Genomic DNA, 111303 nt, shown 5'->3' with positions numbered 1-111303 from the left:
GTCAGTCCGACACGATATTCATGATTCTTGATTTCCTTCGGGCAACCGACACGCATTGAGCGTTCCTCTCTCATTATGTCCGCTTCGCGGAGTGTTTTTGACCGGGAAATCCAACCACCACACCCGCGAAATGTCCTTGCAAAGAAGGTTTGCGCAGCGGGTGATTTTCGAAGAATATTGCGAATTAGAGCAAATAATCGAAAGTTCTTCGAATGTCAGAACCCGACGCCATCGATCTTGCGATTCTGAAGACGCTTCAGTCCGACGCCCGCATTACCAATGCCGACCTTGCAGCCAAGGTTGGACTGTCGCCATCGGCTTGCTCTCGGCGGCTTGATATACTGGAGAAGCGCGGCGTCATCCGTGGCTACCACGCCCACGTCTCTCACAAGGCGCTCGACTACAAGATGATCGCGATCGTGCACATCTCCCTGTCGGGCCAATTTGCGAAGACGCTCTCCGAATTCGAAGCCGCGGTGAAACGCTGTCCGAACGTTTTGGTTTGTTATCTGATGTCGGGCGAATACGATTACATTCTCCGCGTCGCCGCGCGCGACCTCGAGGACTACGAGCGCATCCATCGCGACTGGCTCTCAGCGCTTCCGCATGTCGTAAAGATCAACTCCAGCTTCGCCCTGCGTGAAGTCATCGACAGGCCAAATGTCGGGCTTTGACAGAGAGCTGAAATCGGCAGAATGTCGCAGAATCGGAGCAGCGGCTTCGTCGTCCTCTGCCTGATCCCCCCACAATAAGACCCCGTACGCATGAAATCCAAAACCCAAGGCTATATTTTCGTCCTGCTGGCGATCACCATCTTCTCGCTGCAGGACGGCATCTCGAAGCACCTGGCCTCCGCCTATCCGCCCGTCTTCATCACCATGATCCGCTACTGGGCCTTTGCCGCATTCACCATTGCGCTTGCTTGCAAGATGAGGGGTGGCCTCAAGCAGACAGCCAAGACAAAGAGGCCGCTCCTGCAGGTCTTCAGGGGCGTTTTGCTGGCCTCTCAGGTTGTCGTTGTCATCAATTGCTTCGCCCTGATCGGCCTAGCCCACTCGCAGGCAATCTTTTCCGCAACCCCGATTCTGATTGCGCTGCTCTCGATGCCGATCCTTGGCGAACGGGTGGGCTGGCGCCGCTGGACGGCAATTGGTGCGGGTCTGGTCGGGGTGCTGTTGATCCTGAAGCCGGAAGGCGAGTTTTTCGACGTCAAGCTGCTGCTTGCTGTCTTCTCATGCTTCCTATTCGCATTTTACGTCATCGCTACGCGGCTTGTCAGTCGGGACGACTCGGCGATGACGAGCTTCTTCTATACGGGTGTCGTCGGCGGCATCGCCATGACGCTTGTCGGCCCTTTCTATTGGACCTGGATGTCGGGGTGGGACTGGGGCTGGATGACGCTTGTCTGTCTGACCAGCATCTCGAGCCATTATTTTCTCATCCGGGCCTACGATATGCTGGATGCTGCCGCCGTGCAGCCGCTGACATATCTGCAACTCGTCTATGCATCGATCATCGGCGTGGTGATCTACAGCGAGAAGCTGAGCCTCACCATGATCGTTGGCTCCGCCATCGTCGTGGCGGCAGGCATTTTCACCGTGTGGCGCGAACACGTCGTTGCGCGCAGAGGACGTTTGCAGCGGGGCTCTCCGCAATTCTAGATCGATCAATTAGAGCATTCTTAATGTTCCTCCAGTAGATTTCACTTACATGTTCTGGTGGAGCGTAACATGCAGCGTAATCTGAATATCATTGCCCGAAAGGCCGAGCGGCGGTCCTGCCGTGTATTCGGCAAGGTCCGCTATCTCACCAAAGAAGTTGATGCTCGCATCCTCGATATGTCGGTTACTGGCGTTGCCGTCGAGATCCGGTCGCCGATCCACGCCGCGGCCGGCAGCCGCGTGCAAATCATCGCCGAAGACCTCGGCACGCTTCACGGCATCATCCGCTGGAGCCATAATGGTCGCCTCGGAATTCAGTTCGACCCGAACTCCAATGCCCGTGCGCAGGTGGCCTCATACTTCCGGTTCTTCCACAAGGAAGTAAAGCCAGTCCTCTCGCGATAATTCCCTGTCATTTTCAGGGTTTACTCCTTCGCAAATCACCCTAGTCTCGCCATGGCTGGGCGACGCGTGATTTTCGAAGGAGTTTTCATGTCTTCCATTCTGGATCTGCCACCAGTGACCCGCCGCTCGTTGCTTGGCGGCCTGGCCGCCACGTCAGCGCTCATCCTTCTTCATCCTTTCAGCGCGCGCGCAGCCGCCAATCAGGCGCATCTTCGCCTGATGGAAACGACCGACATTCACGTCAACGTCTTTCCCTACGACTACTATTCCGACAAGCCGAACGACACGATGGGCCTGGCGCGCACCGCGACGATCATCGACAACATCCGGGCGGAAGCTGCCAACTCGCTGCTGATCGACAATGGCGACGTGCTGCAGGGCAACCCGATGGGCGACTACATGGCCTACCAACGCGGGATGAAGGACGGTGACCTACATCCCGTTATCAAGGCGATGAACACGCTCGGCTACACGGTCGGCACGCTCGGGAACCATGAATTCAACTACGGCCTCGATTTCATGTTCAAGGTGCTGAACGGGGCAAATTTCCCGTTCGTCTGCGCAAACCTGACCAAAGGCCAGCTCGCGTCCGATCCGACCAAGGACGAGCTGTTTTTCAAGCCCTATCTCATCGTCGAGAAGACAATCAAGGACGGCGCCGGCAACGAGAGCCCTATCAAGATCGGCTTCATCGGTTTTGTGCCGCCGCAAATCATGCTGTGGGATATCAAGAACCTCGAAGGCAAGGCGCAGACGCGCGACATCGTCGAGGCGGCCAAGGCCTGGGTGCCGGTCATGAAGCAGGAAGGCGCGGATATCGTGATCGCGCTCTCTCATTCCGGCATCGACGGCGCGGCCCCCTCCGAGAAGATGGAGAACGCATCGCTGCATCTTGCCGCGGTCGATGGAATCGACGCGATCTTTACCGGGCACCAGCACCTCGTCTTCCCCGGTCCCAAGACCTGGGATGGCATTCAGAATGCCGATCCGGTGAAAGGCACGTTGCATGGCAAGCCTGCTGTGATGGCGGGCTTCTGGGGCTCCCATCTCGGCCTCATTGACCTCCTGCTGGAAAAGGACGGCAAAGGTTGGAGAATTGTCGACTTCACCTCGGAAGCGCGGCCGATCTACCACCGCGATGATAAGAAGAAAGTCATCGCCGACGTCGCCGACAAAAAGGACGTCATCGAAGCTGCGAAGGCTGAGCATGAGGCCACCCTTGCCTACGTGCGCACTCCGGTCGGCAAGACATCGGCCCCGCTCTATTCCTATTTCGCGCTCGTTGCCGACGACCCATCCGTCCAGATCGTTAGCCAGGCACAGACCTGGTACATCAAGCAGATGCTTGCCGACACCGAATACAAGGACCTGCCCGTGCTGTCGGCCGCAGCGCCGTTCAAGGCCGGCGGTCGCGGCGGCGCGGACTACTATACCGACGTGCCCGCCGGCGATATCGCGATCAAGAACGTCGCTGATCTCTACCTGTACCCCAACACGGTTCAGGCGGTCGCCATCACTGGCGAACAGGTGAAGAATTGGCTGGAAATGTCAGCCGCCATGTTCAACGAGGTGAAACCGGGATCGAAGGACACGGACCTGCTGAACAGTGCCTTCCCATCCTACAACTTCGATGTGATCGATGGCGTCACCTACCAGATAGACCTGTCGCAACCGCGCAGGTTCGATGATGACGGCAAGTTGATCAATGCCGATGCGAACCGCATCCAGAATCTGCAGTTCGACGGCAAGCCTATTGATCTCAAGCAGAAATTTGTCGTCGTCACCAACAACTACCGCGCCGGCGGCGGCGGCAAGTTTCCGGAAATCGCCGCCGACAAGGTCGTCTTCCAGGCGCCGGACACCAATCGTGACGTTATCGTCCGCTTCGTCCATGAAGAGCGCACAATCAATCCGTCGGCCGACGGCAACTGGACCTTCAAACCGTTGCCGGGAACGACGGCCGTCTTCCAGAGCGGTCCGAAGGCCAAGCAGTTCCTCGCTGACGTGAAAAGCGTGAAGATCGAGGACGCAGGTGAAGGCACCGATGGATTCGCCAAATTCCGTCTGGTTCTCTAGGCGTTCAGCTCCCGGCGAGGCCCTTGCGCCTCGCCTATTCCGCCGCTAGGGAGAGATCGCGCGCTGCATACTCCGCCACCTCGGCGGTGAAGTCGGCATGGCTTGGGCATTGCGAAAGCCTGGACCGAAAGGCGTCAACCATCCAGGTGGCAGCCGGTCCGGGCGGGGTTGAGATTCGTCGCATCGCATAAATTGGATACTCGCCTTGCTCGTAGGCCTGGAGATCCAGGTGTACAAGCGCTCCGCTTCTCAACTCGTCTCGAATAAGCGACGCCGGAAGACCACCCCAGCCGAGACCCCCGCGAATAAGAGAGTGCTTCGTCGCGATATCACTAACGCGCCACGTCTTGTAGGAAAGCACATTGAAGTCGCGACCTTTGGTCAATCCCGAAGGGTCGGTGACAACAAGCTGCGTCTCGTCGCGGACATCGGCCAGCGTCAACGGCCGGCCCAACCGCGCCAAAGGATGAGCGCTCGACGCAACCGGCACCATGAAGGAATGGCCGATGCGCTCGGTCACAAGCGAATCATGCTGCTGCAGGATGGCGCCGCCGATCCCGATCGTCGCCTTGCCGTTTGAGACGAGATCCATCACCACGCCGAGTTCACCGACCGCCAGATTGAGCCCGACGGACGGGAACTCGTTGCGAAACTCGCGCAGGACCTCAACCATCGCCTTTGACGGCACCATGACACTGATCGCGACGGAGACCTCGGCCTCCAACCCTTCCTTCAGCCCCTTTACGCGGGCGCGCATCACCTCGAGATCCGAGACGAGTCGCCGTGCGTCTTCGAGGAGTGCCCTGCCCGCCTCCGTCAGCTTCGGTTGCCTCGCACCCGAACGCTCGAAAAGGGGCACCTCCAGCTGCGCCTCGAGGTTGGCGATCGTGTAGCTGATGACCGATTGAGCGCGATTTAGCGTGCGCGAAGCAGCCGAAAAGCTGCCCATTTCCGCAACGGTAAGGAACACTTGCAACTGGTCGAGTGTGGGGTTCGGAAGCATCTTCCATCCAATCTATCGATGATTTTGATCGACATTATCACAGTTTTTTCGATAGTCGGCCAGTCCTATTTTCAGCTTCGAAACAGCGGCTCGAAGCTCCCAAGAACGGCCGCGAACGCAAATTCGAGAGGAAATTCAATCATGCCTTCCATTCTGCTTTTGACTTCCAGCCCGCGTGTAGACTCTCTTTCGACCACGATCGCCGCTGACCTTGCCGAAAAGATCAAGGCTCAGCAGCCGGGCAGCGCCGTCGTTCGTCGCGACCTAGGTGTAAATCCGCTGCCGCACATCGATGATCTCTTCACCGCAGCCATCCGCAAGCCTGCCGATGATCGCACCGTTGAGGAAGCCGCCGCCGTGCAGACGTCGGACGAACTCGTCGCCGAACTGCTCGCAGCCGATACGGTTGTCATCGGTACGGGTCTCATCAACTTCAACATCTACTCGTCGCTGAAGACTTGGATCGACAACGTCGCCCGCGCCGGCCTTACCTTCAAGTACACCGAAAGCGGCCCGGTTGGTCTTGCCACCGGCAAGAAGGTCTACGTCGTTCTTGCTTCCGGTGGCGTCTATTCGCAGGGCCCGGCAGCAGGCATGAACCACGCTGTACCGTACCTGAAGTCGGTCCTCGGCTTCCTCGGTATCACCGACGTCGAAACGATCTACGTCGAAGGCCTCGCCTTTGGTCCGGAAGCTGCCGAGAAGGCAATTGGCGCTGCCAAGGCCCGCGCTGAGGAAATCGCCCTCGCCGCCTAATCGGTGTCGAAATCGATGTTGAAACGGCCGGTTCTCACCGGCCGTTTTCATTTTGTGCCGAACTCGTTCACGAAGGCCTTCACGGTGTCGAGGATCTCGTCGCCAAAGGCTTCATCGTTCGATATCCGTGCAAGGCCCAGCGCTCCACTCATGAGACAGGACATGATGATCGCCTTGCTGCGAGCCTCTGCCTCATCGGTGGCGTCAATGCGCGCCTGCATGCTGTTTACGCTCGTCTTCAGCTGATCTGTCGCAAGCGATCGGCACCTCTCGCCACTGCGGGCCAGATCGGCCGTCAGGGCCGCAAAGGGACACCCGCCGGCTGTATCGTCCCGGTGTTTTCCGCTCAGGTAGATCGCCGCATACTCCTGCAACGGAATGTCCTCTGGAGTCCGCCCCTCCGACCGAACCTTCGCCGACCAGGCGCCGAAGGCCGATTGCATTGCCTCGGCCACCAGTTCGTCTCGGGACGCAAAATGCTTGTAGAAGCCACCGACGGTCAGCCCCGCCTCCTTCATCAGATCCGCGACGCCGACGCCATCCAGCCCCTTCTCACGCAGACGCTTCGATGCAATTACGACGATCCGCTCGTGTGTCTTGCGCTTGTCCTGCTGTGAGTGGCCCATAAAAATCTCTCCCCACACCGGTTGACAGATTTAGATTACGATCATAATCCTTCTGGATTCATATCGTAATCCAGATAGCGCAATTTTCCAAGAGGAGTCATGCAATGCGTCTGCAGAACAAGGTCGCCCTCATCACGGGCGGAAATAGCGGCATCGGTCTTGCAACTGCCAAGGTCTTCCTCGACGAAGGGGCGAAGGTGATCATCACCGGCCGGAATACCGAGACACTCGCCGCCGCCGAGAAGGCGTTCGGCAGCAACGTGCTTGCGCTGAGGCTTGATGTAACGGACGTCGCGGCCACGGAACGGGCCTTTGCGGAAGCCGCCGCCAAGTTCGGCAAATTTGACGTGCTCTTTGCAAACGCCGGGATTGGCGGTGCGACTCCCCTTGGTGGAACGTCGCTGGAGCAATTTAACACGATCATCAGCACGAACCTGACCTCCGTCTTCTTTACGGTCCAGTCGGCATTGCCGCATCTGAACGACGGCAGCTCGGTCATCCTAAACGGCTCGGTTCATGCGGTGCTTGGTGCGCCCGGCTATTCAGCCTATGCAGCGACGAAGGGTGCGGTACGTGCCATGACCCGCAATATGGCTTCCGAGCTTGCGCCGCGCGGCATCCGCGTCAACCAGGTCACGCCAGGCGGCACCAAGACACCGATCTGGCAACCGGTGGCGTCGACGGCGGATGCAATGTCGGCGCTTGAAGCCCGGCTGGGCGGAATGAGCCCGCTCGGCCGAATGAGCGAAGCGGAGGAAATTGCCAAGGCCGCGCTCTATTTCGCGTCAAGCGATTCGACCAACGTCACAGGGATTGAAATTGTGGTCGATGGCGGCGCGACGAGCGCCCCGTCCGGCGCCAAAATATTCCGCGCATCGATCGGCTAATCGAACTTCTCGAGTCCGGACTTGCCGACCACACAATTGCGGCCGCTTTTCTTCGCCTGGTAGAGCCTCTGGTCGGCGGCCGAAAGAACCGTTGTGAAGCTCGCGCCGTCAGTATCGGCTGTCGCCACGCCGATACTGACGGTCACGGGCTCGCCATCCGGCGTCTTGACGCTATTCGCGATCGTCCAGCGCAAGCGTTCGGCCAGCCCCATTCCCTCGGCATGGTCGGTTGCCGGGCAGACCGCGACGAATTCCTCACCGCCAAAACGGAAGACACGGTCGGCCGATCGCAAAATGCTGCCGAGACGAAGCGTGATCGCCTTCAACACCTCATCTCCCTGCAGATGCCCGAAGCGGTCGTTGACCTCCTTGAAATGGTCCGCGTCCAGAATGATGACAGTGGCGGAGTGTCCCTGCCGCAGTGCTTCACGAACCATGACCGGCGCTTCCATCTCCATTCGCGCGCGATCGTAGACCCCCGTCAGCACGTCCCTGCCGGTACGATCAAGCAGATCGTTGTAACGCTCCCGGAAGGTCAGGTCACTGAAGACATCACTGATCGGCCGCACGCTCGCGGGAATGCCTTCGCGCCGTATCCAAACTTCGTAGACGGCGAAGAGCAACGCATAGATGCAGACGGCAAACATCTTGCCCTTCCATCCGTCCCAGAAGGCAGAGGCAGGAATCTCGAGGAAGTAGTGGAGCGCACCGAAGAACCCGATCTGATCGAATGTGAGGATGACGAAGCCGCAGATCATAAAGCGCACGATGATCCAGTGCTTCAGGAAGCGACCGAGGCGCTCGTACAGCAGGATAATGCCGATGGAATCGAGATAGAGGAGCGTCGTCCCCCAAACCATGAGCCATCCCATTTCCTTGAGGAAATCGAAGTTCGCGCTGTCGCCCCGAGGGAGCTCGATCGGCGTATGCAGTTGCATCAGCCACGCTACTGCGACCGTCAGGATATTGCCGACAAACAGGCCGTAGATCGGTTGGCGAACGGTAGCAGCGTCCTCTTGCCGATACAGCATGAGAATCATCATCAGCTTGCCAGTGAAGAATACCGACGAACCGGGCGACGCAATGCCGAACGGCAGCGCGACATAAAAGACTGCCGCCAGGTAGGTTTCCATGAAGTGCATGACACCGAGGGCAGTGAGAAACATGCCCAGGCCGAGGCGCTGGCGGAAGTGCAGTAACGTCACCATGAGCGTGAAATAGCCAACGGCGGCAATGGCAAACAGCAGCAGGTTAAAGGCTTCCATCAGCTGCCCCTCTCACCAGCCAGCGCGCATCCAGAGGCGGTCCACCACACCAGCAATTAATGGCGGCGAACATGAGCGGTGGTCTGTGTTTGTCGTAAGGCACGTGGCTGTCCTGCAAGGCTGCGGACACCAAGATTCCTCGTAATCCTTTAAGATTGCGTGAGTATTAGTATCGTCCTACCGACGCCGCGGAAAGCGAATCAGACCTGGCGAACTTTTGCGCCGTCGTTGAACAATGACGGCCCGTTCTGGTCGATGATCTGCTGCGCCTTGCGCACCGTGCACTCGATCGCATCATCCGAAGATCCGAACATGTCGGCGCGAATGAAATTGCGTACGAGGACCTCGTCCCCGACAGTTTTCTCGATCCGGCCGGCAAGGCGGTACTGGCCGCCTTCCTTTTGCGGCTCGGCATAGATCGTGCAGTCCCCATAGAGCTGCGGCTCGGAAGAGACGCCAACCGGCGCGTCAGGCGATTTGCCGCCGCCTGAAAACATTGAGAAAATACTGGAGAAGATCGAAGCCATATTTCGCCTTATCATGGCAGCGCGTGCCGGAAAAGTTAAATGATGAGGTTTGCGAGGATCTCGTTTTCGGTGATGTCCTCGAAGCCGATGGCCGCATTCTCGAAGTTCGCGATGAGCTGCGCGAAATTCTCGGGCGCCTTGGTCTCAATACCGATCAATACCGAGCCGAAATTGCGAGCCGTCTTCTTGAGATACTCGAAACGGGCGATGTCGTCGTCGGGGCCAAGCAGGTTCAGAAAGTCGCGCAAGGCGCCGGGTCGCTGAGGCATCCGCAGGATGAAGTACTTCTTCAATCCGGCATAGCGCATTGCGCGCTCCTTGACATCGGGAAGGCGTTCGAAATCGAAGTTGCCCCCGGAGACAACGGCGATGACGGTCTTGCCTCTCAGCACTTCCGGATCCATCGCGGCAATTGCGGTCAGCGATAGTGCTCCCGCCGGTTCGAGGACGACTCCCTCTACGTTCAGCATCTCGCCGATGGTCACGCAAATGGCGTTTTCCGGCATCAGCATGACCTGCTCGGTGGGAAAGCCTTCCAGGGCGGCGAAGTTCAGATCCCCGATCCGCGCAACGGCCGCACCGTCGACGAAATTGTCAACCTTCGCGAGCGTCACCACCTGCCTTGCTTCGATGCTTCGCTTCAGGCTCGGCGCGCCGGCCGGCTCCGTGAAGATGAAGCCGGATTTTGGCACAAAATCATCGAGATAACGAGTGATGCCAGCCGCCAGTCCGCCGCCACCGACCGGCATGACGACCATATCAGGTGTGGTCCCTTCGGGCAGTTGCTGCAGGATTTCCGCGGCAACCGTCGCCTGGCCTTCGATGATATCCGGATGGTCGAACGGCGGCACCATGACGCCGTCGATCGCCTCGACGTGATCGCGGGCGGCCTTGTAGCATTGATCGAAGAAGTCGCCCGTCAGCTTGATGGTGATGAACTCCGCGCCAAAGATGCGCGTCTTGTCGATCTTCTGCTGCGGCGTTGTCACCGGCATGAAGACAACGCCAGGCACGCCGAAATAGCGGCAGACGAAGGCAAAGCCCTGGGCATGATTGCCGGCCGAGGCGCAGACGAAGGTCTTGCCGCCAGCACCCTCGGCGATCGCCTTGCGGAAGAAATTGAAGGCGCCGCGAATCTTGTAGGAACGCACGGGTGAAAGGTCTTCGCGCTTCAGCCAGATGTCGGCGCCATAGCGCGCCGACAGGTGCTCGTTCAGCTGCAGTGGCGTTGCTGGAAATAGGCTGCGCATGGCCGCCTCGGCGCTCTCGACATCCTGTCTGGTCACAATCGTTCGTCCATTGCTGTTACCGACCCCCGCTATGGCATAAGCGCGCAACGGGAAAAAGCCCATATCCGCCAATATTCTCCACTTGCGAAGTCATCTTTTGTATCGGCTGCCGCCGTTCGCGCAATAACGCGATTGTGCGCTATCAATTCGCTCGCAATGCGGCTACATCGCCCGGATGATCTCAAGCAAATTTGCAAGACCGATTGCCTGGCTGCTTTTCGCGGCCATTATTTTCGTCACCCTGTCGCCGATCGGGTTGCGCCCGCATACGGTCACGTCAGTCAATCTCGACCGCGCTCTGGCTTATTCGTTGGCCGGCTTCATGTTCGCGCTCGCCTATCCGCGGCATTGGATCGCGGTCGCGCTTCTCCTGGCCGCCGGCGCCTTGGCAGTCGAGTATCTGCAATACCTGTCGCCGACGCGCCATGCGCGCTTCCACGACGCCGCGGTCAAGATTGTCGGCGCATCCGCCGGCGTGTTTGCCGGTTGCCTTTTGAATCGGGTCCGTATTGCAGCGCGTCCCGCGCAAACATGAGGAGCCGCGTCGCTCTTGACTGAATCGCCTCAGTCGTTGAAGGAGATGCCTGCGCGAGCGTGGCGAAACTGGTAGACGCAAGGGACTTAAAATCCCTCACCGCAAGGTATACGGGTTCGATCCCCGTCGCTCGCACCAAATCGAAATCGCTATGTCAAATACATCCAGAAATCCGCCCGGAGTGGACGAACTTTATGTAGGGCGCTGCACATGGCCTGAGGGTGTGGATTAAACCGGCAGGCGCCCGGCGATCGATTGATAACAATGATCTACGGTCATGAGTATAGCAGCGTCCATTGGTCCTCCGGACGAAACGTGAGAACTGTTCCCGGATGACCTATCTCACCTTTTAACATAGGTCATCCGTTGATGCGCCACCTTTGAGCACGGCCTGAGCTTCCTGAATGAGGAATACAACCATTGTCATTCCGGACGCCGGTAAATCCTGAATGTACACACGCCGTAGACAACATGCTGGCGACGCGCCGGTGTCCTTGGCGAGTCCAGGTGCGGCCTGCTGGACAGGCACAGCCTTTGGGTGCTCGTCCGGGCAACGGCACGACGTTGTGATCCGCTTTTTGCATCGCGGTAGCCAGTGAAAGCCTAGATCAGCGCCGTGGCAGTCGTCAGCACGGCGATGGATGCCCGCAGAAGATCGCCCGTGTGTCCCTCAGGGTCGCGATCGTAAGTTTCACCGGTCAGGGCCAGGTGGAGCCCGTAGGCCGCGACCAGGATATAGGGGACCAGGATCATCGAGCTCGTCAACTCAAGCGCCAGATGGAAAGCGTATTCTGCAAACAGCGTCAACACGAGAAAGATCTGGACGACTTGGTAAGCCACAGGGCCATCGAAGGAACGCCGTTCTTGTTTTCGTGGGAAAGAAAGCGCGGCATGGTGTCGTAGTTCGAGGCGGAATAGAGGATTGCAGCCGCGAGGAGCACCCACGTGAGATATGCCCCAGCGACCGAAATCAGCAGGCCGATGCTGACGAAGACGTCGCCCCACCGGCCAACCACGGCCTGCAGCACGCCCGCCATCGAAGGATTGCGAAGGGGGGCGAGATCAGGGCGCAACAGCACGCCGTAGGACAGGATCGTGACCAACACGAGCAGGCACGCCGAGGAAGCCGAACACCGTGGCGACGCCGACATCCGACCGATTGCGGGCGTAGCGCGAGTAGACGCGCCGACGCTGTATGCAGAATTCGGATAACGGAGATCGTTGAAGTCCGGTACAGCCTAGCCCCTCTCGGACGGTCATCGCATCGGGCTGGGCCCTTGGTCGGCATGGCCGGGCTTCACCGTCGATTGCCGTCGGCAACTCGCGCTCGCCAAACGAGGCGAAAACGGTCGAGGCGTTGGCAAAGAACTGGAGAGTTCAGAAAGAAAAGGCCCGGAAGCCCGGGGCCCGCTAAAATCTAGTGCCAGGTCTGGTTTCCGTACCACTCATCGATGTCGCGGCGAACTCGGTCGCGTTCGATGCCGTAGCGCTCCTGGATCTTGCCCTCCAGTTGTTCGCGCTTACCGGCGATCTGATCAAGGTCGTCATTCGTAAGCTTGCCCCACTGCTCCTTGACCTTGCCTTTCATCTGCTTCCAGTTTCCTTCGACGCGATTCCAATCCATTGTATTTCCTCCTATTGTGGATGAGGAAGTAACGGGCTTCACCGCCAAGTGTTCCCGAAGCGTCGATGCGGCAACCGGTAAGGATCAGTGCAGGCATGGGCGGGCCGTTGGCCTGCGCGTTGAGCGATCTACGGCTTCGGCCAACTTGTTGCACCGAAGATAACCTGGCCGCTCCACCACGCCGCACTCAACGGCCATGTCGGCAAAATGAGGTTTCGGGATGCCGTCAAGTTGAACTGGTGCCACAAGGCATCCTTGTCATATCGGGTCACAGACGCGAGTTCCCGCTCAGCGAGCTTATCTTGGAATGATCCCTGCCCTTGCTATCCGGGCGTCGTACTGCCTTTCGGCCGGGAGTGCCGGTTTTCGACAAGGCGCGAAAGCAAATTCCGCTTTCTCTTGCGCTGGAGAAGATCAATATCACTGACAAGCTTTGCGCCGCCCTCCCGCCGTTCCAATGTAATTTTGCGACTGTGGAAGGCTTCCAGCTCAGCTCGATGCGCTACGCTTATGATCGTGATCTGCGGCAATTCATGGATGATCATCTCCATCATCTTGTCCTGGCTTTTCTCATCGAGTGCCGACGTTGCCTCATCCAGCACGATCGTATCCGGACTGTGTAGCAGGAGGCGCGCAAACGCGAGCCTCTGTTTTTCACCACCCGACAGCGTCTGGTCCCATGGCGCCTCTTCCTCGATCCTGTCGTTCAGATAGTCGAGTCCCACCTTGTCGAGAGCCGCTTTGATCTTATCGAGCGGCCAGCTATCGGCGGCGCCGGGATAGGCAACCGCCCGGCGAAGCGTCCCGGAGGGGATGTAAGGCCGCTGCGGCAACATGAACAGTCGTCTGTCGCCATGAAAGTTGACGCTGCCGTCACCCCACGGCCAAAGGCCTGCGATGGCCCGCACCAGCGTGCTCTTGCCCGAACCGGACTCTCCGGCCACGAGGACCCGCTCGCCTGGTTCGACCGTGACCTGGGTCTCCTTGACGACGGCGGTACCGTCGTCAAGCGACACCGAGAGATCATTGAGGCTAAGCATCGCATCGCCTTCAGTTTCACCGTGCTGGATGCGCCCCAAGGCATCACTCTGTTCGGCGCGCTCCAGGCCGTCGAGCGACATCATCAGCGAAGCGACGCGCCGAGCGCAGGCGTGCCAATCGGCAAGACGCGGATAGTTGTCGACCAGCCATCCAAACGCGCTCTGAACGATGGCGAAGGCAGAGGCAGCCTGCATCACCTGTCCAAGCGTCATGCTGCCTTCGAGATACTTTGGTGCGCAAAGGAGAAGGGGTACGACTGGCGCAAGCAGGCTCGACCCCTGGGACACGAGCGTTGTGCGCATGTGTTGGCGTGAAAGGAGCGCCCACTGGCGAAGAACATGGGTAAACGTCTTGTCGAGGTCGCTACGTTCCTCCTCCTCGCCGCCCAGCAAGGCAATACTTTCGCCATTTTCCCGCACGTGCGTCAGCGTGTAGCGAAATTCGGCTTCCGCCTGATTCTTGACCTCGGAAACGTGGACGAAATGGCGGCCGATGACGGCCATCGAGCTGGACGTGATAGCCGCATAGAAAACGGCGGTAATGACAAGGAAACCAGGAACAGTGACGGTCGAACCTGCAATTGTCAGGGTCAAGGCCCCGCCGATCGTCCAGAGCACCACGATGAAGGTCGAGGCCGACAGAAATGCGGAAATGACACCAGCGATGAAGTCGACGGGTGACTCGGTCGCAATCCGCAAATCCTCGGAAATGCGGGCTTCCGGGTTCTTGTGGTCACCGCCGATGAGATTCAACTGATAGTAACGGCCGTTGGCGAGCCAGCGCCCGATGAGCGCGGTCGTTAGCCAGGAACGCCAGCGGCGCTGGATCAGCATGCGGAGAAAGACTTGTGTAACGACAAGAGCGACGCTTCCGAGCGCGAGGGGCAGGAACACGGCGCTGAGGAAATATACGGTATGGGCATTGCGTTGCTCAATTGCGTCAAAGATTGCGCGATTCCAGATATTGATTCCATACTGGAAGCCGACATTGGTGACGATTAAGGCGAGCAGCCCAATTGAGCACGGCCACGCGAGCCATTCCCCGCCGCGGCCCCAGTAACCGCGCGCGCTGATCCAGAAGCGCGTCAGCAAATATCTCTTGCGCGCCCGCTCGGCCTCCTCGGGCGTCAGCTCTGGGTCGGGTTCGACGACTTCTGGGGGCAGCGCGCCCTCGTCAGTCGATGCCTTCTCTTGGCGCGATCTCTCGGCACTGTGCTGCTCGGAGCCGTCGACCGATTTCTGATCTAATTCAGCGTCTGACATAAGCGCGACAACGGCTTAAAAATCAAAAGGTTTCATGATGCCAATCTCGAGCCGGGAAGAAGCTGAAGGTGCTGCCCGCCGCGAGCGCTTGCGTGTCGGGATGAAGGCCGGCGACGGTGGTGGATCTCGGTGAGGGAACCAATAGAGAGGTCGCTCGCTTGACCTGGAGGAACAGCGATTTTCTTCCTGCCTCTCGTTTCGCAACTTTCAACTTCCAAGTTCCCCGCGTGTGCTGGCGGGCTTTTGGGGGACAGGACAATGGGAACAAAGTCCGCGACCGAGAGTTTCCTATATACACGCGCGCCTGCCCTGCGACCGCGACAGCAGGGCTCTCTTTCTCGCGTTGACCGCCTCGTGGCAAGCGCGTGATCGTCTCCGCGCATTCGGTGAGCCCCAGCTCGCATAGGGCGAAATCAGCCACCATTTCGTGTTATGCACGCAAGATAGCTTACACAGCTGGCGCTACTTCCTGCTCAACGATCTCGAAGGCCTCGTTCTTGGCTAGATGGCTGATGAAGCCCTGGATGATGTGCAGCGCCGAGCCGGCATGTGCGGGCTTTGGCCGGCCAGAGGGCTGGATCAGATAGAGCGTGCGCACGAGCGGCGGATTGACTATGCGCCGGGCGATCAGCGTGCCCGCTTCCACTTCGCGCGCCACGGTGCCATAGGGCAGCACGGCGCAGGCGTTGCCTTCGAGGATCAGACCCTTGATCGCATCCATGGATTCGATCTGGTAGGCAACCTTCAGCGGCAGGTGGAAGAATTCCATCGCATGTCTCAAGAGATTGATGATTTGGCCCTTCTCGGTCGGAATGACAAAGGTCGCTTTGGCAAGCTCGATCAGGTTGATCGGTCCCTCCTGACCGAACTCGGACTTTCGGCCAGTGATGAAGAAGACGGATTCCCGGAGGACGGCCGTTTGCTTGATACCCTTGCGCGGCTCGACATTGAAAGCGAGTGCGAAATCGAGATCGCCGCGGGCGACGCGCTCGCCGAGCAGGTGGCTCATCTCCTCGACGATCTGGACCTTGGCGGACCAGTTCTGACGGCCGAACTCCTGTGCCAGCGGACCGGCGAGCAGCGCCGAGAGGCTGGAGGTGAGACCGATCGAGATGTGTTCTTCCTGCGCCGGGTCGAACTGCTTGATCGTACGGCGGACGGTGGCCAGTCGATCGAGGATTTCCTTGGCCTCTTCGAGGAAATACTGGCCAGCCGGCGTCGTCGTCGTGCCGCGCGGGCCGCGCTCCAGCAACTGCACGCCGAGCTCCTGCTCCAGTGCGTTGATCTGTGCGCCGAGCGCCGGCTGTACGATGTTCAGCGCGGCGGCGGCCTGCGTGATGCTGCCGATTTCGCAGACGCTGACAAAGGATTCGATTTGGCGAATTCGCAAGGGGCCATCTCCTCCACGGCCATGGGCTGACAACCGCAAGACGCTTCCGGTCTCGGGCTCTGGTCTTCCACGTTCCGTGAAGGTCGCCATCCCCCGGTATCCGGGCGCGATTCCGGCGGCAAGCTTTCAGTCTGGCAGGAAAGCCGCGGCTTGCAAATCACTAAATCGCCAGCCGCAGATCGCGTGGCTTCAGTGTCCGGCCCTCGTCGCCCAGTAATCCCAGGCGCGGGCGAGCACCGGCGGTTCGAGGTTCTTCGCGCCGGAAAGCGCGATTTCACCCGCCGTCAGCGGCGTCACGCCGCCGAAGGGCAGCGATCGCAGCAGCACATCACCGTTGCGGCAGAGCTGGATCGTGCGCATGACGAGCTCGCGCAACGAACCGCCGACGACGACTGCGCCGTGACCGCGCAGGAAGACGGCATTGCTGTTTGCGAGCGCCCGGGCAAGCGATGCTGCCTGATCGGCGGTGGAAACCAGCATGTCGGTATCGCCGAATTCCGCCTGGCTGTCCCAGAGAGCGACGCCGGTACCGATCGTCGCGCCGAGATGTGTCACTGGTTTCCAGGCGATATCGGCGACACAGAAGGGCATAATCGCCGGCGAGTGGAAATGCGCGACAGCCTTGACGTCCGGCCGCGCCTTGTAGATGCCGCCATGGATGACGCGTTCGATATAGCCACGTCGCTCGTCGTCGCCGAGAAGCTTCGAGTCGAGATCGTAGCGCTGCAGATCCTCGACCACGACCAGCTCGGGGCTGCGCGAGCGGGAGATGAAGTATTCGCCGTCGGCCTGCGGCGAGCGAAGGCTGACATGGCCGAAGGCATCGAGCACGTCCTCGCGGGCGAGGATGTGATTGGCGGTGACGAGTTCGGCGAGATCGCTGGCAAGTTCGCTCATGGCAGCCTCACACGACAACCTTGGTCATGATGCCCGCCGGGAAGATCTCGTCCGGCGTCATCAGGCGGCTCGCGATGCCCTGCTGGTGGGTGTAGAGCAGCATCTGCTCGAAGGTCTTGCGGTTCTTCTCGATGCCGAAGGGGAAGGGATCGCTGCCGAAGATGTCGCGCATGCGCCGCGCATAGGTCGGCAGCCAGGCGAGCGGATAGCGCGAAACCGCCGGATCGAAGAGCCGCTCCAGGCTGCGGCGCTTGGATTCCTCGAAGGCGTTGTAGAGATTGCGGGCGATCCAGGGGCTTTCGTCGAGAAGATGCTTCTTCATGGCGATGATGTGCATGATCGGCCAGACGCCACTCTCCTGGTAATAATCCTCCTCGATCTCCAGGAAGTTCGGGAAGAGGCGTTCGACGCGCGGGTCCTCTTCGAGGAAGCAGGTCGGCGGGCGGGCGATGATGGCACAGTCGATCTCGCCGGAGGCCAGCATCTCCGACAGCGACTTGTCGGCGACGCGCGTCAGCGTCACGCCTTCCGGCAAGGCAAGATCGACCTTCTCCTCGCGGCCCGGCGCATTGGCGCCGGCCTGATACCAGTGGACGTCCTGCAGCTTGACGCCGCCTTCGTTATGCATCCAGCCGCGCATGTAGACGGCCGCCGAATGAGCCCATTCCGGCGAGCCGACGCGCTTGCCCTTGAGGTCGGCCACGCTTTTGATGTTGCTCGCCTTGTTGACGTAGAACGAGCTGAAACGGAAGAGCCGCGAACAGATGACCGGCAGGCCGATGATGTCGCTGTCGGGGCGGCTCACCTGCGCCATGAACTTGGCGAAGGAAAGCTCGCTGACGTCCCATTCGCGATTGAAGGTGAAGCGGGCAAAGATCTCGTGATGGCTGAGCATTGACCAGGTGAGGTCGATCCCTTCGGGCACCACGGTCCCGAGCCGCAGATCGCGGAAATGGTCATAGTCGGTCGTGGCGATAGAAAGCTGCTTGCGGCTCATGGCATTGTCCTGGGATATGGCACTGGAAACAGGCGCTGGCATTCAGCGCAGGATAACGTTGACTTTCGCGGGCTTGATATTGACGAGGATCCGCCCGCCGATCGGCGTCCTGACGCTCGGATGGACGCGCGCCAGAAGCTTCGCCTTGCCGACATTGACGATGTAGTCTACGCATTCGCCGAGGAAGACCTTGCTGTCGACGATGCCGTCGAGGACATTGCCGGAAAGGCTCTCGCCGTTGCCCGGCTCGACGAGGTGGATGTTCTCCGGGCGCACGGCGACCGTCAGATTGTCCTTGAGGTCAAGCTCCTCTTCGGCGCTGACGTCGATCTTGCCGGCCGGCGTCTCGACGGCCCAGCTGCCGCTCTCCTGACCGCGGCCGAGCACCTTGCCTTCGAGGAAGTTGCTGGAGCCGATGAAGTCGGCGACGAAGCGGGCGGCGGGCGCCTCGTAGATTTCGCGCGGCGTGCCGAGCTGGACGACCTGACCGGCATTCATCACAGCGATCTGGTGCGACAGCGCCAGGGCCTCCTGCTGATCGTGGGTGACATAGAGCGTCGTCAGGTTGAGCTCGCGCTGCAGCCGCTTCAGCTCGAAGCGCATCATCTCGCGCAGCTTGGCGTCGAGGTTCGACAGCGGCTCGTCGAGAAGCAGCAGGCGCGGCTCCATGATCAGGGCGCGGGCGAGCGCCAGGCGCTGCTGCTGACCGCCCGAAAGCCTGGTCGCTTCGCGGCCGGCGTAGTCGCCAAGAGCGACGGCTTTCAGCACGCGTTCGACTTTCTCCTCGATCTGCTTCTTGGAGAATTTCGTCTTGCCGACGTGCAATGGGAAGGCGGCGTTCTCGAAGACGCTCATATGCGGCCAGATGGCGTAGCTCTGGAAGACCATGCCGAAATTGCGATGGTTGGGCGCCACGAAGATGCCCTTGCCGGCGGCGAAGACCGGCTTGCCATCGACGGTGATCGCGCCCTTGACGGGACGTTCGAGGCCCGCGATCGAACGCAGGGTCGTGGTCTTGCCGCAGCCCGAGGGACCGAGCAGCGTAAAGAGCTTGCCCTGCGGCACCTCGAAGGACACGTCCTGGGCGGCCTTGACGACCTTGCCCTTGCCATCCGCATATTCCGTGCTCAGACCCTGCACACTCAGCATGGTATTCTCCTCACATTCCCTGCCGGTCGGATCATCGATCCGATAATTTCTATCAGGCTGGCGCCCCCACGTTCGGACGAGGGGCGCCCTGCCCGTTCATTTTACAGTCGCATTGAAGGTATCGCGCCACTTGGCAAGCTGATCCAGCATCTTCGCCCCATCGACGACCTGGACGTTCAGGCCTTCCGGCAGCGGCACCAGCTTAACATTCGCGGGCGTGAAGCCGCGATCGGCGAGAATCTTCTGGCCGTCGGTCAGCGTGAATTCCTGGAAGAGCAGCGCGGCGGCGGGATGCGTCGCCGTCTTGGCAACACCGAGGCCGTTGACGCGGGCGACGGAGGGACCGAGCTGCAGCTTCTGGATCGGCGCGCCGTCCTTGTTCATCTGGTCGACCTTGTAGAGGTAGTTCGTCAGCGACACCGGCACTTCGCCGGAGACGACAAGGTTGGTCAGCAGCGTATGACCCTTGCGGAGCGAAATGCCGTTGGTCTTGGCCAGCTTCTGGAAGAAGTCTAGACCCTGCTGCTCGCTCGGGAAGCTCTGGTCGATCGTCGCCAGCCAGTCATAGGCTTCGGCTTCGAGACCGATCTTGCCGGACCACTTGGGATCGAGCAGATCATCCCAGCTCTTCGGCACGTCGGCGTCGGAAACGAGCTGCGTGTTGTAGGAGGCAGTGATGATGTTCAGGCGGCTGCCGACCCACTCCTTGTGGGCAGGGACGGCCTGCGGGAAGATATCGGCCATGGTGGCCGAATTGACCGGCTCGAAAACCTTCTCGCGATGCAGGGCCTCGAGTTCCGGCCCGTTCGTCTCGATGATGTCGGCATCATAGCGACCGGCCTTGATCTCGGTGACGGCACGGCGCAGCACGTCCTCCGAGCTGCCACGCCAGGTGGTGACCTTGATACCGTATTTGGCGGTGAAGGCATCGGTGATGGCGGCGACGTCCTCGACCGGCGTTGCCGTATAGAGCGTCAGCTCGCCTTCCGCCTTGGCCGCCTCCGCTAGCTTCTCCAAGCGGTCGGGGCCGTTGTAATTGGCGAGGTCAGCAAGGCTCGACTGCGCATAAGCAGAGCCTGTGGCAACGGCTCCCAGCAGCGCCATTCCGCCAAGCAAGCGGATGGCCGAAGTCATTTTAAACGATCGCAACATTTTCTCCTCCCGAGTATTCGGTTTGATCGCCGATGGAATTACTTGAACGTCTTTTCGAATTCGCCGCGCCAATCGCCCAGGTTATCAAGGGCGGCATCCGGATTGATCACCTTGACCTGCATGCCTTCAGGCAGCGGCGCGATCTTGATATTGGTCGGCGTAAACTGTCTCTCCGCCAGGATCTTCTGTCCTTCAGTGAGGGTGAAATCCTGATACAGGATCGCGGCATTTGGATGGGGCGCTGTCCGCGCCACGCCAAGGCCATTGATGCGGGCAATAGCCGGGCCGATCATGAACCGCTTGATCGGAGCACCGTCCTTTTCCATTTGCGCGACCTTGTAGAGATAGACCGTCAGGCCGAGCGGCACCTCGCTGGAAACAACGAGATTGGTCAGCAGGGGATGGCCGTTGTAGAGCCCCGGATGATCGGTCTGCGATAGCTTGCGGAAGAATTCCATCCCCTTTTCTTTGGACGGAAAGGTTCCGGCGGCCGTCGCGAGCCAGTCATAGGCAACGGCCTCGACGCCGAGCTTGCCGGCCCATTTCGGATCAAGCAGTTCCTCCCATGTCTTCGGAAGGTCCGCTTCGCTGACTGCATTCGTGTTGTAGGCCGCGGTGATGATGTTCAGCCGGCTGCCGATCCACTCGTGATGAGGCGGGACGGCATCCCGAAAGATGTCCGCAAAGAGCGGCGACTGGATCGGTTGCAGTAGCTTTTCACGATGAAGCGCCTCGAGTTCCGGTCCGTTCGTCTCGATAACATCAACATCATGACGTCCGGCCTTCAACTCGCCGACGGCACGCCGCAGGACGTCTTCGGAACTGCCACGCCACAAGGTCACCGGTATGCCGTACTTGGCTTCGAATGCCTTGGTAATGACGGTCACATCCTCGACGGGGGTGACGGTGTAGAGCGTTAGAGCGCCCTCCTGCTTTGCGGCGGCGACCAGCTTGTCCATCCGATCGGCGCCGGTATAGCCGGCGATCTGGTCGATGCTGGACTGGGCGTGGGCCCCAGTGGCCAAGGCGGCCGCAGCAATGGTTCCCAATAGCATCCCACAGCGCCAGAGCCGCTGCACATTCTTCATGAATTCAGGCATTTTGTCCTCCCATGCCAATCCTCGAGGCTTCTCCTCAAGCCTCCTTGACGCCGAAGCGTTTGCCGACCCACTGGGCCAGCATGACGATCGTGAACAACACCAGGATCATCATCACGCCGAAGGCCGAGAGTTCGACATACTGGCCGTTCTGCCAGAGCTCCCAGATCACCACCGAGACCACCTCAGAGCCGGGGCTGTAGAGAAGGACCGAGCTCGACAGTTCACGGATCGAGACGACTACGATGTAGATCCAGCCCGCCACCAGGCCTGGCTTCAGGAGCGGTAAGACGATGCGCCAGAAGCTCTGGCCCCAGGAGGCACCGCTCATGGCGGCGGATTCCTCAAGATCCTTGTGGATCTGCAGCATCGACGTTGTGTTGTAGCGGATGCCGTAGGGCATGAAGCGGGTGAGATAGGCGATCAGGATGATCCAGGTCGTGCCGTACACGCCGATATCCAGATAAAGATAGAAAATCATGATCGACAGGCCGAGCACGAGACCGGGGAAGACCATCGGCAGCGAGGCAAGGTTGTCGAGCAGCCAGCGGCCCGGCAGCTTGGTGCGAATGACGATCCATGAGATCACGGCTGTCAACAGCATCAGGCCGGTCGCCGCGCTGAAGGCAAGGATCGCACTGTTCCAGACCGCCTGGCCGACGGCCGGATAGTTGATGACGGTCACATAGGCATTCAAGGAAAGCCGGTGCATCGCGCTCCAGGAGGGCACGCTGTAATATTTGTTCAGGGACGACCAGAGAAGCACCAGGAACGGCAGGATAATCACCAGCACCATGTAGACGACGATCAGGACGGCGGCAGGAACGCGCCACGGGCCAAGATCGAACGGCCGCGGGCGAAAACCCTTTCCGGTGACGGTCGAATATTTGCTGCCCTTAGTCGACAGTCGCGACTGGAAATAAATGCCGAAGGAGGCAATCACCAGAAGAAGGATCGCATAGGCCGAAGCGAGGCCGACATTGCTCGGATATTCGCGGATCGCGTCATAGATCGACGACGTGAAGACCTCGATGCCGACAGGCGTGCCGAGCAGCGCAGGGACCTCGAAAGATTCGATCGAGCGCGTGAACATGATGAAGAAGGCTGCGACCAGCGCCGGCCAGACAAGCCTCAGCGTGATCCGGAAGAGGATCTGCCAGATCGAAGCACCGGACATCAGCGCCGATTCCTCGAGCGACGGGTCCATGGCGCGGAAGGCCGCCGACATCAGCAGGAAGGCGACCGGCGAATAGTGCAGGCCCTCGACCCAGATCATCCCGCCCATCGAGTAAATGTTGAAGACAGGTCCGGCGATGCCGAAGGTATTTTTCAGGACAAGATTGAAGAGGCCGATCTGCGGGCTCGCCATCATGATCCAGGAGACGGTGAAGAGGATCGACGGGATGACGAGCGGCACGATCGAAGCCGCATAGAAGAGCATCTTGAAGGGTGTGTTCGTTCGCTCGTTCAGCCACGCGAAGAGCGTGCCGATCGTCAGCGACAGACAGGCTGTGCCGGTCGCGAAAATCACCGAATTGCGGAACAGCGGCAGGATGCGGCTGTCGCTGAAGGCCTTTGTGTAATTATCGAGGGTGAAGACGGCAGGCACATCGCCTGCCGCCGGGGTCATGAAGCTCTGCCAGATCAGAAAGACGAGAGGCACGAGGGCGAGCCACGCGACGGCGAGGATCACGGCCGCGATGACCAGCCATTTCGCGTTGATCCTCGCAAGGGGTCCATGGTTTTGCGCCATCTTGGCGTAAGTACTTTCCTGCAATGACATGAAGGCCTCCCAACCGACGTCTTTCCTCCGGGTCCGTCAGGACCCGGCCGGTACAGCGAGGTTATCCTTATGATAACCGGCAATGCGCTGATAGTTTGTGGAGAGCTGCTCGAGATCTTCACGGCTAATGACGTCGTCAATATGATCGAACGGCTTGTCCTCGGTGCGCAAGAAGACTTCGCGCAGGATCGCATCCGGCGGATTGGCGCGATTTGTCAGCACGACCTTGGCGGTTGCCGGGCGGCGGATCGCCTCATAGGCATGCATGGCCTTGATCGGATCGCCTTCACGGACGAGCGCGTCGGTCAGCGCGCGGCAATCGAGGATCGCCTGGGCCGAGCCATTCGCGCCGCGCGGATACATCGGATGGGCGGCATCGCCGAGCAACGTCAGGCGACCGAAGGTCCACTGGTCCAGCGGGTCCTGGTCGACCATTGGATATTCGAGGATCGCATCGGCGGCCTTGAACATCGCCGGGCAATCGAGCCAGTCGAATTTCCAGTCCTTGACGACGTCGAAGAAGTCTTCGAGGCGGCCCGGCTTGTTCCAGTCGCGCTGCGACTTGTACTTGTCGGTCTCGATGTCGACGACCCAATTGATGAGCTGGTTGCCTTCGGCGTCGATATTGTCGCGGATCGGGTAGATCAGCACCTTGGCGGTGTTAAGCCAGCCGACGCGCACCATGCTGGCGCCGGTCAAGAACGGCTTCCAGCGCGTGACGCCGCGCCACATGTTGATGCCGGAATACCGCGGCGGGCCTTCGTTCGGATAGAGCTGCTTGCGGATCCTGGAGTGGATTCCCTCGGCACTGACAACCATTTCGGCCTTGACGGAAGGCCGGGCGGAACCGTCGCGCGGATCGACGAAATGCAGGGTTACGCCGCTGTCGTCCTGGTCGAAGCCGGTGCAGGACCAGCCGGTCATCAGGCGGTCAGCGCCGATGCGCTGCTTGAAGGCCTCGACGAGGACCATGTGCAGGTCGCCGCGATGGATGGAGAATTGCGGCCATTCGTAGCCGGCATGGCGACCCGTCGGCTCGGTGAAGATATGCTGGCCATGGCGGTTGTAGAAACCGGACTCGCGGGTCGTGATGGCGACCTTCGCAAGCTCTTCCTCGAGGCCGAGCTGGCATAGTTCGCGGGAGGCATGCGGCAGAAGATTGATGCCGACGCCGAGCGCCTTCAGCTCGGGCGCGGCCTCGTAAACACGGGATGGGATTCCCTTTTCGTGCAGCATCAGAGCAAGCGTCAGCCCCCCGATCCCACCACCAACAATCGTGACTTCCATAGTCGACTCCAAATGTCCTGGCCGGGAAACCCGGCAAAGTTCGAATAGGGCATCGTCCAACAGGATTGGAAARTGCCGATGTCGCTTCAGATGAAAGCTGCAGGCAATGGAAACCCGTTCGCCGAAGCAACGCTCCGACAGCGGCAGTTATTCCAGATTTTGCCGATCATCCTCCGATAGGCACCGGTTGCTCTTTCATCGCCCGAACCACTCGCGCGTCCTCACTCGAAAGAACCATCCGATGTTGGAAGGACCCTAGAAACAAAATTGACATTCATCAAATAGATAGATTTTTTGAGGTCATAGCGAAAACAGATGACTGAGGTCCCTCACCGTGAAACACTCAAGTGCGGCTGGCCTGACCTTTGCTATAGGGCACGTGGCTTCGATCCCGTCGCTCGCACTATCATGCCCGAGGGCACCGACTTCCGACGGCAACGTCCCTTGGCCTTTATAATCTCTTGCGAATGTGCTTGTATGCGCGCGCCAGAAGGACCGCGGTTGGGGCTGCGCATAGTTGTAAGCTAGTCTTGTGGGAGTATGGCAATGGTTTACGATTGGGATGGCACAAGAGCGCGACGTCTCAAATTGTTCAGGGCAGGAACGGCGTTCATGATCGCGATTGCGGTCGTCGGAATACCGCTTCTTTTCTTCGCAGCAAAGCTGCACAACCTCTACGGCTGAATTGGCAAGTTCGTTGCCCGGTATAAGCAGGCGTGACCCAATGGCCGCGCCTGCTAGTGAGGACTGATTTAGCCGAGCTTTGCAGCGATCTTGGCGACGTGAGCGCCCTGATACTTGGCTGCCTCAAGCTCGATCGCTGAAGGCTGGCGGGATCCATCGCCATCCGTGATGGTGGATGCGCCGTAGGGCGAACCGCCCTTGATTTCATCAACACCCATCTGGCCCTGGAAAGCATAGGGAAGACCGGCAACGACCATGCCCTGGTGCAGGAAAGTGGGGATGAAGCCGAGGATGGTGGATTCCTGGCCGCCGTGCTGCGTGGCCGAGGACGTGAACACAGAGCCTACCTTCCCGACCAGCTTGCCGGCGAACCAGAGGCCGCCCGTCTGATCCCAGAAATTGCGCATCTGCGAAGCAACGGTTCCGAAGCGCGTACCCGCACCGACGATGATCGCGTCGTAATCGGCAAGTTCGTCGACCGTGGCGATCGGGGCAGACTGGTCCATCTTGTAGTGCGACGCCTTGGCAACCTCAGCAGGAACCAGTTCCGGAACGCGCTTGACGGTGACGTCCGCGCCGACCGACTTTGCGCCTTCGGCGACGGCGTATGCCATGGTTTCGATGTGGCCGTAAGCCGAGTAGTAGAGCACGAGTACCTTAGCCATTTATCTAACTCCATCAATTGCGTTTGAATTCGTGAACGTGCGGAGTTGTAGCAGCGGTGTGTGTCGAACATAGCCCCACGCGGCAGAACGCACTGTTCAATGGTCATAGACGAAAACTTGCTTGCAGCCATTTCCCAAGTTGGCGGCGGCGACACGGTTTGCAAGACAGGCGAAGGGCGCTACCTATGTGGGAACGCAAATGTTCGGAAATTTCCAATGACCAATGAGACGATTGTCACCGCCGCCATGCTTGCCATTGGCGACGAACTCTTATCCGGCCGCACCAAGGACAAGAATATCGGCCACCTGGCTGACATGCTGACGCTTTCCGGCATCGACCTCAAGGAAGTGCGCATCGTCGGTGACGAGGAGAATGCCATCGTCGAGGCTCTCAATGCGTTGCGCGCAAAGTACGATTATATCTTCACCTCGGGAGGTATCGGACCGACCCATGACGACATCACCGCCGATGCCGTATCCGCAGCGTTCGGGCTGCCCTGCGAATACGATGCTGACGCAATGACCCTGCTCGGCGAGATGTACGCGCGCCGCGGGCTCGAATTTACGGAGGCCAGAAAGAGAATGGCTCGCATGCCCAAAGGGGCGCGCCATATCCCCAACCCGGTCTCGACCGCGCCCGGGTTCGTGATCGGCAATGTTCATGTCATGGCCGGCGTGCCGCAGGTCTTCCAGGCCATGGTCGACGCGGTCATCCCGACATTGCGGACCGGCACGCGAGTGCTCTCGCTCGGTATCTCCTGCCCTTATGGTGAAGGCGACATCGGTACACCGCTTGCTGCGATCCAGAAAGCTCATCCGGAGACGAGCATCGGCTCCTATCCCCGCTATATTGGCCAGGCGTTCTCAACGGAAATCGTCGTCCGCGGACGCTCACAGGATGCGGTCGATGCAGCGGGAGATGATGTGCGCGCTATGATCGAGACCATCCGCCAATCAAAGGAGGTGGCTGAAAACCGCTCGGCAGAGGCGTAGCATCGAGGTGATCCCGGTTCGCCGTTGATATGCATCAAAGAAGCGGCGCCCTCGCCGGCGCATTCTCGTTGAAAATTAGTCGATTTCATCCGCGTAAGGAGAATTGCTGATGTCTTACAAAACCATACTTGCCATTCTCGATACCGTCGATAACGCCACAGCCGTGGCCGATTTTGCGTTTGCCATTGCCGCACAGACCAATGCCTACGTTATCGGACTTCATGCGGAAACCGTCGCGGTCGTGCCGCTCGTAGCACCGATGGAGATACCCGACCCCGTCGCCGTGCAGGCGCTGCAGGACATGGCGCGCGCGCAAACGCTCGAAATCGAACGCATCTTCCGCAGGAAGGCGCAGGCTGAAGGCGTTTCCCATGAATGGCGCAGCTTCGCCTCATCCACCGGCTACGGCTCGGCGCCGCTGATCGAAAGCGCCCGAAGCGCCGACTTGCTCATCGCCTCACAGGCCGATCCGTTGAAGCCGTCCGACAGTCACGTAGACATCGACAACTATCTCTTCGAAAGCGGTCGCCCGGTTTTGATGATTCCTTTTGTGATGCGCCAGCCGAAACCGATCAAGCGTGTCCTCGTCGCATGGAACGGCTCAAGGGAGGCCGCGCGTGCGGCGTTCGATGCCTTGCCCATCCTGAAGGCGGCCGCCGAAGTCGAGATTTTCTCCGTCGATCCCGTCGACAATGCACTTCAGTCTGCGGCCGTCGCAGGCGCCGACATTGCTGCGGCTCTTTCCCGTCACGGCGTCAAGGTAACTCTGGCAACTGCGCAAAGCGTTGACAAGTCCGCCTCGGCTGTCATCGAGAACCGCCTCTCCGACAGCAGCATCGACCTGCTCGTCATGGGCGCTTACACGCATTCGCGTCTCTGGCAGTTGATCTTCGGCGGCACCACGAGAACGCTGCTGCAATCAATGACGGCCTTGACGCTGCTGTCGCGATAAGAATCGCGAGGGGCTTGCGTTTTGCCTCCGGAATCCGTTAATTGCGGCGACCGATGACGAGCTCCGGCTTCGGTCCTCCTATCGCGCAGTCTCGGCTGCGCGATTTGCGTTTGGCCGATCGCGGAATGCCTTGTCCGGCCGCCGGCAAACGGCGTGTCATCATTCATGCCGCGGAGCACACCATGTCTCTTCCCGATAAAGCCTTTCCCGTTTCCTGGGACCAGTTCCACCGCGACGCGCGCGCGCTCGCTTGGCGTCTCGCCGGGCTCAAGCGCGATTTCAAGGCGATCGTCTGCATCACGCGCGGCGGTCTCGTACCCGCGGCAATCATCTCGCGCGAACTCAATATCCGGCTGATCGAAACGGTCTGCGTCGCCTCCTACCACGACTACGTGAACCAGGGCGAAATGATGCTCCTGAAGGGCATTGCACCGGAGCTGACCGCCGACCAAGGCGAATCCGTCCTGGTCATCGACGATCTTACCGATACCGGCAAGACCGCCTCCGAAGTTCGCTCGATCTTGCCCAAGGCACACTTCGCCTGCGTTTACGCGAAGCCCCAGGGCGTGCCGACGATCGATACGTTCGTTACGGAAGTCAGCCAGGACACCTGGATCTACTTCCCCTGGGACATGGGGTTCACCTATCAGGAACCGATCTCCAAGGCCGGCCGCGGCTGAGCGCTATCCGCGGCGCAACCAAACAGATTGGTGACAATTTCAAATTGCACCAATCTTTGTTTAACTAACCCATCGGATTCCGCTATCGCGTCGGCCGCGCTGACCTTATCCTTCAAAGCAATTCCCGCGCGGCACCCTTGTCGCGTTGCGGACTTGCGTTAGAGGTTAAGTCGCGGGGCGCGACCTTGGAATGAATATGATGCGTTGGGGCTATGTCGAGATAGCGGCGGCTTTCGGTTTGTGTCTCTGTCTCTCGCATTTGACCGCTTCGGCGGAGCCGGCCTATGTGTCCGTCGTTCGGAAATATGTCGAGACAACAGTCAAGCCGATGGTGAATGTCGCGATCGTCAAGAAGGCGATCGAAGCTCAGAATACCAAATTCAGCAAAATCAGCGACATGGACATCCAGGTGCTGGATAACACCTATCGGTCCGAAGTTCTGGCCGGCGGTTGGCAGATGGTGAGGCAACTGCTCAACAAGCCGGTGTCGCGATACCTCAAATCCAAGCAGGATGATTCGCAGGGCGCCATCGTTGAATTCTTCGTGACCGATCGCCACGGACTCAATGTCGGCCAGGGCACGATAACCAGCGACTATTGGCAGGGCGACGAAGACAAGTTCCTGAAAACATTCGGAAGACAGTCCGACGACATATTCATTGATCGGGCCGAGCGCGATGAACAGACACAATTGCTGGAAACGCAGGCAAGTTTCGTCATCAATGATGAAAACGGACAGCCTATAGGCATCGCAACGGTGACGATTGCGATCGACGCATTGTGATTGAAATTAACATGAACGAATCGGCTGTCGCATTTGGCCGGCAAAAGCTGCAACCAAATCAACACGGTCGCAACTTTTCTTAGATTTTTTACGCTCCGGGACGACGAAAGCTCGCAACCCATTGAATTTCTTGCACGACTTTCTTTTCCCCATTCTCCACAGCCCGATCCACAATATGTTGTGGTGAACGCTTCATTAAAAACAACCTCTTGACGGAATCGCACGATTCAAACTTAATAGGTTCCGATGTTGCGACGGCAGTTGGACCGGAATTAACGAGGCCGGTTCCCTCCAAAAATCGAGCGTAGAATCAGGGTGTTGCGTCCATGAAGGGCGACCGCCATGAGGGGTTTCGTGCGCGATTTTTATCTTCCGGAAAAGTGACATCCGGGGCTGGCGATAATAAGCTGTTAATACTATATTTAGTGTTTGCAGCCACGATCACTACAAGATACGGGAGAAGCATCTCCGGATGACACTCCTGTGATAGTACGGAAACGAGAACTGGCTGCGCTCCTCACGGCGCGGCCGGAGGTGGTAACTTGCGCCTTGGTCGACGGGGACGGGGCGCGCAAGCTAGAGGTTAGAGAAATGCGCATAGAACGCCGTTTCACGAAGGCAGGACTGAGCGCTTACGCGGACATCGAATTCCGCAAGGCGACGAGCGAGATCAAGAACCCGGACGGGTCGATCGTATTCCGCCTCGAGAACATCGACGTTCCGGCGCAGTTCTCCCAGGTCGCCGCCGACATCCTGGCGCAGAAGTATTTCCGCAAGGCCGGCGTTCCCGCCAAGCTGAAGAAGGTCGAGGAAAACGAGGTTCCTTCCTTCCTGTGGCGTTCGGTTGCCGATGAAGCAGCTCTGAAGGATATTGCGAAGGACCAGCAGTACGGCTCCGAAACCGACGCGCGCCAGGTCTTCGACCGTCTCGCCGGCACCTGGACCTACTGGGGCTGGAAGGGTGGCTATTTCTCCTCCGAGGAAGACGCCCTAGCCTTCAAGGATGAACTTGCCTACATGCTTGCCACCCAGCGTGTTGCCCCGAATTCCCCGCAGTGGTTCAACACCGGCATGCACTGGGCCTACGGCATCGACGGCCCCGGTCAGGGCCACTTCTATGTCGACCCCTTCACCGGCAAGCTGACGAAGTCGAAGTCAGCTTACGAACATCCGCAGCCGCACGCCTGCTTCATCCAGTCCGTTGAAGACGATCTCGTCAACGAAGGCGGCATCATGGACCTGTGGGTCCGCGAAGCACGCCTCTTCAAGTACGGCTCCGGCACCGGCTCCAATTTCTCCTACCTGCGTGGCGAAGGCGAAAAGCTGTCCGGCGGCGGCCGTTCTTCCGGCCTGATGAGCTTCCTGAAGATCGGCGATCGGGCTGCCGGCGCCATCAAGTCGGGCGGCACGACGCGCCGTGCGGCCAAGATGGTGGTCGTCGACATCGACCATCCTGATATCGAAGAGTATATCAACTGGAAGGTGAAGGAAGAGCAGAAGGTTGCTGCCCTCGTCACCGGTTCCAAAGTTGTCGCCAAGCACCTCAAGGCAATCATGAAGGCTTGCGTCAACTGCGAGGCTGACAACGGCGATTGCTTCGACCCGAACAAGAACCCTGCCCTGAAGCGCGAAATCCGCGCTGCCAAGAAGGACCAGGTTCCGGAGAACTACATCGGCCGCGTCATCCAGTTCGCCCGCCAGGGCTACAAGGATATGGAGTTCAAGACCTACGACACGGACTGGGATAGCGAAGCTTACCTTACCGTATCCGGCCAGAACTCCAACAACTCGGTCTCGATCAAGGACGACTTCCTGCGCGCCGTTGAAAGCGACAGCGACTGGCAGCTGAAGGCCCGCAAGGACGGCAAGGTTATGAAGACCTTGAAGGCGCGCGACCTGTGGGAGTCGATCTCCTACGCCGCCTGGGCATCGGCCGATCCGGGCCTGCACTTCAACACGACGATGAACGACTGGCATACCAGCCCGGCTGCCGGCCCGATCCGCGCATCCAACCCGTGCTCGGAATACATGTTCCTCGACGACACGGCCTGCAACCTTGCCTCGCTGAACCTCATGCAGTTCAAGGATGCCGCCACCAAGCGCATCAACATATCAGACTACGAGCATGCGGTTCGCCTGTGGAGCGTTGTTCTCGAAATCTCCGTGATGATGGCGCAGTTCCCGTCGAAGCGGATTGCCGAGCTCTCTTACGAATATCGCACGATCGGCCTCGGCTACGCCAACATCGGCGGCCTGCTGATGTCTTCCGGCATTCCCTATGACAGCGACGAAGCCCGTGCCATTGCCGGCTCCCTGACCGCGATCATGACCGGCATTTCCTACGCCACCTCGGCTGAGATCGCTTCCGAGCTCGGACCGTTCCCGATGTTCGCGCCGAACCGCGAAAACATGCTGCGCGTCATCCGCAACCATCGCCGCGCCGCTTACGGCGAGACGTCTGGCTATGAAGGCCTGTCGATCAACCCGGTCGCGCTCGTCCACTCCGAGAACCCCGACCAGGATCTGGCGGCTCATGCCAAGAGCGCCTGGGACAAGGCTCTCGAGCTCGGCGAAAAGCACGGCTACCGCAACGCCCAGGCAACCGTCATCGCGCCGACCGGCACGATCGGCCTCGTCATGGATTGCGACACAACCGGTATCGAGCCTGACTTCGCACTGGTGAAATTCAAGAAGCTCGCCGGCGGCGGCTACTTCAAGATCATCAACCGCGCCGTTCCGGAAGCCCTGCGCACGCTCGGCTACTCCGAGAGCCAGATCGCCGAGATCGAAGCCTACGCTGTCGGCCACGGCAATCTGAACCAGGCGCCGGCCATCAACCCCTCGACGCTGAAGGCCAAGGGCTTCACCGACGATAAGGTGGAAGCCGTCAATGCCGCGCTGAAGTCGGCCTTCGACATCAAGTTCGTCTTCAACCAGTGGACGCTCGGCGCCGACTTCCTGAAGACGACGCTGAAGGTTTCCGACGAACAGCTTGCCGACATGAGCTTCAACCTGCTCGAGCACCTCGGCTTTGCCAAGAAGGACATCGAAGCTGCCAACGTTCACGTCTGCGGCGCGATGACGCTGGAAGGCGCACCGTTCCTGAAGAACGAACACCTCGCCGTCTTCGATTGCGCCAACCCTTGCGGCAAGATCGGCAAGCGTTACCTCTCGGTCGACAGCCACATCCGCATGATGGCTGCTGCCCAGCCGTTCATCTCGGGTGCGATCTCCAAGACGATCAACATGCCGAACGACGCGACGGTCGACGATTGCAAGAGCGCCTACATGCTCTCCTGGAAGCTCGGCCTGAAGGCAAACGCTCTCTACCGCGATGGCTCCAAGCTGTCGCAGCCGCTGAACGCCTCGCTGATCGAAGACGAAAGCGATGAGGACGCACTGGACGATCTGCTGCAGCAGCCGGTCGCCGCCCAGGCCGTCACCATCACCGAGAAGATCATCGAGCGTGTCGTCGAACGCGTCACCCGCGAGCGGGAGAAGCTCCCGAACCGCCGCCAGGGTTACACCCAGAAGGCCGCCGTCGGCGGACACAAGGTGTACCTGCGCACCGGCGAATTCGGCGACGGCCGTCTCGGCGAGATCTTCATCGACATGCACAAGGAAGGTGCGGCCTTCCGTGCGATGATGAACAACTTCGCGATCGCCATCTCGCTCGGCCTGCAATACGGCGTGCCGCTCGAAGAGTATGTGGAGGCCTTCACCTTCACCAAGTTCGAACCGGCCGGCATCGTCATCGGCAACGACGCGATCAAGAACGCCACGTCGATCCTCGACTACGTGTTCCGCGAACTCGCCGTCTCCTACCTCGGCCGCCACGATCTGGCGCATGTCGATACGTCCGACTTCTCCAACACGGCGCTCGGCAAGGGGATCCAGGAAGGCAAGACGAACCTCGTCTCGACCGGTTGGACCCGTGGCTACAAGCCGACCCTGGTAACGGGCAACGAGCGTCAGGCAGGCGGGGAGCCGAAGGGTGCCGCGACGGCGGCCCCGGCGCGCGCATCCTCCGGCGCCACGGTGACCTCCTTTGCGGGTGCTGCCGCCCGCAAGATCGAGCCGACGCTTGCCGTCTCCTCCTCTGAAATCGTCGCCTTCAAGCGCGACTACGAGGAGCGGGCAAAGGAACTGGCCGAAGAGATCGCCGAGGAAGTGGCCGAGGAGATCGCAACCGAGACCCAGCAGCAGGCAACCGCCCTCTTCTCCGACAAGGCCGCCGCCGACGCGGCATCGGCCAAGACGGAGGCCAAGAAGGTCGAAGCCGAACGCCGCGCCCGCTCCATCATGCAGGGCTACACGGGCAACATGTGCTCCGAATGCCAGAACTTCACGATGGTCCGCAACGGCACCTGCGAGAAGTGCGACACCTGCGGCGCGACGAGCGGCTGCAGCTGATAACCGGCAATTCCGGCGGTTGGTGATGATGATGATAGCTTTCACCCCTCACCCGCCGGAACGTTGTCCGACCCAGGTCGGGAACTTGACGCGAAGACAAAAGTCAAAGAGCGGCCCTTGGCCGCTCTTCTGCTGTGATCAACGGCAACCTCGGCAAGTGACCGCCGGCGAAAGCGCCTTCTTCCCACGCGGCATTCCGCACCAGCTTATGAACCCGAGCGACAATCATTGCAGGCACGTCCTGATCGACACCCCTGCTCTCTTCGATCAGTTTATCAAGGAAGACGGACCTGACGAAGTCTTCGGGCCACCGACTGCGAAGGGAATTGAGCGTCTGCGGGCGACCTGCCCCAGGTTCGGCATCACCCTGCTCTCGAACTGCCCAACGCCTCAGTAAGTCAACGCCAGGCGCAACGGCATAACCAGGGCCCAGCTTAATGTTGAGGCCCAATTCGAGGGCTCCACGCCAGACCAGCCCTCGAAACCGATGTTGCTTCTGTACGGGCGCGTTACCGGCGCTATCCGTCCACAGGGGTGTTATACACGCAAGCATCACTGCCATTCTTCAACATGGCATCTTCCCTTCTTCTTGATTTTGGTCAAATTACCGTTGGCTCGCAGCGCCGCTAACGTCGCGTTATGACGAGGACGTAGAGGGGCAGCGACGCGAGTCAGGCTTTGCCCGACGCCCGACAATATGGGCACCGGCAGGATGCTTGCGTGCCTTTACCACCAATGCAATCACATCCAGAAAGAGGACTTCATCATGCCATTCATCAAGACCACGGACGGAACCGAAATCTTCTACAAGGATTGGGGTCCAGCCACCGCCCAGCCTATTGTTTTCCATCACGGCTGGCCGCTCAGCGCTGACGATTGGGACGCGCAGATGATGTTCTTTCTGGACAAGGGCTATCGCGTGATTGCCCACGACCGGCGCGGCCATGGCCGTTCCAGCCAGACGTGGCAGGGCAACGAGATGGACACCTATGCCGCCGACGTCGCGGCCCTCACAGATGCGCTCGATCTCAAGAACGCAATCCATGTCGGCCATTCGACCGGCGGCGGTGAGGTTGCCCACTACGTCGCCCGCGCAAAGCCCGGACGCGTCGCCAAGGCGGTGCTGATCGGCGCCGTGCCGCCGATCATGGTCAAGTCGGACAAGAACCCCGGTGGCCTGCCGCTCGAGGTCTTCGATGGTTTCCGTGCCGCGCTCGTCGCCAACCGCGCGCAGTTCTTCCTCGACGTGCCCGCAGGCCCGTTCTATGGCTATAACCGCCCGGGTGCCAAGGTCAGCCAGGGTGTTATCGAGAACTGGTGGCGGCAAGGCATGATGGGTGGTGCAAAGGCGCACTACGATTGCATCAAGGCCTTCTCCGAAACTGATTTCACCGAGGATCTGAAGCAGATCACGGTGCCGACGCTCGTCATGCACGGCGACGACGATCAGATCGTTCCCTATGCCGACTCCGCACCGCTGTCCGTCAAGCTCTTGAAGCACGGCATACTGAAGACCTATGCCGGCCTCCCGCACGGCATGTGCACGACGCATCCGGATGTGATCAACGCCGATCTGATGGAATTCTTCCTGGACTGAGATGTTGGCTCGACCGCCGGCCTTCTGATGGAACGGAGGCAAGACAACACTCGTAGGCGGGTCCTCTTCGCCCCCGCCTGCGGCACGCCGGATATTTTCTCTTCAAGGGAGGCGCTTGTGATAACGCGAGATACCATTTCGGACGGCTTGTCCCGCCGCGATCTGCTGAAGTTGACGGCCGCGGCAGCAGCGATGCTCGCGTCACGTAGCGCCGTCGCAGCCGACTTCCACCGCTTCAAGCATGGCACGTTCGACATCACGGTCGTCAGCGACGGTTTTCTCACGCTCCCAGTCGAGATCTTGTTGCCCGACGCCACGCCTGAAGAGCGCAAGGCGATCATGCCTCGGCTGGGCGGAAGTTCGGCGGCCGCTCCAGTCCAGGCCAACATTCCGCTGATCCGCCATGGCGACGACCTGATCCTTATCGACACTGGCTCAGGTAACCGCTTCCAGGCCAGCGCGGGCAAATTGGCCGCAAACCTGCAATCGCTTGGGATCGCGCCCGAAGCGATCACCAAGGTGGTTTTCACCCATGCCCATCCGGACCACTCCGGTGCGACGACGACGGCCGATGGAAAGGTCCTTTATCCGAACGCCCAGTATTTTGTCAGCGAAGCCGAGTGGGACTTCTGGACCCACAAGGACTTTGAGATGCACATGCCGTCGGCGCTTCATGATTTTGCGCGAGGCGCGCAACGTGACCTGTTTGCGGTCAAGGACCGGCTGACGCTCTTGCGCCCGGATCAGGAGATCATTCCCGGAATGCGGATTTTGGAAACCCGCGGCCATACGCCGGGCCATGTCTCGATCGAACTGGCGGGCGACGGCGGCCTGCTGATCACAGGCGACGCCTGTACCAACGACGTGATTTTCTTCGAGCATCCCGCCTGGCATTTCGGCTTCGACACCGAACCTGAGATCGCGCTGAAAAACCGCCAGATGCTGCTCGATCGCGCCGCGAGCGAAAAGCTCAAGATGCTCGGCTATCACTGGACCTATCCGGCCGTCGGATATGCCGAGCGCAAGGATGCCTCCTACCGATTTCTGCCGGCTTAGGATCGCCGAATTATCGCGCCTCGGCGGTTTCCTCGAGCGCGGCAGATTGCTGCGGCATTTCTTCCGCAATCTCCTCGGCAACGGCTGCAAGATCGAGGTTGCCCCAGATCGACGCTGACTGGCGACGTTCTGGGCGGCGGGAGGATTTGACTTCGACGACGAACGGCTTCGACTGAGCGCGCATGAGTTTCCTATGAAGAGGCGTTGAACGAATCCATCAACGCCCCAAGCCTATGAAGCGTTCCGCGCTTGCGCAAGGTCGCCATTCGCTTTGAATCCAGCCTCACACAGGCCAGACCGCGACGGAACAAGCATATGGCGAGCCGCGTTTCGGCCTTTCAATCTGCATGGAGCCTCTACGCAAATTCCTGCGAAAAGTCCTTGAAGGAACGATCGATGTCGATTACCTACCACGTCGCCGAACATGATGGCGCCTGGGCCTACCGCCTGGACGATGTCTGGTCGGAAACTTTCCCAACTCACGAAGAAGCATTGGCAGCGGCTAAACATGCCGCGGAGCGACAAAAGCTCGGTGGCCAGGATGCGGACATTACATATCAGCGTGCAGACGGCAGCTGGACAGCGGAACGGTCGAACGGAGGCGACCGCCCCGAGGCCGATGTCGTCGATGACGCCAAGGAAAAAGACTAGGAATGACTATCAAAGAACGCTTTTTGAAGCAGCAGCATGCGTGGATGCTCGGCGCATGCTATTCCCGGAAACATCCCGACTTTCATCGCTTTGGCGGCGTCGATGTTTCGATCTCGCCTCGCTGGAAAGACAGCGTTGAAACCTTCGTCAATGATATGATCGACACCCTGCCGCGCAGCCTCTCCGAGCGCCGGATGGCACTGAGAAACCCGCGCCGCCCGTTCGAACCCGGGAATGTGGAATGGGTATTCGCAAGCAAGCATTACGGCCTTCGCGCTCCTGACGGCACACGGCCCGACATGGCGGACGTTCGCGCGCGCCGCGTATAAACCGCTATTTACTCGTTACAATCTTCGCCGGCGGAAACATGGCTAGGGCCTTCTTTCGCCGGCGAACTGTTTTATGGCGGCAGTAGTCACCCCGAAATCACCAGTCAGTGACGACATGCAAGCCGCTTGCATGACCATCCGTTCGGTGCCCCAGTCGTTGGCTGCCGCGCTTGACGACGTATGTTGCACTCCGGGCCAGTTCGCAGTGCCGCTGAATTCAGTGCGACCGGTGCCGCGCGTTCCTCGTCACCACGATCACAACAAGTCCGACGACGACAGCCAGCGCGCCCCAATAGACCCATGACGTCTGGTTGATCATGAAGCTTTCCGCCGGGTAGGGAAAATAGCCGCTACCCTGCCCCATCCAGACCAGCCCGATAAGGATCAGCACGCCGGCGATACAATAGGCGATCTTCACCATTCAATGTTCCTCCACCATACCAGTTGCGTAACGTCATGCACCCGTCGCGGACGCAGTGCTTCGACGGAGCGCTCTGGCACGCCTTGAGGACCTTACTCTTTCGGGAAATCGGCTCCCAGGCTCGTTTCGCGCCATTCCTCGATCTGCGCCAGCCGTTCGCGCAGCTTGTTGGTGACGTTGTTGTAGCCAAGTTCGCCAAGCACGAGATGCCGCGGTGGGTTCTCCACTTCCGTGATCCGGATCATCGCCTCGCCAGCGCGCACGGGATCGCCGGCTTGCTTGCCGCTGTATTCAGCTGTTTGCCGCATGCGGGCTGCCGCGGTTTCGGCGTAGTCCGGAATTGTGCTCTTCGTCTGCCGGAGTGACCGGCCCGCCCAATCGGTGCGGAACGGACCGGGCGCGACGCAGGTCACCTTGATGCCGAGCGGCCTGCCCTCGGCGTGGAGTGCATCGGAAAAACCCTCCACCGCATGCTTGCTAGCGGCATAGAAGCCGGAGCCAGGAAAGCCGATAAAGCCGGCAACCGAGGTGATGTTGATGATGTGGCCATGCCGGCGCCGCCGCATACCGGGCAGGACAGCGCGGGTTATCGCAAACAGGCCAAAGACGTTCGCCTCGAACTGATCGCGGATTTCCTGCTCTTCCGCCTCCTCTACCGGTGACTGGTAGCCATAGCCGGCATTGTTGACCAGCACGTCGATGCGGCCGAAACGCTGCTCGGCGGCCGCGACTGCCGCTTTGACCTGAGTCGGATCGGTCACATCGAGATCCAGCGCCAGCGTGTTCGCTTCATGAGCGGTTGCCAGATCGGCAACGCGCGCCTTGTCGCGCGCCGTCACGACCGTCGGCCAGCCACGGGCAATGGTGAGTTTCGCAAGCTCACGGCCGAAGCCGGTAGAGCAGCCGGTGATGAGCCAGACGGGAGACTTGTCCTGAGACATATGATTTTCCTGATGCTGTCGGGGACGCCTGAATGGGCGAGAGCGGATTTAGGGCCGCCGCCTGACATTTCCAGCGAATGAGTACGCCGAAAACTGCGTGGATCAGGACAAGCCTGCGCGCCCGATCGGACGCGCAGGCGATAGGAGACTTACTGGAGCGTACGCGTGTGGATGTCCTGGCCGAGCGCGACGCTAGGACGGGCCTGCGTTCCAGCGGCCACGCCGTCGAGGCCCGTCGCCACTACGGAGACGCGGAACTTACCGTCCAGGTTGCGATCAAAGATTGCTCCAACAACGATATCGGCTTCATCCTGGACCTCGTCGCGGATACGGCTTGCCGCCTCGTCCACTTCGAAGAGCGTCATGTCGGAGCCGCCGGAAATCGAGATCAGCACGCCCCTGGCACCCTTCATGGAAATATCGTCGAGCAGCGGGTTGGCAATGGCAGCCTCCGCGGCCTTCATCGCGCGCCCCTCACCCGAAGCCTCGCCGGTACCCATCATTGCCCGGCCCATGCCGCGCATGACGGACTTCACGTCAGCGAAATCGAGATTGATCAGGCCTTCCTTGACAATCAGGTCGGTGATGCAGCCAACACCGGCATAAAGCACGCGGTCGGCGGTCATGAAGGCATCGGCGAAGGTAGTCTTTGCATCGGCGATGCGAAAAAGGTTCTGGTTCGGGATGACGATCACCGTATCGGCTGCCTCGCGAAGCGCCTCGATACCGGCATCAGCGGTCTTCATGCGGCGATTGCCTTCGAACGTGAACGGCTTCGTCACGACTCCGACTGTCAGGATGCCAGCGTCGCGAGCAGCCTTGGCAATAACAGGTGCAGCACCTGTGCCGGTGCCGCCGCCCATGCCTGCGGTGACGAAGCACATGTGGGAACCGGCCAGATGGTCCATGATCTCGTCGATCGATTCTTCTGCAGCTGCGCGGCCGACTTCCGGCAGTGAGCCGGCGCCCAACCCTTCGGTCACATGGGCGCCGAGCTGGATACGGCGGGGTGCCTTGGAGGTCGCCAATACCTGTGCATCGGTGTTGGCCGCAATGAAATCGACGCCTTCGAGATTTTCCGCTATCATGTTGTTGATGGCATTGCCGCCGCCGCCGCCGACACCAATTACTGTAATTCTGGGGCGCATTTCGGAAATTCCGTTCTTGGCGTTCGACATCGCAATCTCCTTCGTGCGTTTTCGTCGTGGCTCCACCTCTTATGGAGCCGAATCGAGCATTAGCGTAGTGGCGCAACAAGGCAGAGCCGGGGCGAAAGAACAAGATGAAGCGTCCTTGAAACTTTATCCGGAACCTTTTTTGCATTCGCGCTTTATTTTGAATCATCCCCTGTCAGAGAGAGGAGCACCGTGCAGATGATCACGCCAGCCACCCGCCACTCAGTTACCCCTCCCAACGAGCATATTCTTACGGCTCAAGAGGCCTTAGAACCACTGTTCCTCAAGATCGAAGAGGAGGCCGAAGTCCGGATGATCGCTGCGGCCATCCGCGCGGGCTGGTCTGCCGAAGATGCCGTGGCGGCCATCGACCAGCTTCGCCGGAACGAACTTATTCCCGGCAGCGGCCACTAAAACCTTTCGGCGGCTTCAAAATATCACTCGCCTTGAGAAAGGGATGACCTAAGTTCAGCGCGACCACCAATCGCGGAAAGATCATCGCATGTCCTTCAGAAATATCTGCATCTTCGGCGCCGGTGCACTCGGCGGCGCCATCGCTGCCAAGCTTGCCTCTTCAATCGGCGCAGAGGCGACAGTTTCGGTCGTTGCCCGCGGCGCTCATCTCGACGCCATCCGACGCGATGGATTGCGTCTCATGGAGGCGGACGTAGAAGCACCCCTCACCATACACCTCACGGCGACCGACAATCCGAGGGAACTGCCGCCGCAGGATCTCCTCATCACCGGGCTAAAGGGCCACCAGCTCAGCGCCGCCGCAGAGGGAATCGGCCTTCTGCTGAAAGATGGCACACGCGTGATGATGATCCTCAACGGCATTCCGTGGTGGTATTTTCATCGCGATCAGGACAGTGGGCATGCGGAACTACAGTTCGATGAGCTCGATGAGGGCGGCAAACTATGGCGACTTGTCGGCCCGGAACGCGTCATCGGCTGCGTCGCCCATCAGGGCGCTGAAGTCAGCAAGCCCGGTGAGATCAGGCTCAGCAACAAAGGGCATTTCATCCTCGGCGAGCCCTCCGGCGACATCAGCAATGATTTGCGCAACGTCGAAGCGCTGCTGCAGCGCGCAGATATCGGCGTGAAGCTCTCGAGCCGAATTCGCGACGACATCTGGAGCAAGCTGATGGGCAACGCCTCCTTCAACCCGATAAGTGCGCTGACGCGATCTTTGATGTCCAACCTGATGGCCGATGCGGCAATCACCGACCAGATCGGCAAGGTCATGAAGGAGGTAAAGGCGGTCGGAGAGGCGCTCGGCGCGAATGTCGGGATGTCCGTCGAGCAGCGACTGGAACAGGCCCGACAGATCGGGCCCGTTCGCACCTCTATGCTCCAAGACCTCTTGGCGGGAAAGTCGCTCGAGACTACGCCGCTGGTGGGAATGGTCGTTTCACTGGGCCGCCTGACGGCAACGCCGACCCCGGTTTCAGAAACGATCCTGGCGCTGGTGTCGCAGCTCGACCGTGAGAATTGCCAAATCGGCTAACTAAGTAGGGCGGCCCGCCGCGAAGCCGCTCAGAAATTGCCTTAGCAAGTCTCCAGAGGACTCTCCATTAGAAGAAACTTATTTCAACCACGCTGCGATACGTTCGATTGCTTCGATGATCTCGGCTTCGGAACCGGCGTAGGACATGCGCATCGAGCGATTACCTTCCAGCGGGTCGAAATCCAGGCCCGGCGTCGCGGCGACGTTGATCTCCGCCAACATCCGCTTCGCGAAGGCCATGCTATCATTGGTAAAGCGCGTTACGTCGACATAGGCGTAGAAGGCGCCATCCATCGGCGATGCGATGGACAGGCCGATCTCCGGCAGACGCTTCAGCAGAAAATCGCGGTTGGCCGCGTAGCTCGCCTTGTAGACATCGAGTTCCGCGGCCGCGCCGAGAGCGGCCGTCGCGGCGATCTGCGAGAGTTCGGGCGGCGAGATGTAGAGGCTTTGCGCGACGCGCTCGATCGGGCGCACCAGCCGCTCGGGCAGCACCATCCAGCCGATCCGCCATCCCGTCATGCAATAATATTTGGAGAAGGAGTTGATGACGATCGCCTCGTCGGTCAATTCCAGCGCGCTGGTCTCTTCGCCGGCAAAGGTCAGTCCGTGGTAGATTTCGTCTGAAATGAACGCGATCGAATTGGCCGCGCAATAGTCGGCCAAGGACTTCAGCCCCTGGCGGCCGGTCACGGTACCTGTCGGGTTGGCGGGGCTCGCCAGCAGAACGCCCTTCAGCCTGACATTGTTTGCCGTTTGCGCGGCCTCGAGACTCTCGGGCGTCAACGTGAAGTGGGTTTCGGCCGTTACCGGCACCTCGATCACCCTCAACCCCAACGCGCCGAGGATGTTGCGGTAGGCGGGATAGCCCGGCCGGGCAATCGCGACCGCGTCGCCGGCATCGAACAGCGAGAGAAACGCCAAATTGAAGCCGGCGGAAGAACCCGTCGTTATCGCGATCCGTGCAGGATCGATTTTCAGCCCGTGACGGCCGCGATAATGGTCGGCCAGCGCTTGTTTCAGTCTCGTCGTACCAAGCGCGTCCGTGTAGCCGATCTTGCCCTCCACAAGCGCAGCCTGCGCTGCCTCCCGCGCGGCCCGCGGCGCCGGATGGGATGGCTGGCCGACGGCCATGGAAATGACCGGATGGCCGTTCGCTCGCCGCCTTGTCGCCTCCGCCAGAACATCCATGGCATGAAAGGGTTCGACTTCGCTGCGTTGGGAAATGGAAAACAAGATCGCTTCTCTCTAACTTTGCTTGCGGCCAGACAATTGCCGCAATAATCGGGTCATCACAATCCCGCGATTGAACCGCGGATGCGAAAATTCCTGTTTGAAGACGACCGGACGCACCGTAATTTGGCGGCAGCGGCGTGCCGCCGTTAACCTGGCAGTGTTATTCGACGCCTAGAACCGACGCATGTAAACTGCTGATGACGAGGATATAATGGCCATACTTCCGAAAATCTTCACCGCGCTCGCGCTCACTGCCTCGGTGGCAACTGCCTATCCGGCGGCAGCACTCGACGACGCGCAGAAGAAGGAGTTCGGCGAGTTCATCAAGCAATACCTGATCGAAAATCCAGAGATCATGCTCGATGTTCAGGATGCGCTGCAGAAGAAGCAGGAGCAGGCGCGCCTCGTTAAAGCCAACGCCGTGATTGCTGACAACAAGTCGACGATCTTCGATTCGAAGTATGACTTGGCGATCGGCAACCCGAAGGGCGACATCACGATCGTCGAATTCTTCGATTACAATTGCGGCTATTGCAGGCATGCGCTTTCGGACATGCAGACGATGCTCGAAAAAGACAAGAACGTCCGCTTCGTGCTCAAGGAATTCCCAATCCTCGGACCGGAATCGGTTGCCGCACACAAGGTATCCGACGCATTCCGCAAACTGGCGCCGCAGAAATATAGCCAGTTCCACATCGCATTGCTTGGCCGCGACGGCCGCGCCGACGAAGCGAGCGCTCTCGAAGTCGCAGAGTCCCTTGGCGTCAGCGAAAAGCAGATAAGGGATGAGATGGCCAAGAGCTCCAGCGATGCTTCCGTCAAGGAAACCTATGACCTTGCTCAGAGCCTCGGCATCACAGGCACACCGTCCTATGTGGTCGGCAACGAGCTCGTTCAAGGCGCGGTTGGCTTCGACGACCTTGAAGCCAAGGTGAAGAATATGCGCGCCTGCGGCAAGACGAGTTGCTGAGGCGACGCTCATCAAATCGCCAAAATCGAAGCGTTTCAGCCATGTGGACAAATATGGCGTGATTCGGGCTGCGCTTCCCAAAGGGCTTTCATTAGGCCCGTGGGGAGTCTATAGGTTGCCGTCCCGCACTTATTGGAACATTCGATGACGCAAACGATATTCGTCCTGAACGGCCCCAACCTGAACATGCTCGGCAAAAGAGAGCCCGGCATCTATGGTGGCAAGACCCTTCAGGATATCGAGGCGGACTGCAAGGCGGCCGGGCGTGAGCTCGGCTTCGATATTGATTTTCGCCAGAGCAATCACGAAGGCACGCTCGTTGATTGGTTCCATGAAGCGAACGACAAGGCCGTTGGTGTCGCGATCAATGCAGGTGCCTACACGCATACGTCGGTCGCGCTCCACGATGCAATTCGCGCTATTTCCATTCCGGTAATAGAGCTCCATATCTCCAACGTTCACGCGCGGGAAGAATTCCGCCACAAGTCGATGATTGCGCCAGCGGTGAAAGGCGTCATCTGCGGCTTCGGGCCTTACAGCTATATTCTGGCGCTCCAGGCGCTGAAGAATCTTACGGCATAAAAAGAAGACAGGGCAAACACTCATGGCTGAGAAGAAAAACGGTATCGACCAGGCGCTGATCCGCGACCTCGCGAACATCCTCAACGACACGGATCTGACGGAAATCGAAGTCGAGCAGGACGATCTGCGCATCCGCGTTTCGCGCGCCGGCAACACCCAGTACATTCAGGCTCCGATGGCTGCGCCCGCGTTCGCAGCGGCTCCGGCCGTAGCGGCCCCGGCAGCTGCAGCACCTGCGGCTCCGGCAGCGGCGGTACGCAACCCTGCCAACACTGTCAGCGCTCCGATGGTCGGCACCGCCTACATGGCTCCGGCTCCCGGTGCACGCGCCTTCATCGAGCTCGGCGCGACCGTGAAGGAAGGCCAGACGCTGCTCATCATCGAAGCGATGAAGACCATGAACCAGATTCCTTCGCCGAAATCCGGGAAGATCACCGAAATCCTCGTCGAGGACGGAAGCCCCGTCGAATACGGCCAAGCCCTCGTCGTCATCGAATAAGGCGGGCGTCATGGTCTCGAAAATCCTCATCGCCAATCGCGGGGAAATCGCGCTTCGCGTGCTGCGCGCTTGCAAAGAGCTCGGCATCCCGTGTGTCGTGGTCCATTCGACCGCCGACGCCGACGCCATGCATGTGCGCCTCGCCGACGAGAGCGTCTGCATTGGTCCTCCGCCCTCACGCGACAGCTATCTGAACATCCACCAGATCGTGGCCGCCTGCGAGATCACGGGCGCCGATGCTGTGCATCCTGGTTACGGCTTCCTCTCCGAAAACGCCAAGTTTGCGGAAATCCTGGAAGCGCACGGCATCACCTTTATCGGCCCGACGGCGGAACACATCCGGCTTATGGGTGACAAGATCACCGCCAAGACGACCGCCCAGGAGCTCGGCATTCCTGTCGTTCCGGGTTCGGACGGCGAGGTAAAGACCGAAGAAGATGCGGTGCGGACGGCTGCCGAAATCGGCTATCCGGTGCTGATCAAGGCAACCGCCGGCGGCGGTGGTCGCGGCATGAAGGTTGCCAAGTCCGAGGCCGACCTGATCGAAGCCTGGTCGACGGCCCGTACCGAAGCGGCGGCCGCCTTCGGCAACGATGCGGTCTACATGGAAAAGTACCTCGGCCAGCCGCGCCACATCGAAATCCAGGTGTTCGGTGACGGCGAAGGCAATGCGATCCATCTCGGCGAACGTGATTGCTCGCTGCAGCGCCGCCACCAGAAGGTCTGGGAAGAAGCCAATTCCCCGGCTTTGAACGTCGAGCAGCGCATGAAGATCGGCCAGATTTGTGCCGACGCCATGAGGAAGCTGAAGTATCGCGGTGCCGGTACGATCGAGTTCCTGTACGAGAACGGCGAGTTCTATTTCATCGAAATGAACACCCGTCTGCAGGTGGAACATCCGATCACCGAAGCCATCACCGGCATCGACCTTGTTCACGAGCAGATCCGCGTCGCTTCGGGCGGCGGGCTCTCCGTCAAGCAGGAAGAGATCAACTTCAACGGCCACGCCATCGAATGCCGGATCAACGCCGAGGACGCGCGGACCTTCGTACCCTCCCCGGGCACGATCACCCACTTCCACGCACCGGGTGGACTTGGTGTTCGCGTCGATAGCGGCGCGTACCAGGGCTACAAGATCCCGCCGTACTACGACAGCCTCATCGGCAAGCTCATCGTCTTCGGCCGTACGCGCGTCGAATGCATGATGCGTCTGCGCCGCGCGCTCGACGAGTTCGTCGTCGACGGTATCAAGACGACGCTTCCGTTGTTCCAGGATCTGGTGGACAATCAGGATATCGCCAACGGCGACTATGATATCCACTGGCTGGAAAAATATCTGGCCAAGAAACCGGCGTAACAAAGAATGGCAGGATCGCGCAGGAAGTCTCCAGGCATAACACCGGAAATCCTCCTGCGCGCCTACTCTATCGGTCTTTTCCCAATGGCCGAATCGGCTGACGATCCAGAAATATTCTGGGTCGAGCCCGACCTTCGCGGCGTCCTGCCGCTCGACGAATTCCACGTTTCCAAAAGCCTCGCCAAGACGATCCGGCGCAAGCCGTTCGATATCCGCTTCAATTACGATTTCGACGCGGTCATTGCGGCCTGTGCGGCAGAGACCGGGGACAGGCCCAGCACCTGGATCAATCAGACCATCAAGACGCTATATTCGACACTGCATCGTATCGGCCATGCTCACTCGGTCGAGGCCTGGGACGGCGACGAACTTGTCGGCGGATTATACGGAGTGTCGCTGGGCTCGGCATTCTTCGGCGAAAGCATGTTCTCGCGGCGGACCGACGCCTCGAAGATCTGCCTCGTTCATCTGGTGGAACGGCTGCGCGCCAAGGGTTTCACCTTGCTCGATACGCAGTTTACGACCGAGCACCTGAAGACGTTCGGGGCGATCGATGTTCCGAAGAATGAGTACGCCCACATCCTCACGGCGGCAATGGAATCGCCGCACCTTGAATTCTAGGAACTAGTTGGCTGCCTTGTCAGGCGCGGGAACGTCCGAGTTCTGCTTGCAGTCCTTTAGCCAGACGTCATAGATCGGATGCTCTACGGCATTGAGGCCGGGGCTGTCGGCAAACATCCAGCCGGTGAAGATGCGGCGGATCTTACGGTCGAGCGTGATCTCGTCGACTTCCACAAAACCATCGATCTTCTGCGCTTCCGCCTGATCGCGCGAATAGCAGGCCTTCGGCGTCACCTGCAGCGCACCGAACTGCACGGTCTCGTTGACATAGACGTCGAAGGTGGTGATACGGCCGGTGATCTTGTCGAGGCCGGAGAAAACGGCAACCGAGTTCTCAATGCGGGCAGCGGAGGCAGCCTGCGGCAGAAGGATCGAGCCAAGCACCAGGGAAAGCCCGGCGGCACGCAGGAGCTGGATCCGCGTGATAAGCTTCATATCTGCCCGTCTCCACAGCGTCTGAAAATCGAAGGCCGCAATCGCTGCGGCCATTCTGCGGGTAATAGTCAATTGTGGCTAAAAGCAGGGTCGGCGACCAGCTTCTCAGTTGCCAGGCGTCCAGGCGTCGTAGTCGCCGGTAACCCGCGGACGTTCGCCGGGAACGACGAGCGAGCCCGGCGGACGATAAGCCTGCGGCGACCCGGTCGGGTTTGCGCGATGCGGCTTCTGCCATTCCTTGGCAACGTAGTTTTCCTGGCTCGGCGGGACATTCGTGCGATGATGCATCCAGCCATGCCAGCCCGGCGGAATTGCAGAGGCTTCGGCATAACCCTTGTAGATCACCCAACGCTTCGGAAGACCGTAGGATGACATACCGCCTTCGTAATAAACATTACCCAATTCGTCTTCACCGACGCGCTTGCCAAAACGCCAGGTCGCAAAACGCGTACCGATCGTCTGACCGTTCCACCAGGTGAAGATTTGCACGAGGAGATTCTTCATGTCTTTTCCTTGAGCTAGCCGGAAGGCAAGCGGGACCAGAATTTGATCCCTCGCTTATGCCGCCAGCGATCCGCATTGTCCAGTGATTCCGGTGCCACACCGGCTCATTTCAGCGCCATCTTGAAGCCGAGATGCGATTGCTTGAAACCAAGTCTTTCGTAGAAGCGGTGCGCATCCGTGCGGCTGGCATTCGACGTCAGTTGCACGAGCCGCAAACCGCGACGTTTTGCCTCCGCAATGGCAAACTCAATCATCTGGGCACCGATGCCCTGGCCACGCATGTCACCCCGCGTCTGCACCGCCTCAATGATCATCGACGAGGAGCCACGACCGATCAGCGACGTCACGACCATGGTCTGAAATGTGCCTACGACCTGCCCGTCACGCTCCGCGACGTAAAGCGTTTGGTCGGGCGATGAAGCAATCCGCTCGAAAGCCCGAAGATACTTGCCGAATATCTCGGGCGCGGTCGTGTCGCCGTGACCGCCGAGTTCATCAGCGGCAAAGATGGCAACCAGCGCGGCGACGTCGGAGCTGCGTGCCTCGCGAATCGTGGTTTGGCTCATGATCGTATTGCGGCCTAGCGCTGTTCGAGAAATTTTTCGAGGATCAGCGTCGGTATGCCGGATTGGCCCGGCCCGTCGTTTTCATTGCGGCCGACATCCTCGAAGCCGTGAGCATGGTAGAAAGCGATCGCCGCCTTGTTCCGCGGCTCGACCTCGAGGCGCATGATTTCGGCATCGGGAAAGCAGGTTTCCAACTCGGCAAAGATCTCCCGACCGATGCCCTGGCGATGCAGCGGCGGACGGACATAGAGCAGGTGCAGCATGACGGTTTTTGTCATCTCGTCGGACATGGCGGCATAACCGATGCCGCCGATGTCCTTGCCGTTGTCGGCAACGAGGAACTCCGCATTCTTCTTCGCCAGCCGCGCCTGAAGCGCAGCTGGCGAAAAAAGGTGAGCAATGATCTCATTCACCTTTGCTTCGCCGTAGAGGCCCGCGTAGGTTGCGCGAAAACCCTCATCTAGCAAAGTGCGCATCTTGCTGAGATCACCCTCGCTGGCAGTGCGCACGAAATACACGGTCTTACTCCTCGATGCCGAGCTTCGCTTTCACGAGAGCCTGGACGGCCTGCGGGTTGGCCTTGCCGCCGGTGGCCTTCATGACCTGACCAACGAACCATCCCGCAAGCGTTGGCTTGGCCCGGACCTTTGCGACCTGATCGGGGTTGGCGGCGATGATCTCGTCCACGGCCCGTTCGATCGCGCCGGTATCGGTCACCTGCTTCATGCCTCTGGTTTCGACGATCTCGGCCGGATCGCCACCCTCGTTCAGCACGATTTCGAACAGGTCCTTCGCGATCTTTCCGGAAATAGTCTCCGCTTTGATGAGGTCAATGATCGCACCAAGCTGAGCCGGCGAAACGGATGTTTCCTCGATGCTCTTGCCCGTGCGGTTCAGGGCGCCGAGCAGATCGTTGATGACCCAGTTGGCAGCCGTCTTGCCGTCGCGGCCTTCCGCCACGGCTTCGAAATAGTCGGCGATCGCCTTTTCCGAGACCAGGACGGAAGCATCGTAGATCGAAAGACCGAGTTCGCGCACGAAGCGCTCCTTCTTGTCATCAGGCAATTCCGGCAGGTCGGCTTCGAGCGCCTTGACGAAGGCATCGTCGAACTCCAGCGGCAGCAGGTCCGGATCCGGGAAGTAGCGGTAGTCGTGCGCATCTTCCTTGGAACGCATCGAACGCGTCTCGCCCTTGTTCGGGTCGAAGAGACGGGTCTCCTGCTCGATCTGCCCCCCGTCCTCAAGAACGCCGATCTGGCGCCGGGCTTCATATTCGATTGCCTGGCCAATGAAGCGGATGGAGTTGACGTTCTTGATCTCGCAACGCGTGCCGAAGCCTTCGCCCGGACGACGGACGGAGACGTTGACGTCAGCGCGCATCGAGCCTTCGTCCATGTTACCGTCGCAGGTGCCGAGATAGCGGACGATCGAGCGCAGCTTCGTCATGTAAGCCTTGGCTTCATCCGACGAGCGCATATCCGGCTTGGAGACGATCTCCATCAGCGCGACGCCCGAGCGGTTCAAGTCGACGTAGGACATGGTGGCATGCTGGTCGTGCAACGACTTGCCGGCGTCCTGCTCCAGATGCAGACGCTCGATGCCGATCTCGATATCCTCGAACTGACCCTGGCGATCGGGGCCGAGCGAGATGATGATCTTGCCCTCGCCGACGATCGGATCCTTGTACTGCGAGATCTGATAGCCCTGCGGCAGGTCGGGATAGAAGTAGTTCTTGCGATCAAACAGCGAGCGCTTGTTGATCTGCGCCTTCAGGCCCAGGCCAGTCCGGACGGCCTGCCTGACACATTCCTCGTTGATAACGGGCAACATGCCGGGCATGGCCGCATCGACGAGCGACACGTTGGAATTCTGCGGCTTGCCGAATTCCGTTGCTGCACCCGAGAACAGCTTCGAATTCGACAGCACCTGCGCATGGACTTCCATGCCGATGATGACTTCCCAATCGCCAGTGGCGCCGGGAATGAAGCGTTTCGGATCGGGCGTGCGAACGTCGACAATGGTCATTGAGATGCTCTTTTCAGGCTGTTCTGTTCAACTGGTGAGGTAACGGAAATGGCTTGCCGGTGCAAGGCTTTCGGCTATTCCGCGGCGGGGAGCCAACCGGTTTGGGGCGTGTTAACTCAATGTCGCTAGCGTGACCCGCATGATGGCAACCGATATCCTCAAGTTCATCGCGCTTTTCCTGGCACTGAATGCCTTCGTGTTCTCGATCTATTTCCTCGACAAGCAAGCCTCTCGCCACCATGGCACGCGGATCAGCGAGAGGACCTTGCTGACGCTTGCATTCGTCGGCGGCAGCCTCGGCGCTGTTTGCGCGCAACGGCTCCTGCGCCACAAGACCCGGAAGGAACCCTTCCGATCGAACCTCAGAGCGATCGTCGTCTTTCATGTGGTGGCCACGCTTCTGCTATCGGGCGCTCTCGGCTACTTCACGCTGGAAGGTCAGTTGCTAGACTAGCCCGTAAGTGCCATCGTCCGCAGATTCCAATGACTTTGACAGGCCGACGGACGGCAAATCACGATCGAGCTTGGGATTGTAGGCAATTGATAGCCAATGAATTGCGTATCCATGCTTCTGGAAAAAGCTGATCGCTTCGGAGTTCCCTGAGTGCGTCTGCATCATCGCCGTATCGAACCCCTGCGCTGCGATGTCTTCTTCGATATTCTGCAAGAGTGCCGTTCCGAGACCATGACCGACAAAGGCAGGATCAATCCAGAAATCCGAAATCTTCTCGTCGAGGCTCTCGCGTGCTGCCCATCCTGCCGGATGTCCGTTCCATTCGATGACAGTGGCGGTGATCCAGCTACTTGCGACGAAATTGAAAAACGCACTTCGGGCGGCATCGACCATGGCATCCCCTTCGCCGATGGCCGCCATGGCCTTCTGCCAGGCTCTTACTCCGATCTCGCTCAAGAGCTCCGCTTCGTCTTCGCGGGCATTGCGAATATGGATCAACACTACCTCCGCGTTTCCACGAAAGTAAATCACCGAATCACCCCGTTCTCCAAGCCTTGCGTTTCGTGCGCGAGGCGCGGCAGAAAGATCCTCTATCGGTTGCAAATCTTGACGCGATGTCGCCCAGCCAGTATCAAGGCCGCATGTTGAATTCGTCTTCTCAGACCCGGTAGAGGCCCTGCCCGCAGGTTTTCCTTGCGCGCACGGGCCCGAAAAAAGCGAAGCCCTGACGCCTCTTCGGGCGCCAGATCGTTTTTGCGCGCCTTCATGGCGCAAGACCGGATCAACATTCCATGGATATTTCACGCACGGAGCAGCGCATCCTGCACCTATTGGCCCAAGGTGGCCGCATTGAAATCGAACGCGACGACAACCGGAAAATCGAGGCCGTAAAATGCTTCACTCGCGACGGCTGGGTCTATCCCGGCTTCGGCCTCGAGCTGTTTCGGAAACTGAAGCAGAAGCGGGCCATCAAATCGTCGGGCGGCAAGCCTTACCGGATCACCGAACGAGGACTGGTTCTCGTAAGAGCAGAACAGGACAACAGATAGCTGTCCAAGCCGCGCGTCGCATGGCGCGCGGCTCCCTTCAAAGGTGTTTGGAAAGCGCCGCCTTCATCACCGACCATTCTTCGGCAACCGTACCGCTTCCGCGGCGTTTGCCTGCGCGGCGATACCAATAATCGGCATTCCAGTCGTCGCCCTCGATGCGGTGGCAAATGGCATGCCCCCAGTCGAAAGGTGCCTCGCCCTCATGCGCCTGGCAGACTTCATGCACGGCTTGCCATTCAGGACCCACGGTGAAACCTGCCGCCGATAGGCGGTCGAATGCTTCGATCATCAGCGTGATATCTGACGCCGACATGAGCCTCCTCCTGGGTGTCACCAGCGATGGACAAACGCGAAATCCGCGACCCCTGAGGTAGCGGACTCAATCACCCGACAACGAAGCGGCCGCCTCTTGGGCGGCTGATACCGATGCGACTCGTTACCACCACTTGGCGGGCGTGAACTTGCCTGCGGCCTGTTCGATCACATGCGCCGTCTTGAAGAGCGTTTCTTCATCGAACGGCTTGCCGATCAGCTGCAGACCGAGCGGCAGGCCGCCATGGTCCAGGCCAGCAGGAACGGCGATACCCGGCAGGCCGGCCATGTTCACCGTCACCGTGAAGATGTCGTTCAGGTACATCTTGACCGGATCGGAGGCGAGATTCTCATCGGCGACGCCGAAGGCGGACGAGGGGGTTGCGGGCGTCAGGATCGCGTCGACGCCGGCGTTGAACGCCAGTTCGAAGTCGCGCTTGATCAGCGTGCGGACCTTCTGGGCCTTGATGTAATAGGCGTCATAGTAGCCGGCCGAGAGGACGTAGGTACCGATCATGATGCGACGCTTGACTTCCTTGCCGAAGCCCGCTGCGCGCGTCTTTTCGTACATGTCGACGATGTCCTTGCCATCGACGCGCAGGCCGTAGCGGACGCCGTCATAGCGGGCGAGGTTCGACGAGGCTTCGGCCGGGGCGACGATGTAGTAGGCCGGCAGGGCATATTTGGTGTGCGGCAGCGAGATGTTGACGATCTCGGCGCCGGCGTCTTTCAGCCAGGCAATTCCCTGCTGCCAGAGCGTTTCGATTTCCTCCGGCATGCCATCGACACGGTACTCGTTCGGAATGCCGATCTTCATGCCCTTCAGCGACTGGCCGAGGGCTGCCTCATAGTCCGGAACCGGCAGATCGACGGAGGTCGTATCCTTGGGATCGACTGAGGCCATCGACTTCAGGAGGATTGCGGCGTCGCGCACATCGCGCGCGATCGGGCCAGCCTGATCGAGCGACGACGCGAAGGCCACCGTGCCCCAGCGCGAGCAGCGGCCGTAGGTCGGCTTGATGCCGACCGTGCCGGTGAAGGCTGCGGGCTGGCGGATCGACCCGCCGGTATCGGTTGCCGTGGCGCCGGCGCAGAGGTGAGCTGCAACGGCTGCTGCCGAGCCGCCGGAGGATCCGCCGGGCACCAGCTGCTGGTTGGAGCCGGCCGAACGCCAGGGGTTGATCACTGCGCCGTAGTAGGAGGTCTCGTTGGAGGAGCCCATCGCGAACTCGTCCATGTTGAGTTTGCCGAGCATCACGGCACCGTCGTCCCACAGGTTCTGGGTGACGGTCGACTCGTAATGCGGCTTGAAACCGTCGAGGATGTGGCTGCAGGCCTGCGTATGAATACCTTCGGTGGCGAACAGGTCCTTGATACCGAGCGGGATGCCTTCAAGCGCACCGCCCTTGCCGCTGGCAAGCCGCCCATCGGAGGCTTCGGCCATCTGCAGCGCCTTCTCCGGCGTAACCTTGACGTAGGCGTTGAGCTTGTCGTTGGCGGCCTCGATCGCCGAGATGTAGGCCTCGGTCAGTTCGGTCGCTTTGATCTCCTTGGCGCGCAGCTTCGTACGGGCTTCGGCAATGGTCAGGCTGGTAAGTTCGCTCATGGTAATTCGCTTCAAATCTGGAATGGCAACGGGTTCGGAAAGCGGCGAAAAGCCTTATTCGACGACCTTGGGTACCAGGAAGAAATTCTGATCGGTAACGGGCGCATTCGAGACGATGTCGGCGGCCTTGTTGCCTTCGGTAACTTCGTCCGTGCGCTTCTTCATCTTCATCGGCGTGACCGATGTCATTGCCTCGACGCCTTCGACATCGACTTCGGAGAGCTGCTCGACAAAACCGAGGATACCATTCAACTCGCCAACCATGCGGTTTGCCTCTTCCTCCGAAACGGCAATACGGGCAAGGCGCGCTACGCGCTTAACGGTGGCAAAGTCGACGGACATGACATTCTCCGGATAGGATTTTTCCTACCCGCTATAAAGGCCATGCCCGCCACGTGCAACGGGCATGGCCTTTGGATTGTGTAGAATTCCGCGACCGAAGTCGACGCGGTTCAGCGGACCTCGACTAGAGAGAAAGGCTTTCGCCCGGCGTCGGCGTTTTCACCGCCGTCTTCGATCCATCCATGCCGGAGACAAACTTCTCGGGCGTCTGGTCGATGATCGGGAACGTGCCGTAGTGGCAGGGTATGGCGGTCTTGAAGTTGAAGTAACGCTGGCAGGCGAGAGCGGCAACCGCGCCGCCCATGGTGAATCGGTCGCCAACCGGCACGAATCCGATATCCGGCTGGTGCAGTTCGTTGATCAGCGCCATGTCGGAGAAGATGTCGGTATCGCCCATGGCAAGAATAGAAGCCTCCTCGTCGAAATGCAGCATCAGGCCGTTGGCATTGCCGAGCGCATGAGAGACGCCGTCCTCGGTGATCTGCGCGGACGAATGCAGCGCATTGGTGAAAGTCGCCGAAAAACCGTCGAACGAGATCGTGCCGCCGGTGTTGCCCGCTTCGATCTTCGTCAGGCCCTTCGAACCTAGCCAGGCGGCGAGATCGGCATTGGCGAGAACGACCGCACCGGTTTCCTTGGCAAGCGCAACCGAGTCGCCGACATGGTCGCCGTGACCGTGCGTCAGAAGAATATGCGTGACGCCGCGGGCAACATCCTTTGCAGCCTGCCCCGCAAAGGACGGATTGTGCGTGAGGAACGGATCCAGCAGGATTTTTGCCCTTCCGATCTCGATGCGGAAAGCAGAGTGACCAAGCCAAGTGATCTTCATGAAATTCTCCTTTATTGCCGATGCAAAAGCCTGCTTTGCTCGTTATGGACATATCCGATGCCGCTACAAAGAAAAGCGGCACTGCTTCAAATTCTTTTGACGGGATGGAACGACGATGACGGTGCTGACGATCGAAGAACTGGCAACTGCGCTGCAGCCGGGACAGGCGATCGCGGGTCTCGATCTCGGCACGAAAACGATCGGGCTTTCGATGTCCGATCTCGGCCGGCGCTTTTCGACGCCGCGCCCTGTCATCAAGCGCGAGAAATTCACGATCGATGCGGCAACGTTGCTGGAATTTGCCGAGAAGGAGAAGGCCGCGGCCTTCGTCATCGGCCTGCCTATCAACATGGACGGATCGGCCGGGCCGCGCGTGCAGGCAACACGCGCCTTCGTGCGCAACATGGAGCAGAAGACCGCCTTGCCCTTCGTCTACTGGGACGAGCGTCTGTCGACGGTCGCTGCCGAGCGCGCGCTACTGGAAATGGACGTATCGCGCAGGCAGCGTGCCGAGCGCATCGACTCGGCGGCGGCAAGCTTCATTCTTCAAGGAGCGCTCGACAGGCTTTCCTTGCTCGGCAGAGCGGCATGGGACGATTTCGATGCGTGACGGGCACGCCACCATGCGGTGATCGCCTTACGCCGGCGGAACCCAATAATTGCGAAAACGACAAGACTGTCGACGACGATCGCACGGGCGACCAGCGGCGGAATGGTTTCCGGAGGAATGCCGAGCACCTTCCCATAAATCTCGAAGGTCAGGTCATGGACTTGCCTGCTGAGCATGAAGATACCGAAATTCATGTCGTAGTAAGAGAGCCAGTACCATCCCGCTAGGAAGACAATGGGACCGGCCCAGAAGATCAGGAACCACTTCATGCGGTCGTCTCTCGTTCTTTTCGAATGGATAGTCCCTCGTAAGACACCGCCCATATCGACAACGCCATCGAACCCAGAACCAGCGCCGGTACGGCAATATCCAGCGCAAGCACAGCGAAAAACATCATCGCGGCAACAAGAAACGTGGCTCTCGCGATTTTGGTTCCCATGGTCCCAGACACCCAACATTTTGGACTGCCCAGCAACGTGACTTGTTAACCGCGAGAGCGCAACGTAAACCATTTGTTAAGGTTAACGCGTAACGGGACGCCTGTGGATGGCCGAACTCGCCTCAGCCGTAGACTCCGCGAACGATGCGCTTCAGGGCGGTCGCCGCCTTCTCCCAATCCCTCGGCGTTTTCAATGCGAGGCCCGCGCATTGATCGCTCGAGGACGCGGAAAGCACGAGATGCTGGATAGCTGCGATCAGAATCGCATTGACGGCCAGGACGTCGACACCCTTCGGCGGCGTCAGCGATCCGCGCATGCGATCGAGCCAGTTTGCCAAGGCCTTCGACCGCGCCTCCGAAAGCCGCCTCACCTGCTCGGTGTTTTCGGAAACTTCCCAGGCGACGATGCGGCGAACAAGCGGATCGTCTCGCAAGGCCTCGAGGAACAGCAGCGATAGCCGCTCCATCAGATCGCCGTAAGTCAGGAGAAACATGCCGCCGGTATCTTCGGGAATGCGATCCTTGACCCAGGTACCAAGATCCGCGCCGATCGCCTCCACCAGCCCGTTGAGGCCGCCATAGTAGCGGTAGATCAGCTGCTTGTCGCACCCCGCGCGGCGGGCAACGGCGTTGATGCCGAAATTCTGGAACCCCTCCTCCGCCAGCAGCGACTTGGCTGCCCAGAGGATCGCTTTCTCCGTCGCGCTTCGGTCGCGGATACGCTTTTCGGGTTCGACGACGACGCTGCCGACTACGGGCGCCAACACCATGGGATCATTGAGCATCAGGGATTCGGTCCGAATTGTCACTTTGCGGTGAGTAGCAACGCCGCTCGGACCCGGCAACGGACAGGCCGCTCAAAGATTGTGGACAGTTTGCTATGGGTGCAAACAGGTGAGCAGGTGTCACCGCTCAGCGACACAAGTGCTGTGCCCCTAGAGTTTCTGCCCAAACCAGACGGTCCGGTCGGAAGGCTCCACCAGCGGTGGAGCGAGGCGGGCGAAACCACGAGAGCCCCAGAATCGTACCGCACCATGATTGCTCGCGCTGGCTCCGAGGTGGACACCCTCCACGCCTGCCTCCAGCGCATCGGCAAACCATCGATCGAGCAGCTTGGTGCCCATCCCCTGTCCCTGTAATCGCGGCAGGAGGTTCATGTGGATGTGGGCCGGAAAGGATTCGACCAGCGCTGCAGGCGCATGCGCCGGGTGATGGATTGTGGCAATGCGCTTCTGATCCGCGTCCCAGCCGGCAGAATCGCCCTGCGGGTCGGCGTAAACCTTGCGAAGCGCCGGCCACCACTCGCGCTCCAGCCGCTCCTCGAAGGAACGCGTGTCGTGAACGCCGACGATATACCCGGCCACGCCCTCAGAATCTTCCGCCACTAAAGCGGTTTCCGGACTGAGCAAGACGTAAGGCGCAGCATAGATGTGTCCGATCAGCTTGCCGTCGCGATGCAATCTGGTCGCATCGCCGCCAGCATCGCCCGTCACCAGCGATATCAGATAGATCTGCTCGAGATCATCGGTGCGGATGGGACGCAGCGCTGTCATCAGCTTGCCGGCGGATAAAGAAGATCGACGATGTAGCTGGCGTCGAAACGTGAATCCAGCATGCCATAGGTCGAGCGCCAGCCGCCCGCGAGGCGGGTCTCGATGAAGGCATCGGCGATCCGCCCCGCCCCAAGGCGATAAAGCTCGGCGGCGCCGGCGGCGAGCGCCAACTGCTCGACCAGGAGGCGCGCAGCGCCCTCGTCCCGCTCGCAGAGCGCCATGGCGGCGCGCAGCACATCAATCGTCTTCTTCCCGGCCGGGCCGAGATCGCGCGCGAGCCCGGCAAACACCGTCTCGAAGAGATCCTTGCCGCGGTTCAGAATGCGCAGCACGTCGAGCGCCATGACGTTGCCCGAGCCCTCCCAGATCGCATTGACCGGCGCTTCGCGATAATGACGAGCGATCGGGCGCTCCTCAATGTAGCCGCTGCCGCCGATGCACTCCATCGCCTCGTAGATCAATGGCGGCGCGATCTTGCAGCACCAGTATTTCGCAACCGGCGTCATGACACGCGCGTAGGCTGCTTCTTCAGCGCTGCCGCGCGCCTTGTCGAACGCATCGGCAAGGCGGAAGGACAGCGCTGTCGCCGCCGCCACATCGAGCGCCATATCGGCCAAGACGCGCGTCATGATCGGCTGGCTGACCAGCATCTTGCCGAAGACGCTGCGCCCACGGGTGTGGTGCACGGCTTCAGCCAGCGAGGCGCGCATAATGCCCGAGGAGGCCAGCGCGCAGTCGAGCCGCGTCAGTGTCACCATGTCGAGAATAGTGCGGATACCGCCATCCGGCGTACCGAGCAGAAATCCGAACGTATCGCTGAATTCAACTTCTGACGAAGCATTGGAGCGGTTGCCGACCTTGTCCTTCAGACGCTGGAAGTGCAGGCCGTTTGCCGAGCCATCTTCCAGCAGACGTGGAACGAGGAAGCATCCCATTCCATCCTTCGTCTGCGCCAGCATCACGAAGGCGTCGCTCATCGGCGCCGACATGAACCACTTGTGACCGGACAGACGGTAAATGCCTTCGCTGACCTTTTCCGCCGTCGTCGTGTTGGCGCGGACGTCAGTGCCGCCCTGCTTCTCGGTCATGCCCATGCCGATGGTCACGGCGGACTTCTGCATGGCCGGCTTGTTGGTGGAATCATATTTGCGCGACAGGATCTTCGGCGCCCAGTCCTTCTGCACGGCCGGCGAAGCCGACAGCGCCGCGACGGACGCACTCGTCATCGTCAGCGGGCACAGGTGACCGGATTCCAGCTGTGCGGTCAGGTAGAAGCGCGCTGCCCTGACCTTGTGCGCCTGGTTCTTCGCCTCGGTGTCCGCCTGCGGATCCCAGACCGACGAGTGGAGTCCCGATGCCATCGAACGGCGCATCAGCGCGTGCCACGCCGGGTGGAATTCGACGACATCGAGCCGCTCGCCGCGCGGACCGTGCGTGCGCAGCTGCGGCGTGCCCTGATTCGCCATGCGCGCCAGCTCCTGCGCTTCCGGCGAGGTCACGTACCGCCCCATATTGTCGAGGTCGTCGCGGATCCCACGCGGCAACGTGCCGGTCAGATCGACGATCAGCGGATCGGACCTGTAGGCATTGATGCCGGACCAAAGGCTCGGCTGGTTGAGTTCGGCAAGTTTCTCTTCGGCAGGCGTCATGAATCGCTTCTAGTGTAAGAGGCAGGCAAAGGGAAACCGGAAGTTATAATTTCCCTACCTCTGCAATAGTTGAATTCGGGTAAAATTGCAGGGGGAGACGGGCCTTTGCCCACAGCGCAAGCTTGCCGCCGCCCGGCTCACTCTTTATAGACCCCGCAGACGACAGCAAGAGGCAGGTTCATGGTCTTCTTTCCCCACCGCCACCTCATCGGTATCAAAGGGCTCACCGAGCAGGATATCACCTTTCTCCTCGACAAGGCCGACGAGGCCGTCAAGATCAGTCGGCAGAGAGAGAAGAAAACCTCGACGCTGCGAGGCCTGACACAGATCAACCTGTTCTTCGAAGCTTCGACGCGCACCCAATCTTCCTTCGAGCTCGCCGGAAAGCGCCTCGGCGCCGACGTGATGAATATGTCCGTCGGCAATTCTTCGGTGAAGAAGGGCGAGACGCTGATCGATACGGCGATGACGCTGAACGCGATGCGGCCCGATGTGCTTGTCATCCGCCATTCGAGCGCTGGTGCCGCCGCCTTGCTCGCGCAGAAGGTTTCCTGCTCGGTGGTCAACGCCGGCGACGGCCAGCACGAGCATCCGACCCAGGCGCTTCTCGACGCGCTGACAATCCGCCGCGCCAAAGGCAAGCTGTCGCGCATCATCGTCGCGATCTGCGGCGACGTCCTGCATTCGCGCGTGGCGCGCTCGAACATCCTTTTGCTGAATGCCATGGGCGCACGCGTGCGAGTTGTCGCGCCGGCAACGCTACTGCCGGCTGGCATCGCCGACATGGGCGTCGAGGTCTTCCATTCCATGAAGGAGGGCCTGAAGGACGCTGACGTGGTGATGATGCTGCGCCTGCAACGCGAGCGCATGTCCGGGGCCTTCGTGCCGTCGGTTCGCGAGTACTATCACTTCTATGGGCTCGACGCGGAGACCCTCAAGGCGGCGAAGGAAGATGCCCTCGTCATGCATCCCGGCCCGATGAACCGTGGCGTCGAGATCTCCTCCGAGGTTGCGGATGGACCGCAGAGCGTGATTGCAGAACAGGTGGAAATGGGGGTCGCGGTGCGCATGGCCGTGATGGAGACGCTGCTGGTCTCGCAAAATCAGGGTCCGCGTACCGAAGGAGCCGGCGCATGAAGAACTCGATCGTCCTCAAGAACGTTCGTATCATCGACCCCTCGCGCAATCTCGATGAAGTCGGCACGATCATTGTCAAGGATGGCATGATCGTGGCAGCCGGCGCGGATGCGCAGAACCAAGGAGCGCCCGCTGGCGCCGACGTGCGCGATTGCACCGGTCTCGTCGCCACCCCAGGCTTGGTGGATGCCCGCGTCCATATCGGTGAACCCGGAGCCGAACATCGCGAGACAATGGCATCGGCGAGCCGTGCGGCGGCAGCCGGCGGCATCACTTCGATCATCATGATGCCGGATACCGATCCTGTCATCGACGACATCGCGCTGGTCGAGTTCGTCAAGAAGACGGCGAAGGACAAGGCGCTGGTCCACGTCTATCCGGCTGCGGCGATCACCAAGCATCTTGCCGGCGAGGAAATGACCGAGATCGGCCTGCTGATGGAAGCGGGCGCAGTCGCGTTCACCGACGGCCGCTCGAGTGTCCACGACACGCAGGTCCTGCGCCGGGTGATGACCTATGCGCGCGAATTCGGCGCGGTGATATCCTGCGAGACCCGCGACAAATATCTCGGCGCCACCGGTGTCATGCATGAGGGACTGTTTGCCAGTTGGCTCGGTCTCGGCGGCATCCCGAAGGAAGCGGAACTGATCCCGCTCGAGCGCGACCTGCGCATCGCCAAGCTGACGCGCGGCAACTACCACGCCGCGATGATCTCCGTGCCGGAATCGGTCGAGGCGATTGAGCTTGCCCGGAGCCGCGGTGCGACCGTGACCTGCGGCATCTCGATCAACAATCTCTCCCTCAATGAGAACGACATCGGCGAGTACCGCACCTTCTTCAAGCTCTACCCGCCGCTGCGATCCGAAGACGATCGCGTCGCGATGGTGGATGCGCTGGCGCGCGGCGCGATCGATATCATCGTCTCCTCGCATGATCCGCAGGATGTCGACACAAAGCGCCTACCGTTCGGCGAAGCGGCTGATGGCGCCATCGGCCTTGAAACGATGCTTGCTGCGGCACTCCGCCTGCATCACAGCGGCCAGGTCAGCCTGATGCGCCTCATCGATGCCATGTCGACGCGGCCGGCGCAGATCTTCGGCCTCGAGGCGGGCACGCTGAAGCCGGGCGCGAAGGCAGATATTACGCTGATCGACCTCGATGACCCTTGGCTGGTTTCGAAGGACATGCTTCTTTCCCGCTCGAAGAATACGCCGTTCGAAGACGCGCGCTTCAGCGGACGCGCTGTAGCGACCTATGTCGCCGGACAGTGCGTGCATAGCATATAAAAAGACCACCGGAGGGGAACATGGTCTCGGATCTTATGACCTGGCAGATCACGCTGCCTATCGCGCTCGTGGCTGCCGCCATCGGCTACTTGCTCGGCTCCATTCCTTTCGGCCTGATCCTGACGAAGGCAGCCGGGCTCGGTGACGTCCGCAGCATCGGATCCGGCAATATCGGCGCGACCAATGTGCTCAGAACCGGCAACAAGAAGCTTGCAGCCGCAACGCTTCTTCTCGATGCTCTGAAGGCGTCTGCAGCAGCCTCGATCGTCGGCTATTTTTTGGGCAGCGAGGCGGCGCTGATCGCCGGCTTCTTTGCCTTTATCGGTCACCTCTTCCCGGTCTGGATCGGCTTCAAGGGTGGCAAGGGTGTTGCCACCTATATCGGAACACTGCTCGGCATTGCGCCGATCATGGTTCTCGTCTTCGCCGCGGTCTGGCTGGCCGTCGCCTTCACGACCCGGTACTCATCGCTTTCAGCACTGGTTGCAATGCTTGTAATTCCGGTTGCATTGTGGATACTGGGCGCCGAGAAGGTTGCAGCTGTTATGGCCATCATGACTATTATCTCCTACTGGAAGCACAAGGCCAATATCTCCCGCCTGATGAGCGGGACGGAAACCAAGATCGGGGCGAAGGGATAGGATGGACGCTCTCAGCGCCGCGTGGCTGCGTCTCATTCGCTAGGACAATGTCGGGCCTGCGACCTTTCGCGATCTCGTCAATCACTTCGGATCCGCCGAGACGGCGCTGGCCGCCCTGCCCGAGCTTTCTGCGCGCGGCGGCGCCACGCTCTCCATCCGGATAGCGACGGAGAGCGAAGCGCATAAGGAGTTGGAGGCCGCGCGCCGCTTCGGCGCCCGCTTTGTTGGCATCGGCGAGCCAGAATACACACAGGCGTTGAAGCAAGTCGACGTGCGCCGCCGCTGCTTGCCGTCAAAGGCAATCTCGCCGTCTCTTCGCAGCCTGGCGTCGGTATCGTCGGCTCCCGCAATGCCTCCATCAGCGGCGCCAAGTTCCCCGCCACGATTGCGCGCCAGTGCGGCCGAGCCGGCTATGTCGCGGTCTCCGGCCTTGCGCGCGGCATAGATACCGCAGCGCATCGTGCAAGCCTCGATACCGGAACGGTGGTCGCCATGGCCGGAGGTCTGGATCAGCCCTACCCGCCGGAGAATGCCGATCTGCTTGACGATATCTGGAATGGCAACGGGCTCGCCGTCAGTGAGATGTCGTTCGGCTGGGAACCGCGGGCACGCGACTTTCCGCGCCGAAATCGGCTCATCGCCGGCGTTTCGCTGGGGGTCGTTGTCGTCGAAGCAGCGATGCGCTCGGGCTCGCTGATCACCGCAAGACTGGCCGGCGAGTTTGGCAGGCTGGTATTTGCGGTGCCGGGTTCACCGCTCGATCCGCGCTGCCATGGCACGAATGGATTGTTGAAAGACGGTGCCATGATTGTCACGACGCCAGATGACGTCACCGAAGCTCTGGCGCCCCTCTCGCAGATCGAACGGTACTCAACGCCGGTCGCCGAGGAGCCGGAGCGCGAGGGTGGCCGTTCGATGCTTCCGCCCGACGAATCCGATCGCTCGCTTTTCGTCGATGCGCTCTGCCCGACGCCCGTCGAGATCGATGATATCATCCGTCACACCGGTTTGCCGGCGGCTTCGGTTTGTCTTGTCCTGCTGGAGCTTGATAATGCCGGACGGCTTCATCGCCATCCCGGCGGCTTCGTCTCTCTTGCGATTGGCGACTGAGATCCCTACATCCGGGCCTGCAGATCGCCGGCCTCCACATAGGCCATCACGATCAGATGCAGAGCATATCGGCGTTCTCTTTTTCCGCCACTCGCCGCAACTCAGCCAGCATCTGCCTGATGAACGCGATGTTCTCTTGCGAGCCGGATCGTCCGGTATCTTTCTTTGCGAACTTGGCCGCCATGGGATAGTCTCTGAGGAAAGAGAAACGCCGCCTTTCGGCTAGCCCGAACCACACTCCAAAAACGATACCTAAATTATCCTAACTTGCAATACGTTCGCTATCTCGCATTGGTTGCATCGCGTTGTAATACGCAAAAATGAGGTCAGACCACTTGACCGAAACGATTTCCCTGTCCATGTCGAAGAGCCGGTTATCCTGGCACGGCAGGGATTCCATCTGCTTATGCACCGGCTTGGCACGTTTTTTTAGAGAATCATGATGAATGTTGTAGTGGTAGAATCGCCCGCCAAGGCAAAGACGATCAACAAGTATCTGGGCTCCGGATACAAGGTGCTCGCCTCCTTCGGCCATGTCCGCGATCTGCCTGCCAAGGACGGCTCGGTCCTTCCCGACCAGGATTTCGAGATGCTGTGGGAGGTCGACGGCGCGTCTGCCAAGCGACTGAAGGACATCGCCGACGCTGTGAAGTCATCCGACAGCCTATTCCTCGCAACCGACCCGGATCGCGAGGGTGAAGCGATTTCCTGGCACGTCCTCGACATGCTGAACAAGAAGCGCGTCCTGAACGGCAAGACCGTGAAGCGGGTCGTTTTCAATGCGATCACGAAGAAGGCCGTGCTCGACGCCATGGCCGACCCGCGCGACATCGATGTTCCGCTGGTTGATGCGTATCTCGCTCGCCGTGCCCTCGACTATCTCGTCGGTTTCAATCTGTCGCCGGTTCTCTGGCGCAAGCTCCCCGGCGCGCGTTCGGCCGGCCGCGTACAGTCAGTGGCGCTGCGCCTGGTCTGCGATCGCGAATCCGAAATCGAACGCTTCATCTCTGAAGAGTACTGGAACCTTTCGGCTCTCCTGAAAACGCCGCGAGGCGACGAGTTTGAAGCGAAACTGGTTGCGGCTGATGGCAAGCGGTTGCAGCCTCGCGCGATCGGAAACGGCGAAGAAGCCGGCAAGCTCAAGGCACTTCTGGAAGGCGCGACCTATGTCGTCGACACGGTCGAGGCGAAGCCGGTCAAGCGCAACCCGGGACCACCCTTCACAACCTCCACGCTTCAGCAGGCAGCGTCCTCGAAACTTGGCTTTTCGGCGTCGCGGACGATGCAGATCGCCCAGAAGCTCTACGAGGGTGTTGATATTGGTGGCGAAACAGTTGGTCTGATCACCTACATGCGTACGGACGGCGTCCAGATGGCGCCCGAAGCCATCGACGCGGCACGCAAGGCCATCGTCGATCAATTCGGCCAGCGCTACATGCCCGAGAAGGCGCGCTTCTATTCGACCAAGGCAAAGAACGCACAGGAAGCGCACGAAGCGATCCGCCCGACTGATTTCAATCGGTCGCCCGACCGCGTGCGGCAGTACCTGGATGCCGACCAGTTGAGGCTTTACGACCTCGTCTGGAAGCGGGGCATTGCGAGCCAGATGGCATCGGCTGAGATCGAACGCACGACGGCTGAAATCACCGCCGACAACAAAGGTGAGAAAGCTGGGCTGCGCGCTGTCGGCTCGGTGATCCGTTTCGACGGCTTCATCGCCGCCTATACCGACCAGAAGGAAGATGGCGAACAGAGCGACGACGGTGACGAGGATGGTCGCCTGCCCGAGATCAACGCTCGTGAGAACCTTGCGAAGCAGAAGATCAATTCGACTCAGCACTTCACTGAGCCGCCACCGCGCTACTCCGAGGCAACGCTGATCAAGAAGATGGAAGAGCTCGGCATCGGGCGTCCGTCGACTTACGCGGCGACGCTGGCGACCTTGCGTGACCGCGAATACGTCACCATCGACAAGCGCAAACTGATCCCGCAGGCCAAGGGCCGGCTGGTGACGGCCTTCCTCGAAAGCTTCTTCACCAAGTACGTCGAATACGATTTTACGGCAGATCTTGAAGAGAAGCTCGACCGGATCTCTGCCGGGGAGCTGAACTGGAAGCAGGTGCTGCGCGATTTCTGGAAGGACTTCTTCTCCCAGATCGAGGATACGAAGGAACTTCGTGTCACCAACGTCCTCGATTCGCTTAACGAGGCACTGGCGCCACTTGTATTCCCGAAACGAGAAGACGGCGGTGATCCGCGCATCTGTCAAGTTTGCGGCACCGGCAATCTTTCGCTTAAGCTTGGAAAATACGGCGCCTTCGTTGGCTGCTCGAACTATCCCGAATGCAACTATACCCGCCAGCTTTCGTCAGAAGGCGGTTCGGAGGCCGAAGGCGTTGCGCTGAACGAGCCTAAGAATCTCGGTTCCGATCCGGTGACTGGCGAAGAACTGACCCTGCGTTCAGGACGCTTCGGCCCCTACATCCAGCGTGGCGAAGGCAAGGAAGCCAAGCGTTCTTCCCTGCCGAAGGGCTGGAAGCCTGAGGACATCGATTACGAAAAGGCGATGGCGCTGATTTCGTTGCCACGCGACATCGGCAAGCACCCGGAAACCGGCAAGATGATTTCTTCCGGCATCGGCCGTTATGGGCCGTTCCTGCTGCATGATGGAGGCTACGCCAACCTTGAAAGCGTCGAAGACGTCTTCTCGATCGGCCTCAACCGCGCTGTCACCGTGATCGCCGAGAAGGCGAGCAAGGCGCCGGGTGGGAGGACGGCGGCGGCAGCTCTGAAAGAGCTCGGCGACCATCCCGACGGCGGCGCAATCACGGTTCGCGACGGCAAGTACGGCCCCTATGTGAACTGGGGCAAGGTCAATGCGACGCTGCCGAAGGGCACCGATCCGCAGGCCCTGACCGTCGAGGAAGCGCTGGCGCTGATCGCCGCCAAGGCCGGCAAGGCACCGGCTTCGAAGAGTAAGGCAAAACCGAAGGCGAAGGCCGCTGCGGCTGAAACCACGACGACCAAGACCGCGGCCAAGCCGAAGACGGCGAAGGCCAAGGCGCCGGCAAAGACGAAAAAGAGCAAAGAGTGAGCAAAATCCCGCGGGAAAGAATGAAGGGCATGGGCAAGCGTCCCGGCAAGATTGGACGCGCCAGCCAACAACCCGCAGCCGAACCGCTGAACATCGCTCACGGAGCCCTGCCTTCCCGCGACGTGATCCTGCGCTTCATCGCCGATCATCCGCAGAAGGCCTCGAAGCGCGAACTCGCAAAGGCCTTCGGGCTGAAAGGCGACAGCCGGGTCGAGCTGAAACACCTCCTGCGCGAACTGGAGCAGGAAGGCATGCTGCAGAAGACGCGCAAGTCGCTGATCCGGCCGGGCGCACTGCCGCCTGTCACCGTGCTCGACATCACGACGCGCGACAAGGATGGCGAACTGATCGGCCGCCCGGCGGAGTGGCCTGACGATCAGGGCGTTGCGCCTGCTGTCGCTATTCGCCAGTCGACCTCGCCTGCCGGGCGCAACGGCAAGGGCAAGGCGCTGGTTGCCGGCATGGGCGATCGCATCCTGGCGAAGATCTTTCCGGCCGCCGACCGTGGTGGGCCGGCCTACACGGCGCGCATCATCAAGATTTTGGACAAGCGCCGCGGTGCGCTGCTCGGGGTCTTCAAGGATGCGCCGGGAGGAGCCGGCCGTCTGCTTCCGATCGACCGACGCGGCGAGGAAATGGTGATCGACCCTGACTACAAGGGCGAGGCCAAGGACGGCGATCTGGTTGAAGTCGAAGTCGCTCGCCTTGGGCGCTTCGGCCTGGCACGCGCCAAGGTCCTGTCGATTGTCGGTTCGGTCGCATCCGAGAAGGCGATCTCGATGATCGCCATCCATGCTCACGGAATCCCTTATATATTTCCGCCTGCTGTGGTCGCCGAAGCCGACGATGCCAAACCTGCGACGATGTCGCATCGCGAAGATTGGCGAGATGTCCCGCTGATCACCATCGACCCGGCGGATGCGAAAGACCATGACGACGCCGTCTATGCGGAAACTGACCCTTCTCCCGACAATCCGGACGGCGTTATCGTTACGGTCGCCATCGCCGACGTCTCCTATTACGTCCGCCCGAGCTCGCCACTCGACCGCGAAGCTCTGAAGCGCGGCAACTCGGTCTACTTCCCCGACCGGGTCGTGCCGATGCTGCCGGAGCGCATCTCGAACGATCTCTGCTCGCTGAGAGAAGGTCAGGACCGGCCGGCGCTTGCCGTTCGTATGGTGTTTTCGAAGGAAGGCCGCAAAATCGGCCACACCTTCCACCGTGTCATGATGAAGAGCGCTGCAAAGCTCTCCTATCAGCAGGCGCAGGCGGCCATCGATGGCAAGCCGGATGACAAGACGGGACCGCTTCTGGAACCAATCTTGAAGCCGTTGTGGAATGCCTACAGGATCATGACGCGCGGCCGCGAGCGCCGGCAGCCGCTTGAACTCGACATGCCGGAACGCAAGATCCTGCTAAAGCCTGACGGCACCGTGGAGCGCGTCTTCGTGCCGCCGCGCCTCGATGCACACAAGCTGATCGAGGAAATGATGATCCAGGCCAACGTCTCGGCCGCCGAGACGCTGGAGAAGAAGCGGCAAGTCCTGATCTACCGTATCCATGACGGGCCGACGCTCGCCAAGCAGGAAGTGCTGCGCGAGTTCCTGGCAACGCTTGGCATATCGCTTGCCAAGGGCGGCAACATGCGCGCCAACAATTTCAACATGATCCTCGCCAAGGCAGACGACACGCCGCACCAGACGATGGTCAACGAGATGGTGCTGCGTTCTCAGAGCCAGGCGATCTACAGCCCCGAGAATATCGGGCATTTCGGCCTGAACCTCATGAAATACGCGCACTTCACCTCGCCCATCCGGCGCTATGCGGACCTGATCGTGCATCGGGCGCTGGTCGGTTCGCTCGGCTTCGGTGAAGGCGGGATCACGCCCGACGAAGAGGCCGCGCTCGACGACATCGCCGCCGAGATCTCAACCTTCGAGCGCCGCGCGATGGCGGCCGAGCGCGAAACGGTGGACCGCCTGATTGCGCATCATCTTGCCGGCCGCGTCGGCGAGGAATTCGAAGGACGCGTATCAGGTGTGACGAAATCGGGACTATTTGTCACTCTCCCGGACTATGGAGCAGACGGCTTCGTTCCTATATCTACGCTCGGAACGGACTACTTCATCTATGATGAGGCGCACCAGGCGCTGTCTGGCGAAAAGACCGGGCTCGGATATCGCCTCGGCGACAGTGTCACGGTCAAGCTTGCAGAAGCCATTCCGCTTGCCGGTGCGCTACGCTTCGAGATGATCAGCGAAGGGCGAAAAATGCCCACAGCTGTCCGTTCGTTCCACAAGGCGGGCCGGCGGGACGCAAGCCGGGCACGCAAGAAGGCCGGGACAAGGCCGCCAAGAGGGCGGCGATAGGCGTGTAGGGCGCCGCGAAAGGAAACGAACGATGACGACCACCTCGAGCGACCAGACGATCCGTTACGGAAGCAATCAGGAGGCGGAACGTCCGCTCGGCCGCTCTGTCAAGCGCGGCATGATGAACACCTGCCCCGCATGCGGCAGCGGCAAACTCTTCAAAAGCTTCCTGAAGCCGGTGGACAATTGTGCCGCCTGTGGCGAGGCCATGTACCATCATCGCTCGGACGACCTACCGCCTTACCTTGCAATCGTGGTGATCGGCCATGTCATCATCGGCGGCTACATGGCAACGGATCTCGTTTGGCCAATGCCCCTCTGGCTGACCTTCGCGATCTGGACACCCATCACATTGATTGCCACGCTTTTGATCATCCAGCCGATCAAGGGCGGTGTCATCGGTCTGCAATGGGCGTTGAAGATGCACGGCTTCGGTGGACAAACCGACGATCATGACGCCTACGAGATACCGGGCCGCAAGCGCTAGGACATTTCTGCCTTCACCTTGACGACACAATTGACGTGTAGTGGCAGCCCCAACGGCGCTGCGGTTCCGCGGGGCGAAATCTCATGTGTATTCGGTAAGCTTCTTTGACTATACGACTTCAAGATCATCCAGGTTATTGCCGCCAGCGCATTTCATCTTGTAAAGCACAGCCGTCACTTGGATTTGGCACGCCTGTGCCTTTCTATGGTGCGTCGCGGTGAGCGATTCTGTGCAGCAGGTCTCTAAGGATGCGTATATGTCTCAGCCGCGGAACGGCACAACACCAGGCGATGTCGAAGAAATTCACTGGCCTTCACTGGTGGCAGCCATTTCGTCCATCTCCGCTGTCGGCATAGCAATCGGCCTGGGACTCCCGCTTCTCAGCATCATTCTCGAAAAGCGCGGCATTCCATCGACACTGATCGGACTGAATACGGCGATGGCCGGGGTTGCCGCCATGGCGGCTGCGCCGATCACCACGAAACTGGCGCACAAATACGGCGTCGCCCCGACGATGATCTGGGCCGTCGTGATTTCAGCGATCAGCGCACTCGGCTTCTACTATGCCCAGGACTTCTGGATGTGGTTTCCGCTGCGGTTCGCTTTTCACGGCGCGACGACGACGCTGTTCATCCTATCGGAATTCTGGATCAATGCCGCCTCGCCGCCCTCCAAGCGCGGCTTCGTGCTCGGCATCTATGCAACCGTCCTTTCGCTCGGTTTTGCAGGCGGGCCGCTGCTCTTTTCGATTCTCGGCAGCGAGGGCGTGCTTCCATTCGCGGTCGGCGCTGGTGCCGTCTTGTTGGCCGCCATTCCCATCTACATCGCACGCTACGAAAGCCCGGTTCTCGAGGAGAAGCCTGAACTTCATTTCATGCGCTACGTCTTCCTTGTGCCCACCGCAACGGCCGCCGTCTTCATTTTCGGGGCCGTCGAAGCCGGCGGTTTGGCACTGTTCCCGATCTATGCGGTGCGCGCCTCCTTTACGGAATCTCAGGCCGCGCTGCTGCTGACGGTGATGGGAATCGGCAACGTGATCTTCCAGATCCCGGTTGGGCTGCTCTCGGACCGCATGAAGGACAAGCGCCCGCTGCTGGCCGCGATGGCCTTCATGGGCCTGATAGGTTCCCTGATGCTGCCGGTTCTCGTGCACAGCTGGATTCTGATGGCGACCGTACTTCTGTTCTGGGGCGGCTGTGTCGCGGGCCTTTATACGGTGGGACTCAGTCACCTCGGCTCTCGCCTGACCGGCTCGGACCTCGCAGCAGCCAACGCGGCCTTTGTATTCTGTTACGCGGTTGGCACTGTGGCCGGGCCGCAGGTTATCGGCGCCGCCATCGACGTTGCCGGCAACAACGGTTTTGCCTGGGCGATCGCCGGATTCTTCGGGCTTTATGCCCTGCTTTCCTCGATCAGGCTGCTTTTCCTCCGAAAGCGGGCTTGACTTTTCGGGCGGGATTCGTAGTTTCGCGCCAGAATTTGCCGTGGAGCCTATCCGGCCTGCCACGGCTTTCATTTTATTAAAGGCAGGACGACCATGGCCAAGGCTACCACAATCAAGATCAAGCTGCTGTCGACGGCCGACACCGGTTTCTTCTACGTCACGACGAAGAACAGCCGTACGATGACCGACAAGATGACGAAGACCAAGTACGACCCGATTGCTAAGAAGCACGTCGAGTTCAAGGAAACCAAGATCAAGTAATCGCTTGATCTGACGTTTTTCGAAGAGGCGCGCGCCCATGGGCTGCGCGCCTTTTTGTTTGCCGGCTTTGCCGTCTGGTCTCGAGGCCTGAAAACAGAAACGCCGTCCTTCCTAAAATGCGGAAAGGACGGCGTTTTCCTGAAAGGGGGTCGACCAGCAAGCAACGCGGCACGAGGAACCGCTTATTGTTGCAAACCAGCCGACCGACCCCACGACCCAGGAGATGCGGCGGACCTGAGCATCATGGGGTACCTCGGACTCCTCACGGGAGTACTTATCTCTTATGGCCGATAATTTGCTCGAAAATGAAAGAAAATCAACAAATTCTTAATGGTTAGATTTCTGGGCTTGATTTCATGGTTAAAAGTACGGCTTTGGGACAGTTTTTAAAGCTTGGAATCGCGTACTTTTGCAAGAATAGCGCCTAATGGGCAAAGAAGGCCGAAACTATAGCCCAATAGTATTAGCTTCCGCCGATGCGGGCCAAAGCTTGTCCATTCGCGGCTACTTGCGAAATGCCGGCTACATCCGATTGATCCTCACATTTGTCCCAGCAACCGCGCGGCATCTGCCTAGCATGATATCAAGAGCGAGCAAACCTTCGGAGGGAAATGCCGGCTTTGCAACTGCAATTACTTCGTTGCCGTGCCGTCCGCCCTTAATTAGCAAGTTGTGGATGACCTGAAATGCCTCATAGAAGCATTGCTCAAGCGGCGGCGACCACGCGATTACGGCCACCCGTTTTTGCCTCGTAAAGCGCAAGGTCCGCCTGCTTCATCAACTGCCCTGGAGTGAGGATGGAGGAGATCCGCGACGAAATGCCGAAGGACGCCGTGACGTCCAGTTCCTGCCCCGTTGACTTCAGCAGGAACGGTACCGTCTCGACCACCGAGCGCAGTCGCTCCGCGACGGCTGCCGCCACTTCGGGCGAGGTATCCGGCATAACCACTACGAATTCCTCGCCGCCGTATCGGCAGGCCAGATCGGCACCACGGACGGTGGAGCGGATGCGCCTTGCAAACTCCCGCAGCACATCATCCCCCGCATCATGGCCATAGGTGTCGTTGACTTGCTTGAAGCGATCGATATCGGTGATCAGCACCGATAGCGGACGACCTCGCGCCATCGAGCGATTGAAGAGCGTGCTGAGGTGATTATCCAGGTAGCGGCGGTTGCTGAGCCCGGTCAGCGGATCGGTCACGGCAAGCTCGATCGTTTGCTTCACGCTCGCGCGCAGGCGATCATTATAACGCTTGCGGCGCATCTGCGTCAGGCTGCGCGCCACCAGCTCATTGGGATCGACCGGCCGGACGATATAGTCGTTGACGCCGAGTTCCAGGGCCCGGATCACCATGTCGTCGTCGCCCTGCTCGGTGATGATCAGGATCGGTAGAAAGCGCGTGCGCTCGAGCGAACGAAGCTGCGAGCACAGGCGCAGCGGATCATAGTTGTCGAAATTGGCGTTGACGATAACCAGTTCAAAGGGGGTTTCCGACGCTTCGAAGAGTGCCGCCTGCGGATCCGAGATTGCCGAGACATCGGCGATGGGCTTCAGCGCCTTGATGATGCGTTCCTGCGAATTGGCGCGTCCGTCGACCAGCAGCACCTGGCCCGATTCGTCGCCCCGCCCCTCGCCGGTTCGCAGCAGTTCATCGATCCCCATGGTCTGCGCTGTTTCGGCGCGAATGCGCAATTCGTCGCTGAGCGTCTTCAGCCGCAACAGGCTCTTCACCCGGGAAATCAGCTGAAGGTCATTGCCCGGTTTGGTGAGAAAATCGTCTGCGCCGGCTTTCAGACCACGCACGCGATCGGCCGACTGATCCAAGGCCGTCACCATGACGACAGGTATGTGCGAGGTCTTGGGATTGGCCTTCAGGCGCTCGCAGACCTCGAAGCCGTCCATCCCCGGCATCATGATATCAAGAAGGACAAGATCGACCTGGTTGCGCTCGCATATTGCGAGGGCCTGATAGCCGTCGCCGGCGGTCAAGACATCGAAATACTCCGCGACTAGCCGCGCCTCGAGCAACTTGACGTTGGCCGGAATGTCATCAACCACGAGAATGCGCGCAGTCATAGGCTTCTTTCCGATGCGTCAGGCATCGCCCAAATAGGTCTTGATCGTCTCAATGAATTTAGGAACGGAAATGGGTTTGGAGACATAGGCCTCGCAGCCGCCCTGGCGTATGCGTTCCTCGTCACCTTTCATGGCAAATGCTGTAACGGCGATAACAGGAATGACGTGCAGGTCATCGTCTTCCTTCAGCCATTTGGTAACCTCGAGACCAGAAACCTCGGGGAGTTGGATATCCATCAAAATCAGATCGGGCCGGTATTTGCGCGCGAGGTCGAGCGCTTCCATGCCGTTTCGGGTCTGAATCGTCGTGTAACCGGACGCCTCGATGAGGTCGCGAAAGAGCTTCATGTTGAGCTCGTTATCTTCTACAATCATCACCTGCTTGGGCATGACACGCGTCCTACGTCCGTTCCGGTACCGCTTCCCCGCATGAAGAAGACTTCTGCGATGGCATGGTTCCATAGAACCGATCGCGGCACACTATCGCTATTTGGTTGAAAAATAGGTAATTTACCCAGAAAAATGCAAAGCAACTTCAAGACTTCGAAACAACTCGCGGCCGATCCGCAGCAGACTGCGATCTCCGTTCTTGCCTGGCTTGCCAACGATCCGGATCTGTTCGGTCGTTTTCTCGCATTGACCGGTGTTGAACCGGCCCAGGTGCGCCGCGTGGTCAGCGATCCCGGCTTCCTTTCCGGCATGATGGATTTCGTCATGCAGCACGAGCCGACGGCGATGGCCTTCTGCCAAGCGACCGGCACCGCGCCCGACGCATTGAATGCGGCATGGCTGCACTTTTCGCCGCCGGGACTTGGCTCTGGAGAATTTTGAGCATGGATATTGCTACCAACGTCAGCCAGGTGCGCCTCGGCGACCGGCCTTTGGTTGTGTGCGACATCGACGAAGTGGTTCTCGAGTTCCTCACTCCCTTCACCGCTTTCCTGCGCTCGCACAGCTACGACCTCCTGCCGCGGTCGTTCCGCCTCTACGGTAATATCGTCTCTCTGCTTGACGGCAGCGAGCTGGATAGGGACGCCGTCGATTCGTTCGAGGAAGTGTTCTTCGCGAACCAGCACCTCTGGCAGAAACCGGCGGAAAAAGCCGTTGAAACACTGCAGTCGCTTTCGGCCGACGCCGACATCGTCTTCTTGACCGCGATGCCACCTCGGCACCACGGTATCCGGCGCGAATTTCTCAATCAGCTCGACCTCTCGTTCGACCTGATCGCCACGGAAGAGCCCAAGGGGCCCGTCGTCGCAAGGCTGCATGATGGCCGAAGCCTGCCAGTCGCCTTCATCGATGATATGCAACGCAATCTCCTTTCCGTTGCCCATCATGTGCCTAAGTGCTTGCTCCTGACCATGATGGCCAACGCGGATTTCAAGCCGTTCGCGCCACCGCCAGTTGGAAACATCGTCGCCGCCGCCGGCTGGGACCATGCCGCAGAGTTGCTGAGGGCGCATTTCTCGGCGGATGTCCTCAAGGGCGCAAGTCCAGCCGCATGAGCGGTCGGCCATCCTTTCGTCTGGCCACGGTTTCAAATCCAGCCGCATCGAAGATCGCGGTTGATCCAATACAGAGCGTCACCGACTTCGATTGCTTGACGTGGTCAATCGGACAGCCCTCGAGGTAGCGGGCACCGTGGCGCCACGCATGGTCGATCGCACCGGCAAGCAGTTGATGGCTGAGCCCCTGCCCACGCAAATGCGATGTCAGGAAGAAACAACTCACCGCCCAGAATGACGGATCGTGTGCATCACCCTCTTCCATCGGTCGGGACACTGTCCGCGACGAGTTGAATTGCGGTACGTCGTGCCTTGGCCCGACCTGAACCCAGGCGACCGGTTCCTCATCGGCATAGGCCAGAATACCTGGCGGCGGCCCGACAGCGATCCTGCCAAGCATGTGCGACTTTCGCTCGTCCGGCCTCATCTTCGTCCGCACGGCATGAGGCAAGCGAAGCGCGACACACCAGCAATCATAAAACGCTCCGCGGGGACCGAAGAGCCGTTCGAAGTCACTCCACCGGTCTGCTGTCACCGGCTCGAAACGGAGATCGATATCCAATGCAAACCTCCCAGCCTCTCTTGAGACTCGAAAGTTTAGAGGCTAATGTTGCGATGTTCAATCTTTGTTCTCATCATGACACTTGCCTACGCCAAGACACCCGGCTTCTGTCGCGACTGCCTTGCCGAGCAGAAGGCCGAAACGTGCCGTTGTGTGGCGTGCGGCAGCCCCCGGCTTGTGCGACACAAGGAGCTGTACGAACTGACGCTGGCGCATATCGATTGCGACGCCTTCTATGCAGCGATCGAGAAGCGTGACAATCCAGAACTCGCCGATAAGCCCGTCATCATCGGCGGCGGCAAACGCGGGGTGGTCTCGACCGCATGTTACATTGCGCGTATCCACGGCGTTCGTTCTGCAATGCCGATGTTCAAGGCTCTTGAGGCCTGCCCCCAGGCAGTCGTCATCCGACCCGACATGGAAAAGTACGTGAAGGTCGGACGCGAAGTCCGCACCTTGATGCAGGAACTGACCCCGCTCGTTCAGCCGCTTTCGATCGACGAGGCGTTTCTGGAACTCGGCGGCACCGAGCGGCTGCATCACGATCCGCCGGCGCGCACGCTTGCCAAGTTCGTCCAGCGCATCGAGAAGGAGATCGGCATAACCATCTCCGTTGGGCTCTCCTACTGCAAGTTTCTCGCGAAGGTCGCGTCCGACCTTCAGAAACCTCGCGGCTTCTCGGTCATTGGCCGCGAGGAAGCAGTTTTTTTCCTGGCACCGCGGCCGGTGACGACGATCTGGGGCGTCGGCAAGGCGTTTGCAGCCACGCTGGAGGCCGACGGCATCCGGACGATTGGCCAGTTGCAGACGATGGAGGAAAACGACCTGATGCGCCGATATGGCAGCATGGGGCAGCGGCTGGCGCGTCTTTCCCGGGGCATCGACGACCGCGAAGTGCATCTGAACGACGCGGCGAAGAGCGTCTCGTCCGAAACGACTTTCTTCGACGATATATCCCGCCATGACGAGCTTGTTCCGATCCTCCGCAGTCTTTCCGAAAAGGTCTCCTGGCGGCTGAAGAAAGATGATATCGCCGGCCAGACCGTGGTTCTCAAAATGAAGACGGCGGACTTCAAGCTGCGCACCCGCAATCGCAAACTTGAAGACCCGACCCGGCTTGCCGACCGGATATTCCGTACCGGGCTGGACCTGCTGGAGAAGGAAACGGACGGCACGAAGTTTCGCCTCATCGGGATCGGCGTCACCGACCTTTGCGACCCCGCGCGCGCAGATCCGCCCGACCTTATCGATGAGCAATCGGGTCGTAGGGCCGCAGCCGAAGCGGCAATGGACAAGTTGCGCGACAAGTTCGGCAAAGGCACCGTCCAGACCGGATATACGTTTGGCGGCAAGCGCGATCACTAATACGTGAGGCTGCCTCAGGGTTCCTTATATCAAGTTTTCCTTAAGCTTCACCGACTAGGCTTCGGCTTCAAGTATTGCGTATCGGTTGAGTCATATGTTGTCGCGTCTCGTTTTTGGCCTCGGCTTGCTGTCGGCCACCGCGCTCGTGCATCCCGCTCTCGCGGCGGATGCACGCACGCTGCAGATCTTCGTATCGAAGGATGCGCAGTCGCTTACGCTCTACGACGGCACAGAGGTCGTGGCGACCTCGAAGGTTTCGACGGGGAAGCCGGGCCATACGACGCCGAGCGGCATCTTTTCCGTCATCGAGAAGCAGAGATATCACGAATCCAATATCTATTCGGCTGCGCCGATGCCGTTCATGCAGCGGCTGACCTGGTCTGGCATCGCGCTTCACGAGTCGCATTCCGTGCCGCGCTACCCAGCATCGCATGGCTGCGTCCGAATGCCGGCAGCCTTCGCCAAGCAGCTCTACAAGATGACGGCAATGGGCGTTCCGGTTGTCATTACCGACGCGGAAGTAACGCCGGAACCGATCGATCACCCGACGCTCTTCCGGCCGGATATGCCGGAGCCGCCAGCACTGCTTTCCGACGCTTCGCTGAGGCCGACGATCGGGCAGGCTCCCGTTCAGGTCGCCATGAACGACGTCGCGCCACCGCCTGCACAAATGCCGGCAGCGAGCGCTCCCGCAAACGACACACCGATCCGTATTCTCATTACGCGCCGCAGTCTGCGCGAGGAGATCATCGACCTTCAGACATATCTCAACGAGCTCGGATTTGCCGCGGGTGAACCGGATGGCCTCCTCGGGTCGGCAACGCTTCAGGCAATCAGTGATTTCAAGTTGCAGCATCCAGTCGAGCCGACCAACGACAAGTCACCGGCAAGTGACGCGCTCATTAAGGCGGTCTATGCCGCGGCGGGCAAGGGAGCGACGCCGAACGGCGTCATCATGGTTCGCCAAGGCTTCCAGCCGGTTCTTGAAGCGCCGATCTCGATCGAGAACCCGGGCCTTGCCCTCGGTACGCATTTCTTCTCTGTCCACAACGTCGATTTCGAAACCGGCTCGGCGGACTGGATGGGAGCGACGCTTCCCAACACACTCGCCCGCGCGATCATGAACCGGCTCGGCATTAGCAGCCTGGAAAGCTCGATCATATCAGGCACGCCGATCGCCAATGCGCTGAGCCGTATCGATATTCCTGAGGAGGCGCGGCGGAAGATCGACGCCATGCTGACCACCGGCTCGACGTTGACAATCTCAGACACCGGCCTCGGACCGGAGACCGGCGAAGGAACCGACTTCATCACCCTTACAAGAGGTTGACGTCAGACCAGCTCGACGTCGATGACGCCGGGCGCTGCGCGCAGTGCGGCAGCAATCTCCGGCGTGATACGATATTTCTGCGGAAGCTCGACTTCCACCTCGCGCTTGCCTTCCTCCTTGATCACGATGAAGGAGACAAGGCCATCGCCCTTGGCATTGAGGTGTGCCGCGACGGCACGAAGCGGCCCGGAATCGCGCACGTAGACGCGCAGGGCCTTCTGCATCTGCAGCGATTTCTCTTCCAGCGACTGAATGGTCTGCAGGCGAAGGCCGATGCCTTCCGGCCGCTCTTCCCCTGTCGCCGTGATAACGAAGGACTTTCCGGACTCCAGCACGTCGCGATACTGGTTCAACATCTCGGAGAACAGAACGGCTTCGAACTGACCCGAGGAGTCGGAGAACACGATGATACCCATCTTGTTGCCGGTCCTGGTCTTGCGCTCCTGCTTGGAAATGACGGTGCCCGCAAGGCGGCCGTTGCTCGCGCCCTGCTTCACGGCCACCGAAAACTCGGCGAAGGTCTGCACGCGCATCTTCTGCAGAATGCTCTGGTAGCTATCGAGCGGATGCGCGGTCAGGTAGAAGCCCAGGACCTGGAATTCCTTGAGCAGCTTTTCCGAGGCCAGCCACGGCGAAAACGGCGGCAGCGAGATTCTCTCTGGGCCGGATGAAAGAGCGCTGCCGAAGATATCCGACTGGCCGCTCAGCTTGTTTTCCTGCGCACGCTGGGCGTAGCCCATGATGCGGTCGAGCCCGCCCGCCAGTTGCGCGCGGTCGAGCCCGAAACAATCGAAAGCACCGGCGAAGATCAGGCTTTCCAGCACGCGGCGGTTCACCTGTCGCGGATCAATGCGCAGGCAGAAATCCTCAAGGCTCGCGAATGGAGTGCCACCGCGGACCTCCACGATATGATCGACAGCCGATTCGCCGACCCCCTTCAGCGCCGCCAGCGCGTAGTAGATCCTGTTGTCGCCGGTCTCGAAATGGCGGAACGAGGTCTGTACCGAAGGAGGGATTACCTCGATGTCGAGACGCTTGGCGTCCTGCCGGAAGTCGTTGACCTTTTCGGTGTTCGACATATCGAGCGTCATCGACGCGGCGAGGAACTCGACCGGATAATGCGCCTTCATATAGGCGGTCTGGTAGGAAACGATCGCGTAAGCGGCGGCGTGAGACTTGTTGAAACCGTAGTTGGCGAACTTGGCGAGCAGGTCGAAGATCACATCGGCTTGCGGCTTCTTCACGCCGTTCTTGACGGCGCCATCGACGAAGCGCTCGCGCTGCTGGTCCATCTCCGCCTTGATCTTCTTACCCATGGCGCGACGCAGAAGGTCGGCTTCACCGAGCGAGTAGCCCGACAGGACCTGGGCGATCTGCATCACCTGCTCCTGGTAGACGATAACCCCCTGCGTTTCCTTCAGCAGGTAGTCGATCGTCGGATGGATCGACTCGATCTCTTCCTCGCCGTGCTTGCGGGCATTGTAGACCGGGATGTTTTCCATCGGGCCTGGGCGATAAAGCGCCACGAGTGCGATGATGTCCTCGATGCAGTCCGGCTTCATGCCGATCAGCGCCTTGCGCATGCCCGCACTTTCAACCTGGAACACGCCAACCGTTTCGCCGCGCGAGAGCATCTCGTAGGTCAGCTTATCGTCCAGCGGGATCGAGGCAAGATCGACCTTGATGCCACGCTTGGCGACGAAATCGACGGCGACCTTCAACGTGGTCAGCGTCTTCAGCCCGAGGAAGTCGAACTTGACGAGGCCGGCCTGCTCGACCCACTTCATGTTGAACTGGGTGACAGGCATGTCGGAACGCGGATCGCGGTACATCGGCACCAGCTTCGACAGCGGGCGGTCGCCGATGACGATACCGGCAGCGTGGGTCGATGCGTGGCGGTAGAGACCTTCAATCTTCTGGGCGATATCGAGCAGGCGGGCGACGACCGGCTCCTTGTCGGCCTCCTCCTGCAGCTTCGGCTCTTCCTCGATCGCCTTCGACAGCGGCGTCGGGTTGGCCGGATTGTTCGGCACCAGCTTACAGATCTTGTCGACCTGACCGTAGGGCATCTCCAGCACACGGCCGACGTCGCGCAGCGCCGCGCGGGCCTGCAGCGAACCGAAGGTGATGATCTGCGCGACCTGTTCGCGGCCGTACTTGCGCTGCACATAACGGATCACCTCTTCGCGGCGGTCCTGGCAGAAGTCGATATCGAAGTCGGGCATCGAGACGCGTTCCGGGTTGAGGAAGCGTTCGAAGAGCAGCGAGAAGCGCAAGGGATCAACGTCAGTGATCGTCAGCGCGTAGGCAACGAGAGAGCCTGCACCGGAGCCGCGGCCCGGGCCGACGGGGATGTCATGCTGTTTTGCCCATTTGATAAAGTCCGAAACGATGAGGAAGTAACCCGGGAATTTCATGCGCTCGATGACGCTCAGCTCGAATTCCAGGCGCTCGCGGTAATCCTTCTCCTCATAGCCGGGCGACATGCCGAGAGTGGCAAGGCGCTTATCCAGCCCCTCCTCCGCCTGCCGGCGCAGTTCGAGTGCCTCTTCGCGTTCCGCCTCCTCGGGATCGGCGGTGGCGCCGGTGAAACGCGGCAGGATCGGCTTGCGCGTCTTCAGGATGAACGAGCAGCGCCGCGCGATCTCGATGGTGTTTTCCAGCGCCTCCGGCAAATCCGCAAACAGCTTCGCCATTTCGGCGCGGCTTTTCAGGTAGTGATCAGGCGTCAGGCGAAACCGGGTATCATCCGAAACGATGGCGTTGTGGGCGACGGCCATCAGGGCGTCATGCGCATCATAGTCGTCACGGGTCGGGAAAAAGGCTTCGTTGGTGGCGACCAACGGCAGGTCGTGCTCATAGGCAAGGCCGACGAGCTTCTGCTCATGGCGCTTGTCGTAAGTGCCGTGCCGCTGCAACTCAACATAGAGCCGGTCACCGAAATGGCGCTTCAGCAGCAGGAGGCGTGCTTCCGCCTGGGCGGCATGCCCATCCTTCAGCGCCACGTCGACCGGCCCCGTCAGGGCGCCGGTCAAAGCGATCAGGCCGTCGGTGCCGATCTCGTCGAGCCAGGAGGCACGAATGTGGATCGATTGACCGTTGCCCTCGCCGCCGAGATAGGCGCGGCTGACAAGGTCCACCAGCCGCTCGTAGCCGGCGTCGGTGGCCGCAAGGAGCACCAGCGACGGCAGCTTGGCGAGCGCCTGCTGGCCGCCGCGCCGTTCCGTCTCCAGTCCATCCTCCATGTCGATCGAGACCTGGCAGCCGATGATCGGCTGAAGGCCCTCGTCCATCGCCTTCTGTGAGAATTCGAGGGCGACGAACAGGTTGTTGGTGTCGGTGATCGCTATGGCCGGCTGGCTGTCGCCCGACGCCTTGTAGAGGATCTTCTTAAGCGGCAGCGCACCTTCAAGGAGCGAATAGGCCGAGTGGACCCGAAGGTGAACGAAGCCCGGCGTACCACCGATGAAACCGCCTTCCGCGTCTTTCTCCGCACCCGCCATGACATGCCTTCCGATCACCTGAATCAATCAGGTCTATTCTCAGCATTGAGGGGTTGATGTCCAGACAAGGGCTGCGCTCGGACCGCATGGCAGCCATGCGGTCCCCGGAATTCTTACATTGCCATGCAGATAAGCGAGAAGCTGGCAACGAACATTGCGATGGAGGTGAATGCTGCGATATCACGGATCAAGTCAGTCATTTGGCTCTCCTGTTCTCTTATGTTTTCAATTTGTTCCGCTATTGTTCTATTGTCAACAGGATTCTTTTCCGTTTTGCTGACCGCATGGCGATGGGAGAAAAGCATGTTTAAGTTTGTATTAATTGCTGGATTGGCTCTATCGGCGGCGTTTACCGCTCGAGCCGAGCAAATCGATCCCACGCGGATCGTCGACGCGGCGACGGGGGATTGGGATGGCGATGGGCGTGCGGACCTCGCGCTGCTGGTTGCTCCCGAGGAGGGCGCCAACTATGATCAAATCGGCATCTACCTCTATCTTCGTGACAGCGACCACGAACTTCTGCGGCTTTCGCTGGCCGCACCAAACAAGATCTGGGGCAGCACCAATGCGGACGGCGTCTTCGGACAGGAACCGTCGTTGAAGGCCGTCGGCAAATCCTCCATCGCCGTACACTCACAGAACAGCGCGATCGGGCGCGATCGCTGGGACCAGACGCTGACGGTGGCCTATCGGAACAAGCAGTTCGTCGTTGCCGGCTATACCTACAACCACTACGACACGCTCGACCCCAATGCCGCCGGCTCCTGCGACTACAATGCACTGACCGGCAAGCTGCAGAAGGATGGCAAGGATGTCAAAGCCGAGCCACGTGTCCTCCCGATCGCTGAGTGGAACGACGACACTGGACAAACGATCTGCGGACCGTGAGGCTTGTTCTTATTTTGTTCTTTACATTTAATAGCGTTGTTGAGACGCTGTCGAGCGGAGGGAACGCCATGGATATTGTCGCATTGAACAGTTTCATCGTCGAGGCGAAGGCGAATACCTATGTCGGTGGCGGAAGCCCTGTGCCCGCCTGCCGGACAGGATCGCGCGACATCGGATATCAGCGCGGCGCCTGGCGCTATCTCGACAGCTATTTCGGCGGCGCAGATTTCGCCGGGCAAGAAGTGGTCTGGCTGGAGAGCGAACCGGTCTGGGCGATGAACTACTTCGGACGCATCGTCGAGCATTCGCTGATCGACGGAGAACGGGCGGGAACGGTGATCAAGGCTGCACTGTCAAAAATGTATGCCGAATATCGGCGCTTCCTCGGCGGCATGGAGTTCGAGCACGCCTTCGGTTACTATGCCGATCAAAGCATAGGGGACTGCAGCCATTTCAGCGGTCGCGAAGTGATCGTCGTGAACGAGCGCAGAGCCTACGAATTGGACTACCGTGGCGGTCTCATCCACCCCTAATCAGAAATCCACGACCTTGCCGTCGGCGATAGTCACGCGGCGGTCCATGCGCCCGGCGAGTTCGTGATTGTGGGTCGCGATCAGCGCCGCCAGGCCTGATTGACGCACCAGCGCTTCAAGCGCGTCAAAGACATAGCTTGCCGTTTCAGGATCAAGGTTGCCAGTCGGCTCGTCCGCCAGCAGCAGGCTTGGCGCATTCGCGACGGCACGCGCAATCGCCACACGCTGCTGCTCGCCACCGGAAAGCTCTCCGGGGCGATGCGCGCCGCGATGGCCTATGCGCATATAATCGAGCAGCTGGCCGGCTCGCTCCTTCGCTTCCTTACGCGGCAGCCCTGCGATCATCTGCGGCATCATGATATTCTCGATCGCGGAAAATTCCGGCAGCAGATGGTGGAATTGATAGACGAAGCCGATTTCGCTGCGGCGAATCGCGGTGCGCTTATCGTCCGGCAAACCATCGCAGGCCTTTCCGTTGATGATCACCTCGCCGCCATCGGGGTGCTCAAGCAGGCCGGCAATATGTAGAAGCGTCGACTTGCCTGTGCCTGACGGCGCGACAAGGGCGACGATTTCGCCGCTGTTCAGCGTGAAGTCCGCACCCTTGAGGATCGAGAGCAGCGTCTCGCCCTGACCATAGTGGCGCTCGACACCGGAAAGCTTGAGAACGGTATTCCGCTTCATGAAGAGAGCATTCCTTATTCGTAGCGCAGGGCCTGCACGGGATCGAGCTTGGAGGCTCGCCATGCCGGGAAGATGGTGGCGAGGAAGGACAGGGTCAGCGCCATGATCACAACTGAAAGCGTCTCTCTCATACTCATTTCCGCAGGCAGCTGGCTGAGGAAGTAGAGTTGCGGGTCGAACAGCACCGTGCCGGAAACCCAAGAAAAGAACTCGCGGATTTTCTCGATATTGATACAGACAACGATACCAAGCAGGACACCGGCTATCGTTCCGACGACACCGATCGCCGCACCGGTCATGAAGAAGATGCGCATGATCGCGCCAGAGCTCGCGCCCATCGTGCGCAGGATCGCGATATCGCTGCCCTTGTCCTTCACCAGCATGATGAGGCCGGAAATGATGTTCAGCGCCGCAACGAGGACGATGAGCGTCAGGATCATGAACATCACGTTCCGTTCAACCTCGAGCGCCGAGAAGAAGGTCTGGTTGCGTTGGCGCCAGTCGGTAATCGCAATTTGCCGACCGGCTGCGGCCTCGACCTTCGGCCGCATATTGTCAATGTCGTCGGGATTGTCGACGAAAAGCTCGATGGATTGAACCAGGCCCTCGGCATTGAAATAGAGCTGCGCTTCCTCAAGCGGCATGTAGATGATCGTCGCGTCGTATTCCGACATGCCGATCTCGAAAATGCCGGAGACCTTGTAGGACTTCACCCGCGGATTGACGCCCATCGGTGTGACGTCACCTTCCGGTGATATCAGCGTAATGTTGTCGCCTGCCTGGAGGCCGAGTTGGGCAGCCATGCCCGAACCGATCAACACGCCCTGCCCGGCGGCAAAACCGACCAGATCACCGGACTTGATATTACCGGAGACGGTCTTCACCTTTTCCAGGTCTTCAGGTCGGATGCCGCGTACCAGCGCGCCCGTGCCCGCACCGCCCTGACCTGAGGCCAATGTCTGGCCCTCGACCAGCGGCAGCGCAAGCTTAATGCCCGGCACGCCGGCAAGCTTGTCGGTCAACGCCGGATAGTCCGTGAACGGAGTATCGACGGGCTGAACGATCATGTGACCGTTGATGCCCAGAATGCGGGAGATCAGCTCCGTACGGAAGCCGTTCATGACAGCCATGACGATGATCAGCGTCGCAACGCCGAGCATGATGCCGATGAAGGAGAAACCGGCGATCACCGAAATGAACGCCTCCTTGCGGCGGGCGCGCAGATAGCGCCACGCCACAAGCCGTTCGAAGGCGGAAAATGGCCGGCTGGCCGGCGCCGAGCCGGATTTAGAACCCTGCTGGCTCACCGCTACATCTGCCATCCTGCCTCCCGCCTTCTTAGCCCAAGAGCTTGTTGATCGCCGCGTCGATGGTCATCGTTTCGCGGGCGCCCGTTTTGCGGTCCTTCACTTCGACTTCGCCGCTCGCGACCGCACGCGGGCCGGCGATGATCTGCAGCGGAACACCGATCAGGTCGGCGGTCGCAAATTTCGTTCCGGCGCGATCGTCCGTATCATCGTAGAGGACGTCCTTGCCGGCATTCGAGAGCGCCGCATAGATCTTCTCGCAGGCTGCATCGCACGCCGCATCACCGGCCTTCATGTTGATCACGACCGCATCGAACGGCGCTACCGACGCCGGCCAGATGATTCCGTTCTCATCATGCGATGCTTCGATGATGGCGGGAACAAGGCGGGTCGGGCCAATCCCGTAGGAACCCATGTGGACCGTATGTTCCTTGCCATCAGGACCTTGCACTTTCGCGCCCATCGGCTCGGAATACTTCGTGCCGAAGTAGAAGATATGACCCACTTCAATGCCGCGCGCAGAGAGACGCTCGCCTTCCGGAACGGCGTTGAACGCCGCTTCGTCGTGCATCTCCGATGTGGCGGCATAAAGCGACGTCCACTTGTCGAAAACAGCCTTCAGGCCCTCGACGCTGTCGAAGTCGGTGCCTTCAGCCGGGATATCGAAGTTCACGAAGTCCTTGTGGCAGAACACTTCGGATTCGCCGGTGTCGGCCAGGATGATGAATTCGTGGCTGAGATTGCCACCGATCGGACCAGTGTCTGCACGCATCGGGATCGCACGCAGGCCGAGGCGATCGAACGTCCGCAGATAGGCGGTGAACATCTTGTTGTAGGAATGCTCCGCACCTTCGCGAGTCAGATCGAAGGAATAGGCGTCCTTCATCATGAATTCACGCGAGCGCATGGTACCGAAGCGCGGGCGGATCTCGTCGCGGAACTTCAGCTGGATGTGATACAGGTTGAGCGGCAGGCTCTTGTAGGACTTCACGTAGGACCGGAAGATATCCGTGACCATTTCCTCGTTCGTCGGGCCGTACAGCATCGGGCGATCCTGGCGGTCCGTGATGCGCAGCATCTCCTTGCCATAGGCGTCGTAGCGACCGCTTTCCTGCCAGAGCTCGGCGGACTGCAGCGTCGGCATCGACAGTTCGATCGCGCCGGCGCGATTCTGCTCCTCGCGGATGATGTTGTTGACCTTGTCGAGAACGCGCTTGCCGAGGGGCAGCCAGGAATAGATGCCCTGCGACTGCTGCCGGATCATGCCGGCGCGCAGCATCAGCCGATGAGAGACGATTTCCGCCTCCTTGGGATTTTCCTTAAGGATGGGCATGAAATAGCGAGACAGGCGCATGTCGAATTCCAGAACTGTTGAGACACCGCATGTCGCGGAATCGAAGGCGGATCACAAATATTGGCAGCGTTCATAGCTGCTTCGCGAAAGGAAAGAAACCCGCCGCGGGCTGAAGCGGTCTGCCGTTAAAGCAAGTTCGCACCCGCAAAGCAGACAAAGTAAGAAAAAGGCGAAATTATAATGGTTTGTACGATATTCTTATGAACAGAAAAAATTTGCTGGAGTGTAGCAAAAATGCAAAAAAACCTGATGACAAAGCCCATTCTTTGAGCTAGCTTTAGCCCACAAAACAGGCAGGGAGCTAAATTCCTGCCGATTTCGCGGTCAAGTCTTGGGAGGATCAGATCTTAGGCGCGCTCGTCGCAGCCCCGGCAACGGATAAGGATCACGCGATACTTAAAACAAGGCTTTCAGCCTTGTTTTTTTTTGGCTTTTCTCAACCACGTTCTGCCATCCGAGCCCCTCGCTGCCGTTGCGTGAGGCCTCGCCTGCCGTTACGGCAACTGCATGCCGCAACTTCATGACATGTGTGTGACAGCGAATATCTGTATCCGCCCAAAAACTGGGCAAACGCCCTAAACGTTTGAGAACGATGGGCCAATCTGCGGCAGGGCGTCGAAACCCCAACCGAAGTAATTCGAAGCGATATACCAGAGCCCGTAGATGACAGCCGAGATGATCGTCGTCATCGAAAAGACGAATACCGGCCGAAACCGGCTCGGGGCGCTGTGTACGGTCCCCAACACGATATCGTTATCTTCCGCTTGCGTGCGCAGGCCAATCGGCAGGACGGCAAAGAGCGTGATCCACCAGACGATAAAGTAGACGGCAAAGCCCTGTAGAAATATCTGCAGCATCGAATTGTCCCGCTAGGCTCTCTGCGACTGCGGTGCTTATAAGCCGAAATGTCCGTTAACTCAAAGCCGGTTCGGACCCCAATGACGGTTTTTGCCGCGTCTCGGTCACTCTGCCGCAGCCCGCTCAGACCTGCTCCAGCTCGATCAGGGTGCCGAAAAAATCCTTCGGATGCAGAAAGAGCACCGGCTTTCCATGGGCGCCGATCTTCGGCTCACCATTGCCGAGCACTCTTGCACCACCTTGCACCAGTTGGTCGCGAGCGGCGAGGATGTCGGCAACTTCGTAGCAGATATGGTGCATTCCTCCAGATGGGTTCTTCTCCAGGAAAGCAGCGATCGGCGAGTCCGCTCCCAGCGGCTCCAGCAGTTCGACCTTGGTATTCGGCAGCTCCACGAAGACGACTGTGACGCCGTGCTCCGGCAGAGCCTGCGGGGCAGAGACAGTTGCGCCGAGCGTGCCCCGGTAGGCGGCCGTTGCGGCCGCAAGGTCCGGAACGGCGATGGCGACATGGTTGACCCGGCCGAGCATGGGTCAGACCTTCGTAACAAAGACCGTGACCACAGGCTTTTTGCCCCAGGTCTGGTTTGCGGTTGCGCGGATCGCACGGCGGACCGACTCCTGCAGCAGGTCGAGATCCTTCCGGCGTGCCCGCGGTATGCTCTCGATGGCGCCGACAGCAGCGTCGTAAAGCGTATCTTCCATATCGTCGCCCTCGTCGTCGTAGACAGGCAGACCGATCGCAACGAGGTCCGGATCGCCGACGATATCGTAGCGGCTGTCGATCACGACGTTGACGGCAACGTGGCCGACATAGGAGAGCTTCTTGCGCTCGCCAATGCCCATCTCGTCGAAATCCCCGATGAGCGAGCCGTCCTTATAGATACGGCCGTGCGGCGCCTCGTCGATAACCTCGACTGGTCCTGGTGCCAGACGAAGAATGTCGCCGTTGCGCACGCGCGGCACGATCGGGATGCCGGATTGCTCCGCCAGTTCCTTGTGCGCCGTCAGGTGCGTCGCCTCGCCGTGCACCGGCACGACGATCTTCGGCCGCGTCAGCTCATACATCTTCTGCAGCTCGTTGCGGCGCGGATGTCCGGAAACGTGAACAAGGGCTTCGTTGTCGGTGATGACATGGACACCCTGCTCGATGAGGCCGTTCTTGATGTCCTGGATCGCCTTCTCGTTGCCCGGGATGGCGCGGGAGGAAAATACGACGATATCGCCTGCTGCAAGCGCCACGTTGCGCATCTCGTCACGCGACAGCTTCGCAAGGGCCGCGCGTGGCTCACCCTGGCTACCGGTCAGAATGACGACAACCTTGTCGCGTGGGACGTAACCGTATTCCTCCTCGGAAATGAACGGCTTGATGCCCTCCATCAGGCCGATATCGCGGGAAACGTCGACCACGCGCTTGAGCGAACTGCCAAGCAGTAGTACCTCGCGGCCCTCAGCCTCGGCCGCCTCGGCTACCGTTCGGATACGGCCGACGTTCGATGAGAACGTCGTCACCGCAACGCGGCCCTCGGCGTTCTCGATGATCTTGCGCAGGCTCTCGGAGACGTCCTTCTCGGATGGCGATACACCATCCCGCAGGGCATTCGTGGAATCGCACATCAACGCCAGAACGCCTTCATCGCCAAGCTGGCGAAAACGGGTCTCGTCCGTCAGCGGACCGAGCGACGGCTCATGGTCGATCTTCCAGTCGCCGGTATGGATCACATTGCCGAGTGGCGTGCGGATCACCAGCGACATCGGCTCGGGAATGGAGTGGTTGACCGCCACGCCTTCGACGCTGAAGGGGCCGGCATTGACGGTGTCGCCCGCCGTAAACAATGTCACCGGGATCTCCCCGATGGCCGACTTTTCAAAGTTGCGCTTCGCCTCGAGCAGGCCAGCCGTAAAGCTAGAGGCATAGACCGGCACATTGAGACCGGGCCATAGATCGGCGAGCGCGCCGTAGTGGTCCTCGTGCGCATGCGTGATGAAGATCGCCTTCAGGCTCTTGCGCTCGGTGGCGAGATAACGAATGTCCGGCAGCACAAGATCGACACCTGGCAGATCAAGCCCCGGGAAGGTAACGCCGCAGTCAACCATGATCCACTGGCGGTGGGTCGGTGGGCCGTAGCCGTAGAGGGCGAGATTCATTCCAATCTCGCCAACGCCACCCAACGGCAGAAATACCAATTCGTCCTGCTTCGCCATATTATTCTTTTTTCCAATCAACCAAAGAAGACGTCGCCGGCGGCAATCGTCATCATCCTGCCTGCGCCAATATCGAGCATCAACAGGCCATTATCATCAATTCCGGCGAAGTGGCCGGAAATCGACCGGTCCGGCAGGTTCACCGTTATCTTTTCGCCAATGCCGCAGGCGACCTGGCGCCAGCGTTCCGTGATTTCGCGCACGCCGCGGCCCCGATCCCATGCTTCCAGGACTTCGGCCATCGATGCAAAAAGATGGGCGAAAACCTCTTCGGGGGAAGCAGAGCTCCCTTGCTCACGCAGGCAGGTCACCGGATAGAGCGGGTTGTCAGGCATGAATGCGACGTTGATACCGATGCCTATGACGAGCGCATGGCGTCCCTCCGACAGGGCTTCGCCTTCCACGAGAATGCCACAAGTCTTCTTGCGTCCGATCAGGATATCGTTCGGCCACTTCACTTCCAGCGGCTCGGCCGTATGCGGGAGCACACGGCGAACGGCCTGATGCACGGCGACGGCAATTGCCAACGGCAGCGAGCCGAGGCGCTCCATGGGCGCCGGATCGATGAGAAGAAGCGAGGCGTAGAGATTGCCCCGCTCTGAAACCCAGGGGCGTCCCCGGCGGCCACGGCCGCCGGTCTGTTTTTCCGCCGTGATCCAGAGGTGACCGCGGTCCCCTGCCCGCGCACGGGCAAGGCATTCACTGTTCGTGGACGACGTCTCCGGCAGAGCCTCGTGCCTGAAATCGTCGAGCGATATCCGGCGCCGTGCCTCGGAGTTCATCAAAAGAGTGTCGCAGCTGCAAGCTCGGCCGCACCGCCAATCGGACCGCCGATGATGACATAGGCGAGAACGAAGAGGCCGGAGAGACCAAAGACAAGACGGAGCGAGCCCGAAACGCGAGCGAACTCGCCCGTGGCTTCATCGAACCACATCAGCTTGATGACGCGCAGGTAGTAGTAAGCGCCGACAACCGATGCAAGAACGCCGATGATCGCAAGAGCGTAGAGCTTCGCCTCGATCGCAGCGACAAACACGAAGTACTTCGCGAAGAAGCCTGCGAGCGGAGGAATGCCTGCCAGCGAGAACATCAGGATGGTCAGTACCGTCGCCATGAACGGATTGGTGGTCGACAGGCCAGCCAAGTCGTTGACTTCCTCGACAACCGTGCCGTCCTTGCGGCGCATCGACATGATGATCGCAAAGCTGCCGAGCGTCATGACCATGTAGATGACCATGTACAGCATGACGCCCGAGACGCCGGTCTGATTGCCTGCAGCAAGGCCAACCAATGCGTAACCCATGTGACCGATCGACGAATAGGCCATCAGTCGCTTGATGTTCCGCTGACCGATTGCGGCGAAGGAGCCGAGCAGCATGGAAGCGATCGAAATGAAGACCACGACCTGCTGCCAGTCAGCCACGACCGGCTGGAAGGCAGTGATTACAATGCGGGTCAACATCGCCATTGCCGCGACCTTGGGAGCGCTGGCAAGGAAAGCGGTGACCGGGGTCGGAGCGCCTTCGTAAACGTCCGGCGTCCACATATGGAATGGAACAGCGGAGATCTTGAAGGCGATACCGGCCAGGATGAACACGAGGCCGAAGACGAGGCCAAGCGAACGAGCACCTTCGACAGTCAGGGCCTGAGCGATTGCAGCGAATTGCGTGTGACCGGTGAAGCCGTAGACCAGCGACATGCCGTAGAGCAGCATGCCCGAGGACAGCGCGCCGAGCACGAAGTACTTCAGGCCGGCTTCAGTGGACTTGACGCTGTCGCGGTTGATCGCAGCGACGACATAGATTGCCAGCGACTGCAGTTCGAGGCCGAGATAAAGCGAGATGAGATCGTTGGCCGAAATCATCAGCAGAATGCCCAGTGTGCAGAGCACGAGCAGCACCGGAAACTCGAACTTGTCGAGCTGATTTTCCTTGGCAAGCCCCAGCGACATGAAGAGCGCCGTAATCGATCCGACCAGCGCGGTGATCTTCATGAAGCGGCCGAAGCCGTCCGACAGGAAGACGCCGCCATAGGCAACGCCTTCGCTCGGAAGGAAGATCAGCCAGAGCGCAGCAGCGGCCAGCACGATTATCGCGAGAACGCTGACCATACGGCCGGAGCGCTCTCCCGAGAAGACGCCGATCATCAACAACGCGAGGGCGCCGACCGCGAGGATCAGCTCCGGTATGGAAAGATGCAGGCTTGCGAGAATAGTTTCAGAGGTCATGTCCCAAAAGTCCCGTCATCATTTCATCGACAGCGCAACGTCCTGCGCTGCCTGGACTGCGGCTGTATAGCTATGGATCAGCTGGTCAACCGATGCAGCGGTCACATCGAAGACCGGAGCCGGATAGACGCCGAAGAAGATGGTCAGTGCGATCAGCGGATAGAGGATCAGCTGTTCACGCCGAGAGAGGTCGAGCAGCGCTTTGAGCTTTTCCTTCTCCAGCGCGCCGAAGATGACCCGGCGATAGAGCCAGAGCGCATAGGCGGCGGAGAGGATAACGCCCGTCGCGGCGAAGAGTGCGACCCAGGTGTTGACGCGGAAGACGCCGATCAGGGTCAGGAATTCGCCGACGAAGCCCGAGGTGCCCGGCAGGCCGACGTTCGCCATAGTGAAGACCATCATCGCAACAGCGTATTTCGGCATGTTGTTGACCAGGCCGCCATAGGCCGCAATCTCGCGGGTATGGGTTCGGTCGTAAATCACACCGACGCAAAGGAAGAGAGCGCCGGAGACGATGCCGTGCGACAGCATCTGGAAGATCGAGCCCTGCAAACCCTGCGCGTTGGCCGCAAAGATACCCATTGTCACGTAACCCATGTGGGCGACCGACGAATAGGCAATCAGCTTCTTCATGTCGTCCTGCATCAGCGCCACCAGCGAGGTGTAGATGATGGCAATGACCGACAAAGCGAAGACGAGCGGTGCGAAGAACTCGGAGGCAACCGGGAACATCCCGAGCGAGAAGCGGATCAGGCCGTAGCCACCGAGCTTCAGAAGCACGCCTGCCAGAATGACCGAGCCGGCCGTCGGCGCCTGAACGTGCGCGTCCGGAAGCCACGTGTGAACAGGCCACATCGGCATCTTCACCGCGAAAGACGCGAAGAAGGCAAGCCAGAGCCAAGTCTGCATCTGCGGCGGGAACTTATAGGCGAGCAGCGCCGGAATATCCGTCGTGCCGGCCTGCCAGTACATCGCCATGATGGCGAGCAGCATCAGAACGGAGCCGAGCAGCGTGTAGAGGAAGAACTTGTAGCTGGCGTAGACGCGATCCTTGCCGCCCCAAACGCCAATGATGAGGAACATCGGGATTAGGCCGGCTTCGAAGAACACGTAGAAGAGAACGATATCGAGCGAAACGAAGACGCCGACCATCATCACTTCCAGGATCAGGAAGGCGATCATGTAGTCCTTGAGGCGCTTCTCGATCGACAGCCAGCTCGCCAGCACGCAGAAAGGCATGAGGAAGGTCGTCAGGATCACGAAAAGCATCGAGATCCCGTCAACGCCGAGATGATAGCTGATGCCGGTGCCGAGCCAGTTGTGCTTCTCGACCATCTGGAAACCGGGGTTCGCATTGTCGAAGCCGATCCAGATGAGGAGCGAAAGGACAAAAGTCACGACCGTCGTGATCAGCGAAATGTTGAGCACGTTGCGGCGGCCACTCGGACCGTTTTCATTCATCAGCAGCAGGAGCACCACGCCGACGAGCGGCAGGAAGGTGACCGTTGAAAGAATAGGCCAATCGGTCATCAGAAGGAACTCCCGAGCATCATCCAGGTAACGAGCGCTGCGACACCGATCAGCATGGCGAACGCATAGTGATAGAGGTAGCCCGTCTGCAGACGGACGACGCGGTTGGTAACATCGACGACGCGCGCGGCGACGCCATCCGGGCCGTAGGCGTCGATGACGCCGACATCACCCTTCTTCCACAGGAAGCGGCCAAGGGCCTTGGCGCTGCGGACGAAGAGGAAGTCGTAGAGTTCGTCGAAGTACCACTTGTTCAAGAGGAACTGGTACAGGACGCGGTGCTGCTGAGCGAGAACGCGCGGCGTCGATGGCGACTTGATGTACATGTACCAGGCGGTGACGAAGCCAACGAGCATGGCGATGAACGGGCTGAGGCCAACCCAGGCCGGAACGTGATGGAATTCTTCCAGCAGTTCGTTGTGCTCGGAGGTGAAGAGCGCGCCCTTCCAGAACTCGGCATATTCCTCGCCGTAGAAGCGACCCTCGAAGAGAACGCCTGCGAGAACCGCGCCAGCGGCAAGAATATAGAGCGGCACGAGCATGACCTGGGGAGATTCATGCACGTGGTGCATTACTTCGTGCGAGGCGCGCGGCTGACCAAAGAAGGTCAGGAACGCCAGACGCCAGGAATAGAAGCTCGTGAACAGCGCAGCGATGACCAGAAGCGTGAAGGCGAAACCTGCGACCGGTGAATGCGACGCGTAAGCGGCTTCAATGATGACGTCCTTCGAGAAGAAGCCGGCAAAACCAAACGGCGTGAACGGAATGCCGACGCCGGTCAGTGCCAGCGTGCCGATCGTCATCATCCAGAAGGTCACCGGAATGTGCTTCCGCAGGCCACCCATGTAACGCATGTCCTGCTCGCCATCGACGGCGTGGATCACCGAGCCGGCGCCAAGGAACAGCAGAGCCTTGAAGAAGGCGTGCGTGAACAGGTGGAAGATGGCCGCGCCATAAGCACCGACGCCGAGAGCAACGAACATGTAGCCGAGCTGCGAGCAGGTCGAGTAAGCGATGACACGCTTGATGTCGTTCTGCACGAGGCCAACGGTTGCTGCGAAGAAGGCCGTGATCGCACCGATCGTCGTTACGAAGACGAGCGCATCCGGCGAAAGCTCAAACAGCGGCGACATGCGGGCGACGAGGAAGACGCCTGCGGTAACCATCGTTGCAGCATGGATGAGTGCCGACACCGGTGTCGGGCCTTCCATGGCATCCGGCAGCCAGGTGTGCAGCAGGAACTGTGCCGACTTACCCATCGCGCCCATGAAGAGCAGCAGGCAGGCGCCGGTCAGTGCGTGTGCCTTGTCGAGGTGCATGCCGAAGAGGTTGAGAACGACCTCTCCGCCCTCACCGCCGGCTTCGCCCGGGGCAAAGCTCGCAGCGTTCGCAAAGATGGTGTCGAGGTTGATCGCGCCGAAGAGCACGAACAGGCTCGCAATGCCGAGGATGAAGCCAAAGTCGCCGACGCGGTTGACCACGAACGCCTTGATCGCAGCGGCGTTTGCCGACGGCTTCTTGAACCAGAAGCCGATGAGCAGATAGGACGCCAGACCAACGCCTTCCCAGCCGAAGAACATCTGGGCCAGATTGTCGGCCGTCACCAGCATCAGCATGGCGAAGGTGAAGAGCGAGAGATAGGCGAAGAAACGCGGACGATGCGGATCATGATGCATGTATCCGATCGAATAGACGTGCACCAGGGTCGAGACCGTGTTGACGACGATCAGCATGACGGAGGTGAGCGTATCGACGCGTAGCGACCAGGATACGTCGATGCCGCCGGACTGGATCCAGCGCAGCACTTCGACCTTGATCGGGCCGCCTTCGTGGTGGCCCATGCCGATGGTCATGAAGACATACCACGACAGCACCGCAGCGATGATCATCAGGCCGCAGGTAACGTATTCCGATGCCTTGGCGCCGATCGCGCGGCCGAAGAGGCCTGCGATGATCGCGCCAATCAGGGGAAGAAAGACGATAGCCTTATATAAAAACATAGCCTTATCAGCCCTTCATCATATTGACGTCTTCAACGCCGATCGAGCCGCGGTTGCGGTAGAAGACGACGAGAATTGCAAGACCGATAGCCGCTTCAGCCGCAGCAACGGTCAGAATGAACAATGCGAAAACCTGGCCGACGATGTCGTTCAGGAACGACGAGAAGGCGACCATGTTGATGTTGACCGCAAGCAGAATGAGCTCGATCGACATCAGGATAACGATGATGTTCTTCCGGTTCAGGAAGATACCGAAGACGCCGAGCGTGAAGAGGATGGCGCTGACCGTCAGGTAATGGGAAAGTCCGATGACCATTGTATTTGTTCCTTAAGCTCGCGCCTGCTTCAAACGCCCTGTCCCGGCTTCACCTTGACCACCTCGACGGCGGTCTTAGGATTGCGGGCAACCTGATTGGCGATATTCTGTCGCTTGATGTTCTGGCGATGCTTGAGCGTCAGCACGATCGCACCGATCATTGYGACGAGCAGCACCAGACCAGCGATCTGGAAGAAGTAGACGTAATTCGTATAGAGCACGTCGCCGAGTGCGGCGGTGTTGGTGCGCTCTGTCAGCGCCGGGATCGGCATTGCCACCGACTTGGCGATTTCCGGCGAGATTACGCTACCACCCACAACGACGATCAGCTCAGCCGCGAGGATCAGGCCGATGATCGCACCGATCGGCGCATATTCGAGAACGCCGGCGCGCAACTCCGTGAAGTCGATGTCGAGCATCATGACCACGAAGAGGAAGAGAACGGCCACGGCGCCGACATAAACGACGAGCAGGATCATCGCCAGGAATTCGGCGCCCAGCAGCAGGAAGAGGCCGGCCGCATTGAAGAAAACCAGGATCAGGAAGAGAACCGAATGAACCGGATTCTTCGACCAGATGACCATGAACGCCGACGCTACCGCGACAAAGGCGAAAAGATAGAAAAATAGAGCCTGCAGACCCATGTTGGTGCCTTTTTCATCTTCCCCCGGGCAGCCGGGAGTTTCCCTGCCCGATGAAGCTTCGCGCGGAAAGATCCAGCTAAGCCTCGGTGCATGTTGACCGGAAGCCGCGCAAGGGGCGGCACTCCGGCATTTCAATTCCGATCAACGGTACGGCGCGTCCAGTGCGATGTTGCGCGCGATTTCGCGCTCCCACCGGTCGCCGTTCTCCAGAAGCCGCGCCTTGTCGAAGTAAAGTTCTTCGCGGGTTTCCGTTGCAAATTCGAAATTCGGACCTTCGACGATCGCATCGACAGGGCATGCCTCCTGGCAGAAGCCGCAGTAGATGCACTTCACCATGTCGATGTCGTAACGAACCGTGCGGCGCGTGCCATCGTTGCGGCGGGGGCCGGCTTCGATGGTAATCGCCTGGGCAGGACAGATCGCCTCGCAGAGCTTGCAGGCGATGCAGCGCTCTTCGCCGTTCGGATAACGACGCAGTGCGTGTTCGCCGCGGAAGCGCGGGCTGACCGGTCCCTTCTCGAAGGGGTAATTGATCGTTGCCTTCTGCTTAAAAATGTACCGGAAGGTCAGCCAGAACGCACTGACGAATTCCTTCAGGAACAGCGAGCTGACCGCGTTGGACAAGCCTGCCATCTTCAACCTCCAATATTGCTTGAAACGAGGGCCGGCACGATCATGCCCAACCCGTCAGCTTCAGCACGAATGCAACGATAACGACCATGGCAAGCGACAGCGGAAGGAAGACCTTCCAGCCGAGGCGCATCAGTTGGTCGTAGCGATAGCGCGGGACAAATGCCTTCACCATCGCAAACATGAAGAACACCAGGCACGACTTCAGCGTAAACCAGATGACACCAGGGACCCAGTTCAGGAACCATACGTCGACTGGCGGCAGCCAGCCCCCGAGGAACAGGATCGTCGTCAACGAGCACATCAGAACGATGGCCGCATATTCGCCGAGCATGAACATCATGTAGAGCGAGGAACCGTATTCGACCATGAAGCCGGCGACGAGTTCCGATTCCGCTTCCGGAAGATCGAAAGGTGGGCGGTTCGTTTCGGCAAGCGCGGAAATGAAGAAGACGATGAACATCGGGAACAGCGCCAGCCAATGCCAGTCGAGGAACGACGCCGGGAGACCCAGGCGCGTGCCGAGGCCGGTCTGCTGTGCATGGACGATATCCGTCAGGTTCAGCGAACCTACGCAGAGCAGAACGGTGACGATAACGAAGCCGATGGAGACTTCGTAGGAAACCATCTGTGCCGCGGAGCGGAGTGCGCCAAGGAACGGGTACTTCGAGTTGGAGGCCCAACCGCCCATGATGATGCCGTACACTTCAAGCGATGAAATCGCGAAGATGTAGAGGATACCGACGTTGATGTTGGCGATGACCCAGCCATCCGCCAGCGGCACGACGGCCCAGGTGGACAGAGCCAGCAGCACGGTCACGAGCGGCGCCAGCAGGAAGACTGCCTTGTTGGCGCCAGCCGGGATCACCGGCTCCTTGAAGACGAACTTCAAAAGATCCGCGAAGGACTGGAAAAGGCCCCACGGACCCACCACATTCGGACCACGACGGAGCTGTACTGCTGCCCAGACCTTGCGGTCGGCCAACAGGATGTAGGCGATGAAGACGAGCAGGCAGACGAGGAGAAGAAGCGACTGACCGACCATGAGAAGGCCGGGCAAGACATAAGTTGAAACAAACGAATCCATAGTCCCCTGCCCTTACTCTGCCGCGACTTTGAAGTTGTTGCGGGCCAATGCCGAGCACTCGGCCATCACTGCCGAAGCGCGCGCGATCGGGTTCGTCAAATAGAAGTCTTTGACCGGCGACGCAAACCCGGATTTGTTCATCTTGCCGGCTTTTTTCGCTACTGCGGCAATTTTGGCGCTGTCGCTTTCGGCGATCTCGTCAAGCGCTGCGAAATGCGGGAAGGCCGCATAGAGCCTTGCGCGCAGTTCGCTAAGCGAATCAAACGGAAGCTTCTTGCCGAGCACGTCGGAAAGCGCACGCAGGATCGCCCAGTCTTCGCGGGCGTCGCCCGGTGCGAAGCCAGCGCGATTGCCCATCTGGACGCGACCCTCGGTGTTGACCCAAATGCCGGACTTTTCGGTGTAGGCAGCGGCTGGCAGGATGACGTCGGCATTGTGGGCGCCGTTGTCGCCGTGCGAGCCGATGTAAACAGTCAGCTTTGCCTTCTTGGCCGTGAAATCAAGCTCATCGGCGCCAAGCAGGAAGAGAACGTCCATCGACGACAGCATTTCTGCAGCGTTGACGCCCTTTGCGCCCGGAACGAAGCCGAGATCGAGGCCGCCGACGCGCGATGCCGCGGTGTGGAGCACGGCAAAGCCGTTCCAGCCTTCGACGACCGCGCCCACCGTGCCGGCAAGCTTTGCGGCAGTTGCGAGAACGCCAGCACCATCGGTGCGCGACAGTGCGCCCTGGCCGGTGAGGATCATCGGCTTCTTGGCGTCCGTCAGAACCTTCGCGAAAGCGTGGTTGCCGTCGGCGAGGTCCTTCAGCGTATCCGGGCCAGCGCCGAGATATTCATAGTCGTAGCGTAGTTCGCCAGCTTCACCGATCACGCCGATCGGGAAGTTGCCGCGACGCCAGCGCTTGCGAATGCGAGCGTTGAGAACGGCGGCTTCGAAGCGCGGGTTCGCGCCGATGATCAGCAGCGCGTCGGCCTGTTCGATGCCTTCGATCGTCGGATTGAAGATGTAGCTTGCGCGGCCGAGCGACGGATCAAGTGCCGTCCCATCCTGGCGACAGTCGAGGTTCTCGGAACCGAGCGACTTCACGAGTTCCGACAGAGCGTACATTTCTTCGACGGATGCGAGGTCGCCGGCAATCGCGCCGACCTTCTCACCGCTGGTTGCGGCAACGGCGGCCTTGATCGCGCCAAAGGCTTCGCCCCAAGTCGCAGGCTGCAGGCGGCCATCCTTGCGAACGTATGGGCGGTCGATACGCTGCGTCTTCAGGCCGTCCCAGATGTAGCGGCTCTTGTCGGAGATCCACTCTTCATTGATCTGGTCGTTGACGCGCGGCAGCACGCGCATGACTTCACGGCCACGCGTATCGACGCGGATCGCAGAACCGAGGGCGTCCATGACGTCGATCGATTCGGTCTTGTTCAGCTCCCACGGACGGGCCGTGAAGGCGAAGGGCTTGGAGGTCAGCGCACCGACCGGGCAGAGGTCAACGACGTTGCCCTGCAGCTCGGAGGTCATCGCCTGCTCGAGATAGGTGGTGATTTCGGCGTCCTCGCCGCGACCGATCAGGCCGAGTTCGGAGATGCCGGCAACTTCGGTCGTGAAGCGAACGCAGCGCGTGCAGTGAATGCAGCGGTTCATGACCGTCTTGACGAGCGGTCCGATGTACTTGTCTTCGACGGCGCGCTTGTCTTCCTGATAGCGCGAGCTGTCGATACCGAAGGCCATTGCCTGGTCCTGCAGGTCGCATTCGCCGCCCTGGTCGCAGATCGGGCAATCGAGCGGATGGTTGATCAGCAGGAACTCCATCACGCCTTCGCGGGCCTTTTTGACCATCGGCGTGTTGGTGAAGACCTCAGGAAGTTCGCCATTCGGGCCGCCGCGGATATCGCGCACGCCCATGGCGCAAGATGCCTGCGGCTTCGGCGGACCACCCTTTACCTCAACGAGGCACATGCGGCAGTTGCCGGCAACCGAAAGGCGCTCATGGAAGCAGAAGCGCGGAACTTCAGCACCGGCTTCCTCACACGCCTGAATGAGGGTGTAATGATCCGGAACCTCGATCTCGTTGCCGTCAATCTTCAGTTTTGCCATCGTCACTCAGTCCTGTTTTCCGTTTGCCGGATGGCGGCAAACAAACCCACTTTGCAACAGTTTCGCTGCCAGGCCGGATTCTTATCCCGTTGGCATCGGTGTCGCTCAAATTCTCCGCCAATCCCGAGACCCGGGATCAGCCTCGGGCCTCAATAGTGTCGGGCCCCTGCCCTTTCACTCTTCAGCCTTGACCTTGCTCCGGCCTATTCGGCCGAAAATTCACTTCCGCTTTCGCCCCTTGGCGACCAGGGCCTTGGCTTGGCCCACCCAACCATCACGAGCGATCCGCCCATCAAACCCAAGCTCTGCGTCGATCCTCGCCGCGTCCTCGTCCGACCAGCCGGCGATGACGGCAAAGGAGCGAATACCCTTGCTATTCAACACCTGCTCGATCTTCGGACCGATGCCGGAAATCTGCTTCAGATCGTCAGCCCTGCGAGCGCGCGAAGCGGGCTTCGCCGCGGGCTTTGCGACCGGCTCTGCTGGAACGACAGACAGCTTGACCTTCTCTGCAGCTTTCCTGGCAGGCGCCGGACGAACGTTCTCCGGCCGGATCTCGACGTGCGGCTTACCTTCGTCGGGCGGCGTTTCGTCGAGAACTGCTGCAAGCTTGCTCGTTGCATCGAGCGCGCCCTGCAGCGCGCCGAAAAAAGCGCCCGCCATCTGCGTCGAAAAGCCGAAGCCGATCGCCGTGGCCGCCGCCATTGCCGCAGCCGGGTTGACCATCACAGGCGGCACCGGAAGCGCGCGGGCGTTCTCCAGCATCTCGGCAGCAAGACGGCCGAAGTCGGCCGAGAAATCAGCCGCTCCTTCCTTGCCTATGCTGTCGGACGCCTTCGTCATCAGCTTACTCTGCCGCCTCGAGAACCGCACCGTGATCCAGTGCGCTTGCGGTATACTGGTCGATGCGCGCTTCGATCTCATGACGGAAGTTGCGGATCAGACCCTGCACCGGCCATGCGGCCGCATCGCCGAGCGCACAGATGGTATGGCCCTCGATCTGCTTGGTGACCTGGAACAGCATGTCGATTTCGCGCTTCTGGGCATTGCCCTTGGCCATGCGCTCCATCACGCGCCACATCCAGCCGGTGCCTTCGCGGCACGGCGTGCACTGGCCGCAGCTCTCGTGCTTGAAGAAGGCCGAGATGCGGGCGATAGCCTTGATGACGTCGGTGGACTTGTCCATGACGATCGCAGCCGCGGTACCGAAGGACGAGCCGACAGCGCGCAGGCCGTCGAAATCCATCGGGCAGTCGATGATGTCCTTGGCCGGAACGATCGGGCACGATGCGCCGCCCGGAATAACCGCGAGCAGGTTATCCCAACCGCCGCGGATGCCGCCGGCATGGCGATCGACCAGCTCACGGAACGTGATGCCCATTTCTTCTTCGACCGTGCACGGCTTGTTGACGTGGCCGGAAAGCATGAACAGCTTGGTGCCGACGTTGTTCGGGCGACCGATCGACGAAAACCAGCCAGCGCCACGACGCAGGATGGTCGGAGCAACGGCGATCGACTCGACGTTGTTGACCGTCGTCGGGCAACCGTAGAGACCCATGTTTGCCGGGAACGGCGGCTTCAGGCGCGGCTGACCCTTCTTGCCTTCCAGGCTTTCGAGCAGCGCGGTTTCTTCGCCGCAGATGTAGGCGCCAGCACCGTGATGGACGAAGATGTCCATGTCCCAGCCCAGCTTGTTGTTCTTGCCGAGCAGGCCGTAGTCATAGCACTCGTCGATTGCCGCCTGCAGCGCTTCACGCTCGCGGATGTATTCGCCGCGAACGTAGATGTAGGCAGCGTTCGCACCCATAGCGAAACTCGCGATAACGCAGCCTTCGATCAGCGTATGCGGATCGTGGCGCATGATGTCGCGGTCTTTGCAGGTTCCGGGCTCGGACTCGTCGGCATTGACGACGAGGTAGTGCGGACGACCATCGCTTTCCTTCGGCATGAAGGACCACTTGAGCCCGGTCGGGAAGCCTGCGCCGCCACGGCCGCGAAGACCCGAAGCCTTCATCTCGTTGATGATCCAATCGCGACCCTTTTCGAGGATCTGCTTGGTGCCGTCCCAGTGGCCGCGGCTCATCGCGCCCTTCATAGACTTATCCTTGAGGCCGTAGATGTTGGTAAAGATGCGGTCTCTATCTTGTAACATGCTTCACCCCTTACCGCGGCTTCTTACCGAAGACTTTAATGTATTCGGCTTCGCCGCCCTTGGCGAGCGCCTTGGCCTGCTTGACCCAGTCGTCGCGCTCGATGCGGCCCTTGAAATTCAGGTATCCGTCGACCCATTCGCGCTCAGCCTTCTTCCAGCCCGCGACCTGCGCGAAGGTGAAGATGCCGATCTCATGCAGTGTCGCCTCGATCTTCGGGCCGACGCCGGAGATCATCTTCAGATCGTCAGGCGTCGCGGGCTTCTCGATGCCCGCCGGGCGGTTCTTGTCGCTGAGGGAGGGCTTGCCAGTAGCAGCGGCCTGTGCGGCCGTCGCCGGCGCCGGCTGCTCTTCGACAGCCTTGACGTTCTTCGCGGCCGCCTTCGGCGCGGTGGCCGGCGTCTTCAGCGCAGCATTGGTCTCGGCGTCGGTGCTCTTTGCACGTGCGGCCTCAGACGGGGGAACCGGGGCTGCGTCAACGGTTGCCGTCGCGGCGTCCTCGACAGCCTTCTTGGCGGAAACCCTCTTGGCCTTCGGCTCATCGGCTACGAGCGTCGTCGGACCACCCTCGGGGGAGGAGAAGTGACGATCAATCTGCGGGCCGGGCGTGATGCTGGCGCCATTGCCGGCTTCGAAGGTATCAATGATCTCTTCGAGACGTTCCGGCGTCAGGTCCTCGTAGGTATCCTTGCCGATCATCACCATGGGCGCGTTAACGCAGGCCCCGAGACATTCGACTTCTTCCCAAGAGAGCGTCCCTTCAGCGTTACGTTCGAAGGGGTGATGATGGATCTTGCTCTTGCAAACGGCCATCAGGCTTTCCGAACCGCGCAGCATGCAAGGCGTCGTGCCGCACACCTGGATGTGGGCGCGCGTGCCGACCGGGTTCAGCTGGAACTGCGTGTAGAAAGTCGCAACTTCGAGAACGCGGATATAGGCCATGTCGAGCATGTCGGCGACCTTTTCGATCGCGGCGCGGGTGACCCAACCATCCTGTTCCTGCGCCCGCATCAACAGCGGGATGACCGCGGATTGCTGACGGCCTGCGGGATATTTCTTGATCGTCTTTTCCGCCCAAACCGCGTTCTCGTCATTGAAGGCGAACGCGGCAGGCTGGAATTGATCTTCGGCTAATCGACGAACGGACATTCTTCCTCACGCCTTGTCAGTTTAGGGTCCCACACTGCGATGCCGTCAGAGACTTCATCTCGCAAGCGTAGGCCGACTGGTCTTTTTGCAAAAACACAACGAACTTGCCGCCATTCGGAACGGCAGCCTTGATTTCATAGCCCTTGGACAAAAGCTCGCCCATGGAGGCTTTTTCTGCCGGCGGCTGCACCTCGCTCTGGCCCAGCTTTGGACCCATTCCCCCAACCTCCTGGGCGAAAGCTCCGGAGGCAGTGAAAAGAGCGATGGTGGCAAGCGGCAGCAGCTTCATCAGCGGTCCACCTCGCCGAACACGATGTCGAGCGAGCCGAGCACGGCCGTCACGTCAGCGAGCATGTGACCCTTGCAGAGGAAGTCCATCGCCTGCAGGTGGGCGTAACCCGGTGCACGGATCTTGCAGCGGTACGGCTTGTTGCTGCCATCGGCGACAACGTACACGCCGAATTCGCCCTTCGGCGCTTCGACGGCCGCGTACACTTCGCCGGCCGGCACGTGATACCCTTCGGTGTAGAGCTTGAAGTGGTGGATGAGCGCTTCCATCGAACGCTTCATCTCGCCGCGCTTCGGCGGCACGACCTTACCGTCGATCGACGACACAGGGCCGGTCTTGGCGCTGCCCATCAGGCGCTCGACGCACTGCTTCATGATGCGAACCGACTGGCGCATCTCGATCATGCGGATCAGGTAGCGGTCGTAGCAGTCGCCGTTCTTCCCGATCGGAATGTCGAATTCGAGATCGGAATAGCATTCGTAAGGTTGCGAGCGGCGCAGGTCCCAAGCGGCGCCGGAACCGCGAACCATCACGCCCGAGAAGCCCCATGACCAGGCATCCGCCAGCGACACGACGCCAATATCGACGTTACGCTGCTTGAAGATGCGGTTGTCCGTGAGCAGGCCTTCGATATCGTCGAGGATCTTCAGGAACGGATCGCACCACTTGCCGATATCCTCGACCAGCTCCGGCGGGAGATCCTGATGGACGCCGCCCGGACGGAAATAGGCCGAGTGCATACGGGCGCCGCAGGCGCGCTCATAGAACACCATCAGCTTTTCGCGCTCTTCGAAGCCCCAGACCGGCGGCGTCATCGCGCCGACGTCCATGGCCTGGGTCGTCACGTTCATGATGTGAGACAAGATTCGGCCAATTTCGGAGTACAGAACTCGAATCAGCTGACCGCGAATCGGAATTTCGAGCTTCAGCATCTTTTCGACAGCGAGCGCGAAAGCGTGTTCCTGATTCATCGGCGCGACGTAGTCGAGACGGTCGAAATAAGGGACGGCCTGCAGGTAGGTCTTCGTCTCGATCAGCTTCTCGGTGCCGCGGTGCAGCAGGCCGATGTGCGGATCGACGCGCTCGATGATTTCGCCATCGAGTTCGAGCACGAGACGCAGAACACCGTGCGCGGACGGGTGTTCCGGTCCGAAATTGATCGTAAAATTGCGAACGTTATGTTCAGTCATAGCGACGCGCTCCGCGCTGGCAATTGGCATGAGACGGCAAATAAAGAGGCTTCAAGAAATCCGAGCCTCATCTTTACTTCGCCGCCTTCTCGTCTCCCGGCAGCACATATTCGGTGCCTTCCCAAGGGGACATGAAGTCGAAATTGCGGAATTCCTGCTTCAGCTCGACGGGTTCGTAGACGACACGCTTGGCGGCATCGTCATAACGCACTTCGACGTAGCCAGTCGTCGGGAAGTCCTTGCGCAGCGGATGTCCTTCAAAGCCGTAATCGGTGAGAAGACGGCGCAGGTCGGCATGGCCGGAGAACGGAATGCCGTACATGTCCCAGGCTTCACGCTCGAACCACTCGGCACCCTTGTAAACCGCGGTTGCCGACGGCACGGACTCGCCGTCAGCCACAGCAACCTTGATGCGGATGCGCAGGTTCTGCTTCGGCGACAGTAGGTGATAAACGACATCGAAACGCTTTTCGCGCTGCGGCCAGTCGACACCGCAGATATCGATCATGCTAATAAAGCCGCAACGTGCGTCGTCGCGCAGGAACGTCAGCAGCGCCAGAATCGTTTCCGGCGTCGCAGTTACGTTCAGCTCGTCATAGCTGATGGATGCATCGAGAAAGAGATCACCACGCATCTCCCGGAGATACGAGGACAGTTCGCTCAAGGCTTCACTCATGACAGTCCTCCGCCCTTAGCGCTCAATCGTTCCGGTTCGACGGATCTTCTTCTGCAGAAGCAGCACCCCGTAGAGCAGCGCTTCCGCCGTGGGGGGACAGCCCGGCACGTAGATATCGACAGGAACGACACGGTCGCAGCCACGCACGACCGAATATGAATAATGATAGTAGCCGCCGCCGTTGGCGCAGGAGCCCATCGAAATGACGTAACGCGGCTCAGGCATCTGGTCGTACACCTTGCGGAGCGCAGGCGCCATCTTGTTGGTCAGCGTGCCGGCAACGATCATGACGTCGGACTGGCGCGGCGAGGCGCGCGGAGCAACGCCGAAGCGCTCCATGTCGTAACGCGGACCGGAGACCTGCATCAGGCCTTCAACGGCACAGCAGGCGAGACCGAACTGCATCCACATCAGCGAGCCGGTGCGGGCCCAGGTAATCAGATCGCGGGTCGACGTAACGAGGAAGCCCTTGTCTGCCAACTCATCGTTGATTTCGCCGAAGAAGGCGCTGTCGCTGCCGATCGGCTTGCCCGTTGCGGGATCAATGATGCCTTTCGGGTGCGGCGCGACGAGCGCCTTGTCGCTTGGGGCTACTCCCATTCCAGGGCTCCCTTTTTCCATTCATAGATAAAGCCGATGGTCAGCACGCCGAGGAAGACCATCATGGACCAGAAGCCGAACCAGCCGATCGCGCCGAACGAAACGGCCCACGGAAAGAGGAAGGCCACTTCGAGGTCGAAGATGATGAAGAGGATCGACACCAGATAGAAGCGGATATCGAACTTCATGCGAGCGTCATCGAATGCGTTGAAGCCGCACTCGAAGGCCGAAAGCTTTTCCGAATCAGGCGCCTTGAAGGCAACGGCAAACGGCGCAATCAGAAGCGCCAGGCCGATCACAAGGGCGATAGCAATGAAGATAGCGATCGGAATATAGGAACTGAGCAGTCCAGTCATCAGGTTCTTCCCTGCTTGCGGGCTGCGCCAGGCGGCGCACCTGGGCAATTGCCCGGCAAGCGAACGTGCGTTGCAACAGAGCCGTGGTTAGCGCAGCCGGGGCCACGGCGCAAGACTTTTAGAGCACCAATTCGACTGTCGAGGCGCGACATTATCAAGCAGATGCAATGATGTCGCGACAAATCCACACAAGTTGATTCAGACTGCATGCCAGCCCGTCGGATATTGCATGGCTAACGGCAAAAGACAAAGTCGCAGCAGAGCGATAACAGCGAAATCGGCGACCACCTAGACGTCAATATAGAGAAGGAGAATGGCGCGAGTGACGGGGCTCGAACCCGCGACCTCCGGCGTGACAGGCCGGCACTCTAACCGACTGAGCTACACCCGCGCATCATGGACAAAAAGACCGGATCAAGCACTATGCAGCGCCTTTCTTGAAATGGCGCGAGTGACGGGGCTCGAACCCGCGACCTCCGGCGTGACAGGCCGGCACTCTAACCGACTGAGCTACACCCGCATTCATTTCAAGCGATCCGGAAGCTTTCGCGTCCGTGTCAAAGCAGCTTCGCCGCTTCGATGAGCGGCTAACTAAGGGGTTCGCATTTGAGTGTCAAGCAGCTTTGGAGACAAAACGATGACAGTCCGCGAATTGTTTTTAGCGAGCCAAGTTCTCCGGGAAAATTCAGAGCATTATTAAAGACGTGCCTTTAGAGCCACGCGGAAATAACCACCTGTCCCTGACGCCCGCCCCGCCTGCCAGCGGTGTCCGGTTTACGCATTTGGCCGTGCCACCACGTTTCTCGCCCAAAGCTGGGGCCGCAAACACTAATTTACCTCGTTTTAATTGAGCTCGGTAGATAACATTCCTCTAAGTTGCTTTGCCGCTTACGCATGATGCGTCAGCGGCGCTTTATCACCCCTGCCTCATGCCCTCGGCAAACCCGATGAAGGCCGCCGAGATTCACAGCATATCTTGCCTACCTCGACGAAAGTGCATCGGGGTCACCGCCCCAGGTGCAATTCGTTGACGATAACGCAGCGTCACGTCGGAGAGCATCTGGTGCAGCCTAACACATCTACGAATCTCGCCTTTCGCGTTGCAACGATTCTGCAGCAACTAGGCATCGAGGGCCTGCCAAGGAATTATGAGCTTATATTCGAGGCGATGACCGGCAACGCGCCTGATCTCGCTCGCGAGATCAGGTCGCTCGGCGCGATAAAGACGCAGGAGGCCCTGGATCGACTTGGCCGCCGGTATCTGCCGCATCATTTCGAGGCCGGTCTGCTTGAAGCACGCTCGAGCCAAGTACAGCAAGAGCTGCAAAGCATCCTTTCCTTGCTCGACGAGGAGAAGTCGGCGCTCTCGCGCTACGGCAGTGTCATCAACCAGGCTGCGCGGATATTCGACAGTAACGATCTAAGCGACAAGGGTGCCCTCACCCATTCGCTCCAATCGGTGAGTTCTGCAACGCACGCACACGCGGCACACAGCGCCATGCTCGCCTCGAAGGTTGTCGAAAAATCGCAGAAGCTCGAAGAGGTGCAGCGGGAGGCGGCCGCCGCGAACGCCGCAAGATTCACCGATCCCGTGACCGGATTGGGCAATCGCCGGGTATTCAACAAGGAGCTCGCGAGAATCTATGAGAAGGCAGGCCTGCCGGACCTGTGTGGAATCGCGTTTGCGGACATCGACAACTACGAGACAATCGCGAGCATTCCGAATCTCATCGAGCCTGTTCTGAAGAAAACGGGTGAATTGATCCGCGCTGTGTTCGGCAAGGAGGATGTTGCCTGCCGATTCGACCGCGGCCGTTTCGGCTTCGTTTTCCGGACCGCCGACGAATCCGAGATCATGCGGCTTGTCGACCGGCTTCGCGATCGCTTGAAGGGAATTTCCGTTGCACACCCGGTAACTGGCAAACAGGCGGCGGTTCTGTCGCTGGCCGTGGGGATATGCATGTCCAAGCAGGCACGCACAGCCGATTCCCTGATGGCCTTTGCCGAACAGGCGCTTGGCATGGCGAAGGCATCGGGCGGAGACAGCGTTTCCGTGCACGGCGTGACCAATGTCGCGACTGTACCCAAGGATTGGCTGATCTATCGTTAGACTTTGCATCGCGGCCAACGGTGTCGCACGTTGTTCGTCCGATAAAGCCTAGCCAAGGTTGCTGAGGGATGGCTATAAGGTCGTTTCGCGGGCCTAAGCCCTAAGACACTGAAGCCATATCCGAGACATCATCATGAAGACACGCGAAGAACGGCAGGCGCAGCGGGCGGGGATGCCGCGCACGCAGTTGAGCGCGCACCATATGGAAAATGCACGGCTGCTGCCGGATCGCGGCGAGCTCTTGTACCGGATCCCGAATGGCGGCGTTGGCGTCGAGGTGGGAGCAGCGTTCGGAGAATACACGGCCGAGATTCTCGAGAAGAACCGGCCCGCGCAGCTTTACCTGATCGACCCCTGGAGCATGGACCGCTACAGTTCGGGGCTCGATCAAATCCACACCCAGTTCAAAGACCAGATCGAGAGCGGGCAACTGCACCTGATGCAGGGAACCTCGCTCGAAAAGCTTGCCGAATTCGAGGACGACTTCCTCGATTGGGCCTACATCGACACGGACCATTCCTTCGAGCTCACCTGGCAGGAACTTCTGCTCTGCGAGAAAAAGGTCAAGCGAACGGGAAGAATTGCCGGGCATGACTTCTGCACCGGCAACACTGTGAAGCCAATCGTCTATGGCGTCGTCGAAGCGGTCACCAAGTTCTGCAAGGACCACGGCTGGCAATTCGAATTCCTGACGGTCGAATCGCACGCGCACTTTTCTTACTGCCTGAAGCGGCTCTGACCGGCTTCAGGCCTTTCCGGCGTATTGCTCGTCGCTGACGTGCTCCATCCAGTCGGCGGCGCTGCCATCAAGTGCTTCCTGAATTGCAATGTGCGTCATCGCGGTATCGGGTGCGGCGCCATGCCAGTGTTTTTCGCCTGGCGCAAACCAGATCGTGTCGCCGGCGCGAATTTCACGAAGAGGGCCGCCTTCGCTCTGCGCGAGACCCTTTCCGGCCGTCACCACAAGGGTCTGCCCTAGAGGATGCGTGTGCCAGGCGGTTCGCGCGCCCGGTTCGAAAGTGACGCTGACCACCCTGACTCGCGCCGGGCTCGGCGCGTCCATCAACGGATCCTGGCGTACCGCTCCCGTGAAATATTCCGCCGGCGCCTTCATTGAGGGCCGCGATCCGCAGGGTTTGATCTCCATCAGATTTTCCTTTCGAAGATGATCTGGCCAATTGAGCCGACCGTAAGCCAAGCGTCCCCGGCATCCAAGCGATACCTGCTTGATCGCACGTGCTGTCATGTCAACTTCCTCCGCCGCATCACCAGTCGGAGACTTCGGCGCGTCCGACGATAGGCAACTCGCAAATCACTCGCTCAGCTACGCCATTGCGTCGCTTCTCGGAAGAAATGGCGACGACCGCAACACACCGCCCTATCTCCGCTGCAGGCGCTTGCTCCTTGCCTGGGCGACTGCTAGTGGCGAGGCATTTCATCACGCGGAGGATTTCCATGAAACAGCATTCTTTCGGCCACCTGCCCCATACCGTCACGAATATCGGCTTCGGCGCATGGCAGATCGGCGGCGCCTGGGGCGATGTGAGCGAAGCGGACGGTCGCGATGCGTTGAATGCGGCGCTCGATGCCGGTATGACCTTCATCGATACCGCCGACGTTTACGGCGACGGCCGGTCGGAAAAGATCATCGCCGACGTTCTTGCGACCCGTGGCGGAGAACGGCCGATGGTTGCGACAAAGGCAGGTCGCCGGCTCAACCCGCATGTCGCCGATGGCTACACCAAAGCCAACCTCGAAGGCTTCATCGATCGTAGCCTGAAGAACCTGAGGGTCGACAGCCTCGATCTCGTACAATTGCATTGCCCCCCGACCGAAGTGCTTTATCGCCAGGAGGTCTTCGAAGGCCTGAACGAATTGCAGAAAGCCGGCAAGATCATGGGCTACGGCGTCAGTGTCGAGAAGGTCGAGGAAGCGCTGAAGGCAATCGAATATCCTGGCGTCGTCAGCATCCAGATCATCTACAACATCTTCCGCCAGCGGCCCGATCACCTGTTCTTCCAGGAGGCTCGACGGAGGAACATCGCCGTCATCGCCCGCGTGCCGCTCGCAAGCGGGCTGCTGTCAGGGAAGATCACCCGCGAGACGAAATTTGCGAGCGACGACCACCGCAATTTCAACCGCCACGGCGAGGCTTTCGATGTCGGCGAGACCTTCGCTGGCGTTCCCTTCGAGGTCGGCCTGCAGGCCGTGGAGGAAGTGCGCAAGCTCGTGCCATCAGGCACGACCATGGCGGCCTTCGCGCTGCGCTGGATCCTGATGAGCGATGCGGTCACTGTCGTCATTCCGGGTGCACGCAACGCCGAACAGGCACGCGCCAACGCTGCTGCAGCAAGCCTCGCGCCGCTCTCACACGAAGTGATGGAGGCCACGCGCGAGATCTACGACCGACTGGTCGCCCCTTACGTCCACCAGCGCTGGTAAGGCAGGCATTGCAAGAAAAATGGCCGGGCATAGACCCGGCCATTCTGTTTCTGGCTCAATCAATCTCAGTTCGTACCGACGAGGTTGACCTCGAAGAACAGAGTTTCACCCGAGGAATCATCCACGCCATCATTGTCCGTGACAGCGTAAGCCTTGCCGGAGGCGTCGAAGGCGAAACCTTCCAGCTTGTCGAGGACGTAGCCGTTGGTGGCAGTCTTCAGCTCCGGAAGGAAGTCGTGGGCTTCCGTCTTCTTGACGAGCGGCAACTCGCCTCCAAGCTTGCCGGGCTTCAGATCCGATACCGCGACCTTGTAGAGCTTCTTCAGCTTGGCTGCGTCACCGACGAGGTTGTCGCGCTCGATGATATAGACGCCGTCGCCCTGAGCGGAAATCTCAGACAGACCAACCCAACCGGCTTCGGACTTGTCCAGCGGATAGCGGACGGCGCCCCACTCCGTGCTCTTCGGGTTGTACGAGACGAGCTTTACGAAACCCTTCTCGTCATCCTTCCATTCGCGCTGAACAGCCATCCACAGGGTGGCATCGTCGCCGGAACCGATGATCGTCACGCCTTCGAAGCCGTAGCGGATTTCGTTGGCGGTCAGTTCGCTCGGCAGAGCG

113 protein-coding genes, 3 tRNA genes and 1 pseudogene (2 of these 117 only partly in view) are annotated in these 111303 nt (G+C 59.9%); 47 read left to right on the top strand and 70 right to left on the bottom strand.

Features of this window, described 5'->3' with window-relative positions:
* Positions 1-56, bottom strand: partial view of an alanine dehydrogenase gene (gene ald / locus AC1DPR_RS10420; protein ID WP_018856957.1) — the start only. Its footprint begins 1063 nt before the window's first position; only the first 56 of its 1119 coding nucleotides appear in the window; its start codon is at positions 54-56; the stop codon falls past the left edge of the window.
* A gap of 156 nt (positions 57-212) precedes the next feature.
* Here ald and AC1DPR_RS10415 point away from each other — a divergent pair, with 156 nt between their 5' ends.
* From AC1DPR_RS10415 to AC1DPR_RS10400, 4 genes are all read left to right on the top strand, one after another.
* A complete protein-coding gene (locus AC1DPR_RS10415; protein WP_018856958.1) occupies positions 213-674 on the top strand; it encodes an Lrp/AsnC family transcriptional regulator in 462 nt (153 codons plus the stop codon).
* A gap of 90 nt (positions 675-764) precedes the next feature.
* Complete coding sequence (locus AC1DPR_RS10410; RefSeq protein ID WP_018856959.1) at positions 765-1661, top strand: DMT family transporter; 897 nt, start codon at positions 765-767, stop codon at positions 1659-1661.
* A gap of 69 nt (positions 1662-1730) precedes the next feature.
* Entirely contained in the window at positions 1731-2066 is a 336-nt protein-coding gene (locus AC1DPR_RS10405) for a PilZ domain-containing protein (protein ID WP_018856960.1), read from the top strand.
* An 87-nt stretch (positions 2067-2153) separates the two neighbouring features.
* Positions 2154-4142 (top strand): bifunctional 2',3'-cyclic-nucleotide 2'-phosphodiesterase/3'-nucleotidase, encoded by a 1989-nt coding sequence (locus AC1DPR_RS10400; RefSeq protein ID WP_113470181.1) that lies wholly within the window; start codon positions 2154-2156, stop codon positions 4140-4142.
* A 34-nt stretch (positions 4143-4176) separates the two neighbouring features.
* On the opposite strand, the gene AC1DPR_RS10395 is transcribed toward AC1DPR_RS10400, so the two are convergent.
* Entirely contained in the window at positions 4177-5145 is a 969-nt protein-coding gene (locus AC1DPR_RS10395) for a LysR family transcriptional regulator (protein ID WP_018856962.1), read from the bottom strand.
* A 141-nt stretch (positions 5146-5286) separates the two neighbouring features.
* On the opposite strand from AC1DPR_RS10395, the gene AC1DPR_RS10390 reads away from it, so the two are divergent.
* The gene (locus tag AC1DPR_RS10390; protein WP_029792480.1) at positions 5287-5901 is read left to right on the top strand and encodes an FMN-dependent NADH-azoreductase; all 615 of its coding nucleotides are present in this window, start codon (positions 5287-5289) and stop codon (positions 5899-5901) included.
* A 47-nt stretch (positions 5902-5948) separates the two neighbouring features.
* On the opposite strand, the gene AC1DPR_RS10385 is transcribed toward AC1DPR_RS10390, so the two are convergent.
* Complete coding sequence (locus tag AC1DPR_RS10385; RefSeq protein WP_029792481.1) at positions 5949-6527, bottom strand: TetR/AcrR family transcriptional regulator; 579 nt, start codon at positions 6525-6527, stop codon at positions 5949-5951.
* Positions 6528-6631: 104 nt separating this feature from the next.
* Here AC1DPR_RS10385 and AC1DPR_RS10380 point away from each other — a divergent pair, with 104 nt between their 5' ends.
* Complete coding sequence (locus tag AC1DPR_RS10380; RefSeq protein WP_113470104.1) at positions 6632-7414, top strand: SDR family NAD(P)-dependent oxidoreductase; 783 nt, start codon at positions 6632-6634, stop codon at positions 7412-7414.
* Here the strand turns inward: AC1DPR_RS10380 and AC1DPR_RS10375 are convergent.
* From AC1DPR_RS10375 to ilvA, 3 genes are all read right to left on the bottom strand, one after another.
* Positions 7411-8682 (bottom strand): GGDEF domain-containing protein, encoded by a 1272-nt coding sequence (locus tag AC1DPR_RS10375; RefSeq protein ID WP_026371758.1) that lies wholly within the window; start codon positions 8680-8682, stop codon positions 7411-7413. The two genes, AC1DPR_RS10380 and AC1DPR_RS10375, sit on opposite strands and share 4 nt — an antisense overlap.
* Before the next feature lie 197 nt (positions 8683-8879).
* Positions 8880-9206, bottom strand: coding sequence for an HlyU family transcriptional regulator (locus AC1DPR_RS10370; RefSeq protein WP_018856967.1), 327 nt, complete (start codon positions 9204-9206; stop codon positions 8880-8882).
* A 35-nt stretch (positions 9207-9241) separates the two neighbouring features.
* Positions 9242-10492 (bottom strand): threonine ammonia-lyase, encoded by a 1251-nt coding sequence (ilvA, locus tag AC1DPR_RS10365; RefSeq protein WP_026371759.1) that lies wholly within the window; start codon positions 10490-10492, stop codon positions 9242-9244.
* Between the two features lie 178 nt (positions 10493-10670).
* On the opposite strand from ilvA, the gene AC1DPR_RS10360 reads away from it, so the two are divergent.
* The gene (locus AC1DPR_RS10360; protein WP_018856969.1) at positions 10671-11030 is read left to right on the top strand and encodes an antibiotic resistance protein VanZ; all 360 of its coding nucleotides are present in this window, start codon (positions 10671-10673) and stop codon (positions 11028-11030) included.
* Positions 11031-11083: 53 nt separating this feature from the next.
* Positions 11084-11168, top strand: a tRNA-Leu gene (locus AC1DPR_RS10355).
* A gap of 465 nt (positions 11169-11633) precedes the next feature.
* Here AC1DPR_RS10355 and AC1DPR_RS10350 read toward each other — a convergent pair.
* The 12 genes from AC1DPR_RS10350 to AC1DPR_RS10295 all read right to left on the bottom strand — a co-directional run bounded on the left by AC1DPR_RS10350 (position 11634) and on the right by AC1DPR_RS10295 (position 24709).
* A complete protein-coding gene (locus tag AC1DPR_RS10350) occupies positions 11634-11870 on the bottom strand; it encodes a hypothetical protein (RefSeq protein ID WP_442965922.1) in 237 nt (78 codons plus the stop codon).
* Positions 11834-12136 carry an amino acid permease gene (locus AC1DPR_RS10345; RefSeq protein ID WP_026371761.1) on the bottom strand — a complete coding sequence of 101 codons (303 nt, stop codon included), beginning with the start codon at positions 12134-12136 and terminating at the stop codon, positions 11834-11836. The genes AC1DPR_RS10350 and AC1DPR_RS10345 overlap by 37 nt, the downstream gene beginning before the upstream one ends.
* Before the next feature lie 311 nt (positions 12137-12447).
* Positions 12448-12654, bottom strand: a complete 207-nt coding sequence (locus tag AC1DPR_RS10340) for a CsbD family protein (RefSeq protein ID WP_018856970.1) — start codon at positions 12652-12654, stop codon at positions 12448-12450.
* Positions 12655-12977: 323 nt separating this feature from the next.
* Positions 12978-14957: an ABC transporter ATP-binding protein/permease gene (locus AC1DPR_RS10335; protein ID WP_018856971.1), complete on the bottom strand. Its 1980-nt coding sequence runs from the start codon at positions 14955-14957 to the stop codon at positions 12978-12980.
* A gap of 448 nt (positions 14958-15405) precedes the next feature.
* The gene (locus AC1DPR_RS10330) at positions 15406-16347 is read right to left on the bottom strand and encodes a LysR family transcriptional regulator (RefSeq protein ID WP_018856972.1); all 942 of its coding nucleotides are present in this window, start codon (positions 16345-16347) and stop codon (positions 15406-15408) included.
* A 189-nt stretch (positions 16348-16536) separates the two neighbouring features.
* Positions 16537-17244 carry a class II aldolase/adducin family protein gene (locus tag AC1DPR_RS10325; protein WP_018856973.1) on the bottom strand — a complete coding sequence of 236 codons (708 nt, stop codon included), beginning with the start codon at positions 17242-17244 and terminating at the stop codon, positions 16537-16539.
* A 7-nt stretch (positions 17245-17251) separates the two neighbouring features.
* Positions 17252-18241 (bottom strand): ABC transporter substrate-binding protein, encoded by a 990-nt coding sequence (locus tag AC1DPR_RS10320; protein WP_018856974.1) that lies wholly within the window; start codon positions 18239-18241, stop codon positions 17252-17254.
* 42 nt (positions 18242-18283) lie between these two features.
* Positions 18284-19390 (bottom strand): ABC transporter ATP-binding protein, encoded by a 1107-nt coding sequence (locus AC1DPR_RS10315; protein WP_113470103.1) that lies wholly within the window; start codon positions 19388-19390, stop codon positions 18284-18286.
* A gap of 96 nt (positions 19391-19486) precedes the next feature.
* Positions 19487-20542, bottom strand: coding sequence for an ABC transporter substrate-binding protein (locus AC1DPR_RS10310; protein ID WP_246733654.1), 1056 nt, complete (start codon positions 20540-20542; stop codon positions 19487-19489).
* Positions 20543-20580: 38 nt separating this feature from the next.
* The gene (locus tag AC1DPR_RS10305) at positions 20581-21642 is read right to left on the bottom strand and encodes an ABC transporter substrate-binding protein (RefSeq protein WP_049809236.1); all 1062 of its coding nucleotides are present in this window, start codon (positions 21640-21642) and stop codon (positions 20581-20583) included.
* Positions 21643-21676: 34 nt separating this feature from the next.
* Complete coding sequence (locus tag AC1DPR_RS10300) at positions 21677-23422, bottom strand: ABC transporter permease (protein WP_018856978.1); 1746 nt, start codon at positions 23420-23422, stop codon at positions 21677-21679.
* A gap of 36 nt (positions 23423-23458) precedes the next feature.
* On the bottom strand, positions 23459-24709 hold the full coding sequence (locus AC1DPR_RS10295; RefSeq protein WP_018856979.1) for a flavin-dependent oxidoreductase: 1251 nt from the start codon (positions 24707-24709) through the stop codon (positions 23459-23461).
* A gap of 546 nt (positions 24710-25255) precedes the next feature.
* On the opposite strand from AC1DPR_RS10295, the gene AC1DPR_RS10290 reads away from it, so the two are divergent.
* The gene (locus tag AC1DPR_RS10290) at positions 25256-25393 is read left to right on the top strand and encodes a hypothetical protein (protein ID WP_018856981.1); all 138 of its coding nucleotides are present in this window, start codon (positions 25256-25258) and stop codon (positions 25391-25393) included.
* A gap of 68 nt (positions 25394-25461) precedes the next feature.
* Here the strand turns inward: AC1DPR_RS10290 and wrbA are convergent, their stop codons facing one another.
* The gene (wrbA, locus tag AC1DPR_RS10285) at positions 25462-26058 is read right to left on the bottom strand and encodes an NAD(P)H:quinone oxidoreductase type IV (protein WP_018856982.1); all 597 of its coding nucleotides are present in this window, start codon (positions 26056-26058) and stop codon (positions 25462-25464) included.
* A 216-nt stretch (positions 26059-26274) separates the two neighbouring features.
* Between wrbA and AC1DPR_RS10280 the strand changes: the two genes are divergently transcribed.
* The 8 genes from AC1DPR_RS10280 to AC1DPR_RS10245 all read left to right on the top strand — a co-directional run bounded on the left by AC1DPR_RS10280 (position 26275) and on the right by AC1DPR_RS10245 (position 36533).
* Positions 26275-27051, top strand: a complete 777-nt coding sequence (locus tag AC1DPR_RS10280; protein WP_018856983.1) for a competence/damage-inducible protein A — start codon at positions 26275-26277, stop codon at positions 27049-27051.
* 109 nt (positions 27052-27160) lie between these two features.
* The gene (locus AC1DPR_RS10275) at positions 27161-28003 is read left to right on the top strand and encodes a universal stress protein (protein ID WP_018856984.1); all 843 of its coding nucleotides are present in this window, start codon (positions 27161-27163) and stop codon (positions 28001-28003) included.
* A gap of 182 nt (positions 28004-28185) precedes the next feature.
* A complete protein-coding gene (gene gpt, locus AC1DPR_RS10270; RefSeq protein WP_025659992.1) occupies positions 28186-28683 on the top strand; it encodes a xanthine phosphoribosyltransferase in 498 nt (165 codons plus the stop codon).
* A 196-nt stretch (positions 28684-28879) separates the two neighbouring features.
* The gene (locus AC1DPR_RS10265; protein ID WP_018856986.1) at positions 28880-29467 is read left to right on the top strand and encodes a hypothetical protein; all 588 of its coding nucleotides are present in this window, start codon (positions 28880-28882) and stop codon (positions 29465-29467) included.
* A gap of 591 nt (positions 29468-30058) precedes the next feature.
* Positions 30059-33880: a vitamin B12-dependent ribonucleotide reductase gene (locus AC1DPR_RS10260; RefSeq protein WP_113470102.1), complete on the top strand. Its 3822-nt coding sequence runs from the start codon at positions 30059-30061 to the stop codon at positions 33878-33880.
* 157 nt (positions 33881-34037) lie between these two features.
* Entirely contained in the window at positions 34038-34277 is a 240-nt protein-coding gene (locus tag AC1DPR_RS10255) for a cupin domain-containing protein (protein ID WP_156828752.1), read from the top strand.
* A gap of 369 nt (positions 34278-34646) precedes the next feature.
* A complete protein-coding gene (locus tag AC1DPR_RS10250; RefSeq protein ID WP_113470180.1) occupies positions 34647-35477 on the top strand; it encodes an alpha/beta fold hydrolase in 831 nt (276 codons plus the stop codon).
* A 192-nt stretch (positions 35478-35669) separates the two neighbouring features.
* A complete protein-coding gene (locus AC1DPR_RS10245; protein WP_083929854.1) occupies positions 35670-36533 on the top strand; it encodes an MBL fold metallo-hydrolase in 864 nt (287 codons plus the stop codon).
* Between the two features lie 10 nt (positions 36534-36543).
* Here AC1DPR_RS10245 and AC1DPR_RS10240 read toward each other — a convergent pair whose 3' ends face one another.
* Positions 36544-36717 (bottom strand): hypothetical protein, encoded by a 174-nt coding sequence (locus tag AC1DPR_RS10240; protein ID WP_018856991.1) that lies wholly within the window; start codon positions 36715-36717, stop codon positions 36544-36546.
* Positions 36718-36929: 212 nt separating this feature from the next.
* Here AC1DPR_RS10240 and AC1DPR_RS10235 point away from each other — a divergent pair, with 212 nt between their 5' ends.
* Both AC1DPR_RS10235 and AC1DPR_RS10230 read left to right on the top strand, forming a co-directional pair.
* On the top strand, positions 36930-37184 hold the full coding sequence (locus AC1DPR_RS10235; RefSeq protein WP_026371762.1) for a DUF2188 domain-containing protein: 255 nt from the start codon (positions 36930-36932) through the stop codon (positions 37182-37184).
* Between the two features lie 2 nt (positions 37185-37186).
* A complete protein-coding gene (locus tag AC1DPR_RS10230; RefSeq protein ID WP_018856993.1) occupies positions 37187-37513 on the top strand; it encodes a hypothetical protein in 327 nt (108 codons plus the stop codon).
* A gap of 217 nt (positions 37514-37730) precedes the next feature.
* Here the strand turns inward: AC1DPR_RS10230 and AC1DPR_RS10225 are convergent, their stop codons facing one another.
* The 3 genes from AC1DPR_RS10225 to ftsZ all read right to left on the bottom strand — a co-directional run bounded on the left by AC1DPR_RS10225 (position 37731) and on the right by ftsZ (position 40053).
* Positions 37731-37934: a hypothetical protein gene (locus AC1DPR_RS10225; protein WP_018856994.1), complete on the bottom strand. Its 204-nt coding sequence runs from the start codon at positions 37932-37934 to the stop codon at positions 37731-37733.
* 92 nt (positions 37935-38026) lie between these two features.
* A complete protein-coding gene (locus AC1DPR_RS10220) occupies positions 38027-38875 on the bottom strand; it encodes an oxidoreductase (protein ID WP_018856995.1) in 849 nt (282 codons plus the stop codon).
* 149 nt (positions 38876-39024) lie between these two features.
* Positions 39025-40053, bottom strand: a complete 1029-nt coding sequence (gene ftsZ, locus AC1DPR_RS10215) for a cell division protein FtsZ (protein WP_018856996.1) — start codon at positions 40051-40053, stop codon at positions 39025-39027.
* Between the two features lie 195 nt (positions 40054-40248).
* Between ftsZ and AC1DPR_RS10210 the strand changes: the two genes are divergently transcribed.
* Both AC1DPR_RS10210 and AC1DPR_RS10205 read left to right on the top strand, forming a co-directional pair.
* Positions 40249-40464, top strand: coding sequence for a hypothetical protein (locus AC1DPR_RS10210; protein WP_029792471.1), 216 nt, complete (start codon positions 40249-40251; stop codon positions 40462-40464).
* 88 nt (positions 40465-40552) lie between these two features.
* On the top strand, positions 40553-41557 hold the full coding sequence (locus AC1DPR_RS10205) for a 2-dehydropantoate 2-reductase (RefSeq protein WP_113470100.1): 1005 nt from the start codon (positions 40553-40555) through the stop codon (positions 41555-41557).
* 78 nt (positions 41558-41635) lie between these two features.
* Here AC1DPR_RS10205 and AC1DPR_RS10200 read toward each other — a convergent pair whose 3' ends face one another.
* A complete protein-coding gene (locus tag AC1DPR_RS10200; protein WP_018856999.1) occupies positions 41636-42793 on the bottom strand; it encodes a pyridoxal phosphate-dependent aminotransferase in 1158 nt (385 codons plus the stop codon).
* 211 nt (positions 42794-43004) lie between these two features.
* Between AC1DPR_RS10200 and AC1DPR_RS10195 the strand changes: the two genes are divergently transcribed.
* The 5 genes from AC1DPR_RS10195 (at position 43005) to aat (ending at position 46822) form a co-directional block, all read left to right on the top strand.
* The gene (locus AC1DPR_RS10195) at positions 43005-43763 is read left to right on the top strand and encodes a DsbA family protein (protein WP_018857000.1); all 759 of its coding nucleotides are present in this window, start codon (positions 43005-43007) and stop codon (positions 43761-43763) included.
* A 144-nt stretch (positions 43764-43907) separates the two neighbouring features.
* Positions 43908-44345 carry a type II 3-dehydroquinate dehydratase gene (aroQ, locus tag AC1DPR_RS10190; protein ID WP_018857001.1) on the top strand — a complete coding sequence of 146 codons (438 nt, stop codon included), beginning with the start codon at positions 43908-43910 and terminating at the stop codon, positions 44343-44345.
* A 22-nt stretch (positions 44346-44367) separates the two neighbouring features.
* The gene (gene accB / locus AC1DPR_RS10185) at positions 44368-44844 is read left to right on the top strand and encodes an acetyl-CoA carboxylase biotin carboxyl carrier protein (RefSeq protein ID WP_018857002.1); all 477 of its coding nucleotides are present in this window, start codon (positions 44368-44370) and stop codon (positions 44842-44844) included.
* A gap of 10 nt (positions 44845-44854) precedes the next feature.
* Complete coding sequence (gene accC, locus AC1DPR_RS10180) at positions 44855-46201, top strand: acetyl-CoA carboxylase biotin carboxylase subunit (RefSeq protein ID WP_018857003.1); 1347 nt, start codon at positions 44855-44857, stop codon at positions 46199-46201.
* A 6-nt stretch (positions 46202-46207) separates the two neighbouring features.
* Positions 46208-46822, top strand: coding sequence for a leucyl/phenylalanyl-tRNA--protein transferase (gene aat, locus AC1DPR_RS10175; protein ID WP_018857004.1), 615 nt, complete (start codon positions 46208-46210; stop codon positions 46820-46822).
* Positions 46823-46825: 3 nt separating this feature from the next.
* Here aat and AC1DPR_RS10170 read toward each other — a convergent pair whose 3' ends face one another.
* From AC1DPR_RS10170 to gatB, 5 genes are all read right to left on the bottom strand, one after another.
* Entirely contained in the window at positions 46826-47257 is a 432-nt protein-coding gene (locus tag AC1DPR_RS10170; protein ID WP_029792474.1) for a DUF2155 domain-containing protein, read from the bottom strand.
* 105 nt (positions 47258-47362) lie between these two features.
* Positions 47363-47761, bottom strand: a complete 399-nt coding sequence (locus AC1DPR_RS10165; protein WP_007792741.1) for an NADH:ubiquinone oxidoreductase subunit NDUFA12 — start codon at positions 47759-47761, stop codon at positions 47363-47365.
* A 104-nt stretch (positions 47762-47865) separates the two neighbouring features.
* Positions 47866-48327: a GNAT family N-acetyltransferase gene (locus AC1DPR_RS10160; RefSeq protein ID WP_018857006.1), complete on the bottom strand. Its 462-nt coding sequence runs from the start codon at positions 48325-48327 to the stop codon at positions 47866-47868.
* Positions 48328-48341: 14 nt separating this feature from the next.
* Positions 48342-48845 (bottom strand): GNAT family N-acetyltransferase, encoded by a 504-nt coding sequence (locus AC1DPR_RS10155; protein WP_029792475.1) that lies wholly within the window; start codon positions 48843-48845, stop codon positions 48342-48344.
* A 4-nt stretch (positions 48846-48849) separates the two neighbouring features.
* Positions 48850-50352, bottom strand: coding sequence for an Asp-tRNA(Asn)/Glu-tRNA(Gln) amidotransferase subunit GatB (gene gatB, locus AC1DPR_RS10150; RefSeq protein WP_113470099.1), 1503 nt, complete (start codon positions 50350-50352; stop codon positions 48850-48852).
* 139 nt (positions 50353-50491) lie between these two features.
* Between gatB and AC1DPR_RS10145 the strand changes: the two genes are divergently transcribed.
* A complete protein-coding gene (locus AC1DPR_RS10145; protein WP_018857009.1) occupies positions 50492-50806 on the top strand; it encodes a DUF1294 domain-containing protein in 315 nt (104 codons plus the stop codon).
* Here the strand turns inward: AC1DPR_RS10145 and AC1DPR_RS10140 are convergent.
* Entirely contained in the window at positions 50798-51304 is a 507-nt protein-coding gene (locus AC1DPR_RS10140) for a GNAT family N-acetyltransferase (RefSeq protein ID WP_113470098.1), read from the bottom strand. The genes AC1DPR_RS10145 and AC1DPR_RS10140 overlap by 9 nt on opposite strands.
* 293 nt (positions 51305-51597) lie before the next feature.
* On the opposite strand from AC1DPR_RS10140, the gene AC1DPR_RS10135 reads away from it, so the two are divergent.
* Complete coding sequence (locus AC1DPR_RS10135) at positions 51598-51855, top strand: YjhX family toxin (RefSeq protein WP_007792755.1); 258 nt, start codon at positions 51598-51600, stop codon at positions 51853-51855.
* Positions 51856-51892: 37 nt separating this feature from the next.
* Here the strand turns inward: AC1DPR_RS10135 and AC1DPR_RS10130 are convergent, their stop codons facing one another.
* From AC1DPR_RS10130 to AC1DPR_RS10115, 4 genes are all read right to left on the bottom strand, one after another.
* Positions 51893-52168 (bottom strand): hypothetical protein, encoded by a 276-nt coding sequence (locus tag AC1DPR_RS10130; RefSeq protein WP_018857011.1) that lies wholly within the window; start codon positions 52166-52168, stop codon positions 51893-51895.
* A gap of 123 nt (positions 52169-52291) precedes the next feature.
* Positions 52292-53773 (bottom strand): Asp-tRNA(Asn)/Glu-tRNA(Gln) amidotransferase subunit GatA, encoded by a 1482-nt coding sequence (gatA, locus tag AC1DPR_RS10125; RefSeq protein ID WP_018857012.1) that lies wholly within the window; start codon positions 53771-53773, stop codon positions 52292-52294.
* 54 nt (positions 53774-53827) lie between these two features.
* The gene (gene gatC, locus AC1DPR_RS10120) at positions 53828-54115 is read right to left on the bottom strand and encodes an Asp-tRNA(Asn)/Glu-tRNA(Gln) amidotransferase subunit GatC (RefSeq protein ID WP_018857013.1); all 288 of its coding nucleotides are present in this window, start codon (positions 54113-54115) and stop codon (positions 53828-53830) included.
* Between the two features lie 124 nt (positions 54116-54239).
* On the bottom strand, positions 54240-54944 hold the full coding sequence (locus tag AC1DPR_RS10115; RefSeq protein ID WP_018857014.1) for a metal-dependent hydrolase: 705 nt from the start codon (positions 54942-54944) through the stop codon (positions 54240-54242).
* A 115-nt stretch (positions 54945-55059) separates the two neighbouring features.
* Here AC1DPR_RS10115 and ruvX point away from each other — a divergent pair, with 115 nt between their 5' ends.
* Positions 55060-55554: a Holliday junction resolvase RuvX gene (gene ruvX / locus AC1DPR_RS10110; protein ID WP_018857015.1), complete on the top strand. Its 495-nt coding sequence runs from the start codon at positions 55060-55062 to the stop codon at positions 55552-55554.
* On the opposite strand, the gene AC1DPR_RS10105 is transcribed toward ruvX, so the two are convergent.
* From AC1DPR_RS10105 to AC1DPR_RS10090, 4 genes are all read right to left on the bottom strand, one after another.
* Complete coding sequence (locus AC1DPR_RS10105) at positions 55491-55823, bottom strand: DUF6105 family protein (RefSeq protein ID WP_018857016.1); 333 nt, start codon at positions 55821-55823, stop codon at positions 55491-55493. The two genes, ruvX and AC1DPR_RS10105, sit on opposite strands and share 64 nt — an antisense overlap.
* Before the next feature lie 292 nt (positions 55824-56115).
* Complete coding sequence (locus AC1DPR_RS10100) at positions 56116-56778, bottom strand: TetR/AcrR family transcriptional regulator (protein ID WP_018857018.1); 663 nt, start codon at positions 56776-56778, stop codon at positions 56116-56118.
* Positions 56779-56928: 150 nt separating this feature from the next.
* Positions 56929-57546 carry a GNAT family N-acetyltransferase gene (locus AC1DPR_RS10095; protein WP_018857019.1) on the bottom strand — a complete coding sequence of 206 codons (618 nt, stop codon included), beginning with the start codon at positions 57544-57546 and terminating at the stop codon, positions 56929-56931.
* The gene (locus AC1DPR_RS10090; RefSeq protein ID WP_018857020.1) at positions 57546-59195 is read right to left on the bottom strand and encodes an acyl-CoA dehydrogenase family protein; all 1650 of its coding nucleotides are present in this window, start codon (positions 59193-59195) and stop codon (positions 57546-57548) included. Before AC1DPR_RS10090 ends, AC1DPR_RS10095 begins: the two co-directional genes overlap by 1 nt.
* A gap of 180 nt (positions 59196-59375) precedes the next feature.
* Here AC1DPR_RS10090 and AC1DPR_RS10085 point away from each other — a divergent pair, with 180 nt between their 5' ends.
* The 4 genes and pseudogenes from AC1DPR_RS10085 to dprA all read left to right on the top strand — a co-directional run bounded on the left by AC1DPR_RS10085 (position 59376) and on the right by dprA (position 63369).
* The gene (locus tag AC1DPR_RS10085) at positions 59376-60332 is read left to right on the top strand and encodes an aspartate carbamoyltransferase catalytic subunit (RefSeq protein ID WP_018857021.1); all 957 of its coding nucleotides are present in this window, start codon (positions 59376-59378) and stop codon (positions 60330-60332) included.
* Positions 60329-61618 (top strand): dihydroorotase, encoded by a 1290-nt coding sequence (locus tag AC1DPR_RS10080; protein ID WP_018857022.1) that lies wholly within the window; start codon positions 60329-60331, stop codon positions 61616-61618. Before AC1DPR_RS10085 ends, AC1DPR_RS10080 begins: the two co-directional genes overlap by 4 nt.
* Before the next feature lie 20 nt (positions 61619-61638).
* The gene (gene plsY, locus AC1DPR_RS10075; protein WP_018857023.1) at positions 61639-62259 is read left to right on the top strand and encodes a glycerol-3-phosphate 1-O-acyltransferase PlsY; all 621 of its coding nucleotides are present in this window, start codon (positions 61639-61641) and stop codon (positions 62257-62259) included.
* A 1-nt stretch (position 62260) separates the two neighbouring features.
* Positions 62261-63369, top strand: a pseudogene (dprA, locus tag AC1DPR_RS10070) (DNA-processing protein DprA).
* 52 nt (positions 63370-63421) lie between these two features.
* On the opposite strand, the gene AC1DPR_RS10065 reads toward dprA, so the two are convergent.
* A complete protein-coding gene (locus AC1DPR_RS10065; RefSeq protein ID WP_477816239.1) occupies positions 63422-63553 on the bottom strand; it encodes a hypothetical protein in 132 nt (43 codons plus the stop codon).
* 258 nt (positions 63554-63811) lie between these two features.
* Between AC1DPR_RS10065 and topA the strand changes: the two genes are divergently transcribed.
* The 5 genes from topA (at position 63812) to rpmG (ending at position 71024) form a co-directional block, all read left to right on the top strand.
* Entirely contained in the window at positions 63812-66463 is a 2652-nt protein-coding gene (gene topA, locus AC1DPR_RS10060) for a type I DNA topoisomerase (protein WP_113470097.1), read from the top strand.
* Positions 66460-68832, top strand: coding sequence for a ribonuclease R (gene rnr, locus AC1DPR_RS10055; protein WP_113470096.1), 2373 nt, complete (start codon positions 66460-66462; stop codon positions 68830-68832). The genes topA and rnr overlap by 4 nt, the downstream gene beginning before the upstream one ends.
* A 31-nt stretch (positions 68833-68863) precedes the next feature.
* Complete coding sequence (locus AC1DPR_RS10050; RefSeq protein WP_018857027.1) at positions 68864-69319, top strand: DUF983 domain-containing protein; 456 nt, start codon at positions 68864-68866, stop codon at positions 69317-69319.
* 256 nt (positions 69320-69575) lie between these two features.
* Positions 69576-70763 (top strand): MFS transporter, encoded by a 1188-nt coding sequence (locus AC1DPR_RS10045; RefSeq protein ID WP_018857028.1) that lies wholly within the window; start codon positions 69576-69578, stop codon positions 70761-70763.
* Positions 70764-70856: 93 nt separating this feature from the next.
* On the top strand, positions 70857-71024 hold the full coding sequence (rpmG, locus tag AC1DPR_RS10040) for a 50S ribosomal protein L33 (protein ID WP_003587245.1): 168 nt from the start codon (positions 70857-70859) through the stop codon (positions 71022-71024).
* 706 nt (positions 71025-71730) lie between these two features.
* Here the strand turns inward: rpmG and AC1DPR_RS10035 are convergent.
* Entirely contained in the window at positions 71731-73101 is a 1371-nt protein-coding gene (locus AC1DPR_RS10035) for a PleD family two-component system response regulator (protein ID WP_113470095.1), read from the bottom strand.
* A gap of 18 nt (positions 73102-73119) precedes the next feature.
* Positions 73120-73491 carry a response regulator gene (locus AC1DPR_RS10030; RefSeq protein ID WP_007531841.1) on the bottom strand — a complete coding sequence of 124 codons (372 nt, stop codon included), beginning with the start codon at positions 73489-73491 and terminating at the stop codon, positions 73120-73122.
* A gap of 132 nt (positions 73492-73623) precedes the next feature.
* On the opposite strand from AC1DPR_RS10030, the gene AC1DPR_RS10025 reads away from it, so the two are divergent.
* Both AC1DPR_RS10025 and AC1DPR_RS10020 read left to right on the top strand, forming a co-directional pair.
* Positions 73624-73932 carry a DUF3572 domain-containing protein gene (locus AC1DPR_RS10025; RefSeq protein ID WP_018857030.1) on the top strand — a complete coding sequence of 103 codons (309 nt, stop codon included), beginning with the start codon at positions 73624-73626 and terminating at the stop codon, positions 73930-73932.
* A gap of 2 nt (positions 73933-73934) precedes the next feature.
* Positions 73935-74606 (top strand): hypothetical protein, encoded by a 672-nt coding sequence (locus tag AC1DPR_RS10020; RefSeq protein WP_018857031.1) that lies wholly within the window; start codon positions 73935-73937, stop codon positions 74604-74606.
* On the opposite strand, the gene AC1DPR_RS10015 is transcribed toward AC1DPR_RS10020, so the two are convergent.
* The gene (locus AC1DPR_RS10015; protein WP_018857032.1) at positions 74581-75168 is read right to left on the bottom strand and encodes a GNAT family N-acetyltransferase; all 588 of its coding nucleotides are present in this window, start codon (positions 75166-75168) and stop codon (positions 74581-74583) included. The genes AC1DPR_RS10020 and AC1DPR_RS10015 overlap by 26 nt on opposite strands.
* Positions 75169-75243: 75 nt before the next feature.
* Here AC1DPR_RS10015 and AC1DPR_RS10010 point away from each other — a divergent pair, with 75 nt between their 5' ends.
* Positions 75244-76533 carry a DNA polymerase IV gene (locus AC1DPR_RS10010; protein WP_026371766.1) on the top strand — a complete coding sequence of 430 codons (1290 nt, stop codon included), beginning with the start codon at positions 75244-75246 and terminating at the stop codon, positions 76531-76533.
* A 94-nt stretch (positions 76534-76627) separates the two neighbouring features.
* Positions 76628-77863, top strand: coding sequence for a L,D-transpeptidase family protein (locus AC1DPR_RS10005; protein ID WP_477816238.1), 1236 nt, complete (start codon positions 76628-76630; stop codon positions 77861-77863).
* Between the two features lie 2 nt (positions 77864-77865).
* Here AC1DPR_RS10005 and dnaE read toward each other — a convergent pair whose 3' ends face one another.
* Positions 77866-81366, bottom strand: coding sequence for a DNA polymerase III subunit alpha (gene dnaE, locus AC1DPR_RS10000; protein ID WP_477816237.1), 3501 nt, complete (start codon positions 81364-81366; stop codon positions 77866-77868).
* Between the two features lie 303 nt (positions 81367-81669).
* Here dnaE and AC1DPR_RS09995 point away from each other — a divergent pair, with 303 nt between their 5' ends.
* Positions 81670-82254, top strand: a complete 585-nt coding sequence (locus tag AC1DPR_RS09995; protein WP_113470093.1) for a hypothetical protein — start codon at positions 81670-81672, stop codon at positions 82252-82254.
* Between the two features lie 68 nt (positions 82255-82322).
* Positions 82323-82787: a DUF5680 domain-containing protein gene (locus AC1DPR_RS09990; protein ID WP_018857038.1), complete on the top strand. Its 465-nt coding sequence runs from the start codon at positions 82323-82325 to the stop codon at positions 82785-82787.
* Here the strand turns inward: AC1DPR_RS09990 and AC1DPR_RS09985 are convergent, their stop codons facing one another.
* The 25 genes from AC1DPR_RS09985 to AC1DPR_RS09865 all read right to left on the bottom strand — a co-directional run bounded on the left by AC1DPR_RS09985 (position 82788) and on the right by AC1DPR_RS09865 (position 106650).
* Complete coding sequence (locus AC1DPR_RS09985; RefSeq protein WP_018857039.1) at positions 82788-83471, bottom strand: ABC transporter ATP-binding protein; 684 nt, start codon at positions 83469-83471, stop codon at positions 82788-82790.
* A 14-nt stretch (positions 83472-83485) separates the two neighbouring features.
* The gene (locus tag AC1DPR_RS09980; protein WP_113470092.1) at positions 83486-84793 is read right to left on the bottom strand and encodes a lipoprotein-releasing ABC transporter permease subunit; all 1308 of its coding nucleotides are present in this window, start codon (positions 84791-84793) and stop codon (positions 83486-83488) included.
* A gap of 16 nt (positions 84794-84809) precedes the next feature.
* On the bottom strand, positions 84810-86132 hold the full coding sequence (gene proS / locus AC1DPR_RS09975; RefSeq protein WP_018857041.1) for a proline--tRNA ligase: 1323 nt from the start codon (positions 86130-86132) through the stop codon (positions 84810-84812).
* A 575-nt stretch (positions 86133-86707) separates the two neighbouring features.
* Positions 86708-86989, bottom strand: coding sequence for a DUF1467 family protein (locus AC1DPR_RS09970; protein WP_018857042.1), 282 nt, complete (start codon positions 86987-86989; stop codon positions 86708-86710).
* Positions 86990-87113: 124 nt separating this feature from the next.
* Positions 87114-87518: a methylmalonyl-CoA epimerase gene (gene mce / locus AC1DPR_RS09965; protein WP_018857043.1), complete on the bottom strand. Its 405-nt coding sequence runs from the start codon at positions 87516-87518 to the stop codon at positions 87114-87116.
* A 3-nt stretch (positions 87519-87521) separates the two neighbouring features.
* Complete coding sequence (locus tag AC1DPR_RS09960; protein WP_018857044.1) at positions 87522-89192, bottom strand: ribonuclease J; 1671 nt, start codon at positions 89190-89192, stop codon at positions 87522-87524.
* A 17-nt stretch (positions 89193-89209) separates the two neighbouring features.
* Positions 89210-89974 (bottom strand): biotin--[acetyl-CoA-carboxylase] ligase, encoded by a 765-nt coding sequence (locus AC1DPR_RS09955; protein WP_018857045.1) that lies wholly within the window; start codon positions 89972-89974, stop codon positions 89210-89212.
* Positions 89974-91419 carry an NADH-quinone oxidoreductase subunit NuoN gene (gene nuoN / locus AC1DPR_RS09950; protein ID WP_018857046.1) on the bottom strand — a complete coding sequence of 482 codons (1446 nt, stop codon included), beginning with the start codon at positions 91417-91419 and terminating at the stop codon, positions 89974-89976. The genes AC1DPR_RS09955 and nuoN overlap by 1 nt, the downstream gene beginning before the upstream one ends.
* 18 nt (positions 91420-91437) lie before the next feature.
* The gene (locus AC1DPR_RS09945) at positions 91438-92949 is read right to left on the bottom strand and encodes an NADH-quinone oxidoreductase subunit M (protein ID WP_018857047.1); all 1512 of its coding nucleotides are present in this window, start codon (positions 92947-92949) and stop codon (positions 91438-91440) included.
* Positions 92949-94949: an NADH-quinone oxidoreductase subunit L gene (gene nuoL / locus AC1DPR_RS09940; RefSeq protein ID WP_018857048.1), complete on the bottom strand. Its 2001-nt coding sequence runs from the start codon at positions 94947-94949 to the stop codon at positions 92949-92951. Before nuoL ends, AC1DPR_RS09945 begins: the two co-directional genes overlap by 1 nt.
* 7 nt (positions 94950-94956) lie before the next feature.
* Positions 94957-95265 (bottom strand): NADH-quinone oxidoreductase subunit NuoK, encoded by a 309-nt coding sequence (nuoK, locus tag AC1DPR_RS09935; RefSeq protein WP_007531803.1) that lies wholly within the window; start codon positions 95263-95265, stop codon positions 94957-94959.
* A gap of 29 nt (positions 95266-95294) precedes the next feature.
* Entirely contained in the window at positions 95295-95909 is a 615-nt protein-coding gene (locus AC1DPR_RS09930; protein ID WP_477816236.1) for an NADH-quinone oxidoreductase subunit J, read from the bottom strand.
* A 141-nt stretch (positions 95910-96050) separates the two neighbouring features.
* A complete protein-coding gene (gene nuoI, locus AC1DPR_RS09925) occupies positions 96051-96542 on the bottom strand; it encodes an NADH-quinone oxidoreductase subunit NuoI (protein ID WP_007789671.1) in 492 nt (163 codons plus the stop codon).
* A 40-nt stretch (positions 96543-96582) separates the two neighbouring features.
* Positions 96583-97626, bottom strand: a complete 1044-nt coding sequence (gene nuoH, locus AC1DPR_RS09920) for an NADH-quinone oxidoreductase subunit NuoH (RefSeq protein WP_018857050.1) — start codon at positions 97624-97626, stop codon at positions 96583-96585.
* A 12-nt stretch (positions 97627-97638) separates the two neighbouring features.
* On the bottom strand, positions 97639-99720 hold the full coding sequence (nuoG, locus tag AC1DPR_RS09915) for an NADH-quinone oxidoreductase subunit NuoG (protein WP_018857051.1): 2082 nt from the start codon (positions 99718-99720) through the stop codon (positions 97639-97641).
* Positions 99721-99939: 219 nt separating this feature from the next.
* Entirely contained in the window at positions 99940-100563 is a 624-nt protein-coding gene (locus AC1DPR_RS09910) for a 5' DNA nuclease (protein WP_018857052.1), read from the bottom strand.
* A gap of 4 nt (positions 100564-100567) precedes the next feature.
* Positions 100568-101872 (bottom strand): NADH-quinone oxidoreductase subunit NuoF, encoded by a 1305-nt coding sequence (gene nuoF, locus AC1DPR_RS09905; protein ID WP_477816235.1) that lies wholly within the window; start codon positions 101870-101872, stop codon positions 100568-100570.
* A gap of 10 nt (positions 101873-101882) precedes the next feature.
* Positions 101883-103019: an NADH-quinone oxidoreductase subunit E gene (locus AC1DPR_RS09900; protein WP_018857054.1), complete on the bottom strand. Its 1137-nt coding sequence runs from the start codon at positions 103017-103019 to the stop codon at positions 101883-101885.
* Positions 103020-103035: 16 nt separating this feature from the next.
* On the bottom strand, positions 103036-103308 hold the full coding sequence (locus tag AC1DPR_RS09895; protein WP_018857055.1) for a hypothetical protein: 273 nt from the start codon (positions 103306-103308) through the stop codon (positions 103036-103038).
* Positions 103308-104498, bottom strand: a complete 1191-nt coding sequence (locus AC1DPR_RS09890; protein ID WP_025659947.1) for an NADH-quinone oxidoreductase subunit D — start codon at positions 104496-104498, stop codon at positions 103308-103310. The genes AC1DPR_RS09895 and AC1DPR_RS09890 overlap by 1 nt, the downstream gene beginning before the upstream one ends.
* Before the next feature lie 73 nt (positions 104499-104571).
* Positions 104572-105174 (bottom strand): NADH-quinone oxidoreductase subunit C, encoded by a 603-nt coding sequence (locus AC1DPR_RS09885; protein ID WP_018857057.1) that lies wholly within the window; start codon positions 105172-105174, stop codon positions 104572-104574.
* 15 nt (positions 105175-105189) lie between these two features.
* Entirely contained in the window at positions 105190-105774 is a 585-nt protein-coding gene (locus tag AC1DPR_RS09880; RefSeq protein WP_018857058.1) for a NuoB/complex I 20 kDa subunit family protein, read from the bottom strand.
* Entirely contained in the window at positions 105765-106130 is a 366-nt protein-coding gene (locus AC1DPR_RS09875; protein ID WP_018857059.1) for an NADH-quinone oxidoreductase subunit A, read from the bottom strand. The genes AC1DPR_RS09880 and AC1DPR_RS09875 overlap by 10 nt, the downstream gene beginning before the upstream one ends.
* A gap of 314 nt (positions 106131-106444) precedes the next feature.
* Positions 106445-106521: transfer RNA gene (locus tag AC1DPR_RS09870), tRNA-Asp, on the bottom strand.
* 52 nt (positions 106522-106573) lie between these two features.
* Positions 106574-106650, bottom strand: a tRNA-Asp gene (locus tag AC1DPR_RS09865).
* A gap of 543 nt (positions 106651-107193) precedes the next feature.
* Between AC1DPR_RS09865 and AC1DPR_RS09860 the strand changes: the two genes are divergently transcribed.
* Together AC1DPR_RS09860 and AC1DPR_RS09855 are read left to right on the top strand one after the other, a co-directional pair.
* A complete protein-coding gene (locus AC1DPR_RS09860) occupies positions 107194-108240 on the top strand; it encodes a GGDEF domain-containing protein (RefSeq protein ID WP_018857060.1) in 1047 nt (348 codons plus the stop codon).
* A gap of 133 nt (positions 108241-108373) precedes the next feature.
* Positions 108374-108979, top strand: coding sequence for a class I SAM-dependent methyltransferase (locus tag AC1DPR_RS09855; protein ID WP_018857061.1), 606 nt, complete (start codon positions 108374-108376; stop codon positions 108977-108979).
* 6 nt (positions 108980-108985) lie between these two features.
* On the opposite strand, the gene AC1DPR_RS09850 is transcribed toward AC1DPR_RS09855, so the two are convergent.
* Positions 108986-109387: a (R)-mandelonitrile lyase gene (locus AC1DPR_RS09850; protein WP_026371768.1), complete on the bottom strand. Its 402-nt coding sequence runs from the start codon at positions 109385-109387 to the stop codon at positions 108986-108988.
* A 308-nt stretch (positions 109388-109695) separates the two neighbouring features.
* Between AC1DPR_RS09850 and AC1DPR_RS09845 the strand changes: the two genes are divergently transcribed.
* Positions 109696-110682 carry an aldo/keto reductase gene (locus AC1DPR_RS09845; RefSeq protein WP_018857063.1) on the top strand — a complete coding sequence of 329 codons (987 nt, stop codon included), beginning with the start codon at positions 109696-109698 and terminating at the stop codon, positions 110680-110682.
* Positions 110683-110747: 65 nt separating this feature from the next.
* On the opposite strand, the gene AC1DPR_RS09840 is transcribed toward AC1DPR_RS09845, so the two are convergent.
* Positions 110748-111303: the 3' portion of an esterase-like activity of phytase family protein gene (locus tag AC1DPR_RS09840; RefSeq protein WP_018857064.1), read on the bottom strand. Its footprint extends 1655 nt past the window's final position; only the last 556 of its 2211 coding nucleotides appear in the window; the start codon falls outside the window, past its right edge; its stop codon occupies positions 110748-110750.

The organism is Rhizobium sp. 01T417, from assembly GCF_056398905.1.
This window is presented reverse-complemented; position numbering and strand designations above follow the sequence as displayed.

Excerpts from the sequence above, each read along its gene's own strand:
- AC1DPR_RS10415 (WP_018856958.1), top strand. The coding sequence starts at position 213 with ATGTCAGAACCCGACGCCATCGATCTTGCGATTCTGAAGACGCTTCAG.
- AC1DPR_RS10410 (WP_018856959.1), top strand. The coding sequence starts at position 765 with ATGAAATCCAAAACCCAAGGCTATATTTTCGTCCTGCTGGCGATCACC.
- AC1DPR_RS10405 (WP_018856960.1), top strand. The coding sequence starts at position 1,731 with ATGCAGCGTAATCTGAATATCATTGCCCGAAAGGCCGAGCGGCGGTCC.
- AC1DPR_RS10400 (WP_113470181.1), top strand. The coding sequence starts at position 2,154 with ATGTCTTCCATTCTGGATCTGCCACCAGTGACCCGCCGCTCGTTGCTT.
- AC1DPR_RS10395 (WP_018856962.1), bottom strand. The coding sequence starts at position 5,145 with ATGCTTCCGAACCCCACACTCGACCAGTTGCAAGTGTTCCTTACCGTT.
- AC1DPR_RS10390 (WP_029792480.1), top strand. The coding sequence starts at position 5,287 with ATGCCTTCCATTCTGCTTTTGACTTCCAGCCCGCGTGTAGACTCTCTT.
- AC1DPR_RS10385 (WP_029792481.1), bottom strand. The coding sequence starts at position 6,527 with ATGGGCCACTCACAGCAGGACAAGCGCAAGACACACGAGCGGATCGTC.
- AC1DPR_RS10380 (WP_113470104.1), top strand. The coding sequence starts at position 6,632 with ATGCGTCTGCAGAACAAGGTCGCCCTCATCACGGGCGGAAATAGCGGC.
- AC1DPR_RS10370 (WP_018856967.1), bottom strand. The coding sequence starts at position 9,206 with ATGGCTTCGATCTTCTCCAGTATTTTCTCAATGTTTTCAGGCGGCGGC.
- AC1DPR_RS10360 (WP_018856969.1), top strand. The coding sequence starts at position 10,671 with ATGATCTCAAGCAAATTTGCAAGACCGATTGCCTGGCTGCTTTTCGCG.
- AC1DPR_RS10340 (WP_018856970.1), bottom strand. The coding sequence starts at position 12,654 with ATGGATTGGAATCGCGTCGAAGGAAACTGGAAGCAGATGAAAGGCAAG.
- AC1DPR_RS10335 (WP_018856971.1), bottom strand. The coding sequence starts at position 14,957 with ATGTCAGACGCTGAATTAGATCAGAAATCGGTCGACGGCTCCGAGCAG.
- AC1DPR_RS10325 (WP_018856973.1), bottom strand. The coding sequence starts at position 17,244 with ATGAGCGAACTTGCCAGCGATCTCGCCGAACTCGTCACCGCCAATCAC.
- AC1DPR_RS10320 (WP_018856974.1), bottom strand. The coding sequence starts at position 18,241 with ATGAGCCGCAAGCAGCTTTCTATCGCCACGACCGACTATGACCATTTC.
- AC1DPR_RS10315 (WP_113470103.1), bottom strand. The coding sequence starts at position 19,390 with ATGCTGAGTGTGCAGGGTCTGAGCACGGAATATGCGGATGGCAAGGGC.
- AC1DPR_RS10310 (WP_246733654.1), bottom strand. The coding sequence starts at position 20,542 with ATGTTGCGATCGTTTAAAATGACTTCGGCCATCCGCTTGCTTGGCGGA.
- AC1DPR_RS10305 (WP_049809236.1), bottom strand. The coding sequence starts at position 21,642 with ATGCCTGAATTCATGAAGAATGTGCAGCGGCTCTGGCGCTGTGGGATG.
- AC1DPR_RS10300 (WP_018856978.1), bottom strand. The coding sequence starts at position 23,422 with ATGTCATTGCAGGAAAGTACTTACGCCAAGATGGCGCAAAACCATGGA.
- AC1DPR_RS10295 (WP_018856979.1), bottom strand. The coding sequence starts at position 24,709 with ATGGAAGTCACGATTGTTGGTGGTGGGATCGGGGGGCTGACGCTTGCT.
- AC1DPR_RS10290 (WP_018856981.1), top strand. The coding sequence starts at position 25,256 with ATGGTTTACGATTGGGATGGCACAAGAGCGCGACGTCTCAAATTGTTC.
- wrbA (WP_018856982.1), bottom strand. The coding sequence starts at position 26,058 with ATGGCTAAGGTACTCGTGCTCTACTACTCGGCTTACGGCCACATCGAA.
- AC1DPR_RS10280 (WP_018856983.1), top strand. The coding sequence starts at position 26,275 with ATGACCAATGAGACGATTGTCACCGCCGCCATGCTTGCCATTGGCGAC.
- AC1DPR_RS10275 (WP_018856984.1), top strand. The coding sequence starts at position 27,161 with ATGTCTTACAAAACCATACTTGCCATTCTCGATACCGTCGATAACGCC.
- gpt (WP_025659992.1), top strand. The coding sequence starts at position 28,186 with ATGTCTCTTCCCGATAAAGCCTTTCCCGTTTCCTGGGACCAGTTCCAC.
- AC1DPR_RS10265 (WP_018856986.1), top strand. The coding sequence starts at position 28,880 with ATGATGCGTTGGGGCTATGTCGAGATAGCGGCGGCTTTCGGTTTGTGT.
- AC1DPR_RS10260 (WP_113470102.1), top strand. The coding sequence starts at position 30,059 with ATGCGCATAGAACGCCGTTTCACGAAGGCAGGACTGAGCGCTTACGCG.
- AC1DPR_RS10250 (WP_113470180.1), top strand. The coding sequence starts at position 34,647 with ATGCCATTCATCAAGACCACGGACGGAACCGAAATCTTCTACAAGGAT.
- AC1DPR_RS10245 (WP_083929854.1), top strand. The coding sequence starts at position 35,670 with ATGCTCGCGTCACGTAGCGCCGTCGCAGCCGACTTCCACCGCTTCAAG.
- AC1DPR_RS10240 (WP_018856991.1), bottom strand. The coding sequence starts at position 36,717 with ATGCGCGCTCAGTCGAAGCCGTTCGTCGTCGAAGTCAAATCCTCCCGC.
- AC1DPR_RS10235 (WP_026371762.1), top strand. The coding sequence starts at position 36,930 with ATGTCGATTACCTACCACGTCGCCGAACATGATGGCGCCTGGGCCTAC.
- AC1DPR_RS10230 (WP_018856993.1), top strand. The coding sequence starts at position 37,187 with ATGACTATCAAAGAACGCTTTTTGAAGCAGCAGCATGCGTGGATGCTC.
- AC1DPR_RS10225 (WP_018856994.1), bottom strand. The coding sequence starts at position 37,934 with ATGGTGAAGATCGCCTATTGTATCGCCGGCGTGCTGATCCTTATCGGG.
- AC1DPR_RS10220 (WP_018856995.1), bottom strand. The coding sequence starts at position 38,875 with ATGTCTCAGGACAAGTCTCCCGTCTGGCTCATCACCGGCTGCTCTACC.
- ftsZ (WP_018856996.1), bottom strand. The coding sequence starts at position 40,053 with ATGTCGAACGCCAAGAACGGAATTTCCGAAATGCGCCCCAGAATTACA.
- AC1DPR_RS10210 (WP_029792471.1), top strand. The coding sequence starts at position 40,249 with ATGATCACGCCAGCCACCCGCCACTCAGTTACCCCTCCCAACGAGCAT.
- AC1DPR_RS10205 (WP_113470100.1), top strand. The coding sequence starts at position 40,553 with ATGTCCTTCAGAAATATCTGCATCTTCGGCGCCGGTGCACTCGGCGGC.
- AC1DPR_RS10195 (WP_018857000.1), top strand. The coding sequence starts at position 43,005 with ATGGCCATACTTCCGAAAATCTTCACCGCGCTCGCGCTCACTGCCTCG.
- aroQ (WP_018857001.1), top strand. The coding sequence starts at position 43,908 with ATGACGCAAACGATATTCGTCCTGAACGGCCCCAACCTGAACATGCTC.
- accB (WP_018857002.1), top strand. The coding sequence starts at position 44,368 with ATGGCTGAGAAGAAAAACGGTATCGACCAGGCGCTGATCCGCGACCTC.
- accC (WP_018857003.1), top strand. The coding sequence starts at position 44,855 with ATGGTCTCGAAAATCCTCATCGCCAATCGCGGGGAAATCGCGCTTCGC.
- aat (WP_018857004.1), top strand. The coding sequence starts at position 46,208 with ATGGCAGGATCGCGCAGGAAGTCTCCAGGCATAACACCGGAAATCCTC.
- AC1DPR_RS10170 (WP_029792474.1), bottom strand. The coding sequence starts at position 47,257 with ATGAAGCTTATCACGCGGATCCAGCTCCTGCGTGCCGCCGGGCTTTCC.
- AC1DPR_RS10165 (WP_007792741.1), bottom strand. The coding sequence starts at position 47,761 with ATGAAGAATCTCCTCGTGCAAATCTTCACCTGGTGGAACGGTCAGACG.
- AC1DPR_RS10160 (WP_018857006.1), bottom strand. The coding sequence starts at position 48,327 with ATGAGCCAAACCACGATTCGCGAGGCACGCAGCTCCGACGTCGCCGCG.
- gatB (WP_113470099.1), bottom strand. The coding sequence starts at position 50,352 with ATGACCATTGTCGACGTTCGCACGCCCGATCCGAAACGCTTCATTCCC.
- AC1DPR_RS10145 (WP_018857009.1), top strand. The coding sequence starts at position 50,492 with ATGATGGCAACCGATATCCTCAAGTTCATCGCGCTTTTCCTGGCACTG.
- AC1DPR_RS10135 (WP_007792755.1), top strand. The coding sequence starts at position 51,598 with ATGGATATTTCACGCACGGAGCAGCGCATCCTGCACCTATTGGCCCAA.
- AC1DPR_RS10130 (WP_018857011.1), bottom strand. The coding sequence starts at position 52,168 with ATGTCGGCGTCAGATATCACGCTGATGATCGAAGCATTCGACCGCCTA.
- gatA (WP_018857012.1), bottom strand. The coding sequence starts at position 53,773 with ATGAGCGAACTTACCAGCCTGACCATTGCCGAAGCCCGTACGAAGCTG.
- gatC (WP_018857013.1), bottom strand. The coding sequence starts at position 54,115 with ATGTCCGTCGACTTTGCCACCGTTAAGCGCGTAGCGCGCCTTGCCCGT.
- AC1DPR_RS10115 (WP_018857014.1), bottom strand. The coding sequence starts at position 54,944 with ATGAAGATCACTTGGCTTGGTCACTCTGCTTTCCGCATCGAGATCGGA.
- ruvX (WP_018857015.1), top strand. The coding sequence starts at position 55,060 with ATGACGGTGCTGACGATCGAAGAACTGGCAACTGCGCTGCAGCCGGGA.
- AC1DPR_RS10105 (WP_018857016.1), bottom strand. The coding sequence starts at position 55,823 with ATGAAGTGGTTCCTGATCTTCTGGGCCGGTCCCATTGTCTTCCTAGCG.
- AC1DPR_RS10100 (WP_018857018.1), bottom strand. The coding sequence starts at position 56,778 with ATGCTCAATGATCCCATGGTGTTGGCGCCCGTAGTCGGCAGCGTCGTC.
- AC1DPR_RS10095 (WP_018857019.1), bottom strand. The coding sequence starts at position 57,546 with ATGACAGCGCTGCGTCCCATCCGCACCGATGATCTCGAGCAGATCTAT.
- AC1DPR_RS10090 (WP_018857020.1), bottom strand. The coding sequence starts at position 59,195 with ATGACGCCTGCCGAAGAGAAACTTGCCGAACTCAACCAGCCGAGCCTT.
- AC1DPR_RS10085 (WP_018857021.1), top strand. The coding sequence starts at position 59,376 with ATGGTCTTCTTTCCCCACCGCCACCTCATCGGTATCAAAGGGCTCACC.
- AC1DPR_RS10080 (WP_018857022.1), top strand. The coding sequence starts at position 60,329 with ATGAAGAACTCGATCGTCCTCAAGAACGTTCGTATCATCGACCCCTCG.
- plsY (WP_018857023.1), top strand. The coding sequence starts at position 61,639 with ATGGTCTCGGATCTTATGACCTGGCAGATCACGCTGCCTATCGCGCTC.
- AC1DPR_RS10065 (WP_477816239.1), bottom strand. The coding sequence starts at position 63,553 with ATGGCGGCCAAGTTCGCAAAGAAAGATACCGGACGATCCGGCTCGCAA.
- topA (WP_113470097.1), top strand. The coding sequence starts at position 63,812 with ATGAATGTTGTAGTGGTAGAATCGCCCGCCAAGGCAAAGACGATCAAC.
- AC1DPR_RS10050 (WP_018857027.1), top strand. The coding sequence starts at position 68,864 with ATGACGACCACCTCGAGCGACCAGACGATCCGTTACGGAAGCAATCAG.
- AC1DPR_RS10045 (WP_018857028.1), top strand. The coding sequence starts at position 69,576 with ATGTCTCAGCCGCGGAACGGCACAACACCAGGCGATGTCGAAGAAATT.
- rpmG (WP_003587245.1), top strand. The coding sequence starts at position 70,857 with ATGGCCAAGGCTACCACAATCAAGATCAAGCTGCTGTCGACGGCCGAC.
- AC1DPR_RS10035 (WP_113470095.1), bottom strand. The coding sequence starts at position 73,101 with ATGACTGCGCGCATTCTCGTGGTTGATGACATTCCGGCCAACGTCAAG.
- AC1DPR_RS10030 (WP_007531841.1), bottom strand. The coding sequence starts at position 73,491 with ATGCCCAAGCAGGTGATGATTGTAGAAGATAACGAGCTCAACATGAAG.
- AC1DPR_RS10025 (WP_018857030.1), top strand. The coding sequence starts at position 73,624 with ATGCAAAGCAACTTCAAGACTTCGAAACAACTCGCGGCCGATCCGCAG.
- AC1DPR_RS10020 (WP_018857031.1), top strand. The coding sequence starts at position 73,935 with ATGGATATTGCTACCAACGTCAGCCAGGTGCGCCTCGGCGACCGGCCT.
- AC1DPR_RS10010 (WP_026371766.1), top strand. The coding sequence starts at position 75,244 with ATGACACTTGCCTACGCCAAGACACCCGGCTTCTGTCGCGACTGCCTT.
- AC1DPR_RS10005 (WP_477816238.1), top strand. The coding sequence starts at position 76,628 with ATGTTGTCGCGTCTCGTTTTTGGCCTCGGCTTGCTGTCGGCCACCGCG.
- dnaE (WP_477816237.1), bottom strand. The coding sequence starts at position 81,366 with ATGGCGGGTGCGGAGAAAGACGCGGAAGGCGGTTTCATCGGTGGTACG.
- AC1DPR_RS09995 (WP_113470093.1), top strand. The coding sequence starts at position 81,670 with ATGTTTAAGTTTGTATTAATTGCTGGATTGGCTCTATCGGCGGCGTTT.
- AC1DPR_RS09990 (WP_018857038.1), top strand. The coding sequence starts at position 82,323 with ATGGATATTGTCGCATTGAACAGTTTCATCGTCGAGGCGAAGGCGAAT.
- AC1DPR_RS09985 (WP_018857039.1), bottom strand. The coding sequence starts at position 83,471 with ATGAAGCGGAATACCGTTCTCAAGCTTTCCGGTGTCGAGCGCCACTAT.
- AC1DPR_RS09980 (WP_113470092.1), bottom strand. The coding sequence starts at position 84,793 with ATGGCAGATGTAGCGGTGAGCCAGCAGGGTTCTAAATCCGGCTCGGCG.
- proS (WP_018857041.1), bottom strand. The coding sequence starts at position 86,132 with ATGCGCCTGTCTCGCTATTTCATGCCCATCCTTAAGGAAAATCCCAAG.
- AC1DPR_RS09970 (WP_018857042.1), bottom strand. The coding sequence starts at position 86,989 with ATGCTGCAGATATTTCTACAGGGCTTTGCCGTCTACTTTATCGTCTGG.
- mce (WP_018857043.1), bottom strand. The coding sequence starts at position 87,518 with ATGCTCGGCCGGGTCAACCATGTCGCCATCGCCGTTCCGGACCTTGCG.
- AC1DPR_RS09960 (WP_018857044.1), bottom strand. The coding sequence starts at position 89,192 with ATGGCGAAGCAGGACGAATTGGTATTTCTGCCGTTGGGTGGCGTTGGC.
- AC1DPR_RS09955 (WP_018857045.1), bottom strand. The coding sequence starts at position 89,974 with ATGAACTCCGAGGCACGGCGCCGGATATCGCTCGACGATTTCAGGCAC.
- nuoN (WP_018857046.1), bottom strand. The coding sequence starts at position 91,419 with ATGACCTCTGAAACTATTCTCGCAAGCCTGCATCTTTCCATACCGGAG.
- AC1DPR_RS09945 (WP_018857047.1), bottom strand. The coding sequence starts at position 92,949 with ATGACCGATTGGCCTATTCTTTCAACGGTCACCTTCCTGCCGCTCGTC.
- nuoL (WP_018857048.1), bottom strand. The coding sequence starts at position 94,949 with ATGTTTTTATATAAGGCTATCGTCTTTCTTCCCCTGATTGGCGCGATC.
- nuoK (WP_007531803.1), bottom strand. The coding sequence starts at position 95,265 with ATGGTCATCGGACTTTCCCATTACCTGACGGTCAGCGCCATCCTCTTC.
- nuoI (WP_007789671.1), bottom strand. The coding sequence starts at position 96,542 with ATGGCAGGCTTGTCCAACGCGGTCAGCTCGCTGTTCCTGAAGGAATTC.
- nuoH (WP_018857050.1), bottom strand. The coding sequence starts at position 97,626 with ATGGATTCGTTTGTTTCAACTTATGTCTTGCCCGGCCTTCTCATGGTC.
- nuoG (WP_018857051.1), bottom strand. The coding sequence starts at position 99,720 with ATGGCAAAACTGAAGATTGACGGCAACGAGATCGAGGTTCCGGATCAT.
- AC1DPR_RS09910 (WP_018857052.1), bottom strand. The coding sequence starts at position 100,563 with ATGACGAAGGCGTCCGACAGCATAGGCAAGGAAGGAGCGGCTGATTTC.
- nuoF (WP_477816235.1), bottom strand. The coding sequence starts at position 101,872 with ATGTTACAAGATAGAGACCGCATCTTTACCAACATCTACGGCCTCAAG.
- AC1DPR_RS09900 (WP_018857054.1), bottom strand. The coding sequence starts at position 103,019 with ATGTCCGTTCGTCGATTAGCCGAAGATCAATTCCAGCCTGCCGCGTTC.
- AC1DPR_RS09895 (WP_018857055.1), bottom strand. The coding sequence starts at position 103,308 with ATGAAGCTGCTGCCGCTTGCCACCATCGCTCTTTTCACTGCCTCCGGA.
- AC1DPR_RS09890 (WP_025659947.1), bottom strand. The coding sequence starts at position 104,498 with ATGACTGAACATAACGTTCGCAATTTTACGATCAATTTCGGACCGGAA.
- AC1DPR_RS09885 (WP_018857057.1), bottom strand. The coding sequence starts at position 105,174 with ATGAGTGAAGCCTTGAGCGAACTGTCCTCGTATCTCCGGGAGATGCGT.
- AC1DPR_RS09880 (WP_018857058.1), bottom strand. The coding sequence starts at position 105,774 with ATGGGAGTAGCCCCAAGCGACAAGGCGCTCGTCGCGCCGCACCCGAAA.
- AC1DPR_RS09875 (WP_018857059.1), bottom strand. The coding sequence starts at position 106,130 with ATGACTGGACTGCTCAGTTCCTATATTCCGATCGCTATCTTCATTGCT.
- AC1DPR_RS09855 (WP_018857061.1), top strand. The coding sequence starts at position 108,374 with ATGAAGACACGCGAAGAACGGCAGGCGCAGCGGGCGGGGATGCCGCGC.
- AC1DPR_RS09850 (WP_026371768.1), bottom strand. The coding sequence starts at position 109,387 with ATGGAGATCAAACCCTGCGGATCGCGGCCCTCAATGAAGGCGCCGGCG.
- AC1DPR_RS09845 (WP_018857063.1), top strand. The coding sequence starts at position 109,696 with ATGAAACAGCATTCTTTCGGCCACCTGCCCCATACCGTCACGAATATC.